Annotated in this window: 105 protein-coding genes, 2 tRNA genes and 1 riboswitch (1 of these 108 only partly in view); of the genes, 59 read left to right on the top strand and 48 right to left on the bottom strand. The window is 68.1% G+C overall.

Annotated elements, in window-relative coordinates:
• The 3 genes in view from QZ814_RS03380 to rsmA are tightly spaced (at most 1 nt apart) and all read left to right on the top strand, a layout consistent with a single transcriptional unit that may run on beyond the window.
• Positions 1–832, top strand: the 3' portion of a protein-coding gene (locus QZ814_RS03380; protein WP_294329682.1) for a peptidylprolyl isomerase. The gene continues 443 nt to the left of window position 1, outside the view; the window shows 832 of its 1,275 coding nt (coding positions 444–1,275); its start codon lies off the left edge, out of view; its stop codon occupies positions 830–832.
• 1 nt (position 833) lies between these two features.
• A complete protein-coding gene (gene pdxA / locus QZ814_RS03375) occupies positions 834–1,847 on the top strand; it encodes a 4-hydroxythreonine-4-phosphate dehydrogenase PdxA (RefSeq protein ID WP_294329681.1) in 1,014 nt (337 codons plus the stop codon).
• Positions 1,844–2,665, top strand: a complete 822-nt coding sequence (gene rsmA, locus QZ814_RS03370; RefSeq protein WP_294329680.1) for a 16S rRNA (adenine(1518)-N(6)/adenine(1519)-N(6))-dimethyltransferase RsmA — start codon at positions 1,844–1,846, stop codon at positions 2,663–2,665. Before pdxA ends, rsmA begins: the two co-directional genes overlap by 4 nt.
• A gap of 3 nt (positions 2,666–2,668) precedes the next feature.
• Here rsmA and QZ814_RS03365 read toward each other — a convergent pair whose 3' ends face one another.
• The 4 genes from QZ814_RS03365 to QZ814_RS03350 are packed head-to-tail and all read right to left on the bottom strand — an operon-like array spanning position 2,669 to position 7,312.
• Entirely contained in the window at positions 2,669–4,870 is a 2,202-nt protein-coding gene (locus QZ814_RS03365; protein ID WP_294329679.1) for a fused MFS/spermidine synthase, read from the bottom strand.
• Positions 4,867–5,391, bottom strand: coding sequence for a GNAT family N-acetyltransferase (locus tag QZ814_RS03360; RefSeq protein ID WP_294329678.1), 525 nt, complete (start codon positions 5,389–5,391; stop codon positions 4,867–4,869). Before QZ814_RS03360 ends, QZ814_RS03365 begins: the two co-directional genes overlap by 4 nt.
• Positions 5,388–6,374: a porphobilinogen synthase gene (hemB, locus tag QZ814_RS03355; RefSeq protein WP_294329677.1), complete on the bottom strand. Its 987-nt coding sequence runs from the start codon at positions 6,372–6,374 to the stop codon at positions 5,388–5,390. Before hemB ends, QZ814_RS03360 begins: the two co-directional genes overlap by 4 nt.
• Complete coding sequence (locus QZ814_RS03350; RefSeq protein WP_294329676.1) at positions 6,371–7,312, bottom strand: histone deacetylase; 942 nt, start codon at positions 7,310–7,312, stop codon at positions 6,371–6,373. Before QZ814_RS03350 ends, hemB begins: the two co-directional genes overlap by 4 nt.
• A 78-nt stretch (positions 7,313–7,390) precedes the next feature.
• Here QZ814_RS03350 and QZ814_RS03345 point away from each other — a divergent pair, with 78 nt between their 5' ends.
• A complete protein-coding gene (locus tag QZ814_RS03345; protein ID WP_294329675.1) occupies positions 7,391–7,870 on the top strand; it encodes an RNA pyrophosphohydrolase in 480 nt (159 codons plus the stop codon).
• Between the two features lie 17 nt (positions 7,871–7,887).
• Here the strand turns inward: QZ814_RS03345 and QZ814_RS03340 are convergent, their stop codons facing one another.
• The 7 genes from QZ814_RS03340 to QZ814_RS03310 all read right to left on the bottom strand — a co-directional run bounded on the left by QZ814_RS03340 (position 7,888) and on the right by QZ814_RS03310 (position 17,025).
• Complete coding sequence (locus QZ814_RS03340; RefSeq protein WP_294329674.1) at positions 7,888–8,547, bottom strand: hypothetical protein; 660 nt, start codon at positions 8,545–8,547, stop codon at positions 7,888–7,890.
• A 164-nt stretch (positions 8,548–8,711) separates the two neighbouring features.
• Complete coding sequence (locus QZ814_RS03335) at positions 8,712–10,724, bottom strand: acetyl/propionyl/methylcrotonyl-CoA carboxylase subunit alpha (protein WP_294329673.1); 2,013 nt, start codon at positions 10,722–10,724, stop codon at positions 8,712–8,714.
• Between the two features lie 232 nt (positions 10,725–10,956).
• Positions 10,957–11,964, bottom strand: coding sequence for a biotin synthase BioB (gene bioB, locus QZ814_RS03330; protein ID WP_294329672.1), 1,008 nt, complete (start codon positions 11,962–11,964; stop codon positions 10,957–10,959).
• Positions 11,961–12,890, bottom strand: coding sequence for a DUF3445 domain-containing protein (locus QZ814_RS03325; RefSeq protein WP_294329671.1), 930 nt, complete (start codon positions 12,888–12,890; stop codon positions 11,961–11,963). The genes bioB and QZ814_RS03325 overlap by 4 nt, the downstream gene beginning before the upstream one ends.
• Positions 12,887–15,025: a methylmalonyl-CoA mutase gene (gene scpA, locus QZ814_RS03320; RefSeq protein WP_294329670.1), complete on the bottom strand. Its 2,139-nt coding sequence runs from the start codon at positions 15,023–15,025 to the stop codon at positions 12,887–12,889. Before scpA ends, QZ814_RS03325 begins: the two co-directional genes overlap by 4 nt.
• 30 nt (positions 15,026–15,055) lie before the next feature.
• Positions 15,056–15,475 carry a methylmalonyl-CoA epimerase gene (gene mce, locus QZ814_RS03315; RefSeq protein WP_294329669.1) on the bottom strand — a complete coding sequence of 140 codons (420 nt, stop codon included), beginning with the start codon at positions 15,473–15,475 and terminating at the stop codon, positions 15,056–15,058.
• A gap of 23 nt (positions 15,476–15,498) precedes the next feature.
• On the bottom strand, positions 15,499–17,025 hold the full coding sequence (locus QZ814_RS03310; RefSeq protein WP_294329668.1) for an acyl-CoA carboxylase subunit beta: 1,527 nt from the start codon (positions 17,023–17,025) through the stop codon (positions 15,499–15,501).
• 103 nt (positions 17,026–17,128) lie between these two features.
• On the opposite strand from QZ814_RS03310, the gene QZ814_RS03305 reads away from it, so the two are divergent.
• Together QZ814_RS03305 and QZ814_RS03300 are read left to right on the top strand one after the other, a co-directional pair.
• Positions 17,129–18,556 (top strand): short-chain fatty acyl-CoA regulator family protein, encoded by a 1,428-nt coding sequence (locus tag QZ814_RS03305; protein WP_294329667.1) that lies wholly within the window; start codon positions 17,129–17,131, stop codon positions 18,554–18,556.
• A 66-nt stretch (positions 18,557–18,622) separates the two neighbouring features.
• Positions 18,623–19,384, top strand: a complete 762-nt coding sequence (locus QZ814_RS03300) for a class II aldolase/adducin family protein (RefSeq protein WP_294329666.1) — start codon at positions 18,623–18,625, stop codon at positions 19,382–19,384.
• Positions 19,385–19,470: 86 nt separating this feature from the next.
• On the opposite strand, the gene QZ814_RS03295 is transcribed toward QZ814_RS03300, so the two are convergent.
• Positions 19,471–20,271 (bottom strand): class III extradiol ring-cleavage dioxygenase, encoded by an 801-nt coding sequence (locus QZ814_RS03295; RefSeq protein WP_294329665.1) that lies wholly within the window; start codon positions 20,269–20,271, stop codon positions 19,471–19,473.
• Positions 20,272–20,349: 78 nt separating this feature from the next.
• On the opposite strand from QZ814_RS03295, the gene QZ814_RS03290 reads away from it, so the two are divergent.
• From QZ814_RS03290 to QZ814_RS03240, 11 genes are all read left to right on the top strand, one after another.
• Positions 20,350–20,823: a (2Fe-2S)-binding protein gene (locus QZ814_RS03290; RefSeq protein WP_294329664.1), complete on the top strand. Its 474-nt coding sequence runs from the start codon at positions 20,350–20,352 to the stop codon at positions 20,821–20,823.
• A gap of 107 nt (positions 20,824–20,930) precedes the next feature.
• Positions 20,931–21,830 (top strand): RcnB family protein, encoded by a 900-nt coding sequence (locus tag QZ814_RS03285; RefSeq protein WP_294329663.1) that lies wholly within the window; start codon positions 20,931–20,933, stop codon positions 21,828–21,830.
• Between the two features lie 72 nt (positions 21,831–21,902).
• Positions 21,903–22,631 (top strand): 2OG-Fe(II) oxygenase, encoded by a 729-nt coding sequence (locus QZ814_RS03280; protein ID WP_294329662.1) that lies wholly within the window; start codon positions 21,903–21,905, stop codon positions 22,629–22,631.
• A 49-nt stretch (positions 22,632–22,680) separates the two neighbouring features.
• On the top strand, positions 22,681–24,447 hold the full coding sequence (gene recJ / locus QZ814_RS03275) for a single-stranded-DNA-specific exonuclease RecJ (protein ID WP_294329661.1): 1,767 nt from the start codon (positions 22,681–22,683) through the stop codon (positions 24,445–24,447).
• Between the two features lie 54 nt (positions 24,448–24,501).
• Positions 24,502–24,576, top strand: a tRNA-Glu gene (locus QZ814_RS03270).
• A gap of 166 nt (positions 24,577–24,742) precedes the next feature.
• Positions 24,743–24,819, top strand: a riboswitch (Fluoride riboswitch).
• A 23-nt stretch (positions 24,820–24,842) separates the two neighbouring features.
• Positions 24,843–26,231 carry a voltage-gated chloride channel family protein gene (locus QZ814_RS03265; protein ID WP_294329660.1) on the top strand — a complete coding sequence of 463 codons (1,389 nt, stop codon included), beginning with the start codon at positions 24,843–24,845 and terminating at the stop codon, positions 26,229–26,231.
• A 194-nt stretch (positions 26,232–26,425) separates the two neighbouring features.
• Positions 26,426–27,304 (top strand): ABC transporter ATP-binding protein, encoded by an 879-nt coding sequence (locus QZ814_RS03260; protein ID WP_294329659.1) that lies wholly within the window; start codon positions 26,426–26,428, stop codon positions 27,302–27,304.
• Between the two features lie 11 nt (positions 27,305–27,315).
• Positions 27,316–30,903, top strand: a complete 3,588-nt coding sequence (locus QZ814_RS03255; protein ID WP_294329658.1) for an aminopeptidase — start codon at positions 27,316–27,318, stop codon at positions 30,901–30,903.
• A 112-nt stretch (positions 30,904–31,015) separates the two neighbouring features.
• Complete coding sequence (locus QZ814_RS03250; protein ID WP_294329657.1) at positions 31,016–32,236, top strand: NADP-dependent isocitrate dehydrogenase; 1,221 nt, start codon at positions 31,016–31,018, stop codon at positions 32,234–32,236.
• Between the two features lie 181 nt (positions 32,237–32,417).
• Entirely contained in the window at positions 32,418–34,205 is a 1,788-nt protein-coding gene (locus QZ814_RS03245; RefSeq protein WP_294329656.1) for a cation:proton antiporter, read from the top strand.
• 4 nt (positions 34,206–34,209) lie between these two features.
• Positions 34,210–34,725: a hypothetical protein gene (locus tag QZ814_RS03240; protein ID WP_294329655.1), complete on the top strand. Its 516-nt coding sequence runs from the start codon at positions 34,210–34,212 to the stop codon at positions 34,723–34,725.
• Between the two features lie 9 nt (positions 34,726–34,734).
• On the opposite strand, the gene alaS is transcribed toward QZ814_RS03240, so the two are convergent.
• A complete protein-coding gene (gene alaS, locus QZ814_RS03235) occupies positions 34,735–37,386 on the bottom strand; it encodes an alanine--tRNA ligase (RefSeq protein ID WP_294329654.1) in 2,652 nt (883 codons plus the stop codon).
• Between the two features lie 108 nt (positions 37,387–37,494).
• On the opposite strand from alaS, the gene QZ814_RS03230 reads away from it, so the two are divergent.
• A complete protein-coding gene (locus QZ814_RS03230; protein WP_294329653.1) occupies positions 37,495–38,241 on the top strand; it encodes a hypothetical protein in 747 nt (248 codons plus the stop codon).
• Between the two features lie 12 nt (positions 38,242–38,253).
• Here the strand turns inward: QZ814_RS03230 and QZ814_RS03225 are convergent, their stop codons facing one another.
• On the bottom strand, positions 38,254–39,468 hold the full coding sequence (locus QZ814_RS03225) for a Xaa-Pro peptidase family protein (RefSeq protein WP_294329695.1): 1,215 nt from the start codon (positions 39,466–39,468) through the stop codon (positions 38,254–38,256).
• Positions 39,469–39,610: 142 nt separating this feature from the next.
• Here QZ814_RS03225 and QZ814_RS03220 point away from each other — a divergent pair, with 142 nt between their 5' ends.
• Both QZ814_RS03220 and QZ814_RS03215 read left to right on the top strand, forming a co-directional pair.
• Entirely contained in the window at positions 39,611–41,236 is a 1,626-nt protein-coding gene (locus QZ814_RS03220; protein WP_294329652.1) for a hypothetical protein, read from the top strand.
• Between the two features lie 66 nt (positions 41,237–41,302).
• Entirely contained in the window at positions 41,303–42,625 is a 1,323-nt protein-coding gene (locus QZ814_RS03215) for a dicarboxylate/amino acid:cation symporter (RefSeq protein ID WP_294329651.1), read from the top strand.
• 18 nt (positions 42,626–42,643) lie between these two features.
• Here the strand turns inward: QZ814_RS03215 and QZ814_RS03210 are convergent, their stop codons facing one another.
• From QZ814_RS03210 to recA, 5 genes are all read right to left on the bottom strand, one after another.
• Complete coding sequence (locus QZ814_RS03210; protein WP_294329650.1) at positions 42,644–43,270, bottom strand: glutathione S-transferase; 627 nt, start codon at positions 43,268–43,270, stop codon at positions 42,644–42,646.
• 99 nt (positions 43,271–43,369) lie between these two features.
• Positions 43,370–45,457: a catalase gene (locus QZ814_RS03205; RefSeq protein WP_294329649.1), complete on the bottom strand. Its 2,088-nt coding sequence runs from the start codon at positions 45,455–45,457 to the stop codon at positions 43,370–43,372.
• A 42-nt stretch (positions 45,458–45,499) separates the two neighbouring features.
• Positions 45,500–45,895, bottom strand: coding sequence for a hypothetical protein (locus QZ814_RS03200; RefSeq protein ID WP_294329648.1), 396 nt, complete (start codon positions 45,893–45,895; stop codon positions 45,500–45,502).
• Positions 45,892–46,521, bottom strand: coding sequence for a hypothetical protein (locus tag QZ814_RS03195; protein ID WP_294329647.1), 630 nt, complete (start codon positions 46,519–46,521; stop codon positions 45,892–45,894). Before QZ814_RS03195 ends, QZ814_RS03200 begins: the two co-directional genes overlap by 4 nt.
• 3 nt (positions 46,522–46,524) lie before the next feature.
• Complete coding sequence (recA, locus tag QZ814_RS03190) at positions 46,525–47,595, bottom strand: recombinase RecA (protein WP_064312673.1); 1,071 nt, start codon at positions 47,593–47,595, stop codon at positions 46,525–46,527.
• Between the two features lie 137 nt (positions 47,596–47,732).
• Here recA and QZ814_RS03185 point away from each other — a divergent pair, with 137 nt between their 5' ends.
• Positions 47,733–48,452 carry an MOSC N-terminal beta barrel domain-containing protein gene (locus tag QZ814_RS03185; protein ID WP_294329646.1) on the top strand — a complete coding sequence of 240 codons (720 nt, stop codon included), beginning with the start codon at positions 47,733–47,735 and terminating at the stop codon, positions 48,450–48,452.
• Positions 48,453–48,598: 146 nt separating this feature from the next.
• On the opposite strand, the gene QZ814_RS03180 is transcribed toward QZ814_RS03185, so the two are convergent.
• From QZ814_RS03180 to QZ814_RS03165, 4 genes are read right to left on the bottom strand one after another with little or no spacing between them, the layout of a single operon-like run.
• Positions 48,599–50,644 (bottom strand): S9 family peptidase, encoded by a 2,046-nt coding sequence (locus tag QZ814_RS03180; RefSeq protein WP_294329645.1) that lies wholly within the window; start codon positions 50,642–50,644, stop codon positions 48,599–48,601.
• 51 nt (positions 50,645–50,695) lie between these two features.
• Complete coding sequence (locus tag QZ814_RS03175; protein ID WP_294329644.1) at positions 50,696–51,163, bottom strand: DUF2497 domain-containing protein; 468 nt, start codon at positions 51,161–51,163, stop codon at positions 50,696–50,698.
• Between the two features lie 37 nt (positions 51,164–51,200).
• Complete coding sequence (locus QZ814_RS03170) at positions 51,201–52,754, bottom strand: TolC family outer membrane protein (RefSeq protein ID WP_294329643.1); 1,554 nt, start codon at positions 52,752–52,754, stop codon at positions 51,201–51,203.
• A gap of 17 nt (positions 52,755–52,771) precedes the next feature.
• A complete protein-coding gene (locus tag QZ814_RS03165; RefSeq protein WP_294329642.1) occupies positions 52,772–53,455 on the bottom strand; it encodes a protein-L-isoaspartate O-methyltransferase in 684 nt (227 codons plus the stop codon).
• 164 nt (positions 53,456–53,619) lie between these two features.
• Between QZ814_RS03165 and QZ814_RS03160 the strand changes: the two genes are divergently transcribed.
• Positions 53,620–53,693: transfer RNA gene (locus QZ814_RS03160), tRNA-Cys, on the top strand.
• Positions 53,694–53,869: 176 nt separating this feature from the next.
• Here the strand turns inward: QZ814_RS03160 and QZ814_RS03155 are convergent.
• Together QZ814_RS03155 and QZ814_RS03150 are read right to left on the bottom strand one after the other, a co-directional pair.
• A complete protein-coding gene (locus tag QZ814_RS03155) occupies positions 53,870–54,508 on the bottom strand; it encodes a PEPxxWA-CTERM sorting domain-containing protein (RefSeq protein WP_294329641.1) in 639 nt (212 codons plus the stop codon).
• Positions 54,509–54,875: 367 nt separating this feature from the next.
• Positions 54,876–55,286: a glycine zipper 2TM domain-containing protein gene (locus tag QZ814_RS03150; protein ID WP_294329640.1), complete on the bottom strand. Its 411-nt coding sequence runs from the start codon at positions 55,284–55,286 to the stop codon at positions 54,876–54,878.
• Positions 55,287–55,461: 175 nt separating this feature from the next.
• On the opposite strand from QZ814_RS03150, the gene QZ814_RS03145 reads away from it, so the two are divergent.
• The 4 genes from QZ814_RS03145 (at position 55,462) to QZ814_RS03130 (ending at position 58,095) form a co-directional block, all read left to right on the top strand.
• Positions 55,462–55,680, top strand: coding sequence for a hypothetical protein (locus tag QZ814_RS03145; protein ID WP_294329639.1), 219 nt, complete (start codon positions 55,462–55,464; stop codon positions 55,678–55,680).
• Positions 55,681–55,683: 3 nt separating this feature from the next.
• Positions 55,684–55,974, top strand: coding sequence for a hypothetical protein (locus QZ814_RS03140; protein ID WP_294329638.1), 291 nt, complete (start codon positions 55,684–55,686; stop codon positions 55,972–55,974).
• A 42-nt stretch (positions 55,975–56,016) separates the two neighbouring features.
• Positions 56,017–57,447, top strand: coding sequence for a cysteine--tRNA ligase (gene cysS / locus QZ814_RS03135; RefSeq protein WP_294329637.1), 1,431 nt, complete (start codon positions 56,017–56,019; stop codon positions 57,445–57,447).
• A 216-nt stretch (positions 57,448–57,663) separates the two neighbouring features.
• Entirely contained in the window at positions 57,664–58,095 is a 432-nt protein-coding gene (locus QZ814_RS03130) for a TM2 domain-containing protein (protein WP_294329636.1), read from the top strand.
• Here the strand turns inward: QZ814_RS03130 and QZ814_RS03125 are convergent, their stop codons facing one another.
• Genes QZ814_RS03125 through QZ814_RS03115 form a run of 3 tightly spaced genes read right to left on the bottom strand, consistent with a single transcriptional unit; the run spans position 58,096 to position 61,102 of the window.
• A complete protein-coding gene (locus QZ814_RS03125) occupies positions 58,096–59,337 on the bottom strand; it encodes an adenosylmethionine--8-amino-7-oxononanoate transaminase (protein WP_294329635.1) in 1,242 nt (413 codons plus the stop codon).
• A complete protein-coding gene (gene bioD / locus QZ814_RS03120; protein ID WP_294329634.1) occupies positions 59,337–59,963 on the bottom strand; it encodes a dethiobiotin synthase in 627 nt (208 codons plus the stop codon). Before bioD ends, QZ814_RS03125 begins: the two co-directional genes overlap by 1 nt.
• Entirely contained in the window at positions 59,960–61,102 is a 1,143-nt protein-coding gene (locus tag QZ814_RS03115) for an 8-amino-7-oxononanoate synthase (protein ID WP_294329633.1), read from the bottom strand. The genes bioD and QZ814_RS03115 overlap by 4 nt, the downstream gene beginning before the upstream one ends.
• 333 nt (positions 61,103–61,435) lie before the next feature.
• On the opposite strand from QZ814_RS03115, the gene QZ814_RS03110 reads away from it, so the two are divergent.
• On the top strand, positions 61,436–62,806 hold the full coding sequence (locus QZ814_RS03110; RefSeq protein WP_294329694.1) for a class II 3-deoxy-7-phosphoheptulonate synthase: 1,371 nt from the start codon (positions 61,436–61,438) through the stop codon (positions 62,804–62,806).
• Positions 62,807–62,824: 18 nt separating this feature from the next.
• On the opposite strand, the gene QZ814_RS03105 is transcribed toward QZ814_RS03110, so the two are convergent.
• Positions 62,825–63,331 (bottom strand): PilZ domain-containing protein, encoded by a 507-nt coding sequence (locus tag QZ814_RS03105; RefSeq protein WP_294329632.1) that lies wholly within the window; start codon positions 63,329–63,331, stop codon positions 62,825–62,827.
• Positions 63,332–63,602: 271 nt separating this feature from the next.
• Positions 63,603–64,034: a DUF488 domain-containing protein gene (locus QZ814_RS03100; RefSeq protein ID WP_294329631.1), complete on the bottom strand. Its 432-nt coding sequence runs from the start codon at positions 64,032–64,034 to the stop codon at positions 63,603–63,605.
• Between the two features lie 143 nt (positions 64,035–64,177).
• Between QZ814_RS03100 and QZ814_RS03095 the strand changes: the two genes are divergently transcribed.
• Both QZ814_RS03095 and trmFO read left to right on the top strand, forming a co-directional pair.
• Positions 64,178–65,224 (top strand): SRPBCC family protein, encoded by a 1,047-nt coding sequence (locus QZ814_RS03095; RefSeq protein WP_294329630.1) that lies wholly within the window; start codon positions 64,178–64,180, stop codon positions 65,222–65,224.
• Between the two features lie 9 nt (positions 65,225–65,233).
• Positions 65,234–66,550, top strand: coding sequence for a methylenetetrahydrofolate--tRNA-(uracil(54)-C(5))-methyltransferase (FADH(2)-oxidizing) TrmFO (gene trmFO / locus QZ814_RS03090; protein WP_294329629.1), 1,317 nt, complete (start codon positions 65,234–65,236; stop codon positions 66,548–66,550).
• 129 nt (positions 66,551–66,679) lie between these two features.
• Here the strand turns inward: trmFO and QZ814_RS03085 are convergent, their stop codons facing one another.
• From QZ814_RS03085 to QZ814_RS03070, 4 genes are read right to left on the bottom strand one after another with little or no spacing between them, the layout of a single operon-like run.
• The gene (locus QZ814_RS03085; protein WP_294329693.1) at positions 66,680–68,176 is read right to left on the bottom strand and encodes a Ppx/GppA family phosphatase; all 1,497 of its coding nucleotides are present in this window, start codon (positions 68,174–68,176) and stop codon (positions 66,680–66,682) included.
• 4 nt (positions 68,177–68,180) lie between these two features.
• Complete coding sequence (locus QZ814_RS03080; RefSeq protein WP_294329628.1) at positions 68,181–70,349, bottom strand: RNA degradosome polyphosphate kinase; 2,169 nt, start codon at positions 70,347–70,349, stop codon at positions 68,181–68,183.
• Complete coding sequence (locus QZ814_RS03075) at positions 70,346–70,960, bottom strand: chromosomal replication initiator DnaA (RefSeq protein WP_294329627.1); 615 nt, start codon at positions 70,958–70,960, stop codon at positions 70,346–70,348. The genes QZ814_RS03080 and QZ814_RS03075 overlap by 4 nt, the downstream gene beginning before the upstream one ends.
• Complete coding sequence (locus tag QZ814_RS03070; RefSeq protein ID WP_294329626.1) at positions 70,957–72,198, bottom strand: heavy-metal-associated domain-containing protein; 1,242 nt, start codon at positions 72,196–72,198, stop codon at positions 70,957–70,959. Before QZ814_RS03070 ends, QZ814_RS03075 begins: the two co-directional genes overlap by 4 nt.
• Positions 72,199–72,262: 64 nt before the next feature.
• Here QZ814_RS03070 and purM point away from each other — a divergent pair, with 64 nt between their 5' ends.
• The 14 genes from purM to QZ814_RS03000 all read left to right on the top strand — a co-directional run bounded on the left by purM (position 72,263) and on the right by QZ814_RS03000 (position 84,466).
• Positions 72,263–73,369, top strand: coding sequence for a phosphoribosylformylglycinamidine cyclo-ligase (gene purM / locus QZ814_RS03065; protein WP_294329625.1), 1,107 nt, complete (start codon positions 72,263–72,265; stop codon positions 73,367–73,369).
• A 132-nt stretch (positions 73,370–73,501) separates the two neighbouring features.
• Positions 73,502–74,068, top strand: a complete 567-nt coding sequence (purN, locus tag QZ814_RS03060) for a phosphoribosylglycinamide formyltransferase (protein ID WP_294329624.1) — start codon at positions 73,502–73,504, stop codon at positions 74,066–74,068.
• Between the two features lie 71 nt (positions 74,069–74,139).
• A complete protein-coding gene (locus QZ814_RS03055; RefSeq protein WP_294329692.1) occupies positions 74,140–74,337 on the top strand; it encodes a hypothetical protein in 198 nt (65 codons plus the stop codon).
• Positions 74,338–74,378: 41 nt separating this feature from the next.
• Positions 74,379–75,071 (top strand): endonuclease/exonuclease/phosphatase family protein, encoded by a 693-nt coding sequence (locus QZ814_RS03050; protein WP_294329623.1) that lies wholly within the window; start codon positions 74,379–74,381, stop codon positions 75,069–75,071.
• Positions 75,071–77,347: a patatin-like protein gene (locus QZ814_RS03045; RefSeq protein WP_294329621.1), complete on the top strand. Its 2,277-nt coding sequence runs from the start codon at positions 75,071–75,073 to the stop codon at positions 77,345–77,347. Before QZ814_RS03050 ends, QZ814_RS03045 begins: the two co-directional genes overlap by 1 nt.
• A 63-nt stretch (positions 77,348–77,410) precedes the next feature.
• Positions 77,411–77,731: a LapA family protein gene (locus QZ814_RS03040; protein ID WP_294329620.1), complete on the top strand. Its 321-nt coding sequence runs from the start codon at positions 77,411–77,413 to the stop codon at positions 77,729–77,731.
• A complete protein-coding gene (pyrF, locus tag QZ814_RS03035) occupies positions 77,728–78,402 on the top strand; it encodes an orotidine-5'-phosphate decarboxylase (protein WP_294329618.1) in 675 nt (224 codons plus the stop codon). Before QZ814_RS03040 ends, pyrF begins: the two co-directional genes overlap by 4 nt.
• Before the next feature lie 51 nt (positions 78,403–78,453).
• Positions 78,454–78,960 carry a GNAT family N-acetyltransferase gene (locus QZ814_RS03030; RefSeq protein WP_294329617.1) on the top strand — a complete coding sequence of 169 codons (507 nt, stop codon included), beginning with the start codon at positions 78,454–78,456 and terminating at the stop codon, positions 78,958–78,960.
• A 16-nt stretch (positions 78,961–78,976) separates the two neighbouring features.
• The gene (locus QZ814_RS03025; RefSeq protein ID WP_294329616.1) at positions 78,977–79,615 is read left to right on the top strand and encodes a phosphoribosylanthranilate isomerase; all 639 of its coding nucleotides are present in this window, start codon (positions 78,977–78,979) and stop codon (positions 79,613–79,615) included.
• Positions 79,612–80,841: a tryptophan synthase subunit beta gene (gene trpB, locus QZ814_RS03020; protein WP_294329615.1), complete on the top strand. Its 1,230-nt coding sequence runs from the start codon at positions 79,612–79,614 to the stop codon at positions 80,839–80,841. The genes QZ814_RS03025 and trpB overlap by 4 nt, the downstream gene beginning before the upstream one ends.
• Positions 80,838–81,650 (top strand): tryptophan synthase subunit alpha, encoded by an 813-nt coding sequence (gene trpA, locus QZ814_RS03015; RefSeq protein WP_294329613.1) that lies wholly within the window; start codon positions 80,838–80,840, stop codon positions 81,648–81,650. Before trpB ends, trpA begins: the two co-directional genes overlap by 4 nt.
• The gene (accD, locus tag QZ814_RS03010; protein WP_294329612.1) at positions 81,647–82,507 is read left to right on the top strand and encodes an acetyl-CoA carboxylase, carboxyltransferase subunit beta; all 861 of its coding nucleotides are present in this window, start codon (positions 81,647–81,649) and stop codon (positions 82,505–82,507) included. Before trpA ends, accD begins: the two co-directional genes overlap by 4 nt.
• A gap of 134 nt (positions 82,508–82,641) precedes the next feature.
• The gene (locus QZ814_RS03005) at positions 82,642–83,958 is read left to right on the top strand and encodes a folylpolyglutamate synthase/dihydrofolate synthase family protein (protein ID WP_294329611.1); all 1,317 of its coding nucleotides are present in this window, start codon (positions 82,642–82,644) and stop codon (positions 83,956–83,958) included.
• Positions 83,959–84,034: 76 nt separating this feature from the next.
• Positions 84,035–84,466 carry a DUF6628 family protein gene (locus QZ814_RS03000; RefSeq protein ID WP_294329610.1) on the top strand — a complete coding sequence of 144 codons (432 nt, stop codon included), beginning with the start codon at positions 84,035–84,037 and terminating at the stop codon, positions 84,464–84,466.
• Positions 84,467–84,469: 3 nt separating this feature from the next.
• Here the strand turns inward: QZ814_RS03000 and QZ814_RS02995 are convergent, their stop codons facing one another.
• The gene (locus QZ814_RS02995; protein ID WP_294329691.1) at positions 84,470–85,750 is read right to left on the bottom strand and encodes an MFS transporter; all 1,281 of its coding nucleotides are present in this window, start codon (positions 85,748–85,750) and stop codon (positions 84,470–84,472) included.
• 502 nt (positions 85,751–86,252) lie between these two features.
• Between QZ814_RS02995 and QZ814_RS02990 the strand changes: the two genes are divergently transcribed.
• Complete coding sequence (locus tag QZ814_RS02990; RefSeq protein ID WP_294329609.1) at positions 86,253–87,446, top strand: aromatic ring-hydroxylating dioxygenase subunit alpha; 1,194 nt, start codon at positions 86,253–86,255, stop codon at positions 87,444–87,446.
• Positions 87,447–87,474: 28 nt separating this feature from the next.
• The gene (locus QZ814_RS02985) at positions 87,475–87,606 is read left to right on the top strand and encodes a hypothetical protein (protein ID WP_294329607.1); all 132 of its coding nucleotides are present in this window, start codon (positions 87,475–87,477) and stop codon (positions 87,604–87,606) included.
• A 7-nt stretch (positions 87,607–87,613) separates the two neighbouring features.
• Here the strand turns inward: QZ814_RS02985 and QZ814_RS02980 are convergent, their stop codons facing one another.
• Positions 87,614–88,045, bottom strand: coding sequence for a response regulator (locus tag QZ814_RS02980; protein ID WP_294329606.1), 432 nt, complete (start codon positions 88,043–88,045; stop codon positions 87,614–87,616).
• Positions 88,046–88,172: 127 nt separating this feature from the next.
• Here QZ814_RS02980 and QZ814_RS02975 point away from each other — a divergent pair, with 127 nt between their 5' ends.
• Genes QZ814_RS02975 through QZ814_RS02965 form a run of 3 tightly spaced genes read left to right on the top strand, consistent with a single transcriptional unit; the run spans position 88,173 to position 90,912 of the window.
• The gene (locus QZ814_RS02975; protein ID WP_294329604.1) at positions 88,173–89,729 is read left to right on the top strand and encodes a pseudouridine synthase; all 1,557 of its coding nucleotides are present in this window, start codon (positions 88,173–88,175) and stop codon (positions 89,727–89,729) included.
• Positions 89,729–90,268 (top strand): 16S rRNA (guanine(966)-N(2))-methyltransferase RsmD, encoded by a 540-nt coding sequence (rsmD, locus tag QZ814_RS02970; RefSeq protein WP_294329603.1) that lies wholly within the window; start codon positions 89,729–89,731, stop codon positions 90,266–90,268. Before QZ814_RS02975 ends, rsmD begins: the two co-directional genes overlap by 1 nt.
• Positions 90,265–90,912, top strand: a complete 648-nt coding sequence (locus tag QZ814_RS02965) for a GNAT family N-acetyltransferase (protein WP_294329602.1) — start codon at positions 90,265–90,267, stop codon at positions 90,910–90,912. Before rsmD ends, QZ814_RS02965 begins: the two co-directional genes overlap by 4 nt.
• Here the strand turns inward: QZ814_RS02965 and QZ814_RS02960 are convergent.
• The gene (locus tag QZ814_RS02960) at positions 90,909–92,171 is read right to left on the bottom strand and encodes an MFS transporter (RefSeq protein ID WP_294329601.1); all 1,263 of its coding nucleotides are present in this window, start codon (positions 92,169–92,171) and stop codon (positions 90,909–90,911) included. The two genes, QZ814_RS02965 and QZ814_RS02960, sit on opposite strands and share 4 nt — an antisense overlap.
• Positions 92,172–92,300: 129 nt before the next feature.
• On the opposite strand from QZ814_RS02960, the gene QZ814_RS02955 reads away from it, so the two are divergent.
• Complete coding sequence (locus tag QZ814_RS02955) at positions 92,301–92,474, top strand: hypothetical protein (protein ID WP_294329600.1); 174 nt, start codon at positions 92,301–92,303, stop codon at positions 92,472–92,474.
• 36 nt (positions 92,475–92,510) lie between these two features.
• Here the strand turns inward: QZ814_RS02955 and QZ814_RS02950 are convergent, their stop codons facing one another.
• Both QZ814_RS02950 and QZ814_RS02945 read right to left on the bottom strand, forming a co-directional pair.
• A complete protein-coding gene (locus tag QZ814_RS02950) occupies positions 92,511–94,154 on the bottom strand; it encodes an inorganic phosphate transporter (protein WP_294329599.1) in 1,644 nt (547 codons plus the stop codon).
• A gap of 63 nt (positions 94,155–94,217) precedes the next feature.
• Positions 94,218–94,412 (bottom strand): hypothetical protein, encoded by a 195-nt coding sequence (locus QZ814_RS02945; RefSeq protein ID WP_294329598.1) that lies wholly within the window; start codon positions 94,410–94,412, stop codon positions 94,218–94,220.
• A gap of 168 nt (positions 94,413–94,580) precedes the next feature.
• Between QZ814_RS02945 and QZ814_RS02940 the strand changes: the two genes are divergently transcribed.
• On the top strand, positions 94,581–96,890 hold the full coding sequence (locus QZ814_RS02940; protein WP_294329597.1) for a UvrD-helicase domain-containing protein: 2,310 nt from the start codon (positions 94,581–94,583) through the stop codon (positions 96,888–96,890).
• 9 nt (positions 96,891–96,899) lie between these two features.
• On the opposite strand, the gene QZ814_RS02935 is transcribed toward QZ814_RS02940, so the two are convergent.
• A complete protein-coding gene (locus QZ814_RS02935) occupies positions 96,900–97,241 on the bottom strand; it encodes a WYL domain-containing protein (RefSeq protein ID WP_294329596.1) in 342 nt (113 codons plus the stop codon).
• Positions 97,242–97,418: 177 nt separating this feature from the next.
• Between QZ814_RS02935 and QZ814_RS02930 the strand changes: the two genes are divergently transcribed.
• From QZ814_RS02930 to cysK, 5 genes are all read left to right on the top strand, one after another.
• Entirely contained in the window at positions 97,419–97,943 is a 525-nt protein-coding gene (locus QZ814_RS02930; protein WP_294329595.1) for a glycine zipper 2TM domain-containing protein, read from the top strand.
• Between the two features lie 220 nt (positions 97,944–98,163).
• Positions 98,164–98,358 (top strand): DUF465 domain-containing protein, encoded by a 195-nt coding sequence (locus QZ814_RS02925; RefSeq protein ID WP_365898006.1) that lies wholly within the window; start codon positions 98,164–98,166, stop codon positions 98,356–98,358.
• Between the two features lie 227 nt (positions 98,359–98,585).
• Positions 98,586–99,980: an MFS transporter gene (locus tag QZ814_RS02920; RefSeq protein WP_294329593.1), complete on the top strand. Its 1,395-nt coding sequence runs from the start codon at positions 98,586–98,588 to the stop codon at positions 99,978–99,980.
• Positions 99,981–100,046: 66 nt separating this feature from the next.
• A complete protein-coding gene (locus QZ814_RS02915; protein ID WP_294329592.1) occupies positions 100,047–101,369 on the top strand; it encodes an MFS transporter in 1,323 nt (440 codons plus the stop codon).
• The gene (gene cysK / locus QZ814_RS02910; protein ID WP_294329590.1) at positions 101,366–102,286 is read left to right on the top strand and encodes a cysteine synthase A; all 921 of its coding nucleotides are present in this window, start codon (positions 101,366–101,368) and stop codon (positions 102,284–102,286) included. The genes QZ814_RS02915 and cysK overlap by 4 nt, the downstream gene beginning before the upstream one ends.
• Before the next feature lie 169 nt (positions 102,287–102,455).
• Here the strand turns inward: cysK and QZ814_RS02905 are convergent, their stop codons facing one another.
• Both QZ814_RS02905 and QZ814_RS02900 read right to left on the bottom strand, forming a co-directional pair.
• Positions 102,456–103,088, bottom strand: a complete 633-nt coding sequence (locus QZ814_RS02905; protein ID WP_294329589.1) for an OmpA family protein — start codon at positions 103,086–103,088, stop codon at positions 102,456–102,458.
• Complete coding sequence (locus tag QZ814_RS02900; RefSeq protein WP_294329587.1) at positions 103,085–104,902, bottom strand: sodium:proton antiporter; 1,818 nt, start codon at positions 104,900–104,902, stop codon at positions 103,085–103,087. Before QZ814_RS02900 ends, QZ814_RS02905 begins: the two co-directional genes overlap by 4 nt.
• A 164-nt stretch (positions 104,903–105,066) precedes the next feature.
• On the opposite strand from QZ814_RS02900, the gene QZ814_RS02895 reads away from it, so the two are divergent.
• Complete coding sequence (locus QZ814_RS02895; RefSeq protein WP_294329586.1) at positions 105,067–106,413, top strand: cell wall hydrolase; 1,347 nt, start codon at positions 105,067–105,069, stop codon at positions 106,411–106,413.
• Here QZ814_RS02895 and QZ814_RS02890 read toward each other — a convergent pair.
• From QZ814_RS02890 to hisI, 5 genes are all read right to left on the bottom strand, one after another.
• On the bottom strand, positions 106,410–108,212 hold the full coding sequence (locus QZ814_RS02890) for an acyl-CoA dehydrogenase C-terminal domain-containing protein (protein WP_294329585.1): 1,803 nt from the start codon (positions 108,210–108,212) through the stop codon (positions 106,410–106,412). The two genes, QZ814_RS02895 and QZ814_RS02890, sit on opposite strands and share 4 nt — an antisense overlap.
• Before the next feature lie 10 nt (positions 108,213–108,222).
• Positions 108,223–108,651 carry a MerR family DNA-binding transcriptional regulator gene (locus QZ814_RS02885; RefSeq protein ID WP_294329584.1) on the bottom strand — a complete coding sequence of 143 codons (429 nt, stop codon included), beginning with the start codon at positions 108,649–108,651 and terminating at the stop codon, positions 108,223–108,225.
• Positions 108,652–108,696: 45 nt separating this feature from the next.
• Positions 108,697–109,062: a hypothetical protein gene (locus QZ814_RS02880; RefSeq protein ID WP_294329583.1), complete on the bottom strand. Its 366-nt coding sequence runs from the start codon at positions 109,060–109,062 to the stop codon at positions 108,697–108,699.
• A 67-nt stretch (positions 109,063–109,129) separates the two neighbouring features.
• Positions 109,130–109,627: a hypothetical protein gene (locus QZ814_RS02875; protein ID WP_294329582.1), complete on the bottom strand. Its 498-nt coding sequence runs from the start codon at positions 109,625–109,627 to the stop codon at positions 109,130–109,132.
• The gene (gene hisI / locus QZ814_RS02870; protein WP_294329581.1) at positions 109,624–109,986 is read right to left on the bottom strand and encodes a phosphoribosyl-AMP cyclohydrolase; all 363 of its coding nucleotides are present in this window, start codon (positions 109,984–109,986) and stop codon (positions 109,624–109,626) included. Before hisI ends, QZ814_RS02875 begins: the two co-directional genes overlap by 4 nt.
• A 99-nt stretch (positions 109,987–110,085) precedes the next feature.
• On the opposite strand from hisI, the gene QZ814_RS02865 reads away from it, so the two are divergent.
• Positions 110,086–111,198: a hypothetical protein gene (locus QZ814_RS02865; RefSeq protein ID WP_294329580.1), complete on the top strand. Its 1,113-nt coding sequence runs from the start codon at positions 110,086–110,088 to the stop codon at positions 111,196–111,198.
• Between the two features lie 3 nt (positions 111,199–111,201).
• Here QZ814_RS02865 and QZ814_RS02860 read toward each other — a convergent pair whose 3' ends face one another.
• Positions 111,202–111,450 (bottom strand): Rho termination factor, encoded by a 249-nt coding sequence (locus tag QZ814_RS02860; protein WP_294329579.1) that lies wholly within the window; start codon positions 111,448–111,450, stop codon positions 111,202–111,204.
• A 132-nt stretch (positions 111,451–111,582) separates the two neighbouring features.
• Here QZ814_RS02860 and purF point away from each other — a divergent pair, with 132 nt between their 5' ends.
• Together purF and QZ814_RS02850 are read left to right on the top strand one after the other, a co-directional pair.
• Positions 111,583–113,043: an amidophosphoribosyltransferase gene (gene purF / locus QZ814_RS02855; protein ID WP_294329578.1), complete on the top strand. Its 1,461-nt coding sequence runs from the start codon at positions 111,583–111,585 to the stop codon at positions 113,041–113,043.
• On the top strand, positions 113,040–113,196 hold a 157-nt coding region (locus QZ814_RS02850; RefSeq protein ID WP_294329690.1), incomplete at its 3' end, for an SDR family NAD(P)-dependent oxidoreductase. The genes purF and QZ814_RS02850, both read left to right, overlap by 4 nt.

Raw genomic sequence — 113,196 nt, 5'->3', positions numbered from 1 at the left:
GCTGCGCAAGCGCGTCAACGTCAACGTCGGCGAAGCCGAGGTGAAGGCGATGATCGATCGCCTGACCGCGCAGAAGGGCACCGAAGAGTATCATGTCTACGAAATCTACCAGAACGCGACGCCCGATCGTGCCCAGGAAGTTTCCGGCGGCATGAAGAAGATGATCGATCAGATGCGCGAAGGCACGCCGTTCGATTATCTGGCGCGCACCTATTCGCAGAGCTCAACGCGCGCGAAGGGGGGCGATCTCGGCTGGGTTCAGACCGCGATGCTGCCCGATGCGCTCGCGCAGGCCGTGCAGGAGATGCAGCCGGGCCAGGTGGCCGGGCCGATCCCGCTCTCAGCCGGCTTCTCGATCGTGTATCTGGCGGATAAGCACAAGGTCGGGATCTCTGATCCGCGCGACGCCAAGCTCAGCCTCCGTCAGCTGTCGCTCAGCTTCGCCAAGGGCACTACCGAGGCGCAGGCAAGCAGCCGCGCCGCCGCCTTCGCCAAGGCGACCCAGGCGATCCGCGGCTGCGGTGATGTGAGCAAGGTCGCCGCCGCCGAGGGTGCGGAAGTGGTCGACCGCGACAACATCGTCATCAAGGACCTGCCGCCCGCGCTGCAGAACCTGATCCTTCCGCTTCAGGTCGGCCAGTCGACCCAGCCCTTCGGCTCGATCGAGGACGGCGTGCGCGTGCTGGTGATCTGCGGGCGCGACGATCCGCCCGCCGCCAATGCCCCCTCGGTCGAGCAGGTCCAGGAGCAGCTGGAGGACCAGCGCGTCAACCTGCGCGCCGAGCGCATGCTGCGCGACCTGCGCCGCGACGCGCTGATCGAATATCGCTGAGATGACGGTGGGAGGCGCCACCCTGCCTCCCCTCGCCGTCGCATTGGGCGATTCGGCGGGGATCGGGCCGGAAATCACCGCCAAGGCCTGGGCCGCCCGCGAGGCCGAAGGGCTCGCGCCGTTCTTTGCCGTGGGGGATCCCGCCGCCGTTCGCGCGGTGTGGGACGGCCCAATCGTCCCGATCGGCGATCCGCGCGAGACGTTTGCCGTGTTCGGCGAGGCATTGCCGATCCTGCCAGTGGGCGATGCGGGCGAGGTCCTGCCGGGCACACCGACGCTCAACTCCGCGCATGTGGCATTGCAGGCACTCGAAGTCGCGACGGGCCTCGCCAGCGTCGGCGCGGCAGGTGCGCTGGTGACCGGGCCGGTCTCCAAGGCGCAGCTCTACGCGATCGGCTACACGCATCCCGGCCAGACCGAGTTCGTCGCGGAGCGCTGCGGCATCACCGCCGAGAATGCGGTGATGATGCTCGCCGGGCCGACGCTCCGGGTGGTGCCGATGACGGTGCATGTGCCGCTGGCGGAGGTGCCGTCGCTGATCAGCCCCGAACTGGTCGTGGCCAAGGGCCGCGTGACCGCGCGCGGTCTGCAGCGCAATTTCGGTATCGCCCATCCGCGCTTGGCCTTTGCCGGGCTCAACCCGCATGCCGGCGAAGGCGGCGCGATCGGGCGCGAGGAGATCGACGTGCTGATCCCCGCGATCGAGCGCCTGCGCGCCGAGGGCATCGACGCCAGCGGCCCCTTCGCCGCCGACACGCTGTTCCACGCCCGCGCGCGCGCGGCCTATGACGTGGCGCTCTGCCTCTATCACGACCAGGCGCTGATCCCGATCAAGACGCTCCATTTCGACGACGGCGTGAACATGACGCTGGGGCTGCCGATCGTGCGTACGTCGCCCGACCACGGCACCGCCTTCGGCATCGCAGGCAAGGGGGTCGCGCATCCGGGCGCGATGATCGCCGCGATCCGCATGGCGGCCGAAGCCGCGCAGCGCCGGGCGGAAGCGGCCGCGTGACCGCCCTTCCCCCGCTTCGGGACGTCATTGCGAAATACGGGCTGAGCGCCAGCAAGGCGCTGGGCCAGAATTTCCTGTTCGACGGCCAGCTGCTCGGCCGCATCGCGAAGGTGCCCGGCGACCTGGCCGGCGCCGAGGTGTTCGAGGTCGGCCCGGGGCCCGGCGGCCTCACCCGCGCGCTGCTCCAGGCGGGCGCCAAGGTCACCGCCGTCGAGCGCGACCGGCGCTGCATCCCGGCGCTCGAGGAACTGGGCGGCTATTTCCCCGAGCAGCTCCGCGTGATCGAAGGCGATGCGCTGGAGGTCGATGCGCCGACGCTGTTCGCCGGCAAGCCGCATGTCGTCGCAAACCTGCCGTACAATGTCGGCACCGCGCTGCTGATCGGCTGGCTGTCGGCCGAATGGCAGCCCTGGTGGGCCAGCCTGACGCTGATGTTCCAGAAGGAAGTCGCCGAGCGGATCGTGGCGCAGGCGGGCACCGAGCATTATGGCCGGCTTGCAGTTCTCGCCCAGTGGCGGAGCACACCGCGCATCGCGATGAACGTGCATCGCTCGGCCTTCACGCCGCCGCCCAAGGTGATGTCGGCCGTCGCTCATATCGCGCCGAGCGACCCGCCCGAGGGCGTGCAGTTGCGGCTGCTGGAGGCAGTCACCGCTGCGGCCTTCGGCCAGCGCCGCAAGATGCTCCGCCAGAGCCTCAAGCCGGTGCAAGGCGCGCTGGCGGCGCTGGAGACGCTCGGCATCGACGCCAGCCGCCGTGCCGAGACGGTGAGCGTCGCCGAATTCGTTGCCATCGCCCGAGAACTCGGCCGCGGCTGAGCCCTATTCGCCGTCCGACCGGAACAGTCGCAGCACCGGCACCAGCGAGGCATGGTCGTCGGTCCAGCCGTCGAAGCCGGGCTCTGCAACCAGCTGCCGCCATTCGCGGCTGCGTGCTTGTAGTGTCGACAGCACGCGCGACGAGCGGCTGAGCGCGATCCAGTCGGAGACGGTGCCTTCGTCGCGCCGCTCGGCAGCGGTGGGGGTGTGGATCAGGCGGAGCCCCTGCCAGCCGCCGGCCTTCGCCGCGCCGGCCACGACAGGCCCCAGCGCGAGGAAGCGATTGGAGATGTGCACCAGCAACAGCCCGTCCGGCGCAAGCACCCGGCCATAGGCGGCAAAGGCCTCGGCCGTCATCAGGTGCATCGGCACCGCATCGGACGAGAAGGCATCGAGTGCGAGCAGATCCAGGCTGGCGGGCGGCAGCTCGCCCAGGCGCAGCCGCGCATCGCCGACGACGATCGCCGCCTGGGGCGCGCACAGCCGCAGGAACCCGAACGCACCGGAATCGCGCGCGAGATGCACCACGGCGGGGTCGATCTCGAAGAAGCGCCAGTGCTGGCCGGGCCGGGCGTAGCAGGCGAGCGTGCCGGTGCCGAGCCCGACCACGCCGATCCGTGCCCCGGCACCGTACAGCAACGGCGCCGCCTGCATCGCCTGCCCCACGCCCGAGCCTGCCTGATAATAGGTTGTCGGATGGGTAGCCCGCGCGCCCTTCAGCTCGACGCCGTGCAAGGTGGTGCCATGGGCGAGGCGGCGCTCGTGCGGCTTGTCGCTCACGGTGTAGACGCCGAAATAGCTGCGGGTCCGCGCGCCGCTGAGCGAGGTCTGGATCGCATTGTAGCCGCCGAGCAGGAACAGCCCGCCGACGAGCGCCACCGCGAACGGCCAGCGGGCACCGATCGCCACCAGCCCGATCGCCGCCACCGCGACAAAGGCGAGCTGGACGTGCATGGCGCCGAGCAGATGCTCGTTCACGCCAGCGGCGACGATCACTACCACCGCGGTGCCGGACACGAGGCCGGCGGGCACCCGCCAGCGGCTCGCCCAGAGCTGCGCGAACGGCTCGGCCAGCGCCCGCTGCGGGATCAGCAGGCCGGCGGCGAGGATCAGCAACGGATATTCATAGGTCCAGTCGAACAGCACGGGCGCGACCAGCCCGGCGAAGACGCCGCCGAGCGCCCCGCCTACCGCCATGGCGAGGTAGAAGCCGGTCAGCCGCTCGGGCGCCGGCCGCAGCGCATAGAGCCGTGCATGGCAGGCGACCGACACCGCGAACAGCAGGACCAGGCCGATCAGCGCGTTGACATAGGCCAGCCGCTGGTCGCCCGCGACCAGGGTCGCACCGAACAGCAGCAGCACCAGCGGCACGCAGCGCTCGAGCAGGTCGTCGAGCAGCGCGGAGGTGCGGAAGGCGAGCGGAAAGCTCAGCAGGTAGAGGCCGAGCGGCAGCACCCAGAGCAGCGGCACCGCGACGATGTCGGTGGTGAGGAACGTCGTCGTCGCCAGCATCAACCCCGAGGGGACCAGTGCCAATACGATCCAGCGGGCCCAGTCGCGCAGGATCGGTACATCGGTGGCACTAGCCTGCGTAGGGGGGGCATCACCCCGCGGCAGGCGGCTCGCACAGGCGAGCACCAGCAACGCCACCACGGCATAGCCCGCTGTCCACAGCCAGCTCTGGCTGCGCAGCCGCAGCAGCGGCTCGACCAGCAGCGGATAGGCGAGCAGCCCCGCGAAACTGCCGATGTTGGAGGCGGCGTAGAGGGCATAGGGGTCGCGGCCGCCGCTCGCCACCGCATACCAGCGCTGGAGCAGCGGTGCCTGCGCCGAAATGGCGAGGAACAGCGGTCCGATTGCGGTGACCAGCAGCCAAGGTACCCACAGCGCCGGCTGGGCGCCCGGCGGCACCTGCATCGTGCCCAGGCCGAACGGCAGCCACAATGCGGCAAGGGCCAGCAGCCCCAGATGCAGCGCCGCCTGGGTGCGGACACGAAACCGGCTCAGCCAATGGGCATAGCCATAGCCGACCAGCAGCAGCGCCTGGTAGACGAGCATCGCCGAGTTCCACACCGCCGGCGCACCGCCCAGCCGGGGCAGCGCCATCCGCGCGACCATTGGCTGAACGAGGAACAGCAGGAACGACCCGCCGAGGATGGCCGCGACGAACCAGCCGCGGCGTGCCGCCGCTCTCGCGGTGGTCACGGACGCGGGATCGCGTAGGCCACGGATGCGCGCAGACGACTGTCTTCGGCGTGGATCGCATGATCGAAATCGGCGAACCACGCCATTCCCAGCCGTTCCATCAGGGTGCGACTGGCGGCGTTGCAGGCGGCGGTGATCGCGACCACGCGCGGGCAATCGCGGTTTGCCCACGCCCAGTCCAGGCTCGCCGCCGCCGCCTCACGGGCATAACCCCGCCCCCAATGCGCGCGCGCGAACATCCAGCCGATTTCGATCTCGTCGGCGATCGGCGTGTCGGGCGCGCCCGGTTTCAGTCCGCAGAAGCCGATAACCGCGCCATCCTCCCGGCGCTCGACCGCTTGGAAGCCGAGCCCGTGGCTCGGCCCATAGCCGAGATGGCGTGCAATCGTCGCGCGGCTATGCGCGGTCGACTTCACCGGCCCGAGATCGCGCATCACCTCGGGATCGCTCCACATCGCGTGGAGCGCATCGAAGTCGCGCGGCTCGGGCGGCCGCAGCACCAGCCGCGCGGTTGCGATCACGCGCCGAGCAGCCGCGCCGCCAGCGGGGCGTGATAGGTGAGCACGCCCGAGCAGCCCGCCCGCTTGAACGCCATCAGGGTTTCGAGCACCAGCGCCTCGCGATCCCCCGCGCCGACGGCGGCCGCTGCCTCGATCATAGCAAATTCGCCCGATACCTGGTACGCAAAAACAGGTACTTCGAACGCGCTCTTCACGCGAGTTACGATGTCGAGATAGGGCAGGCCCGGCTTCACCATCACGCTGTCCGCGCCCTCGGCGAGGTCCAGCGCCACTTCGCGCAGCGCCTCTTCGGCATTGGCGGGATCCATCTGATAGGTCTTCTTGTCGCCCTTCAGCAGCCCGCGGCTGCCGACCGCATCGCGGAAGGGGCCGTAAAAGGCGCTCGCATATTTGGCGGCATAGGCCATGATCTGCACGTTGACATGGCCGTTCGCCTCCAGCGCGGTGCGGATCTGGCCGACGCGGCCGTCCATCATGTCGCTGGGCGCCACGATATCCGCGCCCGCTGCGGCCTGGACCAGCGCCTGCTCGGTCAGCACCGCCGAAGTCTCGTCGTTCAGCACATAGCCGGCGGCGTCGACGATGCCGTCATGGCCGTGGCTGGTATAGGGGTCGAGCGCCACGTCGGTGAGCACGCCGACCTCCGGCACCGCGTCCTTGATCGCGCGAATGGCGCGGCACATCAGATTGTCCGGATTGACCGCCTCGCGGCCATCCTCGGAACGGAGCGCATGCGGCGTGTTCGGGAACAGCGCGAGACACGGAATGCCCAGGTCGCGTGCTTCGCGGGCGCGATCAACGATACCGCCGAGGCTCCAGCGGGACACGCCGGGAAGCGCCGCGATCGGCTCCTCTTCCTCGCCTTCGGTGACGAACACCGGCCAGATCAGATCGGCGGGAGTGAGCACGGTCTCAGCGTGGAGACGGCGGCTCCAGGCCGAAGACCGGGAGCGGCGGAGGCGAAGCGCGGGGTAGTGGCTCATGCCGCGCCAGATGCGCCTTGCGGTGCGGCGTTGCAAGCGTCCCCGAGCGCCGCGGCGCCCAGCGTCAGGATCGAGGTCGCGTGCCGCCGGGCAACCTCGAGCGCATCCTGGCCATAGCCGCCGCCCAGCGTGCTGGCGAAGGGAAGCCTCCGCCGGCGCAGCGTCTCGGCGATCCAGCGGTCGCGGGCGACGAGCCCCGCCCCGCTCAGTCCCAGCCGGCCGAGGCGATCGCCGGCAAACGGGTCGACACCCGCTTGGTAGAGTATCAGGTCCGGATCGAAGCTGATAAGCAGCGGCAGCAGCGTGCGCTCCAGGGCTTCGAGATACTCGGCATCGCCGGTGCCGTCGGGCAGTCCCACATCCAGAGTCGAGCGCGCCTTGCGGGCGGGGAAGTTCTTCTCGGCATGGATCGAATAGGTGGCGATATCGGGCCGCCCGGCGGTGAGTGCCGCGGTACCGTCGCCCTGATGGACATCACAGTCGACGATCAGCACACGCGCGGCATGGCCCTCCTCGGTCAGCCGCACCGCGGCGATGGCGAGGTCGTTGAACACGCAAAAGCCTGCCCCCGTGTCGGCCAGCGCGTGGTGGCTCCCGCCCGCACTGTTCGCCGCATAGCCTTGCGCCTGTGCGATCCGCGCCGCCAGGAACGTGCCTCCGGGTACCCGCTCCGATCGCCGCGCGACTGCCGGCGTCACCGGAAAGCCGATCCGGCGCGTCTTGTGGGGCGGCACCGCCGCGGTCAGCACTTCGGCGACATAGTCCGGGTCGTGGACCGCCTCCAGCCACCGCCGCGGCATCGCCTCGGGCTGATGCCAGCCGATCCGGGCGTCTTCCGCCTCCAGCAGGTCGCGCACCAGGCCGTTCTTGTTCCATAGGTACGCGCTGCCCGCGGGCGCAGGGGCAACATAGTCGGGATGATGGACGACGGGGATCACAAGGAGGATCTAGGGAGCGGCACGCACGGGGGAAAGACGGCCCTTCCGCCATGCTCGGCTTCGGCCTAGGGAAGCCACATGACCGATATCGCCTCGCTCCCCTATCGCCCCTGCGCGGGCGTGATGCTGCTCAACCGCGACGGCCGAGTGTTCGTCGGCCAGCGGCTCGATTCGACGCTGGAGGCCTGGCAGATGCCGCAGGGCGGGATCGACCCCGGCGAGGATGCGGTCGAAGCGGCCTTCCGCGAATTGTGGGAGGAAACCGGCGTAGCGCGCCACCATGCCGAGCTGGTCGCCGAGGCGCCCGAGGAGTTGCAATACGACCTGCCCGAGGAGCTGATCGGCAAGGTGTGGAAGGGCAAATGGCGCGGACAGCGCCAGCGCTGGTTCCTGCTACGCTTCCTGGGCGAGGACGGCGACATCGACATTGCCACCGAACACCCCGAATTCCGCGTCTGGCGCTGGGCGGAGCCGGCCGAGCTTCCCGAGCTGATCGTGCCGTTCAAGCGGGCGCTGTACGAACGGGTGCTCGAGCTGTTCGCCCCGTATCTCCGGTGATGCCAGCCTGACGCGGCTCAGGCCGTGGTGCGCCGTGCCGGCATCACCGCGAAGGACAGGCCCGTGATGGTGCCGAGCACCACGCCGGAGATGACGCCGCCGATCAGGCCGCGCAGCGCGATTTCCCAGCTGCTCGGATCGGTGCTGCCGATCGACGAGGCGACGTAGATGCAGGGCAGCGAGGCGCCCCATCCCACTGCGTTGACCGCAATCCACCAGTGCGCCTGCCCCGCCGCGCGCCGCAGCACCAGCGCCTGCGCGGCGCCGAACAGCAGCCCCAGGCCGAGCCCGAAGCCGCCGGCAGTGATCGCCGTCTGGAACAGCGTATCCACGGGCGGCAGAAGGCGATCGCCGTCGAGCGAGGGAAACACGGCATACCAGGCGCCGATCGACCAGACGATCACGCCGATCACCGATGTCGCCGCGACCCAGGCGCGCAGGTTGAGCGCCGGAAACTGCCGACGCAGCGCCCAGCCCTGCAGATAGCCGAGGATCAGGCCCTGGATCAGCCCGCTGGCCGCCTTGCCGAGAAACACCAGCCAGTTCGCCGTTTCGCCGATCGGCACCGGATCGAATCGGTCGACCGTGACCCACCACAGGGCGGCGGTGGCAATGCCAAGCAGTTCGCCCGCTGCGCACGCCTCGATCCAGCGGGTGAAGCCATCGTCTTCCTGCACGTTCACTCCCTCGATTCGGGCTCCAGATCGCGCTCGAACCGCGGGGCCTGATCGTTAACGCTATTTGAGACATGAGTTGCCGAATGCGACAACCCTAGAAACGAAGGAAGCACAACCAACTTTCGGTATCCGACCGTACCGATTTGACACCTTTCACGTGCAACTCATTCGAATTCAAGGATCGCGGCATCGACAGCCAGGCTGTCTCCGGCGGCGAAATGGGCGTGCTTCACGGTCCCGGCCCGCTCGGCGCGCAGGATGTTTTCCATCTTCATCGCCTCGACCACGGCAAGCGGCTGCCCCGCTTCCACCCGGTCGCCGGGCTGCACGTGGAGGCGCGTGAGCAGCCCCGGCATCGGCGCGAGCAGATACTTGCTCATGTCCGGCGGGATCTTCTCGATCATGTGGCGGCGATAGTGCGCGACGTGCGGCGGAAGGACCTCGACCCGATGCGCGGCGCCGTGCGCGGTCAGCTTCCACCCGGTGCGCAGGCGATCGACGGCGGTCGCGAACGTGGCGCCATCGATCTTCGCGACGAACAGCGGATCGCCCGCCCGCCATTCGCCAGAGACCTCCAGCGGCGGCGTGTCGCTGGACAGGTTGACCAGCAGGCCGGTGGCGCCGCCGTCCACCGTCACGTCGAACTGGTGTTCGCCGAGGCGGACCGACCGTGCCGTGGACAATGCCGGCTGGTCGCCCAGCTGGCCCGAGATGGCGGCGATCCGCTGGCTGCGGGCAAGATCCAGCACCACGGCCACCGCTGCCAATTTGCGCACCAGCGCCTCGTCTGCTGGCGCGCCATGGAAGCCCTCGGGATATTCCTCGGCGATGAAGCCGGTGGTCAGTTCGCCCGAGCGGAAGCGCGGGTGCTGCATGATCGCCGAGAGGAAATCGATGTTGTGGCCGATCCCGTCGATCCGGAAGCGGTCGAGCGCCTGCACCTGCAGGTCCGCCGCCTCGTCGCGGGTCGGCGCCCAGGTGATCAGCTTGGCGATCATCGGATCGTAGAACATGCTGATCTCGGAGCCTTCGGTCACCCCGTCGTCGACGCGAATATAGCCCTGCCCCGCGCTCTCTGCGGCTGGCGGCCGATAGCGTACCAGTCGTCCGGTGCTGGGCAGGAACCCGCGATAGGGATCCTCGGCATAGACGCGGTTCTCGATCGCCCAGCCGTCGAGCTTCACCTCGTCTTGGCCGAAGGCAAGCTTCTCGCCGGCCGCCACGCGGATCATCTGCTCGACCAGATCGAGCCCGGTGATCGCCTCGGTCACCGGATGCTCCACCTGGAGGCGCGTGTTCATCTCGAGGAAGTAGAAGCCCTGCCCCGTCTTGTCGGCGCCGGAGACGATCAATTCGACCGTGCCCGCGCTGTAATAGCCGACCGCCCGCGCAAGTGCTACCGCCTGCTCGCCCATCGCCTTGCGCATCGCCGGCGTGACGAAGGGCGACGGCGCCTCCTCGACCACCTTCTGGTGGCGGCGCTGGATCGAGCATTCGCGCTCGTTCAAGTAGACGATGTTGCCGTGCTGATCGCCCAGCACCTGGATCTCGATATGGCGCGGGCTCTCGATGAACTTCTCGATGAACACGCGGTCGTCGCCGAAGCTGGCCAGGCCTTCGCGCTTGGTCGCCTCGAAGCCCTCGCGAACGTCCTGCTCGCTCCAGGCCAGCCGCATGCCCTTGCCGCCGCCGCCGGCCGAGGCCTTCATCATCACCGGATAGCCGATCTCGGCGGCGATCCGCACCGCATGCTCGGTATCCTCGATCTCGCCGACGAAACCTGGGACGACGTTCACCCCCGCCTGCTTGGCGAGCTTCTTCGATTCGATCTTGTCGCCCATCGCCGCGATCGCGCCCGGCGGCGGGCCGACGAACGCGATCCCCGCCTCGGCACAGGCCTTGGCGAAGCTCTCGCGCTCGGAGAGGAAGCCATAGCCGGGGTGGATCGCGTCGGCGCCGGTTTCCTTGGCGGCGAGCAGGATCAGGTCGGCACGGAGATAGCTCTCCGCCGCCGGCGCGGGCCCGAGCCGCACTGCCTCGTCCGCCATCCGCACATGCGGCGCGCGGGCATCCGCATCCGAATAGACCGCGACCGTGGCGATGCCCATCTTCTTGGCCGTGCGCATCACCCGACACGCGATTTCGCCACGGTTGGCGACGAGGATTTTCTTGAACACTATTTGCTCCAGCGTCGAAGCAAGGACAGGGTGCACCAGCAGCCTGCCGTTGCCAGTAGGATTGCAGCCGCCAACGCGTACAAGACGGCGTCAGGGTTGCTGCCAAACAGGGCTCCGAGGGCAACCCAAAGAACGGGTACGCCCAACATTGCCCAAATCGTACTTGTGAGCGACGATCGGAGACTAACCCGGCTCGCGCGGCGCTCTGACCATCGCACGAAGCCGGACAGCATTACTCCGCAGCCTCCAGCTCCACTTTGCACTCCGCCGCCATCGGCGTGATGCCGAGGCGGGCGAACAGCGCGGCGTCCTTGTCGTCGCCGGCATTGCCCGCGGTCAGCAGCTTGTCGCCGGTGAAGATCGAATTGGCGCCCGCGAGGAAGCACAAAGCCTGGGTCGCATCGCTCATGCTCTCGCGGCCGGCCGACAGGCGGACCATCGAGCGCGGCATGGTGATGCGCGCCACCGCCACCGTGCGGACGAACTCGATATCGTCGATCTTGGCGAGCGGCGTGTCGGCCAGCATGTCGCCCAGCACCGTGCCCTTCACCGGCACCAGCGCGTTGACCGGCACGCTGCCCGGATGCACCGGCAGGGTCGCCAGGGCATGGATGAAGCCGACGCGATCACCACGCGTCTCGCCCATGCCGACGATGCCGCCGCAGCACACGTTGATGCCCGCCTCGCGGACATGCTCCAGCGTCTCCAGCCGCTCCTCGAAGCTGCGGGTGGTGATCACCTCGCCATAGCGCTCGGGCGAGGTATCGATATTGTGGTTATAGTAGTCGAGACCGGCGTCGGCGAGCGTCTTGGCCTGCGCGTCGGTGAGCATGCCCAGCGTCATGCAGGTCTCCATGCCCATCGCGCGGACGCCCTTCACCATCTCGACGATGGCGCCCATGTCGCGGTCCTTGGGGTTGCGCCAGGCGGCACCCATGCAGAAGCGGGTCGAGCCATGGTCCTTGGCCTGCGCTGCAGCCTGCAGCACCGCGCGCGGATCCATCAGCTTGGTCGCCTTGAGGCCGGTATCGGCATGCGCCGACTGGCTGCAATAGCCACAATCCTCGGGGCAGCCGCCGGTCTTGATCGACAGGAGCGTCGAGCGCTGGACCTGGTTCGCCGGATGGTTGGCGCGGTGGACTTCGGCAGCGCGGAACACGAGTTCGGTGAACGGCAGGTCGAACAGCGCGGCGATCTCTTCGCGGGTCCAGTCGGTGCGCACGGGGGATTCGAGGGTCAAGCAACTAACTCCGGTGAACGGTTACGCCGTTCGGCATAGCGGGTGAGGGCTTCGGCGTAAAAGGGCGCGGCGCGGCGTTCGTGCTCGCCGCTGCTGATACCGCCAACCGACTGGGCGACGCGCGCGACCGCACCGCTGCTCAGGCGGTCGAGCGGCTCGACATGGATGCCGATGGTGAACAGCACTGCCCCGCTTTGGGGCAGCCGGCGCAGCGTCTGGCGCTCGCAGCGGACGAACAGCGTTTGCCCGGCATTGTCCGCTGTCACATGCGCGAAGCGGGCTTCGGGGTCGTCCTGCGGCAGATAGCGCCAGGCATCGCTCGCCACGACGAACCAGTTGGTGCGGCCGAAGATCGGGCCCGGCTGCAGCGTGGCGAAGAAATGGTCGACGCCCGCCGCCAGCTGCTCGGCATAGCCATGGATCGGGGCGTGGATGGGGGTGAGCGCCTGGTCGAGCTTTTCGGCGAGGTGCCAGTCGGTGGGGAAGGCCAGCGCGGCGGCGGTGAGCCAGTATTGGCCGGACGCGTCGGGCGTGAGGATGCAGAGGTCTTCCCATACGCCGGCGGCAGCCGTGCGGAGAACCGCTACAGCCTTTGCTCCCCTCCCGTTTGCGGGAGGGGTCGGGGGAGGGACTGACGTGGACGAAGCGCTGGAAGGTTCCAGCCCCTCCCCTAGCCTCTCCCGCAAGCGGGAGGGGAACGCAGACGTCCAGCCCTCCAGCATTTCTCCGACCTCATGAACCGCGGCCTCCGCCTCCGGCAGCACCTGCACGCAGTTCGGCTCGGCCGCGAACACGGCCGCGCGCGCCGCAAGATCGGCGTCCGGGGTCAGCCACTCCGCCTCCGGCACCCGCACCAGCCCCATGCGCAGCGCCCCTCCGCCGCGAGCGCGCGCCAGCAGCGCCTCGACGGAGAAGCCCAGGCTCATTCGGCGGCAGCCTCGAGCGGCGGCATGTTGTGGCCGAGCAGCCGCAGCACGTCCGCCGCGCATTCGACGACGTTCGAGCCCGGGCCGTAGATGCCCTGCACCCCGGCCTCGCGCAGATAGTCATAGTCCTGCGGGGGGATCACGCCGCCGGCGATCACCTTGATGTCGCTGCGACCGGCCGCGCGCAGCCCCTGGATCAGCTCGGGGATCAGCGTCTTGTGCCCGGCCGCGAGGCTGGAGGCGCCGACCACGTCGACGCCGCTGTCGAGGGCCAGCACCACGGTCTCCTCCGGCGTCTGGAACAAGGGGCCACTGACCACCTCGAACCCCATGTCCGAAAAGGCCGAGGCGATCACGTTGGCGCCGCGATCATGCCCGTCCTGCCCCATCTTGGCGACGAGCAGGCGCGGCCGCCGACCGAGCCGGCGCTCCACTGCCTCGACGCCGCGCACCACCTCCGCCCAGCGGCTGTCTTCCGCATAGGGCGCGGCATAGATGCCCTTCACCGGGGTAGGCCTGGTGGCGTAGCGGCCGAACGCGTCTTCCATCGCCGCGCTGATCTCTCCCAGCGTCGCGCGCGCCCGCGCCGCGACTACGGCCAGTTCCAGGAGGTTCCCGCCCGCCGTGGCGCCTTCGCGCAACGCGTCGAGCGCCGCCTGACACGCCGCCTCGTCGCGCGCGGCCTTCACGCGCTGGATGCGCGCGATCTGTGCTTCGCGGACGGCGGCATTGTCGACCTCCAGCGTTTCGAGCAGTTCCTCGCTCGCAAGCCGGTATTTGTTGACGCCGACGATCACGTCCTCGCCGCGATCGACCCGCGCTTGCCGCGCGGCGGCGGCTTCCTCGATCATCGCCTTGGGCCAGCCGGCGGCGACCGCCTTGGCCATGCCGCCCTCGGCCTCGACCCGCTCGATGATTTCCCAGGCCTTGTCCACCAGCTGCTGCGTCAGGCTCTCGACGTAATAGCTGCCGCCCAAGGGATCGACGACCTTGGTCATCCCCGTCTCTTCCTGCAGCACGATCTGGGTGTTGCGGGCGATGCGGGCGGAGAAGTCGGTCGGCAGCGCGATCGCTTCGTCGAGCGCGTTGGTGTGGAGGCTCTGGGTGCCGCCGAGCATCGCCGCCATCGCCTCGATCGTGGTGCGGATGACGTTGTTGTACGGGTCCTGCTCGGTGAGCGACACGCCCGAGGTCTGGCAGTGCGTGCGCAGCATCTTGGAGCGCTCGTCCTGCGCGCCGAGCCGGGTCATCACCCGGTGCCACAGCACGCGCGCGGCCCGCAGCTTCGCCACTTCCATGAAGAAGTTCATACCGATTGCGAAGAAGAAGCTGAGACGACCAGCGAACTTGTCGATATCCAGGCCCGAGGCGACGCCGTACTTCACATATTCCATGCCGTCGGCGATGGTGAAGGCAAGCTCCTGCACCTGGGTCGCGCCGGCTTCCTGCATATGGTAGCCGGAGATGGAAATGCTGTTGAATTTTGGCATCTTCGCGCTGGTATAGGCGAAAATGTCTGAAATGATCCGCATGCTCGGTTCGGGCGGGTAGATATAGGTGTTCCGAACCATGAACTCCTTGAGGATGTCGTTCTGGATCGTCCCTTCCAGCTTCTCCTGCGGAACCCCCTGCTCCTCGCCCGCGACGATGAAGAAGGCCAGCACCGGGATCACCGCGCCGTTCATCGTCATCGAGACCGACATCTGGTCGAGCGGAATGCCGTCGAACAGGATCTTCATGTCCTCGATCGTGTCGATCGCGACGCCCGCCTTGCCGACATCTCCCACCACGCGCGGATGGTCGCTGTCATAGCCCCGATGCGTGGCGAGATCGAAGGCCACGGAGAGCCCCTTCTGCCCGGCCGCGAGGTTGCGGCGGTAAAAGGCGTTGGATTCCTCCGCCGTGGAGAAGCCGGCATATTGGCGAACGGTCCAGGGACGGCCGGCATACATCGAGGCGCGAACCCCGCGAGCGAACGGCGCAAAGCCCGGTAGGCCGGGATCGATTCCCGAGACATCCTCTTGCGTATACAGCGGTTTGACCGTGATACCTTCGGGCGTTTGCCAGGACAGGTCCTTGCCCTTCACCTCCTTGGCGGCGGCGGCGGACCATTGATCGAGCGTCGGTTTGCTCACACTTCTTCTCCCTGGAGGCAGGCGCTCATATCAATGTTCGCCCCGCGGCGTCTCCATGATTTCGGTGAGGACGCCGCCCATGTCCTTGGGATGCACGAAGAAGATCGGGGTGCCGTGCGCACCGATGCGGGGTTCGCCGAGCAGCCTGCACCCCTTCGCCTCGAACCAGGCCTTGGCCTCGTGGATGTCGGCCACTTCATAGCAGAGGTGATGCTGCCCACCCGCCGGATTCTTCGCCAGGAAGCCGTGGATCGGCGAGGTGTCGCCCAGTGGCTCGATCAGCTCGATCTGGCTGTTGGGCGTGTCGACGAAGCACACCTTGACGCCCTGCGCCGGCAGGTCGAAGGGCGCGCGGATCACCGTCGCGCCCATCACGTCGCGATAAAAGGCAATCGACGCTTCGATCGACGGCGTGGCAACGCCGACATGGTTGAGACGCCCGAGTTTCATCGCAGTCCTCGATCAGATCCGCGTCACAGCGGGATATTGTCGTGCTTCTTCCAGGGGTTCTCGAGCTGCTTTCCCCGCAGCTTGCGAAGCCCCAGCGCGATCCGGCGCCGCGTGGAGTGCGGCATGATCACCTCGTCGACGAAACCCTTGCTCGCCGCGACAAAGGGGTTGGCGAAGCGGCGCTCATATTCGGCGGTGCGCTCGGCTATTTCCTCCGGCGTCCTGCCCCGGAAGATGATCTCTACCGCGCCCTTGGCGCCCATCACCGCGATCTCGGCGGTCGGCCAGGCATAGTTGAGGTCGCCGCGCAGATGCTTGGAGGCCATCACGTCGTACGCGCCGCCATAGGCTTTCCGCGTGATCACCGTTATCTTCGGCACCGTCGCCTCGGCATAGGCGAAGAGCAGCTTGGCGCCGTGCTTGATGATGCCCGAATGCTCCTGCCCCACCCCTGGCAGGAAGCCCGGCACGTCAACGAAGGTGACGATCGGGATCTCGAACGCGTCGCAGAAGCGCACGAACCGCGCGGCCTTCTTGGAGGCGTTGATGTCTAGGCAGCCTGCCAGCACCATCGGTTGGTTCGCCACCACGCCCACCGTGCGCCCCTCGATCCGGCCGAAACCGATCAGGATATTGCCGGCATGGGCAGGCTGGAGCTCGAAGAACTCGCCCTCGTCGAGCGTCTTCCGGATCAGCTCGTGCATGTCGTACGGCTGGTTGGCGTTCGGCGGGATGATCGTATCGAGGCTCTCGTCGATCCGATCCCACGGATCGTCGCTGGCGCGCTCGGGCGGCGCCTCGCGGTTCGAGGCGGGAAGGAAGTCCACGAAGTCGCGGGCCGCGAGCAGCGCCTCGATATCGTTCTCGAAGGCCACGTCAGCGACCCCCGACTTCGTGGTATGCGTCACCGCTCCACCCAGTTCCTCCTGCGTGACGATCTCGTTGGTAACGGTCTTCACTACATCCGGGCCGGTGACAAACATGTAACTGCTGTCTTTCACCATGAAGATGAAATCGGTCATCGCGGGGCTGTAGACGGCACCGCCGGCACAGGGGCCCATGATGAGCGAAAGCTGCGGGATCACGCCCGAAGCCAGCACATTACGTTGAAATACTTCGGCATAGCCGCCGAGCGACGCGACGCCCTCCTGGATCCGGGCGCCGCCGCTGTCGTTCAGACCGATCACCGGCGCGCCGACCTTCATCGCCATGTCCATGATCTTGCAGATCTTCTGCGCGTGCCGCTCCGACAGCGAGCCACCGAACACGGTGAAATCCTGGCTGAACACAAAGACGAGGCGGCCGTTGATCGTGCCCGACCCTGTGACCACGCCGTCGCCGGGGATCACCTGGGCCTCCATGCCGAAATCGGTGCAGTTGTGCTCGACATACATGTCGAGCTCCTCGAAGCTGCCCTGATCCAGCAGCACCTCGAGCCGCTCGCGGGCGGTCAGCTTGCCCTTGGCGTGTTGCGCGTCGACACGCTTCTGGCCACCGCCCAGGCGGGCGGCAGCACGGCGGCGTTCCAGTTCCTCGATCGTCGACGACATTGGCATTACTCTCCGTGGGGCGGCTTGTGCACCGGGCCATGCCGAGCCTGCAAATGCAATGTTGCAAAGTTGCGGCAGCATGGTTTGCAGACTATGCGGACCCATGGCCAGCCACCTCCCGCCACCGCCCCGCCGCCGTCTGTTCGAAGGCTTCCGACTACGCGACTTGAGACGCCGTCTGAGCATCCCGCAGGCGGGAATGGCGCAGCGATTGGGCATTTCCGTCTCCTATCTCTCGCAGATCGAGAACAATGATCGGCCGATCACCGACGGCGTGTTGCTGGCGCTGGCCCGCGAGTTTCCCGTCGAGGCGGCCGAGATTAACGGCGAGGGCGGGACCGCTGCGCTGCTCCGCGCGATCGACGCTGCGACCGACAGCAGCGTACCCGCCGACCGGATCGACGAGGCCGATATTCGCCGCGGCATCGAGCAGCAGCCCCTGCTCGCCCGGCGAATGGTCGCGTTGCACGATGCCTATCGTCGCAGCCAGGAGCAGCTGCGCGTGCTCGACGACCGCTTCGACACCGGCGCGGGCGACGCCGCGCCGCTGCCCTGGGAGGAAGTGCGCGACTGGTTCCAGGCCGAGGGCAATTACATCGATGCGATCGATCGCTCGGCGGAGCTGCTGGCCGACGCGCTGGCGCTCGACGACGACAATGTCGTCCGCGCCTTCGAGGACCGGCTGCGGCTGTGGCACGGCGTGCGGGTGATCGGCGCGCAAGGGGACGGCAGCGAGCTCAGTCGGTTCGATGAGGGCGCGCGAACGCTGGCGCTCAACCATGCCCTGCCACCGGAGAGCCGCGCCTTTCTGCTCGCCCACCGGCTGGTGCGCTACGAATTCGCCAACGAGATGCGGCTGGTGATCGACCGCGCCGGGCTCGCCTCCCCGGCGGCGCGCGAATTGCTGAGCGTCGGGCTCGCCAATTACGCCGCGGGTGCCCTGCTGATGCCGTATGGCCGCTTCCGGGCTGCCGCCTATGAAGTTCGCCACGACATCGACCGCCTGCGCCAACGCTTCGCGGTGAGCTTCGAGCAGGCCTGCCACCGGCTTTCGACGCTGCAGCGGCCCGGCGCGCAGGGGTTGCCGATGTTTTTCTGCCGGGTCGACATGGCGGGCAACATCACCAAACGGCATTCGGCGACGCGGCTGCAATTCGCCGCGCTGGGCGGCGCCTGTCCGCTGTGGATCGTGCATGAGGCGGTCGCCATCCCGGACCGCATCCTGGTCCAGCTCGCCGAAATGCCGGACGGGACACGCTATGTCTCGATGGCCAAGGGGTTGGTGAAACCCTCGGGCAGCTTCAGCCGCCCGCCGCGCCGCTATGCGGTCGCACTGGGGTGCGAGGAGGCGCATGCCGCCGACTTCGTCTATGCCGATGCGCTGCGCACCGGCGGCGCCGCGACGCCGATCGGCGCCTCGTGTCGCATCTGCCCCCGCCTCGACTGCGACCAGCGCGCCTTCCCGCCTGCAGGATCGGTGATCGAGATCGACCCCGATCGCCGCCGGGCAGTGCCCTACGGGTTCCGCTGACGCTTGCGGCTGCCGGCTGCTTCATGGCATACCCGAAGCTCGAAAAGAGAAATTTGGAGAGGTGCCATGGCAACCGCGCTCGCCCCCACGTCCCAGGTCAGCGACGCCGAATGGGAGGCACGGCAGCAACTCGCCGCCTGCTACCGCGTATTCGACATGCTCGGCTGGTCCGAGATGATCTACAACCATATCACGGTGAAGCTGCCCGACCAGGAAGGCGCGTTCCTGATCAACCCCTTCGGGCTGCACTTCAGCGAGGTGAAGGCCTCCAACCTCGTCAAGATCGACATCGACGGCAACACGCTGGACGACTCATCCTATCCGGTGAACCGCGCGGGCTTCGTCCAGCATGCGCTGTTCCACCGGCACCTGCCCGATGCGCACTGCATCATGCACAGCCACACTACCGCCGGCATGGCGGTCGCCTCGCTGGAAGGCGGGCTGCGGCCAACCAACTTCTACGCCTGCAACTTCATCGGCCAGATCGCCTACCATGATTTCGAAGGCGTCACCGTGCGCGACGAGGAGGGCGAACGGCTGCTTGCGCATCTCGGCGACAAGCGGGTGATGCTGCTGCGCAACCACGGTATCCTCGCCATGGGGCGGACCTTGCCCGAAGCGTTCGTCAAGCACTGGGCGCTGCAGCGCGCGTGCGAGATCCAGGTCGCGACGATGAGCATGGGTCAGCCGATCGAGATCGCGCCCGAGGTCGTCGCTGTCCACCAGCGCGACGTGCACATGGCGCAGGTGCCGGGAGGGCCCGGCGCGGCCGACTTCGCGGCGATGGTGCGGCTGGTCGACCGGATCGACCGCAGCTGGCGGGAGTGACATGCCTTCAGGTGTCGTGAAGGCATGCCCGCTGCTCTCCGCGCATTTCCCTAGCCGTCACCCGCGCGGTGGCGACTAGAAAATGCTCATCCGAAGCGAAAGCCGCTCACCGCCCAGCCAAGCACATGGTCGCGATAGTCGCATTCGGCTGGCCCCTCGCCGCCTGCGCCGAGCGCGACCATCAGGGGCAGGAGATGCTCCTCGCGCGGATGGGCGAACGCGGCATAGGGAAGCGCACGCCAGGCGATGATCCGCGCTTCCCGGCGCGCGGGATCGGGGTCGGTGGCGGCGGTGACGAGCGCTGCGTCCCAAGCATCGGCATAGGGTGTCGCCTGGGGTCCGCGGACTCGCAGATTGTGGAAGCTCATGCCCGAGCCGACGATCAGCACGCCTTCGTCGCGCAGGGGCGCCAGCGCCCTGCCGATCGCGACATGCGCCGCGGGGTCGAGGTCCCCGCGCAGGGACAGTTGTGCAAGGGGAATATCCGCATCCGGCACGGCGACCTTCATCGGGATGAACACCCCATGATCCCAGCCGCGCTCCCGCTCGATGCCGGTGGCGAAGCCCGCGGCATCGAGCAGCGCCTTGGCGCGCATCGCGACGTCGGGGGCGCCCGGCGCGCCCCAGCGCAGATCATAGGTATGCGCCGGGAAACCGTAATAATCGAACAGCAGGGGCTGCCCGTCGCCGACATGCACGGTGACGTCGCGCTCCTCCCAATGCCCCGAGACCAGCAGGATCGCACGCGGGCGCTCCGGCAGGCTGGCGATCAGTCCCGCGAGATAGGCCTGCATCGGCCGCCACATCGGGTCGGGCGGGCCACCGGCGGGATCCATGAAGAAACAGGGGCCGCCGCCATGCGGGAGGAAGAGTGCGGGTAGGGTCATGCGTCAGATGTCGCGCGGCAACCCGGTTCGGACAATGGCCGTTTCGGAAACCCGTCGTTTCCCGCTAGGATCGCGGGCATGACTCGGTTCACCGTCAACAACCAGCCGGTCCAGTACGACATGGATCCGCAGACGCCCCTCCTTTGGGCATTGCGGGACGCCTCCAACCTCACTGGCACCAAATATGGCTGCGGCACCGGCGATTGCGGCGCCTGCACCGTCGATATCGATGGCGCCGCGCGCCTTGCCTGCCGCGAAACGATCGGCGCGATCGAAGGCACGTTCGTCACCACCATCGAAGGTCTCTCGGCCGATCGCAGCCATCCGGTGCAGCAGGCCTTCCTCGCCGCCAACCTCGTCCAGTGCGGCTATTGCATTCCCGGTATGGTGATGGCGGCGGCCGTGCTGATCCGCACCAATCGCAATCCGTCCGAGGAAGACGTGCGCCAGGGTATCCCCAATATCTGCCGATGCGGCATCTATCCGCGACTGGTCGCCGCCATTCAGGACGCAGCCCGCGTCGCCCGCGGTGACCCGGCCGAGGACGAATGAAAACTTTCAATTGGCTGACCGTTGAGTTCAGAACCGGCTCAGCCGGACGCGCGTACTAGGGCAGCATCGGCGCGGCGACTTTGCCGCTGCCACGGGAGAATGGTTCGATGAAGAGGATGCTGTTGGCGGCGATCGCAGCCGCAACCGCGCTGGTTCCCGCCGCCGCCCTCGCGCAGGATCGCGGCGACCATCGCGGCAATGGTGGCTGGAGCCGCCCCGAAGGCGGTCGCCCGCAGGGTGGCCAGGGCTGGCAGCGGCCGCAGGGCCAACCGCAGACAGGCGGCAATTGGCAGCGCCCGCAGGGTGGCCCGCAGCCGCAATCCCAGCCGCAGCCGCAGAATGGCGGCAACTGGCAGCGTCCGCAGGGCAATCCGGGCTGGATGCGTCCCAACAACTTGCCGCAGGCGCAGGATCGCGGCGACTGGCGCCGCCCGGACGGGCAGGCGCGCCCCGCCTTCCAGCAGCCGCAAGGCGTTCCCGGCCAGCCCCAGCGCGACTGGCGCGGTGGCGATCGCCCCGATTGGCAGAACCGCGGCGACGTCCGTCGCGACCAGAACTGGCGGGACCCGCGCTGGAACACCCAGCCGCGCCCCGACTGGAACCGCGATCGCGACTGGGGTCGCCGCGACGGCAATCGCGGCTGGAACGATCGCCGTGACTGGGACCGCGGCGAGCGCTGGCAGGGCAATCGTGGCATCTGGAACAATGGCTGGCGGAGCGACAGCCGCTATGACTGGCGGTCCTACCGTGACTATAATCGCGGCATCTACCGCCTGCCGCGTTATTATCCGCCGGCGCGCTGGAGCTATGGCTATCGCCGCTTCTCGATCGGCTACCGCATCGACACGTTCCTGTTCGCGCCGCAATACTGGATCAGCGATCCCTATTCCTATCGCCTGCCCGACGTCTGGGGGCCGTATCGCTGGGTCCGCTATTATGACGATGCCCTGCTCGTCGATGTCGACACCGGCCAGGTGGTCGACGTGATCTATGGGATCTTCTGGTAAGCCGCAGGGGCCGGCAGCGATGTCGGCCCCTTGCCCTTGCAATCGCGCCGCCGGCCGGCAAAGAGTTCGCCGGTGAGCAAGACGAACGGCAACAGCAAGGGATCGCCCTCCCCACTTCGGGCACAGATCGGGCGCGAGGTAGCGGCACGGCTGGACGCCAACCCCAATGTCCGCCGCGCCAAGGTGGATCTCGCCCAGATCTACACCTACCCCGATTTCTTCAGCGATGCCGAGTGCGACATGCTGATGGCGCTGATCGACAGCAACGCCCGCCCCTCCACGCTGCTCGCCGCGACCGACGATCCCGACTATCGCACCAGCCACAGCTCGGACCTGTATCGCTGGTCGCCCGAGATCCAGGCGATCGACGACCGCATCGCCGATCTGCTGGGTATCCCGCCGGAAAATGCCGAGACGATGCAGGGCCAGCGCTACGCGCCCAACCAGCAGTTCCGCGCGCACTGCGATTATTTCCACGAGGGCAGCGGCTATTGGGACAAGATGCTGGAGACCGGCGGCCAGCGCACCTGGACCGCGATGGCCTATCTCAACGATGTCGAGGAAGGCGGCGCCACCTGGTTCCCGCGCGCCGGCATCCGCTTCAGGCCAAAGCGGCGGCTGCTGGTGATCTGGAACAACATGCTCGCTGACGGCAGCCCGAACTACGACACGCTGCACGAGGGCATGCGTGTCGTGGAGGGAACCAAGTACATCATCACCAAGTGGTTCCGCGAAGAGGCCTGGATCAAGGCTCCGATCCAGACCTACCGCTCGGGCGTGGTCGACGCCGATACGGACTGAGCATCGGGCGCCCCTCGACATCGCGGGGCGCACCGGCCACATCGGGGGCATGTCCCCTGCCCTCAACGTTCACCGTTCGATCCTCGGCCAGCCCTGGCGCTGGCGCGGGCTCGCCGCCGATGCGCGCGACCCCGGTTTCGCCCCCGACGATCTCGTCACCCAGTTGCTCCTCACCCGCGGAGTCGACCGCGCCGACCTCGAGCGGCACCGCACCCCCAGCATCCGCGCCTTCATGCCGGACCCTTCGATCTTCCGCGACATGGACCGCGCCGCCGGGCGGCTTGCAGATGCGGTGGAGGCGCGCGAGCGGATCGCCATCTTCGGGGATTATGATGTCGACGGCGCCACGTCCGCCGCGCTGCTGATCCTCCTGCTGCGCGATCTCGGGCTGGAGGCCACCCCGTACATTCCCGATCGGCTGATGGAGGGCTATGGTCCCTCGGGCGAGGCGCTCGTCCGGCTGAAGCAGCAGGGACACGGGTTGATCGTCACCGTCGATTGTGGTGCGCAGGCGTTCGAGGCGCTGGCGATGGCGCGCGCGGTGGACGCGGACGTGATCGTCGTCGACCATCACAAATGCGCAACCGAGCTGCCCGTCGCCCATGCGCTGGTCAATCCCAACCGGCTCGACGAGACCGAGGGCGCCGAGCACGGGCATCTCGCCGCGGTGGGTGTCGCGTTCCTGCTGGGCGCCGCGCTCGTGCGGGTGCTGCGCGCGCGCGGCTATTTCACCGGCCGGGCAGAGCCCCGTCTGCTCGACCTGCTCGATATCGTGGCGCTCGGCACGGTAGCCGATGTGGCGCAGCTCCGCGGCCTCAACCGCGCATTCGTCGCGCAGGGGCTGAAGGTGATGGCGCAGCGTCGCAATATCGGGCTGGCGGCGCTGATCGAGGCGTCGCGCCTTACGCGCGCGCCGACCTGCACCGATCTCGGCTTCGCCCTCGGGCCCCGCATCAATGCCGGCGGCCGTGTCGGCAAGTCGGACCTGGGGGTACGGCTGCTCACCACCCGTGATCCGGCCGAAGCCCGTGCGATCGCCGCCGAGCTCGACTTGCTCAACGAAGAGCGCCGCGCGATCGAGGCGGAGGTCCAGACGGCGGCCGAATCGCTGTGCCTGGCCGGCGGCGACCGGATGGTGGCGCTGGTCGCAGGCAACGGCTGGCATCCCGGCGTGATCGGCATCGTCGCGGGGCGGCTGAAGGAGAAATTCGGCCGTCCGGCGCTGGTGATCGCGATCGGCGAGGACGGCATCGGCAAGGGCTCGGGGCGCTCGATCCCGGGGGTCGATCTCGGCGCGGCCGTGCTCGCCGCCAAGGATGCCGGTCTGCTGATCGCCGGCGGCGGCCACGCCATGGCCTGCGGCGTCACCATTGCCGGTGAGCGGGTCGAGGAACTCGCCGCCTTTCTCGACTCGCGGCTGGCGGAGCGAATCGCCGAAGCGCGGGGTGAACGCGCATTGCTGCTCGATGCGGTGCTGAGCCCGGCGGGCGTAAACCCGACGCTCGTCGAGGCGATGGACGCCGGCGGCCCCTATGGCATGGGCTGGCCGGCGCCGCGGATCGCAGCCGGTCCGGTGCGAGTGCTCAGGGCCGATGTGGTAGGCAGCGGCGGTCATGTCCGGGTGATCGTCGCGGGCGCCGACGGGCGCAGTCTCAAGGCCGTCGCCTTCCGTCAGGCCGATACCGAGCTGGGCCAGGCGCTGCTCTCCGCCCCCTCCCACCGTCGGCTCTGGCTGGCAGGCCGGGCCAAGGTCGACACATGGGGAAGCCGCCCCGCGGCAGAATTGCACATCGAAGATGCTGCATGGGCGGAATGAGTGCTTGACGACTCTCGAATCCCCCCCTATTCGGCCGCTCCACGCCACGCAGTTGGCCCCTTCGTCTAGCGGTTAGGACGCGGCCCTTTCACGGCTGAAACACGGGTTCGATTCCCGTAGGGGTCACCAGTGCCTCCAACGACTTGGTCGTTGTTGCACGTTCGGTGTCAGCTACACATCAAATATGTAGAAGCGGGCCGGCCGGTATTTCCGGGACCGGACGCCAGCCCGCGCCTCTGCGGCACGAGCCAGCCCCGTGGTCTGCCGTTGACGTTGCCGCCGCCGTTGCGCATAGGGCGGCCAAGGCGATGGATTTCCGCCGGGCCCTCGGGCCGAACCGCCCTCGCAAGGGCCGATGATTCCTACCGGGCGCCGCACGGCAGCAAGGAGGACTCATGCGCGCTACGTTTCGTATCTTGATCGGCCGGCTCCCTTTGGGGGCGTTCTTCCGCGACCGTCACGACCATGCAGTCTCGGTGCTGCGCTGGGTGCTGCTCCTCGTGCCGATGGCGGCGATGGTCGGAACGCTGTGCGCCGCCTTCCTGTGGAGCCTCGACGCAGCGACCCGGGCGCGATTCGAACATCCCTGGCTGCTCTACCTGCTCCCCGCGGGCGGGGCGGCGATTGCGCTGCTCTATCAGCGGTTCGGCCGGTCGGTGGAGGCCGGCAACAACCTGATCGTCGAGCAGATCCACGCGCCGGGCGGCGGCGTGCCGCTCCGCATGGCGCCGCTCGTCTTTCTCGGCACGATCGCGACGCATCTGTTCGGCGGCTCGGCGGGGCGCGAGGGCACTGCGGTGCAGCTGGGCGGCAGCCTGGCGAGCGCGGTCGCCGGCCGGTTTCGCCTCGATCCGTCGAGCGTGCGCGTCCTGCTGTTGGCGGGCGTGGCGGCAGGGTTCGGCGCGGTGTTCGGCACGCCGCTCGCGGGTGCGGTGTTCGCGCTCGAAGTGCTGGCGGTCGGACGGGTGGAATATGCGGGCATCGTGCCGTGCCTGCTTGCCGCGCTGGTCGGCGACTGGACCTGCCATGCCTGGGGCATCCACCATACGCCCTACCATATCGCCACGGCCGGCATCGGCGGCGACGCACTGCTGACCGAGCCGCTGCTACTCGCCAAGGCCGCGCTGGCGGGGGTGTTCTTCGGGGTTGCCGGTCTGGCCTTTGCCGAGGCAAACCATGCGCTGGGCGGGTTTCTCAAGGCGCGCATCCCCTATGGCCCGGCGCGGGCGGCACTGGGCGGCGTGCTGGTGATCGCGCTCGTCTGGATCGTCGGCACGCGCGGTTATCTCGGGCTGGGGGTCTGGTCCGCCCTCCCCGGCGACCCGACGATCGCCGGTTTCTTCACCGGCCCGGTCGACCCTTGGAGCTGGGCACTCAAGCTGCTGTTCACCGTCGTCACGCTCAGCGCCGGCTTCAAGGGCGGCGAGGTGACGCCCCTGTTCTTCATCGGCGCCGCCCTGGGCAACGCGCTCGGCGGACTGCTCGGCGCGCCGATCGACCTGTTCGCCGGGCTCGGCTTCGTCGCGGTGTTCGCCGGCGCGGCCAATACGCCGCTTGCCTGCACGATCATGGGCATCGAGCTGTTCGGCGCGACCCACGCGGTACCGTTCGCGGTCGCCTGCTTCGTTGCCTATGGCTGCTCGGGCCATAACGGCATCTATCTGTCGCAGCGGATCGCCGTGCCCAAGCGCCCCTCGCGCCTCTCGTCCGGTGCGGCAACGCTGCGCGAAGCGCGGGTTGCGCGCACGGCGGCGTCTTCCGCTGCCCCTGCCAGGAAGCGCTGAAGTCTCTCTCCCAACACAGGATCCGGCCTGGCGAGATCCGCATAATCCGCATGTACTGGCGCGTTTCTCGAGTGGACCGACGTGCGGCAGGCCGCGCAGCGGTAACGGCCAGGCTCCGCACCGCCAAAAGGTGCTTTACAGACACAATACAGCAGGTATCACCTTGGATCGTCATTACGATGGGGAACAGGCGAATGCTGCAGATCGACGGTCTCACCCAGATCTACGCGAACGGCACCAAGGCGCTGGACGGCGTGACGCTGGCGATCCCCCCGGGCATGTTCGGCCTGCTCGGCCCCAACGGCGCCGGCAAGTCGACGCTGATGCGCACCATCGCCACGCTCCAGACGCCGACCGAGGGCAGCATCCGCTTCGGCGACATCGACGTGATCGGCCAGCCGGAGACCCTGCGCCGCACGCTCGGTTATCTGCCGCAGGATTTCGGCGTCTACCCCCGCGTGTCGGCGTATGACATGCTCGATCATATGGCGGTGCTGAAGGGCGTCGCGGCGCGCGGCGAGCGCAAGGATACGGTCGAGGCGCTGCTCCACCAGGTCAATCTCTGGTCGGTGCGCAAGAAGGCGCTCGCCGGTTTCTCCGGTGGCATGCGCCAGCGCTTCGGCATCGCCCAGGCGCTGATCGGCAATCCCCAGCTGATCATCGTCGACGAACCCACCGCCGGACTGGACCCGGAAGAGCGCAACCGCTTCCTCAATCTGCTGGCCGAGATCGGCGACACGGTCGTCGTGATCCTGTCGACCCATATCGTCGAGGACGTCGCCGACCTGTGCCCGCGGATGGCAGTGCTCGCCGGTGGCCGGGTGCTGCTGGAAGGCGCGCCCCTGGCCCTGATCGAGGAGACGCGCGGACGGGTGTGGCAGAAGACGATCGCTCGCGACGCGCTGGAGGCACATCGCGAGCGCTACCGGGTGATCTCCACCCGACTGTTTGCCGGCCGCACCATCATCCATGTCGTCGCCGACGGACTGCCCGGCGAAGGCTTCTTGCCCGTCCAGGGCGGCCTCGAAGACGTGTATTTCTCGACGCTCGACGCCTCGCGTCGCGCGGCCTGAGGGAGGCGCCGATGTTCGCCGGCATCCTCGGCTTCGAGTGGCGCTACCAGCGCCGCAACCCGGTCTTCTGGGTCGCGATCGTGATTTTCTTCCTGCTCGCCTTCGGGGCGACGACGGTCGACCAGATCCAGATCGGCTCGGGCGGCAACGTCCACAAGAACGCGCCGTTCGCGATCGCGCAGAAGATGCAGATCCTCACGCTGTTCTACATGTTCGTAGCGACCGCCTTCGTCGCCAACGTGGTGGTGCGCGACGACGAGACCGGCTTCGGTCCGATCGTCCGCGCCACGCGCGTGACCAAGAGCGCCTATCTGTTCGGCCGCTTCGGCGGCGCCTTCCTTGCCGCCGCGCTCGGCTTCCTTGCGGTGCCGCTGGCGGTATGGGTCGGCAGCCATATGCCCTGGGTGGACGCCGAAACGCTCGGCCCCAATCGACTGAGCTATTACCTCTCGGCCTATCTGGTGCTGGCGCTGCCCAACATCCTGCTCACCTCGGCCCTGTTCTTCGCGCTGGCGACGGTCACCCGCTCGATGATGGCGACCTATGTCGGGGTCATCGGCTTCCTGATCCTGTTCTTCGTCGCCAACGTCGTGCTGGACCGCAATCCCGCCTATGAACTGGCGGGCGCCTATGGCGAGCCGTTCGGCATCGGCGCGACCAGCTATCTCACCAAATACTGGACCGCGGCCGACCGCAACACGCTGACCATCCCGTTCACCGGGCTGGTCCTATGGAACCGGCTGCTCGTGCTCGGCGTGGCGGCGCTGGCGCTCGTCTTCGCCTATGCGCGGTTCGGCTTCACGACGCGCCCCTCGAAGCAGGCACGCAAGGCCGCCAAGGCCGCCGCCGCGGTGATCGATACCGCCGACGCACCGCGTCCTGCCGGTCCGCTGCCCGCGCCGCGCTATGACCGCGCGACCGCCTGGACCCAGCTTGTCGTGCGCACCCGCCTGGAAATGGTGCAGGTGTTCAAGAGCCCGGCCTATGTCGTGCTGCTCGCGCTCGGCCTGTTCAACGCGATGGCGAGCCTGGTCGATCTGGGCGAGGTGGTCGGCACGCCGGTGCTCCCGGTCACGCGGGTGGTGATCGATCTGCTGAAGGGCACCTTCGGGATCATCCCGGTCATCATCGCCACCTATTATGCCGGCGAGCTTGTCTGGCGCGAGCGCGACCGCAAGACCCACGAGATCATCGACGCGAGCGCGATCCCCGACTGGGCGTTCGTCCTCCCCAAGGCGCTGGCCGTCACGCTGGTGCTGTTCTCCACCCTGATCGTCAGCGTGGCGGGCGGCATGATCATGCAGCTGGTGCATGGCTACAGCGATTTCGAGCTGGGCAAATATCTGCTCTGGTACGTGCTGCCGGAAACCGTCGACTTTACCCTGCTCGCCGTACTCGCGGTGTTCCTCCAGGCGCTGAGCCCGCACAAATTCGTCGGATGGGGGCTGATGCTGGTCTTCATCGTCGGCCGGGCGACGTTGAGCAATCTCGGCTTCGGCGACGTGCTGTACAATTACGGCCAGGGTCCGCGCGTGCCGCTGTCCGACATGAACGGACAGGGCAGCTTCTGGATCGGCGCCTGGTGGCTGCGGCTCTACTGGTCGGCCTTTGCGGTGCTGCTGCTGGTGCTGGCGCATGGGCTTTGGCGGCGTGGCACCGAGACCCGGCTGCTCCCACGTCTCAAGCGCCTGCCGCGCAAGCTGGCGGGCAGCGCCGGGGTGATCGGCGGCGCGGCGCTCGCGGTGTTCGTGGCGACCGGCGTCTGGATCTATACCAACACCCATGTCTGGAACGTCTATCGCACGCCGATCAGCGACGAGCGCGAACTTGCCGACTATGAGAAGACGCTGCTGCCGTTCGAGACGGTCCCCCAGCCTTCGGTCGCCGCAGTGCGTGTCGCGGTGGACATCCGCCCGCAGCAGCCGGGCCTGACCGCCGCCGGGCAGATGACGCTGGCCAACCGCACGGGCAAGCCGCTGGATGCGATCCACGTCCATCTCGGCGACCGGATCACCCGGCTCGTCTCGGTCACGATCCCCGGCGCGACGGTCGCCAAGGACTATCCGCGCTTCCAGTACCGCATCTATCGCCTCGCGACCCCGCTGGCGCCGGGGGCGACGACCACACTCGACTTCCGCACCGAGCGGCGTCAGCGCGGCTTCGCCAACAGCGGCAACGACACGCGCGTCGTCGCCAACGGCACCTTCGTCAACAATGGCGAGTTCGTGCCGACGCTGGGCATCGACCGCTCCGGCCTGCTCCAGGACCGCGCGAAGCGCCGCAGGTACGGCCTGCCCTCCGAACTCCGCCCGCCGAAGCTCGAGGATCTCGCGGGCACGCAGTTCAGCGCCTTCCACACCGACTGGATCAAGACCGACATCACCGTCTCGACCGATGCCGACCAGACGCCGATCGCGCCGGGGGACAAGGTCGCCGATCGCAGCGAGGCCGGGCGACGCACCGCGCGGTTCGTCACCACGGTGCCTATCCTCAATTTCTATTCGGTCCAGTCGGCGCGCTACCGGGAGAAGCATCTCCAGCATGGCGGCATCGACCTCGCGGTCTATTATGACGCCCAGCACGGCGCCAATGTCGATCGGATGCTGGCGGCATTCCGCCATGGGCTCGACCTCTACCAGCCTGCCTTCGGCCCCTATCAGTTCCGCCAGGCGCGGATCATCGAGTTCCCCGATTACGCCCAGTTCGCCCAGGCCTTTGCCGGCACCATGCCCTATTCGGAGGGCATCGGCTTCATCGCCGACCTCTCCGACCCCGAGAAGATCGACTATGTGACCTATGTCGCGGCGCACGAGCTGGGGCATCAATGGTGGGCGCACCAGGTGATCCCGTCCGACAATCAGGGCGCGACGATGGGCGTCGAGACGCTGGCGCAATATTCGGCGCTGATGGTGATGGAACACCTCTATGGCCGCGACCAGATCCGCCGCTTCCTGAAGTATGAGCTCGACCGCTATCTGCGCTCCCGCGGGGGCGAGGTGATCGAGGAACTGCCGCTCGCCCGGGTCGAGAACCAGCCCTATATCCATTATCGCAAGGGCAGCCTTGCCATGTATCGGCTCAAGGACGAGCTGGGCGAGGCGCGGGTCGATGCGGCGCTCAAGCGCTACGACGCCAAGTGGCGCTTCCAGGGGCCGCCGTACCCGCGCAGCCTCGACCTGATCGCGGAGTTCCGCGTCGGCGCGACGCCCGCCGAGAAAGCGCTGATCACCGACCTGTTCGAACGGATCACGCTGTACGACATCAAGACCAAGTCGGCAGCGGTGCGAAAGCTGCCCGACGGTCGCTGGCGAACGACGCTGACGATCGAGGCGCACAAGCTCTATGCCGACGGCAAGGGCAAGGAGACCGAGGCACCGATGGCGGAGCAGGCCGAATTCGGCGCCTTCGCCGCCATGCCGGGCCGCGGCAGCTTCGCGGCGAAGGACGTGCTGGCGCTGCAGCGGCTGCCGATCCGCACGGGCGTGCAGACCATCACCCTCGACACCAAGGCCAAGCCAGCCTTTGCGGGCGCCGACCCGTACAATGTGCGGATCGATCGCAACTCCGACGACAATGTGATCGCGATCAGCGGCGACTAGTCGGCGTGGCGAACGGCTGGGTGAGGATCGGGTGCTGTTCGAGGCGCTTGATCCCCCCCGCCCTTGCCCCTAGACGCTGCCGGGAAACCACCTGTCTCAGGAAAGCGAGCTTATGGCGAAGATCAAGGTTGCAACGCCCGTCGTGGAAATCGACGGCGACGAAATGACGCGGATCATCTGGGAATGGATCCGCGAGCGCCTGATCCTTCCGTACCTCGACATCGATCTGAAGTATTACGATCTCTCGGTGCAGAAGCGCGACGAGACCAACGACCAGATCACCATCGATTCGGCCAATGCGATCAAGCAGTACGGCGTCGGTGTGAAATGCGCGACGATCACTCCGGACGAGCAGCGCGTCGAGGAGTTCAGCCTCAAGAAGATGTGGAAGTCGCCGAACGGCACGATCCGCAACATTCTGGGCGGCGTGATCTTCCGCGAGCCGATCGTGATCTCGAACGTGCCGCGCCTGATCCCGGGCTGGACCAAGCCGATCGTCGTCGGCCGCCACGCCTTCGGCGACCAGTACAAGGCGACCGACTTCAAGGTGCCCGGCAAGGGCAAGCTGACCATGAAGTGGGAAGGCGAGAACGGCGAGACGATCGAGCACGAGGTGTTCGACTTCCCGCAGGCCGGCGTCGCCATGGGCATGTACAATCTCGACGAGTCGATCCGCGACTTCGCGCGGGCCTCGATGAACTATGCGCTCGGCCGCGGCTGGCCGCTGTACCTGTCGACCAAGAACACGATCCTCAAGGCCTATGACGGCCGCTTCAAGGACATCTTCGCCGAGGTGTTCGAGACCGAGTTCAAGGACCAGTATCAGAGCGCAGGCATCGTCTACGAGCACCGCCTGATCGACGACATGGTCGCCTCGGCGCTCAAGTGGCACGGCGAATTCGTCTGGGCCTGCAAGAACTATGACGGCGACGTCCAGTCGGACCAGGTCGCGCAGGGCTTCGGCTCGCTGGGTCTGATGACCTCGGTGCTGATGACCCCGGACGGCAAGACGATCGAGGCGGAAGCGGCGCACGGCACCGTCACCCGCCACTATCGCCAGCACCAGCAGGGCAAGGCGACCTCGACCAACCCGATCGCGTCGATCTTCGCCTGGACCGGCGGCCTCAAGTATCGCGGCAAATTCGACGGCACCCCCGAGGTGACCCGCTTCGCCGAGACGCTGGAGAAGGTCTGCATCGAGACCGTCGAGAGCGGCAAGATGACCAAGGATCTCGCGCTGCTGATCGGCCCGGACCAGGCCTGGATGACCACCGAGCAGTTCTTCGAAGCGATCCGCGTCAACCTCGAAACCGCGATGGGCAGCTGGCAGTAAGCCTCGCCCAACACGGCAAGACCTATGGAAAAGCCCGCCGCTGGCGGGCTTTTCTACTTGCAATGCCGGGCCTCGCAGCGTCTCTAGGGTCCATGACCGAGCGAGCAAAACCCGCCACCGGCCATCGGCCTTTCTGTTCCTTCCTGTTGCGTAGCGCACCCCTCGCCTTCCCGGGTGCCCCATGCTGAACCTTTCCAACCACGGCTTCAGCGACACGCTGGTGATCCTCGGCGCCGCCGGACTCGTCATCCCCGCCTTCGCGCGCTTCCGCATCAGCCCGGTGATCGGGTTCATCCTGGTCGGCGCGCTGGTCGGCCCCTTCGGGCTGGGCAGCCTCGTCGGCCAGGCACCCTGGCTCTATTACCTGACCATCTCGGACACGCACTCGATCGAGCCATTCGCCGAGTTCGGGATCATCCTGCTCCTCTTCTCGATCGGGCTGGAGCTTTCGTTCAAGCGGCTCTGGGGGATGCGCTCGCTGGTGTTCGGCACCGGTGCCGCCGAACTCTTCGGATCGGGACTGATCCTGGCGGCGCTGCTCTATCTCACCGGGCTCAGCGGCGGCGGCGCGATCGGGCTGGGGCTGGCGCTCGCCCTCTCCTCCACCGCGCTTGTGATCCCGATTGCGGGCACGACCAGCGCCGTCGGCCGCGCGGCCTTTGCGATGCTGCTGTTCGAGGATCTGGCGCTGGTGCCGATCATCTTCGGGCTGGGCGCGATGGCGCCGACACCGGATGGCGCCGGCTGGACGCGGCTGGCGATGACGCTCGGCATCGGCATCGCGACCGTCGTCGCGCTGTTCCTCGGCGGCCGGATCGTCTTGCCGAGGATGTTCGCCCAGGCCGCACGGACCAAGAGCCCGGAGCTCTTCCTCGCCGCCAGCCTGCTGGTCGTGATCGTCGCCAGCCTCGCCACCACCGCCGCCGGGCTCTCCCCGATCGTCGGGGCGCTGATCGCCGGCCTGCTGATCGCCGAGACCGAATATCATGGCGAGGTCGAGGCGATCACCACCCCGTTCAAGGGCCTCGCGCTCGGCGTGTTCCTGCTCACCGTCGGCATGCGGCTCGACCTCGGCTTCGTCCTGTTGAACTGGGCGGCGCTGCTGGGGGCGAGCCTGCTGGTGATGGTCGTCAAGGTCGCGGTCACCACCACGCTGCTCCGCTTCTCGGGCGCGCGGATGGGCACGGCAGCGGAAACCGGCGTGCTGATGGCCAGCCCGTCCGAGACGACGCTGATCGTGCTCGGCGTTGCCGGCGCCGCCGGCCTCATCGCGCCGGGCACGGTCGCGTTCTGGAGCGCCGTCACCGCGATCGGTCTCACCGCCACCCCGCTGCTCGCCAAGGCCGGCCGCACCGCCGCCCGGCGCATCGAGGGCAAGAACGGCGCCGACATCGCCGAGGAGGACCTCGACCAGATCGACGGCGGTACCGTGGTGATCGGCTTCGGCCGCGTCGGTCGTACCGTGGCGGACATGCTGCGACGGCACGCCAAGCCCTATGTCGCAGTCGACGCCGATATCGACAATGTCGTGCGCGGCCGCCGCGACGGTTTCCACGTCCTGTTCGGCGACGTGACCCGCAACGAACTCGTCGACCAGCTGCAGCTCGGCCGGGCGCAGGCGCTTGTGCTGACGATGGACGATCCGGTGCTGACGGTGCGGCTGACCAAGCGCGTTCGTGGCTGGGTGCCCCATCTGCCGATCATCGCCCGCGCCCGCGACGCGGCGCATGCGGCGGAACTCTACCGTGCGGGTGCCACCGATGCGGTGCCAGAAGCACTGGAAAGTTCGCTGCAGCTCTCCGAGGCGCTGCTCGTCGATCTGGGATTGGGCGTCGGTCCGGTGATTGCATCCATCCACGAAAAGCGCGACGAGATGCGCCGCTCGATCAAGGATGCCGCGGGCCTGCAGCGCGAGCCCCGGCTGAACCGATCGCGCCTGAACGCCACCGCCGAACCCAACAAGGCCTGACCCGATGCTGCTTACCTTTGCCCTCGCCCTCCTCGCCCCGGTTCAGGGCGACGCCGTTCCCGACCCGCTGGCACCCGCCAAGGCGGGCCGGATCCGGTGCGTCGATCCCGATCGGGCCAACCGCACCTGCGGCACGATCGTGCGCTACACGCTGCGCGGCGACGGCGCATTCGATGCGCTGGTCACCGGGGTGGTCAACCGCGATCCGCTGATCGTGCTCGAATATTCGACCTATGGCCTGGTCAAGGACGGCGCGGTGTGCAGCCGGATCCGGCCGGCAGACTTCAACGCCGGGCGCCTGACCACCAATGGCACCGCGCTCAGCCCCACGCTGGAGACGAACACCCGCGCCAAGCTGCTGGAGGCGCTCCAGCCGCTCGCCGGGCATGAGCGCTGCTACCGCGACGCCGGCGCGGGCGAGCTCACCGTCAATGTCACCATCGACGGCCTGCTACGCCCGGACATGGGCCAGACCGCGATCTGGGTGCTGCCCGAGGACGGCTACGCCCCCGGGCGCTGACCCCGAGGATCAGGCGGCGACCGGGCTTTCGGCCAGCGCCGCCTTCACGGCCGCGAGCGCATCCGCACCCTTGGCCCCGTCGGGACCGCCGCCCTGCGCCATGTCCGGACGGCCGCCGCCACCCTGACCGCCCAGCACCGCGACGGCGACCTTCACCAGATCCACCGCGCTCACGCCGATGCCGTCGGTCACGCCGACCGCAACCGACGCACGGCCTTCGTTGACCGCGACCAGCGCGACCACGCCGCTGCCGATCCGCGCCTTGGCCTCATCCACGGCGCCGCGCAGGGCCTTGGCTTCGAGCCCGTCGAGCACCTGGCCGACGAAGTTGATGCCGTTCACCTGCTCCGGGCCCGCCGGGCCAGCGCCGGCACCGCCGCCAAGCGCCAGCGCCTTCTTCGCCTCGGCCAGCTCACGCTCGAGCTTGCGGCGTTCCTCGACCAGCGCGGCGACGCGTGCCGGCACGTCGTCGGGCGCGGTCTTGAGCGCAGCCGCTGCCTCACGCAGCCGCTCGTCGCGGGCATTGAGCCACAACCGGGCGCCTTCGCCGGTCAGCGCCTCGATGCGGCGCACGCCGGAGGAAACCGCGCTTTCGGAGACGATCTTGAAGATCGCGATGTCGCCCGTCGCGTTGACGTGGGTACCGCCGCACAGCTCGACCGAGTAGGATGCATCCTCACCCAGCCCCATCGAGAGCACGCGGACCTCGTCGCCGTACTTTTCGCCGAACAGCGCCATCGCACCCGCGGCGATCGCGTCGTCCGGGGTCATCAGCCGCGTCTCGACCGTGCCGTTGTGGCGGATCTGCGCGTTCACATCGGCTTCGACCTGGGCGATCTGCTCGGGCGTCAGCGCCGAGGGGTGCGAGAAGTCGAAGCGCAGCCGCTCCGGCGCGACGAGGCTGCCCTTCTGGCTGACATGGGTGCCGAGCCGCTTGCGCAGCGCCGCGTGCAGCAGATGGGTCGCCGAGTGGTTGGCGCGGACCTGATCGCGATGCTCGACATCGACCGACAGGTGGACGGCGTCGCCCACCGCGACGTCGCCGCTCTCGATCTTGGCGTGATGCGCATGCAGGCGGCCGAGCGGCTTCGACGTATCGTCGACGAGCGCGCGCAGCTTGTCGTTGCCGATCACGCCCACGTCGCCCATCTGGCCGCCGCTTTCGCCATAGAAGGGCGTCTGGTTGGTGAGGATGGTCACCGTGTCGCCGGCGACCGCCTTCTCCACCCGCACGCCGTCCTTGACCAGCGCCACCACCTGGCCTTCGCCCTCGGTGCCGACATAGCCGGTGAACTCGGTGCCGCCGAGCTCGTCGGCAAGATCGTACCAAAGCTCTTCCGACGCCTTCTCGCCCGAGCCCTTCCAGGCCGCACGGGCGGCGCGCTTCTGCTCGGCCATCGCCGCATCGAAACCGGCGCGGTCGACGCCGATCTCGTTGGCGCGCAGCGCGTCCTCGGTCAGGTCATAGGGGAAGCCGAAGGTGTCGTAGAGCTTGAACGCGGTCGCACCCGGCAGCGTGTCGCCGGCCTTCAGGCCCTGGGTCGCCTCGTCGAGCAGGCGCAAGCCGTTGGCGAGCGTCTGGCGGAAACGGGTCTCCTCCTGGAGCAGCGTCGCCTCGATCAGCGGCTGCGCACGGACCAGTTCGGGATAGGCGGCGCCCATCTCGGCGACCAGCGACGGCACCAGCCGGTGCATCATCGGATCCTTGGCGCCGAGCAGATGCGCATGGCGCATGGCGCGGCGCATGATGCGGCGGAGCACATAGCCGCGGCCCTCGTTCGCCGGCAGCACGCCGTCGGCGACGAGGAAGCCCGACGAGCGCAGGTGATCGGCGATCACGCGGTGGCTGGCGACCTGCTCGCCCGCTGCCGAGGTACCGGTCAGCGCGGCCGACTGATCGATCAGCGCCTTGAACGTGTCGATTTCATAATTGTTGTGGACGCCCTGGAGCACGGCGGCGATGCGCTCCAGCCCCATGCCGGTGTCGATGCTCGGCCGCGGCAGGTCGCCGACGATCTCGTCATTTTCCTGCACGAACTGCATGAAGACGAGGTTCCAGATCTCGACGAAACGGTCGCCATCCTCCTCGGGCGAGCCCGGGGGGCCGCCGTAGATGTGCTCGCCGTGATCGTAGAAGATCTCCGAGCAGGGGCCGCACGGACCGTCCGAGCCCATCGCCCAGAAATTATCCTTGGTCGGGATGCGGATGATCTTGTGATCGGGCAGCCCGGCGATCTTCTTCCACAGGTCGAACGCCTGGTCGTCGGTATGGTAGACCGTGACGGTCAGCTTTTCGGCCGGGATACCCCATTCCTTGGTCAGGAGCGTCCAGGCGTGGGTGATCGCCTGCTCCTTGAAATAGTCGCCGAACGAGAAATTGCCGAGCATCTCGAAGAAGGTGTGGTGCCGGGCGGTATAGCCGACATTGTCGAGATCGTTGTGCTTGCCGCCCGCGCGCACGCTCTTCTGGCTGCTGGTCGCGGTGCTGTAGGGGCGCGATTCCAGGCCGGTGAACACGTTCTTGAACGGCACCATGCCCGCATTCACGAACATCAGCGTGGGATCGTTGTGCGGCACCAGCGGCGCGCTGGGGACGCGGGCATGGCCCTGGCCCTCGAAATAGTCGAGAAACGAGCGGCGGATATCATTGGTCGACGTCATGAGGTCGACTTAGGGGCGTGCGGGCGTTCGCTCAAGCGAAACACGTCGATCACCGCTATCGTTCCGTTCTCGCATCGATTATCGCTGGCCGCCATGCAGGGAAACGGCATGGCACCGACGATCGCGGAGCGGTTCGCACCGTATCACCGCTGGGATCGCAGCTTCTTTCTGACCGCCGCGCTGGTCATCTGGGCCGTGCTCGTCGCCGGCTTCGGCTATGACCTGGTGACGCGCGCGCGGCTCGGCACGCTCGACTTCCCGTGGATCGTGCATGTCCATGCGCTGGTCTATACCGGCTGGATCGTGCTGCTGGCGACGCAGGTCGTGCTGGTGCGCACGCGGCGGCTGGCGCTGCATCGCCGGCTCGGCCGGCTGGGTGCGCTGCTCCTCCCGGCGATGATCGTGCTGGGGCCCGCCACCGCGATCGTCGTGCGCGTAACGTCGCCGCATCCGGTCTGGCAGGAACTCGCCTTCATGGGGACGCAGTTCGCCAATGTGCTCGGTGCCGGCGTGGTCCTGACCGCCGGGCTGCTCACCGTGAAGCACCCGTCGTCGCACAAGCGGCTGATGATCATGGGCACGATCGGCCTGACCGAACCGGGCTTCGGCCGGCTCCTCTACCCGACGCTCTACGCCTGGTTTGGCGAGGGCTATATTCCCTATTATCTGGAAACCTATACGGGCACGTTGCTGCTCATGCTCGCCGCAGGTGGCTACGACCTCGTCACCCGCCGCCGCGTTCACCCCGCCTGGGCGCTCTCGGCCCTATGGATCGTCGCCAACCAGTGTCTCGGCACCTGGCTGTTCTACCAGCCCTGGTGGCTGCGCTGGATGACGGCGCTGACGGGGCACTAGGCCCCGCCCCGCTCACCCCATCGGCTGCTCGATCGACGCGGGCGGGGTGGAGAACCATTTCGGCCCGGCCTCGGTCATGTGGAAGCAATCCTCAAGTCGCACGCCGAAGCTGCCCGGAATGTAGATGCCGGGTTCGTTCGAGAAGCACATGCCGGGCGCCAGCGGCGTCTTCTCGCCGCGCACGAGGTTGACCGGCTCGTGCCCGTCGAGCCCGATACCATGGCCGGTGCGATGCGAGAGGCCCGGCAGCTTGTAGTCCGGCCCATAGCCGAGCGCGGCATAATAGCCGCGCACCGCATCGTCGACGCTCCCTGCCGGCGCACCGAGCCTGGCCGCGGCGAACGCGACTTGCTGCCCCTTGGCGACCTGCTCCCAAACCTTGCGCTGCTGCGCGCTGGCGGTACCGTGCACAAAGGTGCGCGACACGTCGGATTGATAGCCCATGACGTTGCAGCCGCAGTCCATCAGCACGATCGCACCGTCGCTGACCGGCGAGGGCGTCTTGGTGCCATGCGGATAGGCCGCGCCCTCGCCCACCAGCACCATGCTGAACTCGGGGTCGCCGCCCAGCTTGCGGGTCGCCGCATCCATCAGCGCGGACACGTCGCGCTGCCGCATGCCCGTCTCGACGCGCTCATAAACAAAGCGATAGGCGGCAATGGTGATATCGGTTGCGAGCTGCATCAACGCCAGCTCTGCCGCACTCTTGATCATCCGGCAGCCGCGCACCACCGGGTTAGCGGAAGTGACGCGCAGCCCGTTCTTCTGCAGCCCGTCTACCGCGAAATAGCGTACCGTCTCCTCGATACCGACCGGCAGCCGGGCCAGCTTGCGGTCCTTCAGGAACCCGGCGACGATCGTGAGCGGGTCCTCGTCCTCCTGCCACACGCGGACCTCGGCGGGGATTGCCAACGTCTCGCGAGTGCGCGGCTCCTCGAAGAAGGGCGTGACGATGCAGGGCTCGCCTTCCACCGGCAGGATCGCGGCGGTCAGCCGCTCGCTGCGGCCCCAGCGGATGCCGGTGAAATAGACGAGGCTCGCGCCCGGCTCGATCAACACCGCGCCGATGCCGTTCGCCCGCATCAGCGCCTGCGCCTTGGCGAGCCGCGCACGGCGCTCCTCTGGGCCGATCGGGCGGGCACTGCCGGTCATGTCCTGCAGCTCGGCGAGGTCGGGCTGGGCCGCGCGGACGATGCCCGGCATTCCCAGCAACGGCAGCGCCGCCATCGATCCCAACAAGCTACGGCGAGTCGTTGCCAGATCCGTCACCCTGCGCCCCTCGTCTTTTACCATCAGCCCGGATCGGGTAGGATGAAGCAGGGGCAGACGGCAAGGGGCACGCGTCCGCCGAGACAGGGGAACTTCCAGCATGCGCGTTCTAGCCATTGCGCCGGCATTGCTATTGCTCGGTGCAGCGCTGCCACCGGCGGCGAGTGTCGCGACCCTCGCGTTCAGCCCGCATTGGTGTGGGGACGCGGTGCAGACCGGCGAACGACCGACGATCCTGCCCGGCTATGGCCAGGGCGGCTTCCAGGTCCGCACCGGCAGCCCCGAGGCACAGGCCTTTTTCAGCAACGGCATGCAGCTGGCACATGCCTTCGCGCACAAGGCTGCGGTACGTGCGATGCAGGAATCGCGACGGCTGGATCCGAATTGCGCGATGTGCAGCTGGGGCGAGGCCTATGCCGCAGGGCCGACCATCAACTACCCGATCGACGATGCCGAGCGGAAGCGGCTGGCCGACGTGACCGCCAATGCCGAGCGGCTCGCCGCCGGCGGACCGGAAAAGGAACGCCGCCTGATCGCGGCGATGAAGCTGCGCTATGCCGGTGACGTCAAGCAGGGCAACAAGGGCTTTGCCGAGGCGATGGATGCGCTCGCCCGCGCGTACCCGGACGACGACTCGATCGCGGTGGTCGCCTCGGACGCGCTGCTGATCGCGTCCGACACCAAGCCCGATCAGATGGCGCGGCCGGTGGCGCTGCTGGAGACGGTGCTCCAGCGCAACCCGGACTATGCCCCCGCCATCCACTTCTACATCCACGCGACCGAGATTGCCGGCTACCCCAAGCGGGCCGAGCCCTATGCCGATCGGCTGGCCGGCATCGCACCCGCCGCCAGCCACCTCGTCCACATGCCCTCGCACACCTATTACTGGGTCGGCCGCTACGAGGACGCGGCGGCAGCGAATCTGCAGGCGGTGGAGCTCGGCTTCGCCAATGCCCGGCGGCTGAAGCTGCCGGAGCCGGACGGAGTATGGACGCTCGCCTATCACGGCCACAACGTCCAGTTCGGCATCGGCGGCGCGCTGATGGCAGGCGATGCGGAACGCGGCCTCGCCATTGCCCGGCCGCTGGTGGCGATGGGGGGCCGTGCGCCCAAGCTCGACGCGTTCCAGCAGGTAGTGCTCGGCCAGGGCTATATCGCCATCGCGCGCTTCGCGCCGCTCGCAGAGACGCTGGCGATCCCCGCGCCGCCCAAGGGTGCAGAGGGCGCACAAGCGCTCTGGCACTATGCCCGCGGCGAAGCCTATGCCCGCGCCGGCGACCGGGCCGGACTCGTGGCGGAAGCGCGCGCGATGCCGGGCAAGATCAAGGGCAACCCGCTGGAAGGCAGCACCAACGCCGAAATCAAGCTCGCCCGGCTGGTGCTCGAAGGGCGGACCGCAATGCTTGATAATCGGCCCGATCGCGCCGCCAAGGCCTTTGCCCGTGCCGCCGCGATCGAAGAGGCCAAGCCGCTCGCCGAATGGACCGATCCGCCGCTCTGGTGGTATCCGGTCCGGCGGGACCTTGCCGCCGCGCTGCTGGCGCTGGGCGAGACCAAGGAAGCGCTTGCCGAGATCGACGCGTCGCTGCGCCATCGGCCCCTGGATCCGGTGGCACTCGCCACGCGCAGCCAGATCCAGGCGAAGGTCGGCAATGCGAGCGCGGCCAGAAGCGACCGCGCGGTCGCTTTGGCGCGCTGGCATGGGACTGCCGTCACGCTCGGTTAATCCCGCGGGCTTGACCCGGGCCCAACAATCCCCTTCCCTCCCGCGACGATTCTTCGGGGAGCAAAAGTGGGTAAACGACTAACCTGGTTCATCCTGGCAGCGCTGCTGCTGGGCGGACTGATCGGCTGGGGCCTCAACCTCGGCTATGGCGGCACTGCGGCCGGCAAGGCGACGCTGGACCGTATCGCCTACGGCCTCGACATCCCCACCCAGATGTTCCTCCATCTGATCAAGATGATCATCGCGCCGCTGGTGGTCTCCACCCTTGTCGTAGGCATTGCCCATATGGGCGGCGGCGGCGCGATCGGGCGCGTCGGACTGAAGGCGTTCTTCTGGTTCGTCTGTGCGAGCCTGGTGTCGCTCACCCTCGGCCTGCTGCTGGTCAACCTGCTCCAGCCGGGCACCGGGCTGCACCTGCCGCTGCCGCCCGCGACGGCGTCGAGCGGGGTCGACCGCTCGGCCTTCGATGCCGCCAAATTCTTCACCCATATCGTGCCGACCAGCGCGATCGACGCGATGGCCAGCAACGACATCCTCCAACTGGTGATCTTCTCGCTGTTCTTCGGCGTCGGCATGGCCGCGGTGGGCGACAAGGCCAAGCCGCTGCTGCGCGGGCTCGAAGCGCTCGTATCGGTGATGCTGACGGTCACCGGCTATGTGATGCTGTTCGCCCCCGTCGCGGTGTTCTGCGCCGTCGCCCGCACGCTGGCGACCAAGGGCCTGGGCGTGGTCGGCGACCTCGCCTTCTTCATGGGCAGCTTCTATATCGGACTCGCCGCGCTGTGGGCGGTGCTGCTCGGCGCCTGCTTCCTGGTGATCGGGCCGCGCACCGGCCTCTTGTTCCGCTATCTGCGCGATCCGATCCTGCTCGGCTTCTCGACCGCCTCGTCCGAGGCCGCCTATCCGCGCACGCTCGACGCGCTCGACCGGTTCGGCGTGCCGCCGCGGATCGCCAGCTTCGTACTGCCGCTCGGCTACTCGTTCAACCTCGACGGCTCGATGATGTACATGACCTTCGCGTCGATCTTCATCGCCCAGGCCTATGGCATCCATCTCGACTGGGCGACGATGATCCAGATGCTGCTGATCCTGATGGTCACCAGCAAGGGCATCGCCGGCGTGCCGCGCGCCAGCCTGGTGGTGATCACCGGCACGCTGGCGCACTTCAACATCCCCGAGGCCGGCGTCCTGCTGATCCTCGCGGTGGACCATTTCCTCGACATGGGCCGCACCGCGACCAACGTGGTCGGCAATGCCGTCGCCGCTGCGGTAGTCGCGCGCTGGGAAGGCAAGCTCGACGCGCCGGACGAAGCGGAGCCGAACGTGCGGCCGCTCCCTGCCGGGGGGCCGCACGATGCGGAACGCTTCGACGACTATAGCGAGCGCTGACCCCCTCGCCCGCCGCCTTCACGCATAGGCATAGGGCCCGCCCGCCTTCAGCGCCCGCTGATAGGCCGGGCGGGCATGGATCTTTTCCAGAAAGGCGGCGACGTGCGGGCGGCCTTCGAGCAACCCCGCCCGCTTCACCGCCGCTTCGAGCGGAAAGCTCATCATTACATCGGCCGCGGTGAAGCCGTCCCCGGCGAACCAGGGGCGGGTTGCCAGTTCGCCCTCGACATAGTCGAAATGGACCTCGGCCATCGGCCGGAACTTCTTGAGGCCCATCTTGCCGAACAGCGGCACGCGGGCGAGCACCAGCATCACCAGCAGCGGCGGCATCAGCGAGCCCTCGGCGTAATGGAGAAAATGGCGGTAACGCAGCGCATCGTCGCGGTTCGCCGGGGCGCCGAGCTTGCCCTCCGCCTTGTCGACCAGATATTGCAGGATCGCACCGGTCTCGGCGACCACCGTGCCATTGTCCTCGATCACCGGCGACTTGCCCAGGGGGTGGACTTGGCGGAGTTCAGGCGGCGCGAGCATCGTCGTCTTGTTCCGCTCGTAGCGCTTCACGTCATAGGGAAGCCCCAGTTCCTCGAGCAGCCACAGCACCCGCTGCGAGCGCGAATTTTCGAGATGGTGGACGATGATGGTCAAGGGAGCCCCTCCAATACCGCACGGCGTTCGCCGTCGCTTGCATGAAGCTGCAGCTTGCGCGACGTCGCAGCGTCGCGCAAGCCGAGCCGTGCAGGTTGGTCAGGCGAGCGTGCGCACCTTGGGCTCGCGTTCCCAGTAGCGCCGCTTGGCGGCCTCAACGAAACCGGCGAGGTCGGTGACGCCCTCGTCGGCTTCGACGCCGGCCTTGTCGAGCAGGGGCTGTGCCGCGGCATTGGCGCCGATCGCCTTGAGATGGCCGAACGCGTCCATCACCCACTGCACCGCCGCACCTTCCTTGACGAGCTTTGTCGCGGCTTCGTCCGACAGGATCACCGCGCAAGCGTCCACCGTCACCGACGGCTGGCCGAACAGCTGGGCGTCGGCGGCAATCTTCGATCCATCCGACAGCGGCACCCCGCCGACCTTGGGGGCGATCGTCATCGGAGTGCCGCCGGCCCCCTTGATCGCCTCCTTGAGCGTCGCGAGTTCGCCTGCATCGGTGCCGCCGGCAATGAGGATGCCGACGGTCCGCCCCTCGAGGCTGTGCAGTTCGCGGGGGCCGCGGATGATGCGGAGCGCCGGAGATGGAGCCATGTCGAGCACCGGCGCGGCCGTCTTTGCCGCTTCGGGAAGATCCATCGCAAGCCCGTCGGCCACGCGCTGGGCAAGCGTCTCGTCGACGTTGCGCAGGTTGGCGAGCATCTGCGTGCGGATATGTTCGAGGCTCACCTTCGACAGCTCGAACACCAGCGCCGAGGCGATATGGGCCTGCTCGGCCGGGTCCATCGAGCGGAAGAACAGCCGCGCCTGGCTATAATGATCGGCGAAGCTCTCCGCGCGGATGCGGAGCTTCTGGCCCTGCTCCTCTGCCGGATAGGTCTTGTAGCCCTTTTCCGGATCCTCGCGCGCACCGCCCTCTTCGCCCGCCTTGGCGAGGCTGTTGGGCTCGTAATTGGCGCGGCCCTTCGGCACCGCCATCTGCATGTGACCGTCGCGCTGCTGGTTCAGGAACGGGCAGCCCGCCGCCGCGGCGCGACCCTTGGCGGCGTTGATCGGCAGTTGGTGGAAGTTGACCGAGCCCAGCCGCGACAGCTGCGTGTCGGTATAGCTGAACAGCCGACCCTGAAGCAGCGGATCGTTGCTGAAGCCGATGCCGGGGACGACATGGCTCGGCACGAACGCCGCCTGCTCGGTCTCGGCGAAGAAATTGTCGGGATAGCGATCGAGCACCATTCGGCCGACGATGCGCACCGGCAGCACTTCCTCCGGGATCAGCTTGGTGGCGTCGAGCACGTCATAGGGCTGCGCGTTGGCGAAGTCCTCGTCGAACAGCTGCACGCCCAGTTCCCATTCCGGATAGTCGCCGCGCTGGATCCGCTCGAACAGGTCGCGGCGCTGGAAATCGGGATCGGCGCCGGCGATCTTCACCGTCTCGTCCCAGATCGTCGAGGCGAGCCCCGCCTTGGGTTTCCAGTGGAACTTGACGAAGGTGCTCTGGCCTTCGGCGTTGATGAAGCGGAACGTATGGATGCCGAAGCCTTCCATCGTCGCGAAGCTGCGCGGCAGCGTGCGGTCGGACATCGCCCACATCACCATGTGCGTCGATTCGGGCATCAGGCTGATGAAGTCCCAGAAGGTATCATGCGCCGTCGCCGCCTGGGGATAACCGCGATCGGCCTCCATCTTGGCGGCGTGGATCAGGTCCGGGAACTTGATCGCGTCCTGGATGAAGAACACGGGGATGTTGTTGCCGACGAGGTCCCAATTGCCCTCGCGGGTGTAGAATTTCACCGCAAAGCCGCGCACGTCGCGCGGCGTGTCGACCGATCCCGCACCACCCGCAACGGTGGAGAAGCGGACGAACACCTCGGTGCGCTGGCCCTTCTTCTGGAACAGGTCGGCGACGGTGATGTCGGCGAGGCTGTCGGTGCATTCGAAATAGCCATGCGCGGCCGAGCCGCGGGCATGGACGATGCGCTCGGGAATGCGCTCGTGATCGAAATGGTTCATCTTCTCGCGGAAAATCTCGTCCTCGATCAGCACCGGGCCGCGCGCGCCCGCCTTCAGCTGGTTCTGGTTGTCGCTGATCGGCGTGCCGTGGTTGGTAGTGAGCACCGGGTGCTCGGCATCGGTCACCTGATGGGTTTCGCCCCCGGCGGGGGCGTTGCGGCTGTTCTGATCGGTCATGGGAAATCCTCGCAAGCGTGCGAAGGTCCAACGACCCGTAGATCAGGCAGTTGCGCCCGGTTGGTGATCTATATCGATTTCTGTCGCTCGGGCGGCGGCCATCGCAGCCGCAATCAGGGCGGAGACCGCCGGCTGATCCTCGGCGCGCACCGCGCCAAGACACACATAGCGACCGCGCCGCCCCGCACCCCGCAACAGTCCCCTGGGGTCCGCCAGCCTTGCGCCCTCCGAGAAATGCAAAAAGAGATTGGGCGGATCCGCGACCAGCCGCATCACGACCGGGCCATTCTCCAAGCGATAGGCGAAGCGTGGCTCATGCGCGGGTTCCTGTCGCTCCTTCAGGTCCGCTGCGCAGGACAGCAACTGTTGCCGTGCCATCTTCAGGCGCGCTGCCAAGTCCACCGCGGGGATGGAGCAAGCGGGGGGTATGGCCGTCATCGAACACCGCCTTGGCCGGACACCCGCCGTACCGCAATCGGGCTGAGATAGGGTTCCAGCGATGTGTGGCAGAAGCCGCCGATCATGATGAAGGAATTCGGATCGGCCTGGCGAGGTGTCGCGGGTGCTTCGTTCTCGCGCACGCAGCTGTCGATCGTGCCGATCACCACCCGCCAGGCTGCCCTGTGCACGAACACACGGCGCCCACGATAGAGGAGAATCGAGCGTGGACGCTCCCTGTCGCCTGCGTCTTTGAGCGCGTTGGCCAGCGCCGCACGATCAGCATAGAGACGTGCGCCCGAAACGATCCCCACCATCCAAACGCAGCGCCCGCGCCAAGCCTCGGGATCAGCCAGGACTGTCTCCAACCGGGTGCGGGTGGCACCCGCCGGCGTACAGGCTGGACGAACGCTGCCAGCTGTCGTCCCAGGGGTGCCAACCGCGATCAGCGCCAGGCTTGCCAAGATCATCATGCCCTTCTGAACGCATTCGACGGACGGGTCAAAGCCACGCCCGCCGCCGGGGCTGCGCCTCGCCTCTCCCGTTCCGCGGCATCGCTGCTCTTTCCAGCAAAAAGGCTCGGCGTTTCCACGCCGAGCCTCCTCGTTGCCGGTGGCCGATCGCACCGATCAGATATCGTCGTCGGGCTCCGGGCCGGCCATCAGACCCTCGGCGACCTGCTCGGTGCGGCCGCGGATCGCGGCTTCCAGCCGGTTGCAGACCTCCGGGTTCTCGCGCAGGAAGTTCTTCGAATTCTCGCGGCCTTGGCCGATGCGGATGCTGTCATAGCTGAACCAGGCACCCGACTTCTCGACGAGCCCGGCCTTGACGCCGAGATCGAGGATCTCGCCGATCTTCGAGATGCCCTCGCCGTACATGATGTCGAATTCAACCTGCTTGAACGGCGGCGCGACCTTGTTCTTCACCACCTTGACGCGGGTCGCGTTGCCGATGATTTCGTCGCGATCCTTGATCTGGCCGGTGCGGCGGATGTCGAGGCGCACCGAGGCGTAGAACTTCAGCGCGTTGCCGCCCGTCGTCGTCTCCGGATTGCCGTACATCACGCCGATCTTCATGCGCAGCTGGTTGATGAAGATCACCATGCAGCGCGAGCGGCTGATCGAGCCGGTCAGCTTGCGCAGGCTCTGTGACATCAGGCGCGCCTGGAGGCCGACATGGCTGTCGCCCATCTCGCCCTCGATTTCGGCGCGCGGCACCAGGGCGGCGACCGAGTCGACCACCAGCACGTCGATCGCGTTGGAGCGGACCAGCGTGTCGGTGATCTCGAGTGCCTGCTCGCCGGTATCGGGCTGCGAGACGATCAGCTCGTCGATGTTGACGCCGAGCTTCTTGGCGTAGACCGGATCGAGCGCGTGCTCGGCGTCGACGAACGCGGCCACGCCGCCATTCTTCTGCGCCTCGGCGATCACGTGCAGCGCCAGCGTCGTCTTGCCCGAGCTTTCCGGACCATAGACTTCGATCACGCGGCCGCGCGGCAGGCCGCCGACGCCGAGCGCGATGTCGAGCCCGAGCGAACCGGTGGAAATCGCCTCGACCTGCATCGTCTCCTTCGAGCCCAGCCGCATGGCCGAGCCCTTGCCGAAGGCGCGGTCGATCTGCGCGAGGGCGGCGTCGAGCGCCTTCTGCTTGTCCGTGGGATTGGCCATATTGCCGTCGATCACCTTGAGAGATGCTGCCATTGGGAAGCCCCGTCGCTAGAGGGTTTACGCACCGCGTTCAACTGTTGGCACCCATGTATCGCATTTGTTCCCGCAGAACAAGAGTGGAACATGTCGGAACATTTGCGCCCGCGCGCGTGGCTGGGTAGCGGTACGCAATGCCCATGATCGTCGGCCATGTCGCCGCCCTTGCCCGCTTTCCGGTGAAGTCCATGGCCGGCGAGGCGTTGTCGGTCGCCGAGATGGACTGGCAAGGCATCGAGGGCGACCGCCAATACGCCTTCGTGCGCGCCGCAAACGGAACGCGCTTTCCGTGGCTTACTGCGCGCGAGGTGCCGGGCATGGTGCTCCACCGCGCGCGCTTCGCCGATCCGAGCGCGCCCAAGACCAGTACCATCGCGGTCGAGGCACCCGATGGCGGCGTCCGAGCGCTGCACGACTCCGGCCTGCACGCGCATCTGGCGGAGGCGGCACGCGAACCAGTGTCGCTGATCCAGGTGGCCCGCGGCGTCTACGACTCGATGCCCGTCTCACTCCAGACCAGCGCCGGGCATCGCGCGCTGGAGACCGCGCATGGCGGCCGGATCGACCCGCGCCGCTTCCGCATCAACGTGACGATCGAAAGCGAGCTGCTGCCCGAGCAGTGGCAGGGCCTGCGCCTCGCCTTCGGTGATCCCAGCGAGGACGGCGCGATCGTGCAGTGCGCCGACCCGATCCAGCGCTGCGTGCTGGTCACGATCGATCCGGATACCGGCGCCAAGGACCTGACGATCCTGCGCACCGTCGCCCAGCGCTTCGGCGCCTGCTACGGACTCTATTCGGCACCGGCGCGGCCGGGGCTGATCCGCATCGGCGATCCGGTTCGGGTAGTGGTGTAACCTCTGAAATCGTCATCCCGGCGGAAGCCGGGATCCAGACGCCACGTCGCCACGGCAAGCACCGCGTCGGCAACCCCAATGGATTCCGGCTTTCGCCGGAATGACGCAAGAAGGGGAAGGCGACCGGCGCCCTCCCCCTCCCCAACCTACTTCCCCGCCTTGCCGGTCCACTGGTCCATCCAGCCGAGCACCTCGCCATACCATTGCAGCGAGTTCTTCGGCTTGAGCACCCAGTGGTTCTCGTCCGGGAAGACGAGCAGCTTCGACGGAATTTCGCGCCGCTGGAGCGCGGTGAAAGCCGCCAGCCCCTGGGTATAGGGAATGCGGAAATCCTTCTCGCTGGTGATCACTAGCTGCGGCGTCTTCCAGGCGGCGACGTGGTTGACCGGGTTCCAGCGCTCGAACGCGGCAGGATCCTCGAAATAGGCCTTGCCGCCATGCTCCCATTCGTCGAACCACAGCTCCTCGGTCTCATAGGCCATGGCGCGGGCGTCGAACACGCCGTCATGCTGGACGATGCACTTGAAGCGATCCGGCCACTGGCCCTCGATCCAGTTCATCATATAGCCGCCATAGGAGGCGCCCAGCGCACAGGCCTCGGTTCCGTCCAGGAAATCAAAGCGATCCGTGGCAGCCTTGAGACCCTTTTTGAGGTCTTCCAGCGGCCAGCCGCCCCAATTGTTGCGGATCGCATCGGTGAAGGCCTGGCCGTAGCCGGTCGAGCCGTGGAAATCGACCGCGACCACTGCATAGCCGGCGCCGGCGAAAACCGCCGGGTTCCACCGATACGACCAGCTATTGCCCATGCTGCCCTGCGGCCCGCCATGGACGATGAAGGCGATCGGCGCCTTGGCACCCGCCGCCAGCCCGGCCGGCTTGGCGACATAGCCCCAGACGAGGTCACCATTGGCGCCGTTGAAGCTGTAGCGCGTCACCTCGGGCATCGAAATGCCCGCCAGCTTCTCCGCGTTCACCGCCGTGAGCCGCGTGCTCTTCTTGCCCTTGAGCCAGTAGAAATCGTCCGGCGCGGTGAGGCTGTTCATCGCATAGACGAGGCCGCCCTTGGTCGGCACCACTGCGGAGACGCTGCCCTGCTGGGTCAGCCGTTCGACCTTGCCGTCGAGCGAGACGGAGAAGACCGGCTCCTCCTGCACGTCGCCCGCAGTGACGTAGATCGTCTTCGAGTCCGGCCCCCAGGCGATCGAGGCGACCGAGCGGTCCCACTTCTCCGTCAGCGCGCGAACCTCGCCGGTGGCGAGGTTGCGGAGCATCAGCACCTGGCGATCGGCCTCATAGCCCGGCCGTGCCATCGCGAACCAGGCGAGCCACTTCCCGTCCGGCGAGGGGGTCGGCAGATTGTCCATGCCGCGATTGGCCTTGGTGAGGTTCACCGGGGCGGACGAGCCGTCCGCGGGCGCGGCGAAGATGTCGAGATTGGTCGAGAGCGACTCGATCCGCCCCGCCTCGCGCAAGGCGAAATAGATGGTCTTGCCGTCCGCCGACCAGGCGACTTCCTCGCCGCCGCCCGAGGGCTTGGAGGGGGTATCGCCGATCAGCCCGCCTTCAATCGCGACGCCGTCGCCGGTCGCACCCTGCGGCCCGAAGGGCAGGACGAAGAGCTGCGAGCGGGTACCGTCCGCCCAGGTGTCCCAGTGGCGCACGAACAATTGGCTGTAGACGCGACCCGAGCCGGCGTTCGGATCCTTCTTCTCCATCGCCGGGGTGATGGTGGGGGCGCCGGGCTTGCGATCGGCCCAGACGAGCAGCTTCGAGCCGTCGGGCGAGACCTTGAAGCCGCTGAACCCGCCTTGGATATGGGTCAGCTGGGTCGGCGTGCCGCCGGTGATCGAGATCGACCACACCGCGTCCTCGCCGCCCTTGTCGGACTGGAACCATACGGTCTTGCCGTCGGCAGAGAATTGCGGCGCGGTTTCGTTGACCAGCGGCTCGGCAACCAGCTTTTCCGGCTTGGCGCCCTTGGCGGTGAGGTCGAGCCGCCACAGGTCGTAGCGGCCCTTGTTGGCGGCGAGATCGGTCTCGCGCTGCTGCCAGACGAGCCAGTGGCCGTCGGGCGACACCGCGGGCGCTCCGATGCGGGAGAGGCCGACAACGTCCTGGATGGTAAGGTCACGCGCCGAGGCCGGCGCAGCGATGGCGGCGAGCGCGACGCCCGCGACGAGGAACTGCTTCATGGCCCCACGATAGCCACAAGGGTTCGCCCGATACAATCGGGCGTTTGCGGTTCAGCGGCTGCCGGTAATCCGCGCGATCTCGCGCGCGACGATCTGCTCGACAAGTTGCGGCAGGTTCGCATCGAGCCAGTCGCGGAGCATCGGCTTGAGCATTTCGCGCACCAGCCCCTCCAGCGTATCTGCCCCCGGCACCGGCGGCTTCACCACCAGCCGCGACAAGGCTTCGAGCTTTTCGCGGCTCGCCTCGGCGACACGGTGCGAAAGAATCGGATCGACGGGCGCAGCGATCGGGGCCGGTGACGCATCGAGCGGCGGCGTCTCGACCGGCGGCACGATCGGCTCGCTCAACTCCAGCACGTCGTCACGCGCCACGTCGTCCGCCGCGAGCTCCGACTCGGGTTCGGGGACCGCACGCAGCGACCGGCTGCGCGCGAACGCGCCGGGTTCGTCATCGGCGATGATCCGTTTGATCGATGCGAGGATTTCCTCCATCGACGGCTCGCTGCTGGCAGTCCCCATCGCGTCCATCCTGGCGTTCGAGTACGAAAGCCCTCAATCAGGGATTCGGCCGGTCACTGTCAACCGGACGCTGGAGGACGGGATCGAGCGGCTGGCCGATCACTTCCGGTCCCTGCGGCGGCGTAGCACGGGTGCTGGTCGCAACCGGCTTCGGCGTCTTGTCGTCGCCCCAGTCGCTGATGCGGTTGCGCACGCGGACATAGTTGACGTTCGGATCGTACAGCAGCCGGCTGTCGAAGTTCAGGTCCTTGGCCTGCGCCCGTCCCATGGCGGAAAGCAGCGTGAAGCCGGCAACATAGGCGTCCCGCTCGGCAGTGACATACTGGACCTGCGAGTTGAGCAGTTCCTGCTCGGCATTCAGGATATCGAGGATGGTGCGGGTGCCGACGCTGTTCTCGGCCCGAACGCCCTCGAGGCTGAGCTGGTTGGCCTGTACCGCAGTGCGGGTCGATTCGATCACGCGCAGCGCCGCCTGGTAGCTGGCATAGGCCGAGCGCGCCTGCGCGATCACGCCGCGTTCGGTCAGCGTCACCTGCTCGATCGCCGCCCCTTCGCGCGCCTGCGCCTGGCGCACCTGCGCGGCCGGGCGTCCCGCCTGGAACAGCGGCATCGTCACCTGCACGCCGACCGTCGCGCTCTTGCCATTGGGGTTGAGCCCGGCGCGCTCGCCGATCGCCCCCACCGAGCCGAGATAATTATAGTAGGTACCGCTGACGCCGAGGCTCACCTGCGGCAGTCGCCCGGCCTGGGCGACCCGCGTGTCGTACCGGGTGGCATCGCGGGCCAGCTGGGCCGCTTCGAGGAAGGGATTGTTGGCCAGCGCGACCTGCTCGGCGGTCTGTACGTCCTCCGGCAGGTTCGGCAGCGGCGGCGGCGGCGCGAGCACGCCCGGGGCCGTACCAACCACGCGGATATACGTCTCGCGGCTGCCGATCAGCTGCGCCTCGGCGCTGCGCAGCTGCGACTGCGCGAGGGCGAGGCGCGCCTCGGACTGGGCGACGTCGGTACGGGTCAGGTCGCCGACCTGGAAGCGGTCCCGCGTCGCCTGGAGGTTCACCTCGAGGACGTGGACGTTTTCCTGGTTGAGCCGCACGATCGATTCGTCGCGGATGACATTGAGGTACGCGGTCACCGTCTGGGTGAAGATGTCCGCTTCGGTACCGCGCAGATTGGCGCGGCCGGCGGTCACCCGCACTTCGGCGGCGCGCACCGAATTGCGGATGCGGCCGCCGCTGTAGATCGGCTGCGACAGGTTGAGCCCGATCTGCGCCTGGCGCGACGGCGTCAGCGCGGTCGAGTCCGTGTTGTACAGACTGTCATTGGCACTGCCGGTGGCATTGAGGCCCGGCAAGCCCTGCGAGCGGGCGATCGGAACATTCTCGTCGTTCGCGCGCTGATTGGCGCGCTCCCCCTGCAGGTCGGGATTGGTCGCATAGGCCTGCGCCAGTGCATCCTGCAGCGTCGTGGTGGGCGCGGCGGTCTTGGCGCCGGGCGCAGGCACGTCTTGCCGGCCGCTCGGGGCGGTCTGGGCAAGCGCCGGCGCCTCGAGGGAAACGAGGCTCACACCAATGAGCAAAATGTTCAGTCGCATGAGCCCCGCTTTTAAGGTTAAAAGGTAAATTTTCTCGGTTTGTCGAAGCCCGGGAGCGTCGCGACCTCGACGTCGAGGAAGTCGACGAGACCAAAGCCCCCCTCGGTACGACGGCCCAGCGCAAGCCGGGTGACGCCGCGGTCGATCACGCCGGTCACCAGACGCCCGCCGACCTTGACCTGGTCGACGATGCCCTGCGGCAGTTCTTCGACGGCGCCGTCGATCACGACCAGATCATACGGGCCGCGCGCCGCCCAGCCCGCCTGCAGCGGCCCCTGGACGAGCTCGACGTTGCTGGTGCCGGCAAGCCCGCCACGCGCGATCGCGAGCAACGCGGCCTCTTCCTCCAGCGCGACGACGGAGGCGACCAGGCCCGAAAGCAGCGCTGCGGCATAGCCGCCGGCCGCGCCGATCAGCAGCACAAGGTCGCTCGGCTGCAGTTCCGCCTCCGTCAGCAGCCGGCCGGTGGCCAACGGCGAATTATGGTGGCGGCCATTGCCCAGCGGCAGCAGCGTGTCGCGATAGGCGAGCGCGCGCTGATCCGTGGGGAGGAACACTTCGCGCGGCACGTTCGACATCGCCGTGACCACACGGGGATCGTTCACCGCGTTGGTACGCAGCTGGCTCGCCACCATGGCGTGGCGCATCGCTTCGAAACGGGGCGCTTCGAGGGGCGCAGGGTCGACCATTAGGGCCATCATCACTCCGCTTGTCGCACAACCGTGTTAGTTGCGCAATACACTTGTTGCTGTCTCGAGGCTTCTATCGTGGAGATGGGGACTCGCCAAGCGAGCGCGGCGTTATTTTGAAACGCTGTTGACATTGCCCCCACCCCGAGGGCATTTGCCGCGCCTCACCTCCGGATGGCCCGATGGCGGAATGGTGACGCAGCGGACTGCAAATCCGTATATGCCGGTTCGATTCCGGCTCGGGCCTCCAACACCGCGCGACGTCGTACAGGCAGTCGCTCTCAGACATCCGACAGAAAATGTCCGCGCCTTGCGCCGACCAGACCGACGGGAGCGGCCGAATCGCCATCCTGCGCGGTTCGCCATGCACAAAAGCCGCCGACCTCCCGGCCAGCGGCTTCCATGGAGCGCCCTGCGCAGATCCTGTCAGGCGTAGGCCGTCTTTCCGCGCACGCGGTGCCGCCGCAGCGCGCCACCGGCCAGCGCAACGCCGCCGATCATCATCGCCCAGCTCGCCGGCTCGGGAACGCCACCAGCGCCAGGCGCGCTGATCGTGAAATTGTCGAAGCTGGCCCGATTGGAGGCGCCATAGGCCGTGAAGGTGAATTGCGTGGCCGTCAGGCCGCCCAGGTCGAGCGTCGAAAACGCCGCATTCGCAAAATCCACGCCGCTCTTGAATTCGCGCGTGAATGACGAGGTGCCGTTCAAACCCGTCACGACGACCTTGGATACTGCGTAGGACCCGTTAGCGTATCCCCCACCGAGATCGAAGGTGCCCAGCGAAAACGCAGCGCCATTCAGCGCCTGCATCGTGAACCCCGACGTGGACCCGCCATTGGTCCACGACATCAAGTGCATGGTGCCGTTGGTCGGCCAGAGGTGATTGTTGTTCACGCCGAAACCGTCCGCGGTCGAGGTGAAGACATATCCCGCATCCGTCACCGACGGGACGAAGTACGACGTCGACTGGTTGTTGAACGTGACGGTCGCCGCATCGGCAGGCGCGCTCATCGCAAGGAAACCAGCCGCAGCAAGTGCGCCGAACGCGAGAATGTTGCTCTTCACTTTGGAACCCTCTGTTTCTCAAGCCCTCCGCTTGATGCGATGCGTATCGCGACAAAATCCGGCGACGTCAAAAGCGTTTCTCTTAACAAACGTATCATTGTGGAACTACAGATACACGGCTTCACAATATAGAAAGTGAGCGCCACAGCATTTATTGTATTGGTTAACGCACATATCGAACGCAACATTAACGATGTTGAGCCAAATTTGGCTATCGGTTGGTAGGTCGACCTGATTAATCTTCAGGCGCGCGGAAACTTGCCATGGGCACTGGCCGATACGCGGCGGAGCGGCGTCGCTGAACTGCACGCAAAAAGGCGCCCGCTGCCCCGTGCAGCGGACGCCTTTTGTCAGCTATCGGCAATGCTTAGCGGCCGTTCCGGCAATCCCCGCCATCGACGGCGCGCCCGGCCAGCGCACCCGCGCCCGCACCGATGATCATGCCGGTGCCGCTGCGGCGATAGGAGCTGCCGCGGCCGATCTCGCCACCCAGCAGGCCACCGGCGATCGCACCCAGGATGGTGCCGGCGGTACCGTCGCTGCAGCGGCGCCGATAGTTGCGCTCGCGATAGTCATAGCGCGGACGATCGTCGCGATAGTCCCGATAGTCGCGGACCTCACGGTATTCCCGATAGTCGCGGTAGTTGCCGCGATCGTCCTGATAATAGCGGCTGTATCCGTCGCGATAGCCATAGTCCTGCGCGGCCGCCGGGGTCGCAGCAATCGAACCGGTCATCAGCGTGGCCGCCATGGTGGCGCCGATCAGAAACTTCTTCATGTCCTCGTCTCCTCGCGGGGCGCTTGTGCCGCCGTCTGGAAACTGATTCGCATAAAACGACTGTTCACATCCTGAATGCACTGGTTAGCTGACGTTCAGGGTCGTGCGAACACTGCATCGACCGGAACCATGACGCCCAGGAAACGTTATCGGGCGGAATGGAGGAAATTGCCCGATGGTTGATTTCGGCATCCGCCGCGCACTGACCGGCTACCGCCTCGCCTATCGCCAGCACGAGACCAATGTCTGCCCCGGCTGCGGACAGTCGCACTGGATGGTCGGCCGCCTTACTGCCGAATGCGCGTTCTGCGGCACGGCGCTGCCGCTGCATCACGGCGCTGTCGGCGGTAGCGCACTGCACGCCCGCGCCGCCCGCCCGCCGCTCGCGGCCTGAGCCGTGACCAGCATCGCCTCTACCTCGCCTGTCGAGCGAATCGCCCGCGTGATCGCGGCGGAGATGCTCAGCCCCAATGCCGAAGGTGCGGGGGAGCTGGGGCGCCCGGTCAGCGAGATCGTCGACACGATCTGGCCGCGCGAGACCGATCGGGCACTGGCCGTGCTGCGGACACTCCGCGAGCCCACCGCGCGCATGATCGAGGCCGGCCGCGCCGCCGGAGACGACCCCGCGAACATCTGGAGCGCGATGGTCCATGCCGCGATCGCCGAGGCACCCGCGCTGGCCGACTAAGGCGACTTTGTCGCGGCCATTTTGTTCGCTATGCGCGGCGCCATGCACAATGCTCCGCTCACGCTCTACAATTCGCTGTCCCGTTCGCTCGAGCCGTTCCAGCCGCTCGACCCCGACAAGGGCGTGCGCGTCTATTCGTGCGGGCCGACGGTCTACAACTATGCCCATCTCGGCAATCTCCGCGCCTATGTGTTCACCGACACGCTGAGCCGGGTGCTGCGCTGGAAGGGCTATCCGCTCACCCACATCATCAACATCACCGATGTCGGCCACCTGACCTCGGACGCCGATGCCGGCGACGACAAGATGGAAGCGGCCGCGCGTGCCCAGGCGATGAGCATCTGGGACATCGCCGCGCATTATACCGCGGCGTTCAAGCAGAACATCCGCGACCTCAACATCACCGAGCCGAGCAAATGGTCGGTGGCGACCGATCACATCCAGCAGATGATCGCCTTCGCCGAAAAGATCGCGCCCGAGCATTGCTACGAGCTCGAGTCGGGCCTGTATTTCGACGTGTCGACCGTGCCCGACTATGGCCGCCTCGCCGGCGCTGCCGACGACGCGGCGGAAGGTCGGATCGATCCGGTCGACGGCAAGCGGCATCCACAGGATTTCGCGATCTGGCGCAAGTCGCCGCCGGGCGAACAGCGCCAGATGGAATGGGATTCGCCCTGGGGCAAGGGGGCGCCGGGCTGGCACCTCGAATGCTCGGTGATGAGCATCCAGTATCTCGGTGCGCCGTTCGACATCCACACCGGCGGCATCGACCATCGCGAGATCCACCACCCCAACGAGATCGCGCAGAACCAGGCCTATTGCGGCTGCGGCGACACCGGCGCGCATTTCTGGATGCACAATAATTTCCTGGTCGATCGCCAGGGGAAAATGTCCAAGTCCAAGGGCGGGTTCACCACGCTCCAGTCGCTGATCGACGCCGGCGTACACCCCCTCGCCTACCGCCTGCTGTGCATCCAGGCGCAATATCGCAGCGAACTGGAATTCTCGGCCGAGAACCTTGCGGCCGCGCTCACCCGGTTGAAGCGGCTGGTGATGACCGTCACCGCCCTCAAGGCGCGCGCCGAGGGCGAGGGCACGGCACCGCCCGCCTGGCTGGAGAAGCTCGACGCAGCGGTGTCGGACGATCTCAACACCCCCAAGGCACTCCCGGTGCTCGACGAGCTGCTGGCGGACAAACGCACCTCGCCGGCCGACCGGCTTGCGGCGCTCGCCGAGTTCGACAAAGTGCTCGGGCTGCGCCTATCCGACCTGACGCGCGAGGAATTGCGCGTCCAGCCCAAGGGCGCGGCGATCACGCCGGAGGCGATTTCCGACCTGCTCGTCGAGCGCAAGGAAGCGCGGGTGGTGAAGGACTTCCAGCGGTCCGACCGGATCCGCGACGACCTGCTGGCGGCGGGCGTCGAAGTGATGGACGGCGATCCGCTGGGCTGGGACTGGAAGCCGGCACTGTAGGCATACCCGTTTCCTCCCCCGCCAGGGGGAGGTGGCGCCGCAGGCGACGGAGGGGAGGAAGCACGACGGCCGAGAGGTTATGGCGTCCTCCCCCTCCGACCCGCTGGCGCGGGCCACCTCCCCCTGGCGGGGGAGGATATGGCTGGTTCGCAAATCGCCTCTTGCCATCCCGCGCCAACCTCCCCCACAAAAAGCGACGTTTTTTCGGGGGAAAGCATGCGCGGGCAGGTGTTGGGCGTTGATCGGACGAGCGGCGAAGGCCAGATTTCGGGCGAGGACGGCAGCCGCTATGTCTTCACCCAGGAAGACTGGAGCGACAGCCGCCACCCGGCGGTCGGCGTCAAGGTTGATTTCGACGTCGATGGCCGTCGCGCCCGCCGCATCTTCCGCCTGCTCGACGGCCAGCAGGTCGCGGCACCGGTGGGCGAGCCGCGCAACAAGATCCTCGCGGTGGTGCTGGCGCTGTTCTTCGGTTCACTCGGCATCCACCGATTCTATCTCGGCCGTACCGGATCGGGCGTCGTGATGCTGCTGCTCAGCCTCACCATCGTCGGGCTGCTGGTCACCGGCATCTGGGCGTTCGTCGATGCGGTGCGCTACCTGCTGATGAGCGATGCCGAATTCGCCTATCGCTATCCGCGGCGCTGATCACCCGCCGAGAAACGCCGGTACCAGCCCCCATACCCGGTCGAGCTGGTCGCGGGTGATGCTGTAGGGCGGCATCACATAGACCGTGTTGCCCAGCGGGCGGAGCAACACGCCGTGGTCGCGTGCGAACGCCATCAGGCGCGGGGCGATGGCGGAGAGATAGCCGTTCTCCGGCTGCTCGATCTCCAGCGCGGCGATGGTGCCCATGCGGCGGAAATTGGCGAGACCGGGCACGGCGGCCAGCCCGTCCAGCGCAGCCTGCTGCCAGGCGCCCAGCTGCGCGATCCGTTCGAGCACCGGCTCCTCGCGCCAGATGGCGAGGTTCTCGACCGCTGCCGCGCAGGCGATCGGGTTCGCCGTGTAACTGGAGGAGTGGAAGAACATCCGCGCGCGGTCCTCGGACCGGTGCGCGTCGAAGATCGGCGCCGTCGCCAGCGTCACCGCCAGCGGGATCGCACCGCCGGTGATGCCCTTCGACAGGCACAATAGGTCCGGCACCACGCCGGCCTGCTCGCAGGCGGTGAGCGTGCCCGTGCGGCCCCAGCCGGTCATCACCTCGTCGGCGATGAACAGCACGTGATGGCGGGCGCAGATCGCGGCCATTTCGGCCAGGATCCTGGGGGTATAGAAGAGCATGCCCCCTGCCCCCAGCACCAACGGCTCGACGATGAAGGCGGCCGCACCGGCACGGCATTCCGCCTCCAGCGAATCGAGCGCCGCCTGTTCGGCGCCCGCCGCGGGAAAGGGTATCGTGCCGACGTCGAACAGCAGCGGCTGATAGGGCCGATTGAACACCCCGCGCGCGCCGACCGACATGCCGCCGATCGTGTCGCCATGATAACTGTGCTCGAGCACGAGGATACGGCTCCTGTCCTCGCCGCGATTGTGCCAATAGCCCAGCGCCATCTTCAGCGCGACTTCGACCGCCGTCGAGCCACTGTCGCTGAAGAACACATGTTCGAGCGCGTCCGGCAGAATTGCGCGGAGGCCTGCGGCCAGCGTCTCGGCCGGCTCGTGGGTCCAGCCGGCGAAGATGATCTGGTCGAGCTTGCCCGCCTGGCGTGCGATGGCCGCCATGATACGCGGGTTGCAATGGCCATGGGTCGTCACCCACCAGGAGGAGATGGCGTCGATGAAGCTGCGGCCGTCGGCGGTGTGGATCAGCGCGTCCTTCGCATGGCGTACCAGCGGGATCGGCTCGCCCAGCCCGTGCTGGGTGAAGGGATGCCAGACCGACGACATCAGGCGAAGTCCGAGAGATCGAACGCTTGGGCGAATGCCTGGGCCAGCGCGTCCGGCGTCAACTCGGGCAGCAGCGGCAGACGCCCGAGCCGCTTGACCTTCCCGATCGCGGCAATGGTCGCCTCGCTGTCCTCGACCGCGTCCCCGACAAAGGCGATGCCGCGGATCGGCACGCCGCGCGAGCGCAGCGCCTCGATCGAGAGCAGGCTGTGGTTGATCGTGCCGAGCGACGTGCGCGCGACCAGCACCACCGGCTTGCCCCAGCGCGCGAACATGTCGGCATAGAGGATTTCGCGAGTCACCGGCACCAGCGCGCCGCCCGCGCCTTCGACGACGAGCGGGCCGTCGACCGCCGGCAGGGCGAGCCGATCGGGGTCGATGGTGACACCGTCGATCTCGGCCGCCAGGTGCGGCGAGCAGGGCGTGACCAGGCGATAGGCCTCGGGGAGGATATGGTCGGCCGGCAGGCCGGACAACGCTGCGGTGCGCTCGCTGTCGCTGCCGTCGTCGAGCCCGCTCTGGATCGGCTTCCAGTAGCGGGCGCCCAAAGCACCCGCGAGCGCGGCGGCGAACACGGTCTTGCCGATGCCGGTATCGGTACCGGTGACGATGAAGGTCTGGGTCATGCTGCGATGGTTTCGGTTGCGGGAAGAAGGGAAGCCAGCCGGTCCGCCAGGGCGGCGATCTCGGCGAGCGCGACGTTGTTGGTGATCGAGATGCGCAGGCGCGAGGTGCCGGCGGGCACGGTCGGCGGCCGGATGCCGCGAACATCGAAGCCGCTGTCCTGCAACGCGGTCGCCACGGCCATGGTGCGAACGTCGTCGCCGAGGATCAGCGGCAGGATCTGGCTCTCGCCCGCGGGCACGCCCAACGGTGCGAGCGCGATCCGCGCCGCCGCGACCCGATCGGCTAGCGCCGACCGCAGTGCATTGCCCTCCGCGATGATCCGCAGCGCGGCACGCACCACGGCGGCCATCAGCGGCGACGGCGCGGTGGAGAAGATGAAGGCACGCCCGCGATTGACGAGGAAATCCCGCACGATCGCCGGTCCGGTAACCAATGCCCCTTCGCAGCCGAGTGCCTTGCCGCAGGTGTGGAGCGTGATCAGGTTGGCGGGCGGCAGGCCATAGGCCAGCCCCTGCCCCTGCGGGCCGCAGACGCCGGTCGCATGCGCCTCGTCGACGAGCAGGATGGCGCCATCCGCCTCAGCCAGCGCCGAAAGCGCGGCGAGCGGGGCGACGTCGCCGTCCATGCTGTACAGGCTCTCGACCGCGATCCAGACGCGCCCGGCTCCGCCCCCGCGCCGCCAAGCGGCGATCGCTTCGGCAAAAGCGGCGACGTCGTTATGGGCCACCGGCTGCGCCTCGGCGCGCCCTAGCCGCATACCCTCATGCGCGCTGGCATGAACGAGTTCGTCGAACAGGACGAGATCGCCCCGCTGCGGCAGCGTACCGAGCAACGCCGCATTCGCCGCATAGCCGCTGGAGAAGTAGAGCGCCGACTCGCGTCCGAAAAAGGCCGCCGCCTCGGCTTCCAGTGCCTCGTGCTCCGGGTGATTGCCGCGCAGCAGCCGCGATCCGCCCGAGCCGATCGGCACGCCCCGTGCCAGCGCCGTCGCGACCGCCTCGCTCAACTGCGGCGAGGCGGCGAGGCCCAGATAATCGTTGGAGGCGAAGTCGGCGCCCTCGCGCGCAATCAGGCTACGCCCCCGCCCGCGCGCCGCGAGGTCGGCAAGGTCGCGGGCCTGTGCTTCGAATGCTTGCATCGCGCGGCGGCTACACCCGCACGCGCCGCTTCGCAATTCTGCACCGAATCGATTACCCTGATCGGGTAAAATTACACTTGCATGCCATTACCCCGTCCGGGTAAGGCACCATGCATGACGACATTAGCCGGTTCCAAAATCCGCCAGTATCGCGAGGAACGCACCCTCACCCGCGCTGCCTTCGGCGCCTGGTTCGATACGCCAGGCTCCACCGTGCAGGGCTGGGAGACCGACGGCAAGCGCGCCAATACCAAGGTGATGAACCAGATTGCGGCGATGGGAATCGCCGATCATGCGGACTGGCACGTCGCCGTCCGCGACGTGGAGAGTGCAATGGCAAGCTGGACCCCCGATAGCTGGACGCGCGCCGAAGCGCGCCAGATGCCGCAATATCCGGACAAGGGCGCGCTCGACGCGGCCACCCGGCAGCTGAGCAGCTATCCCCCGCTGGTGTTCGCGGGCGAGGCGCGCGGGCTCACCGCCGAACTGGGCAAGGTCGCGCGCGGCGAGGCCTTCCTGCTCCAGGGCGGCGACTGCGCCGAGAGCTTCGCCGAATTCCACCCCAACAACATCCGCGATACCTTCCGCGTGATCCTGCAGATGGCGGTCGTCCTCACCTTCGCCTCCAAGCTGCCGACGGTGAAGCTCGGCCGCATGGCCGGTCAGTTCGCCAAGCCGCGCTCGGCCGATACCGAGGTGATCGATGGCGTCGAGCTGCCCAGCTACCGCGGCGACAACGTCAACGACATCGCCTTCACCCCCGAGGCACGGATCCCCGATCCGCAGCGGATGGTGCAGGGCTACAGCCAGTCGGCGGCGACGCTCAATCTGCTGCGCGCCTTTGCAAATGGCGGCTATGCCAATTTGCACCAGGTCCATAAGTGGACGCTCGACTTCATGGGCAAGAGCCCCTGGTCGGCCAAGTTCGCCGATGTCGCGGACCGGATCGGCGAGGCGCTCGACTTTATGGAGGCGTGTGGGATCAACCCCGATACTGTGCCGCAGCTGAAGGGCACCGATTTCTACACCAGCCACGAAGCGCTGCTGCTCCCCTATGAGCAGGCGCTGACCCGGCAGGACAGCCTGACCGGCGACTGGTACGACACCTCGGCGCATTTCCTGTGGATCGGCGACCGCACGCGCTTCGAGGGCTCGGCGCATGTCGAGTTCCTGCGCGGCATCGGCAATCCGATCGGGATGAAGTGCGGGCCGAGCCTCGAGCCCGACGCGCTGCTGCGGCTGCTCGACACGCTCAATCCGGGCCGCGTGCCGGGGCGGATGACGCTGATCACCCGCTATGGCCATGACAGGATCGAGGCGGGTCTGCCCAAGCTGGTCCGCGCGGTGAAGCGCGAGGGCCATCCGGTGGTGTGGAGCTGCGATCCGATGCACGGCAACGTCGTCAAGGCGGCGAACGGCTACAAGACCCGGCCGTTCGACCGGATCCTCGCCGAGGTGCGCGGCTTCTTCGCCGTACACCGTGCCGAGGGTACCTTCGCCGGCGGCATCCATGCCGAGATGACCGGGCAGAATGTGACGGAGTGCACCGGCGGCGCGATCGCGATCACCGAGCAGGGCCTCGCCGATCGCTACCACACGCATTGCGACCCGCGCCTCAACGCGGGCCAGAGCCTCGAACTGGCGTTCCTGCTCGCCGAGATGCTCAACGACGAAATGGCGGAGCGCCGCAAGGCCGCCGCCTGACGCACCGGGGCGCGCTGCTCAGCGAAGCAGCGCCCCCGCCAGCGCCCACAACCCGTAGCCGAGCGCGAACACCAACATCCAGGCGATCACCGCGCTGCCGACGATGATCGCGAGGCGCGTGCGGACGGAGAATTTCTCCTCCGGCGCGCCCGCCCAGCCCTCAACCACCGGCGGCTGCGGCGTCGGCAACGGGGTCTTGGGAAAGACGATCGGCGTGGCGGCCGGACCGGAAACCGCCGTCTTGAGATCGGTGTCGCTCAGCGGCGCGGCGAATTCACAGCCATAGATGCCGGCCGCGCCCCACACCACCTTTGCCTCGCGCGTGCCGATCCCGGCGATGCCGAGGGCGATCGTGTCGCCCACCGCCAGCTTGGCGCCGGCGACGACGCGAAAGCCGCCATGCGAGAGATCCTCGATGGTGACGTCGACGGGCGCCCATGCCGAGTCGCGCAGCGTCGCTTCCAGTTCCACCGGATGCCGCTCCGCCCAGCGGGCGTCCTGATACAGCCGTGCTGCAATGCCCATGATGCGCTCCAGTGAAGTGCGTTGAAGCCCGTCTTGCACCAAAGGGAGTTGCGACCGGGTAAATGCCGGGCGTGCGCGTACGAATTTCACTTTTGTTCGCAAGGCCGAGACCGGCAGCGACAATTTCGCGGGCAAACGCAACGAAGCGACATGTCACTGCAACACGGAACGTGCACATCCCCCCTTGTCGACGCGTTTCGTTCCCCCTCGCGTCGACTCTCCCCGAACTAAACGGGGCAGCTCCACGGAGCTGCCCCGGCCTTTTTCCGGATCAGGCGAACAGGTCGACCACCTCGGCGCCCTCGCCCTCCGCCTCCAGCAACAAGGTTCGATGGCAATGGCAGGGATCGCGCTCATAGCAGAGCAGCGCACTCGGCTTTTCAGCGGCGAGGCTTCGCATCTGCGCGGCCTGAGCCTGCGCCTCCGGTAGTTCGAGCTGCACGTCATAGACGTCGCGCAGCGTCGCGACATCGCCCTTCTTCGCCGCATCGCGCCCGCGCTTCGGCGTGCCCAGCTGCTTCAGATGCACATAGTCGATCCCCGCTTCGGCGAGGCTGGCGGCAAGGCTTTTCTTCGAGAATCCCGGCCGACGGGAGTTTGGCAGCGCGCGCACGTCGATCACGCGCTGCACGCCGGCCTGGGTGAGCGCCGCGAGGAATTCGGCCATCGTCGTCGCTTCGTAGCCGATGGTGAAGATCCGCATCCGTTTGCCTCCGTCTGCCCTTGTCGGTCGCCCGTCGTAGCGAACGATCGGCGCGAAAGCGCCCCGCTTGACCGCCTCCCCATTGTATCGTTATTTCTGTTCCAACAGAACTTATCGAATATACGAACGAGAGGAGACTCTGCATGCGACGTGCCACCGCGCCTCGAACCAGGCCCATCGTCCGGATCGCGTCGGCATTCGCCGCAGGTCTCGCCTTCTGCCTCGGCGCCTATCTGCTGATCGACTATGCCCGGCCCGACACGCTGATCAGCATCAGCTTCCTCATCCTGCTGCCGGGCATGGTGACGGCGTTCATCGCCACCATCGCCGATCCGATGGGCGAGCGGCCGCGCCGCTTCTATACCTGGCAGGTGCCCGCCGGGCTGCTCGGAGCGGTGATCGTCGCCTCGATCGTCTTCCTGCGCGAGGGGACGATCTGCATCGTCATGCTCGCGCCGATCTGGCTGCTCTCCGGCGCCGCAGGCGGGGCGCTGGCCTATCGGTTCTTCGGTACCCCGCCCGAGGAGGGCGCGGGCGTGGTGCGGTCGAGCGCGTTGCTGCTCGTGCCGGTGCTGGCGATGCAGCTGGAGCCCGTGCTGCCGGTACCGGTTGCGCAGGTCGCGGTCACGCGCTCGATCGTCGTGCGCGCCGATCCCGCGACGATCTGGCCGCTGGCTCAGGGCGTCGGCCGGATCGGCGCGACCGAGGGCCGGTGGAACATCACGCAGAGCCTGATCGGCCTGCCGCGGCCGGAGAGCGCCCGGCTGATCGGCCGGGGCGTGGGCGCGATCCGGGACGTCCGCTGGCAACAACATCTGAATTTCCAGGAGGTGATCACCGACTGGCAGCCCGGCACCCGCATCTGGTGGCATTTCCGCTTCGCCGGCAAGGACCTCGCCCGCTGGGGCCTGCAGGACCGCCACCTGCTGCCCGACGGCCCCGCCTACCGGATCAGCGAGGGCGGCTACACGCTGCAGCCGCTGGGGAACGGACGCACGCGACTGACGCTCACCACGCGCTATCTGGTCCGCACCCCGGTCAACTGGTATGCGCGGGCCTGGGGCGAGCTGTTCCTGGGCGATGTGTCGAACAACGTCCTGGCGGTGATCGCCGATCGCGCGGAAAAGGCCCAAGGGGTTGCACCGGGCGTCGCGGCGTCTATGTCCCCTCCCCCTGTTTCCTTGAAGTGAAGAGCGTCCATGCCCGGCTACGACATCCATATCATCGGCGGCGGCCTTGCCGGTTCGGAAGCGGCGTGGCAGCTCGCCCAGGCCGGGTACAAGGTCCGCCTTTCCGAAATGCGCGGGTCGGGCGACATGACGCCCGCGCACCAGAGCGACCGCCTCGCCGAGCTCGTCTGCTCGAACAGCTTCCGCTCGGACGATGCCGACAGCAACGCGGTCGGGCTGCTCCACCAGGAGATGCGCGCGCTCGGCTCGCTGATCCTGACCCAGGGCGACATCCACAAGGTGCCCGCCGGCTCGGCGCTGGCGGTCGATCGCGACGGCTTTGCCGACGGCGTCACCGCCGCGCTGGAACAGCATCCCAACATCACCATCGTCCGCGAGCGCGTCGACACGCTGCCCGCCGAGGGCCGCACCATCATCGCCACCGGCCCGCTCACCGCACCGATGCTGGCCGAAAGCATCGGCCGCGCGACCGGCAAGGACAGCCTCGCCTTTTTCGACGCGATCGCGCCGATCGTCCACCGCGAGTCGATCGACATGGAAACCGCCTGGTTCCAGAGCCGCTGGAACAAGGGATCGGGCAAGGATTACATCAACTGCCCGATGTCGAAGGAGCAGTATCTCGACTTCCACGCCGCCCTGATGGCGGGCGAGAAGACCGAGTTCCGCGAGTGGGAGAACGTGCCCTATTTCGAGGGCTGCATGCCGATCGAGGTGATGGCGGAGCGCGGCGTCGATACGCTGCGCTACGGGCCGATGAAGGGCGTCGGTCTCGACGATCCGCGCACCGGGCGCTGGCCCTATGCGGTGGTGCAGCTGCGGCAGGACAATGCCAGCGGCACGCTGTGGAACATGGTCGGCTTCCAGACCAAGCTCAAATATGCCGAGCAGGTCCGGCTGTTCCGCACCATTCCGGGGCTGGAGAATGCCGAGTTCGCCCGGCTGGGCGGGCTCCACCGCAACACCTTCCTACGCTCGCCCGAGCTGCTCGACGGCACGCTGCGGCTGAAGAGCGCGCCCAACATCCGCTTCGCCGGCCAGATCACCGGCTGCGAAGGCTATGTGGAGAGCGCCGCCATCGGGATGCTCGCCGGGCGCTTCGCCGCGGCCGAGATTGCCGGCACTGAGCTGCCGCCGCCGCCGCGCGAGACCGCGCTTGGGGCGCTTCTCTCGCACATCACCGGCGAGGCGGAGATCGAGACCTATCAGCCGATGAACGTCAATTTCGGCCTGTTCCCGCCGATCGAGGGCCGGACCAAGAAGGCCGATCGCAAGCGCATGTACACCGATCGCGCCCGGGCGGCGCTGAAGGAGTGGCTGGCGGCATAACGCGCCGCTCCCCTCAACCGTCGTCCCGACGAACGTCGGGATCCAGACGCCTCGCCGCTTCAGATGGAACCGGTACGTCCAGGCCAATGGATCCGTGCCTTCGCCGGGATGACATATCCGTAGCCGGTTTCACGTCTCCAGCACCGGCTCCTTCGCCATCGCCGCCGCCAGTGCGCGGTGGCGCTTTTCCACCGCCTCGCCGTAGAGCGGCTCGTCGCCGTCCGCGAGGCTGAGCACCAGCGCATTGCCGTCGAGCCGCAGCCGCGAGCGCCGCAGCGGGCGCGCAACCCCGCCGCTCAACCGCTGGCCGAGCCGCATCGCCAGACCCCAGCGTTTGGCTTCCGCTAGCGCCTCGGGAGACGCCAGCCGTTCGAGCGGCGCCGGGCTGTCGGTCGCGCCGCCCAGCGAGGTGTAGAGCGCCTGCGCCACGATCGCACGACCGGCGGCGTCGATGCCCACCCAATTGCCGTGGAGCCCGATCTCCATGCCGCGCTCGGCGCGGAACTCGGGATTTGCGCGCCAGCCCACATCGGCAAGCAGGCAGGCGGCGTGGCGGAGCCGCGCCCATTCCGGACCGTCGCGAAACAACGGCGCCAGCCACGCATCGAGCAGGTCGCCATGTTCGGGGAAGCGGCCCGAGCGCTGTCCTTCCTCGCGCGCGGCGACGATCAGCGGATCCTGCAGACGCTCCTGCGCGGACAGCCGCTGGAACAACAGCCCCTCGCGCAGGCCATAGGCCGAGACGATCGTGCCGCTGCTGCCAAGCTGCTTGGTCACCGCCACCAGCAGGGCGGCGGCATCCGCCAGCGAGGGGATGCGCGCGCTCGACAGGTCGGGCACGGTCTTGAGATCGGCCTTGGTCGCGCCCTCGACACGGCGGCCGAGTTCCTCCACCCGCGTGATCGCCAGCGGATAATGATGGACGATCGGTAGCGGATAGTTGCTGAGGTGCATGTCCAGCTTGGCGAGCGAACGCCACGATCCGCCGACCATGTAGAAGGGCAGGCCCTTCCCCCGCCCCTTCCAGCCCGCCGCCTCGATCATGCGGGTGACCTCGCGCTCCAGCACGCCCTTGCCGCGCGCTCGGATCGCGCCGAGGCGGAGGACGCCGAGCGGGAACGAGACCCGGTCCGTCACGGTACCCGCGACGACACGGACCAGCTCCAGGCTGCCGCCGCCGAGATCGCCGACCACGCCGTCCGCTTCGGGAATGCCGGAGAGCACGCCGAAGCCAGCAGCGGTCGCCTCCTCCACCCCGGAGAGGAGTTCGACCTCCAACCCGAAGCCCTCGGCCATCGCCATCAGTTCGCCGCCATTGCTCGCATCGCGCACGGCAGCGGTGGCGACGGTGCGCAGTTCGCTCACCTGCATTTCGCGGGCGAGCAGCGCGAAGCGGCCGAGCGCCGCCCGGGCGCTGGCAAGGCCACCCGCGTGGATCGCACCCGTCTCGGCCAGCCCCTTGCCGAGTCCCGCCATCACCTTCTCGTTGAACAGGATCGCGGGAAGCCGTGCCGGGCCTTCATAGACAACCAGACGGATCGAATTGGAGCCGATATCGATGATCGCCGTGCGCGGCCGGGCGCCTTCGGATTGGGCGCGCGGCGTGCGGAACAGGGCAGTGGCCACCCGGTCAGGCACCCTTGGCGGCAAGGCGCCGCTTGCGCGGCGACAGTTTCGGCACCGGCTTGCGCGCCTCTACCGCCGCGCCGCGGCCGGAGAGCGAGGGATTGGTCATGAAATAGCGGTGCAGGTTGAATTCCCCGTCGTCACCCGGAACGATCCGGTCATAATGGCCGTCGGATGCGAGCAGCCAGCTTTGTTCGTTGTCGAGTAGGTTGGCGACCATTACCTGGTCGAGCACCTGATCGTGCACGGTCTTGTTGAGTAGCGGCAGCATGAACTCGACGCGGCGGTCGAAGTTGCGCTGCATCCAGTCGGCCGAGGAGATATAGACCTTCGCGCCGTCGTTGGGCAGCGCCTTGCCGTTGCCGAACGCCCAGATCCGGCTGTGTTCGAGGAAGCGGCCGACGATCGACTTCACCCGGATGTTCTCGCTCATGCCTGCTACGCCCGGGCGCAGGCAGCAGATGCCGCGCACGATCAGCTCGATCTGCACGCCGGCAGTGCTTGCCTGATAGAGCTTCTCGATGGTCGCGGGATCGACCAGCGAGTTCATCTTCGCCCAGATCGTTCCCGGACGGCCGGCGCGGACATGCTCGATCTCCTCGTCGATCAGCGCCGTCAGACGCTTCCGCAGGTCGCGCGGGGAAATGCCGAGCAACTCCAGATGCTGCGGCTCGACATAGCCGGTGACGTAGTTGAAGATCTGCGCGGCATCGCGGCCCATCCGCGGGTCGGCAGTGAAGAAGCTGAGATCGGTGTAAATCCGCGCGGTGATCGGGTGGTAGTTGCCGGTGCCGAAATGGCAGTAGGTGCGGTAGCGATCGCCCTCACGACGCACGACCATCGACACCTTGGCGTGGGTCTTCCAGTCGATGAAGCCATAGACGACCTGCACGCCCGCGCGCTCGAGCGCGGTCGCCCAGTAGAGGTTCTGCTCCTCGTCGAACCGGGCCTTGAGCTCGACCACTGCGGTCACCGACTTGCCCGCCTCGGCGGCCGCGATCAGCGCGTTGATCACCGCAGGCTGCTTGCCGGCGCGGTAGAGCGTCTGCTTGATCGCCACCACGTCGGGGTCGGCGGCCGCCTGCTGGAGGAAGCTGAGCACGACGTCGAACGTCTCGTACGGGTGGTGGACGATGATGTCCTTGGCGCGGATCGCCGCGAAGCAATCGCCGCCATATTCGCGGATCCGCTCCGGGAACCGCGCCGAGAAGGGCGTGAACTTGAGGTCCGGCCGGTCCTCGTCGACCAGCATCGACAGGTCGCCGACACCCAGAAACCCGCCGGTCTCGGTGAGCAGCGCGTCGCTGCCGCCCAGCTCTTCCTTGAGCACCGCTTCGAGATCCGGCGCGATGCCCTCCTCCATCTCGAGGCGGATCACCCGGCCGCGGCGGCGCCGCTTGATCGCCGAGCGGAAGGTGAGAACGAGATCCTCGGCTTCTTCCTCGATCTCGATATCGCTGTCGCGCAGCACCCGGAAGGTCGCCGCGCCCAGCATCTCGTAGCCGTGGAAGAGCAACTCCCAGAAATGCTTGATCAGCGTCTCGATCGCGACATAGCGCGCCGGGCTGCCAGGCAGGCGGACGAAGCGCTTGAGCGTCGTCGGCAGCATCACCAGTTCCTGGATCGGCTCGCGGTCCGATTTGCGGAGCAGGTTGAAGATCACGCTCGATCCCTGGTTGGGGATGAACGGGAACGGGTGCGCGGGATCGAGTGCCTGCGGCGTCAGGATCGGGAAGATCTGCTCGCGGAAATGATTGGCGAGCCATTGCTCGGTCTCGCCCTCGATCGCATCGGCTTCGAGCACGAAGATATTGGCGAGCGCCAGTTCGGCGCGGATGTCTACCCACACCGCCTGCTGCTCGTCGGCGAGCGTGGCGGCTTCGGCCGAGATCGCTTCCAGCTGCTGGGCCGGGGTGAGCCCGTCGGCGGAGCGCGTGTCGATGTTCTGGAGCTGCTGACCCATCAGGCCCGCCACGCGCACCATGAAGAATTCGTCGAAATTGCTGCCCGAAATGGAGAGGAAGCGCAGCCGCTCCAGCAGCGGGTGCGCGGGGTTGCACGCCTCCTCCATCACGCGGCGGTTGAACGCCAGCCAGGAGAGCTCGCGGTTGAAATAGCGGGCTTCGGTGGGATCGGCGGGGGCGATGGTCGCAGGGGCGGCGGATTCGGTCATTCGCTCTCGCTATCGTCGGAATGCGTCAAAAGGCTTGCAGCCTGAAGTGTAGACTTCACCACCGGGATCGACAAACGGCCGTCGGTCTCCATCTCCAGCACATCGGCAACGCGCAGGATGGCGACGTGGCTGCGTTCGATCCGCTTGGCGACCCAGGCGATGACGGCCGGCGTCGCGTGGAGCAGGTGCCGGGTGAAGGCGCGCTCCAGCAGCAGCGGGATCAGCGCATCGTCGGGCGGACCGATTTCCAGGAGCGGCGAGGCGGCGAGGCGCGATCGCAAGTCCGGCAGCGTCACCTCCCAGACCGGGGGCGCGGCGTCGGCAACGATCAGCAGCGGGCGGCGCTCGCCCTGGGCGCGGTTCCAGGCGTGGAAGATGTCCGCCTCGTCGGCGCGCTCGGCATCGTCGAGGATCGCGGCACCCGTCTTCGCCGCGAACACGCGGGCGAGCAGGCTGCGGCCGGACTTGCGCGGGCCGATCAGCAGCGCGGCCATCACCGGCCAGGTGGCCCAATGTTCGAGCTGGTGGACGGCGCGGGCGTTGGAGTCGCTGACCAGAAAGTCCGTCTCGCTCGCCTCGGGCAGGCCCAGCGGCAGGCGCAGCTGGCTCATTGGGCTTTGGGCGACGGCGATGCCTGCGGTGCGGCGCCACGTCGGATACGGAGCACGCCCGGCCCTTCCTGCACGCTCCACCCGCGCGACTCGAGCGCAGCACGCAAGGCCGCCTGCGATCCTTCGAACGACACGCGCATGACGGAGATGCCGCCCAGTGCCAGGCTGGTGGTGGTGGCGCTGCGCACGCCGGGCACGCCGCGAACGGCGCTTTCGCCTGCGGTGACGGCGGCGGCGTTGGGCGTGTCGACCTGGACGGAAATCGCCGCGGTCGCGGCCGTGCCGCTGGCCTCGACGCTCGGGAGCGGCGTCGGCAATGGCGTCGCTTCGCTGGCCGGCGCGGCCGGCTGGGCGACCGGCGGCCGCGCGGCCAGGACGGAATCGGTATGCAGCCGGCCTTCGGTCAGCGCCGCCTGGTACGCCTTGTCGATCCGCGCGACGGCGGTGTCGAACAGCGCGTCGATCGCGTCGCCATTGTCGATTCGCAGCGCAAAGCTGGTGATCGGCGCCTTGTCCGGCCCGTGCGTCGCCGAGAAAATGCCGACGATCGGGCCGCCCGGATAGTCGCGGCGCAGCTGCACTTCCGCCACCAGCGTATCGACCGCGCCATATTGGTCGAGGATGGTCCGCCACCAGTTGCGGCCGTGCCGCAGCGTCTGCCCGGTATTGAGGAGAAGCTTGTCGGCGCCGGTGCCGCGCAGGCGGACATAATCGATCGTGCTGCCGGCGGCGCGCAGCCGGTTCCAGGCGCGCGCCCAGGCGGTGTCGCGCTCGAACACCTGGCCGACGCCGCCCGAATATTGCAGCGGCACCAGGAGCATCGGCGGCGAATGGGTAACGGCGATCGACACGCCCAGGATAGATCCTGCCTTGGCGCGATCGAACTGGACGCCGAGGCTGGCGATATAGCGATTGGGCCCGATCTGCTCGCGCTCGACGACGATACCGGTGACGATGGAGTCGAGCGCCGAGTCGGAAAGCGAGCCGGGCTTGCCGGTGAGCTGCTGCGACAGCATCGCCCACCCCTTGCGCTGTGCGATCCGCCAGCCGCCCTGGCGCGCGATGTCGGCGGTCTTGCCCGACACGTCGACCTTGACGCCGCTCACTTCGAAGCTGCCGATCGTGCCGGACGGCGCGGCAGGCGCCCCGCCTTGCCCGCGCGCCGCCATGATGCCAGCACCGGCGAGCGCGAGCGCGGCAACGGCGCCAATTACGGTTTTGGGACGGCGGAACTGCATGCGGCCGCCCTTTTGGCGAACCGGGCGTGGAAATCCAAGCGCGTTATGGCTAGGGCGCTCTGCCATGAGCGAGACCAAGGCGGGCCATGGCCCTTACACCTATGCCCAGGCGGGCGTTTCGATTGCGGCGGGCAATGCGCTGGTGCGCGCGATCGGCCCGCTTGCCCGTTCCACCCGGCGCCCGGGCGCAGACGCCGATCTGGGCGGCTTCGGCGGCATCTTCGACCTGAAGGCCGCGGGCTTCACCGATCCGCTGCTGGTCGCGGCGAACGACGGCGTCGGCACCAAGCTGAAGCTGGCCATCGAACACAACCATCATGACGGCGTCGGCATCGACCTCGTCGCGATGTGCGCCAACGACCTCATCGTGCAGGGCGCCGAGCCGCTGTTTTTCCTCGACTATTATGCGAGCGGCAAGCTCGACAACGCGGTCGCCGAGCGGGTCATCGCCTCGATCGCGGAGGGCTGCCGCCAGGCGGGCTGCGCCCTGATCGGCGGCGAGACCGCCGAGATGCCGGGCATGTACGCCGATGGCGATTACGACCTCGCCGGCTTCTGCGTCGGCGCGGTCGAGCGCGACCGGCTGCTCGACGGCAAGAAGATCGCACCCGGCGATGTGCTGCTCGGCCTCGCCTCCAACGGCGTGCACTCGAACGGCTTCTCGCTGGTGCGGCGACTCGCGGCGGACAAGGGCTGGAAGCTCGACCGCCCGGCGCTGTTCGACCAGGAGCGGCTGCTGATCGACGCGCTGATGGCGCCGACTCGGATCTATGTCGCCAGCCTTCTGCCGGAACTCCGCAAGGGCACCATCCACGGCCTCGCCCACATCACCGGCGGCGGCCTGCTCGAGAACGTGCCGCGCGTCCTGCCCGAGGGCACCCATGCCCGGATCGATGCCGATGCCTGGCCGCTGCCGCGGCTGATGGCGTTCCTCCAGGCGCAGGGCAATATCGAGCCCGAAGAGATGGCCCGCACCTTCAACTGCGGCATCGGCATGGTCGCGGTCGTCCCCGCCGATCAGGCCGAGGCCGTGACGGCCGCGCTGGCCGCCGCGGGCGAGACGGTGTTCCCCATTGGCACCATCGAGGCCGGCGAGCGCGGCTGCACCGTGGTGGGCAGCGACGAGACCTGGAGTGCCCGCGCCCCCTGGAGCGCCACGCATCATGGGTGATTGCCGAGCGCTCTCAGGATGCGCTCCCCTCCCGCTTGCGGGAGGGGTCGGAGGAGGGGCTGAGCGGTACCGCCAGCTTCCCCTCTCCACGTCAGCCCCTCCCCTAAACCCTCCCGCAGGCGGGAGGGGAATTTGAAGAAGCGACTCGGCATCCTGATCTCAGGTCGCGGCTCCAACATGGCCTCGCTGGTCGAGGCGGCCGCGGCGCCGGACTGCCCTTACACCGTCGCGCTCGTCGCCAGCGACAAGCCGGAGGCCGCCGGGCTCGCCTGGGCTGCCGAGCGTGGCGTGGCGACCTTCGCGCAGAGCCCCAAGGGCATGCCCAAGGCCAACTATGAGGCGAAGATCGACGCGGCGCTGCGCGAGTCGGGCGTGGAAGCGATCGCGCTCGCCGGCTATATGCGGCTGCTGTCCGACGATTTCGTCGCACGTTGGCGCGGGCGGATCGTCAACATTCACCCGTCGCTGCTGCCGAAGTACAAGGGCCTCGACACGCACGCCCGCGCGATCGAGGCGGGGGATGCGGAAGCCGGTGCCTCCGTGCACATCGTCACCGAGGAGCTGGACGGTGGCGAGGTGCTGGGCCAGGCCCGCGTGCCGATCCTCCCGGGGGACACTGCGGACACACTCGCGGCACGCGTGCTCGCGGAAGAACACAAACTGTACCGGGAAACGCTCGCGCGCTGGCTCCGCGGCTGAAAACCGGCGGATATTTGCCGGCGCCGCCGCGTTATCCCCGGTTCATAGTGGCGACAGGAAAAGCGATGGACATGCCCAAGGACTCGGCACTCACGCCGGAGGAAGAGGGCGGCATCGCGACCGCCGAGCTCGGCCTGGTACTGCTCGACGGCCCCAATGGCGTGGCGGTCGCCATGACGGCGGAGGCCGCCGAGGCCACCGGCCGCAGCCTGCTCGCGGCAGCGGAAGCGGCCATCGGCCAGCGCGAACGAGGCGAAACGGGTTATTGAGACTTGTGCAGCCATACTCCCCGCGCCGATAAGGGGCGCGGATGATCAAGGTCGCCAGCTATAACATGCGGAAGTCGATCGGCACCGACCGACGACGCCGACCGGAGAGGACGCTCGAGGTACTGCTCGAGGTCGGTGCGGACGTGATCGCCTTGCAGGAGGCCGATCGCCGTTTCGGCGCGCGTGAAGCAGTCCTCACCCAGAGCCTGCTCGCCGAACACAGCCCGTGGAAGCCGGTGCATTTCGGCATGCGCGCGCGGTCGATGGGCTGGCACGGCAACGCCCTGCTGGTCCGCAAGGAGGCCGAGATCCTCGGCTGCGCGGCGCTCCATCTGCCGACGCTCGAACCGCGCGGGGCGGTGATGGCGGACCTTCGCGTGGACGGCAGCCATCTGCGAGTCGTCGGCATGCACCTGGATCTATCGGGGCTGTGGCGCCGTCGCCAGGCGCACGCGATCCTCGCCCATCTCGCCACGCTGCCGCCGATGCCGACGGTGATGATGGGCGACCTCAACGAATGGAGTGCCGAGCGCGGCTGCCTGCGCGATTTCGCCCAGCATTTCGCCTTCGCGCCCACCGGCAAGAGCTTCCACGCCAAACGCCCGATGGCGCGACTCGACCGCATCATGGTCTCTTCGGACCTCGCCATCGGCGAGTCGGGCACGCATCACAGCCTCGCCGCGCGCACGGCGTCCGATCACCTGCCCGTTTGGGCGGAGGTGCGGCACCGCTGATGCACGAGAGCCAGGAAAAGGAACTGCGGCTCGCGCTGGTCTGCTATGGCGGGATCAGTCTTGCGGTGTACATGCACGGCATCACCAAAGAGGTGTGGCACCTCGCCCGCGCCAGCTGCGCCGAACGCGAGGGGACGCCGCTCACCAGCGTCTATCGCGAGCTGATCGAGGAGATCCGCGAACGCAGCGGCCTCAATTTGCGGGTGATGGTCGACATTCTGTCCGGTGCCAGCGCGGGCGGGATCAACGCGGTGTTCCTGGCGCAGGCGATCACCACCGGCCAGTCGCTCGATCCGCTGACCGCGATGTGGCTCGACCATGCCGATGTCGATGCACTGCTCGCCCCCAGCCAGGGTCCGTCGCACCGCTTCGCCAAGGTCTGGGCCAAGCCAATCGCCTGGATGCTTTCCAATCGCTCGCACACGATCGAGGAGACGGTGGAGACCGGCGCCCGCGCCGAGGTGCGCGAGAAGCTGGAGCGGTTCGTGCGCTCGCGCTGGTTCGAACCGCCCTTTGGCGGCGCGCAGCTGCTGAACACGCTGCTCGACGCCTTCGCCGCGATGGCCAGGGGGCCGGCCGAGCGCCGCTTGCTGCCCGACGGCCAGCCACTCGACCTGTTCGTCACCGCCACCGATTTCCGCGGCCATGCCGAAACGCTGCGGCTCAACACACCGGCCGAAGTTGTCGAGACCGAGCATCGCCTGGTGTTCGGCTTCACCGATCATGGGCGCAGGCGCGGGATCGCCGATGCCGCCGCGCTCGCCTTCGCCGCGCGCGCGACCTCCAGCTTCCCCGGTGCCTTCCCGCCGCTGATGGTCGAAGAGGTCGACAAGGTACTCGCCGACCGCGGCCAGGCCTGGCCGGGTCGCGACGCCTTTCTTCAGCGCGCGCTGCCCGAACAATGGGCGGAGAGCCGCGCGGAGAAAGCGGTGCTGATCGACGGCTCGGTGCTCGCCAACGCGCCCTTTGCGCCGGCCATGGCAGCGCTGCGCGAACGCCCTGCCCGCCGCCAGGTCGACCGCCGCTTCGTGTTCCTCGACCCCACGCCGGACATGCGGTTCGATTTCTACGGCCCCCGCCAGGAGCGGCCGGGCTTCTTCTCGACGATCATCGGCGCGCTGTCCGAACTGCCGCGCAAGCAGCCGATCCGCGACAATCTGGAAACCATCGCCGCGCGCTCGGACCGGATCGAGCGGATGCTGGCGATCGTCGCCGAGATCCGCGCGGAGGTGGAGGCGCAGGTCGAATCGCTGTTCGGCTATACGCTGTGGCTCGACTACCCGACGCCCAAGCGGCTCGCCGCGTGGCGCAAGCGTGCCCAGGTCGCTGCGGCGGCCAAGGCGGGGTACGGCCATACGGCCTACGCGCTGCTCAAGGTCGACGGCGCGATCGATCGCACCGCGAACCTGCTCCAGGCGCTGGGCGGCCAGCAGGACGGGCAACGGCTGCGCAGCCTGGCGCGCCAGCTCCGCGAGACGGTGCGGGTGCGTGGAGCCGACCGGTTCGGCGCGAACCTGCCCGGCGGCGCCTCGCCCGAGGCGCTGGATTTCCTGCGCGGGCACGATCTCGGCTTCCGCATCCGGCGCCTCCGCCTGCTCGCCCGGCGGCTGGCCGAGCTCGAGCAGACCGCCCCGCGCGGCGCGATGCGGCCGATGCGCGACGCGATCTACGGGGCGCTTGCCGCCTATCTCGAGCTCAAGCGCTCCGACACCTTTGCCGATCTTCGCGAGGGCACGGGCCAGGACGCCGGCGTCTTGCTCGATGCCCTGGCCGAGCGGATGCAGCTGCGCGCGCTCGACCGCCAGACCGACGAGGTGCTCTCGGCCGGGTTCAGCGCGCTCTCGAAGGAACTGCGGCGGCCGATGCTGCTCGCGTACCTTGGCTTCCCCTTCTTCGACATCGCGACGCTGCCGCTGCTCCAGGGCGAGGGCATGGACGAGTTTGATCCGATCCGGGTCGATCGCATCTCGCCCGAGGATGCCAAGGCCATCCGCACCGGCGGGGTGGCGGCGATGCTGAAGGGCAACCAGTTCAACAATTTCGGCGCGTTCTTCAGCCGCGCCTATCGCGAGAACGACTATCTGTGGGGCCGCCTCAATGGCGCCGATCGGCTGATCGATATCGTCTTGTCGACCCTCGATGCCGATACGCGGCCGGATGCGGACCACATTGCCGCGCTCAAGCGCCGGGCGTTTCACGCGATCCTCGACGAGGAGGCGGCAAATCTCACCGCCATCCCCGGCCTGATCGCCGAGCTGCGGACCGAAATCGGCTGAGCCTTGGCAAGCGGGGCCGCTCGGGCCTAGAAGGCGGGCGAGGTTTTCCAGGAAGGGAGCGGAATGCGGTTTCTGAAGGTGCTGTTGTGGCTCCTGCTCGGCGGCGTGATCGCCGGGTTCGTGATCTACAATGGCGATCAGCGGGTGAGCATCCAGCTCTGGGCGGGTCTGGTTGCCGATATCAGCCTGCCGCTGCTCTTGATCGTCGTGTTCCTTGCCGGGTTCCTGCCGATGCTGGTCGCCTATCAGACGCTGCGCTGGCGGATGCGGCAGCGCTTCGCCGGCCTCGAGCGTGCGCTCGCCGACCTGCGCTCGATCCCCGCCGTGCCGACCCGGTTCGAACCGGCAACCGAGACTGTGGCCGTCGAGGAGCCGCGCGCATGAGCAGCCGCATCTATGTCGCGCTCGACACGCCCGAGCTGGAAAAGGCCAAGGCGCTCGCCCAGAAGGTCCGCCACCATGTCGGCGGCATCAAGCTGGGCCTCGAATTCTTCATGGCGAACGGCCGCCACGGCGTGCACGAGATGGCCGAAATCGGCGTGCCGATCTTTCTCGACCTCAAGTTCCACGACATCCCCAACACCGTCGCCAAGGCGATCCAGGCGCTGCGCCCGTTCAATCCGGCGATCCTCACCGTCCATGCCGCCGGCGGCCGGGCGATGCTCGAAGACGCCAAGGCGGCCGCGCCCGAAGGCACCAAGGTCGTCGCGGTGACGATGCTCACCAGCCTCGACGGCGCCGACATGACCGCGATCGGCCTCAAGCCCGATCCGCACGAGCAGGTGATGCGGCTGGCCGAACTGGCCCGCTCGGCCGGGGTCGACGGCATCGTCTGTTCGGGCGAGGAAGTGAAGGCGGCGCATGCTGCCTGGAAGGACGGTTTCTTCGTCGTCCCCGGCGTACGGCCTGCCGACGCGCATGTCGGCGACCAGAAGCGCGTGGTCACGCCGCGCAGCGCGGTGGATGCCGGCGCGTCGATCCTGGTGATCGGCCGCCCGATCACCCAGGCCGAGGATCCGGATGCGGCCGCCCGCGCAATTGCCGCGACTCTTTGATAGTTAACGGATTTTTCCCGCCTACACAGGAGGGAAACCGCCGGAAGACCAATGCCGCTCACCATCCGCCCTGCCGCAACCGCCGACCTTGCGGCGATCCACCCCGTGATCGAGCGCGCCTATCGCGGCGAAACCGCGCGCCAGGGCTGGACGCATGAGGCGGACCTGATCGAGGGGCCGCGCACCAATATCGAGACGCTCACCGCCATCGTCGACGATCCGGCGCAGGTATTGCTGAGCGCCTGGGAGAACGGCACCGCGATCGGCTGCGTCAATGTCGTCGACCGGGGCGGCGGCACGGCCTATCTCGGTCTGCTCTGCATCGAACCGCTGCGCCAGGCGGGCGGTCTCGGCCGCCAGCTGATCGGCGCCGCCGAAGCCCATGCCCGCGACCGGTTCGGCTGCACGCGCATCGAGATGACGGTGATCGAGGAACGCCGCAAGCTGATCGAGTATTATGTCCGTCGCGGCTATGCCGAAACCGGCGAACGCCGCGGCTTCCCCATTCCGCTCGTGCTCCCGCTGTTCATGACGGTGCTGGCCAAGAAGCTGGTCTAGCGCCTAGAGGGCGTGCATGCCCGCAACCGCGAAAATCTGTGGCCTGTCCACGCCCGAGACGCTTGACGCCGCCGTTGCCGGCGGCGCCAGCCATATCGGCTTCGTCTTCTTCCCGCCCAGCCCGCGCCACCTGAGCTTCGAGAAGGCCCAGGGACTCGCCGCGCGGGTGCCCGGCCATGTCGGGCGCGTCGGCGTGTTCGTCGATCCCGACGACGCGCTGCTGGATGCCGCCATTGCCGCCGGGCGGCTCGACGTGATCCAGCTCCACAAGGTCACGCCCGAGCGCGCCGCCGCCGTGAAGGCCCGTACGGCCCGCGGGAGCTGGGTCGCGATCGCGGTGAAGACTCGCGCCGATCTCCTCCCCGCCGCAGCCTTTCGCGGCGCCGCCGACCGGCTGCTCTACGATGCCAAGGCCCCCGAAAGCGCCAAGGTCCCCGGCGGCACCGGGCTGCGCTTCGACTGGACGCTGCTCGACGGCTTCGCGCATCCCCTGCCCTGGATCCTGTCCGGCGGGCTCGATGCGGGCAATGTCGGCGAAGCGATCCGCGTGACCGGCGCGGGGCTGGTGGATGTCTCTTCGGGCATCGAGGCCGCGCCGGGCATCAAGGATGTGGACAAGATCGCCGCTTTCCTTAAAGCCGTGGCCCGATCATGAACGCACCAAACTCCTTCCGCGCCCAGCCCGACGACCGCGGGCATTTCGGCCAGTTCGGCGGACGCTTCGTCGCCGAGACGCTGATGCCGCTCGTTCTCGACCTCGAGCGCGAATACACCGCCGCCAAGGCCGATCCCGCCTTCCAGGCCGAGTTCGACGACCTGCTCGAACATTATGTCGGCCGCCCCAGCCCGCTTTATTATGCCGAGCGGCTGACCGAAGCGCTGCGCGCCGATGCGCCCGAGGGCATGGGCGCGGAGGTCTGGTTCAAGCGCGACGAGCTCAACCACACCGGCGCGCACAAGATCAACAATTGCATCGGCCAGATCCTGCTCGCCCGTCGCATGGGCAAGACGCGGATCATCGCCGAGACCGGCGCCGGCCAGCACGGCGTGGCGACCGCCACCGTCTGCGCGCGCTTCGGCCTGCCCTGCGTGATCTACATGGGTGCTACCGACGTTGCCCGGCAGCAGCCCAATGTGTTCCGCATGAAGCTGCTCGGCGCCGAGGTGGTGCCGGTGACCAGCGGTGCGGCGACGCTCAAGGACGCGATGAACGAGGGCCTGCGCGACTGGGTCGCCAACGTCCATGACACCTTCTACATCATCGGCACCGCAGCCGGCCCGCACCCCTATCCGGAGCTGGTCCGCGACTTCCAGTCGGTGATCGGCCGCGAGGCGCGCGAACAGATGCTCAAGCGCACCGGCAAGCTGCCCGACCTGCTGGTCGCCGCGATCGGCGGCGGATCGAACGCGATCGGCCTGTTCCACCCGTTCCTCGACGATGCCGAGGTGCAGATGCTCGGCGTCGAGGCGGCGGGCGAAGGGCTGGAGAAGCGCCACGCCGCCAGCCTCGCCGGCGGATCGCCGGGCATTCTCCACGGCAACCGCACCTATCTGCTTCAGGACGAGGACGGCCAGATCACCGAGGCGCACTCGATCTCGGCGGGCCTCGACTATCCGGGGATCGGGCCGGAACACGCCTGGCTGCGCGACATCGGCCGCGTCGACTATACCTCGGTGACCGACACGGAGGCGCTCGACGCCTTCCAGCTGCTCTGCCGCACCGAGGGCATCATCCCCGCGCTCGAGCCGAGCCATGCCATCGCTGCCGTGGCCAAGGTCGCCCGCACCATGCCGCGCGACAAGGTGATCCTCGCCAATCTCTGCGGTCGCGGCGACAAGGACATCTTTACCGTCGCCGAGGCGCTGGGAGTGAAGATGTGACCCGGCTCGCCAATGCCTTTGCCCGCGCCGCCGAGCAGCGCCGCGCCGCGCTGGTGACCTTCGTCACCGCCGGCGATCCCGCGCCCGGTGCTACCGCCGCGATCCTCGACGCGCTCGTCGCGGGCGGCGCCGACGTGATCGAGCTCGGCATGCCGTTCACCGATCCGATGGCCGACGGCCCCGCGATCCAGGCGGCGAACCTGCGCAGCCTCGCCGCCGGGACCACCACCGCGGACGTGCTCGCGATCGCCACCGCGTTCCGCGCGCGCCATCCCGAGGTGCCGCTGGTGCTGATGGGCTATGCCAACCCGATGACGCGCCGCGGACCAGAATGGTTTGCCAACGCCGCGCGCGATGCGGGCGCCGACGGCGCGATCTGCGTCGACATCCCCGCCGAGGAAGACGACAGCCTCGGCGAAGCGCTCCGCGCCGCCGGGCTCGGCAATGTCCGCCTCGCCACCCCCACCACCGACGCGGCCCGCCTGCCGGCGGTGCTGGAGGGCGCCTCGGGCTTCCTCTATTATGTCTCGGTCGCTGGGATCACCGGGCTGCAACAGGCCGCCACCGCCTCGATCGAGGCGGCGGTCGCCCGCCTCAAGGCCGCGACCGACCTGCCGATCGCAGTCGGCTTCGGCGTCCGCACCCCTGAACAGGCCGCCGCTATCGGCCGCGTCGCCGACGGCGTCGTCGTGGGCAGCGCGATCGTCGAGCTGGTCGGTCGCCACGGTGCGGATGCGGCGGCGCCCGTCCGTGCCTATATCGCTACGCTGAAGACGGCGCTGGTCGCCGCACGCAAGGAAGTCGCATGAGCTGGATTACGCGCGTCCGCAACGCGCTCGCCTATGTCACCACCCGTGGCGAGGAGAGCCCCGACAATCTCTGGCACAAGTGCAAGGGATGCGGACAGATGGTGTTCATGAAGGAATTCGAGGACAACCAGAATGTCTGCCCGCACTGCGATTTCCACGATCGCATCGGCGCGACCAAGCGCTTCGAGCAGCTCTTCGACGACGGCGCCTACAAGCTGCTGCCGAGCCCGAAGGTCGCCGAGGACCCGCTGAAGTTCCGCGACTCCAAGCCCTACACCGCGCGGATCAAGGCGGCGCGCGCGACCACCGGCGAGCAGGACGCCTTCCAGAATGCCAGCGGCACGATCCATGGCCACAAGGCGGTGATCGGCGTGCAGGATTTCGCCTTCATGGGCGGATCGATGGGCCAGGCGGTCGGCGAGGCGTTCATCGCCGGCGTCGAGACGGCGATCGCGGCGCGCGCGCCCTATATCGTCTTCACCGCCTCGGGCGGCGCGCGCATGCAGGAAGGCATTCTCAGCCTGATGCAGATGCCGCGCACCACCGTGGCGATCGAGATGCTCCACGATGCAGGCCTGCCCTATATCGTCGTGCTGACCGACCCGACCTCGGGCGGCGTGATGGCGGCCTATGCGATGCTGGGCGACGTCCAGATCGCCGAGCCGGGTGCCACCCTGGCCTTCACCGGCCGCCGCGTGATCGAGAACACGATCCGCGAAAAGCTGCCCGACGACTTCCAGACCAGCGAATATTATCGCGACCATGGTCTCGTCGACATGGTGACGCACCGCCGCGACCTGCGCGACACGCTGGGCCAGCTGATCGGCCTGCTATGCGAGGCCCGCGCGGCGGCGTAATACCTCACTTAAGCCCCTCCCCCTCGGGGGAAGGGTTTGGGGTGGGGCCGTGTCCCACCGAGACCAACCTAGGTTCTGGAATCCCTCCACCCCAACCCCTCCTCCAAGGAGGAGGGGCTTGATTCAAAAGCGACATGCCTGACTTCGCGCGCTCCACCGATCCCGCCGTGCAAGCCCAGCTCGACCGGCTGACTCTGCTCTCCCCCGGCGCCGACATCCTCGGCCTGGAACGCATCACCCGCCTGCTGGAGCGCGTCGGCAACCCGCATCTCCGCCTGCCGCCGGTGCTCCATGTCGCCGGCACCAACGGCAAGGGCTCGACCTGCGCGTTCCTCCGCGCGGCGCTCGAAGTCGCGGGCCTGCGCGTCCATGTCTATTCCAGCCCGCATCTCGTCCGCTTCAACGAGCGGATCCGCCTCGCCGGCACGCTGATCGACGATGCGACCCTCGCCCCGCTGCTCGCCGAGGTGCTGGACGCCGGCGGCGATATCGGCGCGAGCTTCTTCGAGGTGACGACCGCCGCCGCCTTCCTCGCCTTCGCCCGCACCCCCGCCGATGCCTGCGTGATCGAGGTCGGCCTCGGCGGTCGACTGGATGCCACCAATGTGATGGCGGCGCCGATCGCGACCGCCGTCGCCCAGCTCGGCATCGACCATCAGGCCTTTCTCGGCGACACGCTGCCGCAGATCGCGCGGGAAAAGGCGGGCATCGCCAAGCCCGGCGTACCGATGGTGACGATGCGCTACGATGCCGAGATCGCTGCCGTGGTCTCCTCCGCGGGTGCGCCGGTGTTCGCGCAAGGCACGGCGTGGGACTATGCCGTGACGGGCGACCGTCTCACCTACCGCGACGCCCGCGGCACGGTGGAAACACCGCTCCCGGCGCTGTCCGGCCCACACCAGCCCGGCAACCTCGCGCTCGCCATTGCGATGCTGCGGCACCAGACGGTCCTCAGCATCCCCGACACGGCGCTTGCCGCCGCTGCGACCGGCGCCCGCTGGCCGGCGCGCATGCAGCGGCTGGGTACCGGACCGCTTACCGCCTTGCTGCCGGACGATACGGCGGTCTGGCTGGATGGCGGCCACAATGCCGCGGCCGGGACGGCGATCGCAGATACCGTCGCCAGCCTCGCTGCCGACCGCCCGTGCCACCTCGTGCTCGGCATGCTCGCGAACAAGGATCCGGAAGGCCTGCTCGCGGGTCTCGCGCCCCGGCTCGCCAGCACAATCGCCGTGCCTATCCCCGGCCACGCGCATCATGCGCCCGAGGAATTGGCGGACCGCGTCCGCGCCCTGGGCGTTGCGAGCGTCTCCACGGCCGACGACGTGCCCACCGCGCTCCAGGCGCTTGCGGAGAGGATCGGCACCACCCCGCCAGCCACCATCCTCATCCTCGGCTCGCTCTATCTCGCCGGCGTCGTGCTCGCGGCAAACGACGAACTGCCCGACTGATCGCAATCCGGCCTTATTGCGATTGACTATTAATAACAGAACGGCATGATTGCTCCGACGCCCATCGGAGAATCACATGCAGCCGTCCGTCCAGACCCTCGTCACCGCCCTGCCCCAGCTCCAGCCCGAGGATCCGGGCGTGCGGCTGCTGCTGTTCGGCGTCCGCCAGACCGGCGCGAACGGGCTGCACGATGCGAGCACCGCGCACGCCTTCCTCGTCGCGTTCGGCAAGGCGTTCCGCCGGCCGCTGATGCTGTTGCGCGCGCTGATGCACGAAATGTCGGGCATGGCGACCGGCCCGGTGCAGATCGCCCCCTGGTGCTGCCCGCGGATGACCGCATCCGAGGCCGCGCTGGTCGACGCGCTGGGCAAGGTCCGCACCAACCCGCAGGGTGCGGCATTGCTGCTCGCCGACCTGATCGGCGTGCGCGACGCGACCGGCCTGCTGCCGACCGCGCACGCACTCGCCCAGAGCTTCGCCGACCTCGCGCTGCCGCTGGAGCCCTGAGCCTTAGCGGTCCTGCCCCGCGCTGCCGATCGAGCGATCGACCAGCCCGGTGCGCAGCATCCACCAGTAGAGCACCACCCCGGGCAGCGCGATCACCGTCGTGAGGACGTAGAAGTCGACATAGCCCATCGCCTTGATCAGGCTGCCCGCCGTCGTGCCGGTGATGAACCGGCCGACGATGCTCGCACCCGCCGAGATCAGCGCATATTGCGCGGCGGTGAAGCGCAGGTCGGTCAGCGCCGAGAAATAGGCGATCACCACCACGCCGCCGATGCCGCTGGAGATGTTCTCGAAGCCGATCGCGCCGGCCATGCCGAGGTTCGAATGCCCCGCCGCCGCCAGCGCCGCGAAGCTGAGGTTGGAGACCGCCATCAGGGTCAGGCTGACCATCACCGACCGCTTCATCCCCATCCGCGCATACATCATGCCGCCCAGGAAGATGCCGAGCATATAGGCCAGAAAGCCCAGCGAGACGTCATAGAAGGCGATCTCGTCGTTCGAGAATCCCAGGTCGTTGAACAGCAGACGGAAGGTGAGATTGGCCAGCGTGTCGCCGATCTTGTGGACCAGGATGAAGAGCAGCACGATCAGCGCGCCTTCGCGGGCGAAGAACTGGACGAAGGGCCTCCAGATGCCGGCCGCGACCGTCGCGATGCTGCGGCGCTCGGCGGGCGCGCGGTGGCGCTCGGGTTCGCCGACGATCAGGCCGGTGAGGATTGCCGGCAGCGCGAACACCGCGCAGGCGACATAGCCCGCCGTCCAGCCCGCCTGCCCCGCCACCACCAGCGCGATCGCGCCGGCCGCGACCGAGCCGATCCGCCAGCCATATTGCGACATGCCCGAGCCATAGCCGAGTTCGTGCGGCTGGAGCACCTCGATCCGGTAGCCGTCGATGACGATGTCATAAGTGGCCCCCGCCGCGCCCATGAGGACGGCGGCGGTCACCGTCGGCCAGATATTCGCCGGATCGGGGACCACCAGCGCGAGGTTGACCGTCGCCGCGACGACGAGCACGCCCGCCACGATCAGCCAGGAAACACGCTGGCCGAGCCGCCCGAGGATCGGGATCGGCACGCTGTCGACGATCCAGGCCCAGAGGAACTTGAAGTTGTAGACCAGGATGGCGAGCGTGAACGCCGTGACGGTCGACTTGTCGATGCCCGTCTGGGCCAGCCGGGTGGTCAGCGTCGCGCCGATCATCGCGAAGGGGAAGCCGGAGGAGACGCCGAGCGCGAACGAGGCCAGGGGCCCCCGCGCAAAATAGGGGCGCACGCCTTCGGGCAGTTCCGCCCGCCAATCGGCCGGTGCCGCAGCGCGGCCGAGGAAGAAGGCCGCGACAAAGGCGATCAGCGCAGCCCCACCGCCCCAATCGAGCGACAGGCCCGCGCCAGCGAGCGACTTGGGCGGCGAGAACAAGGTGAAAAGCACCGCCAGCGCCAGCAGCGCCGCACCGACCAGGCTTCCGCCGACGATCAGGCTCGCCCCGCCACGCCGCCGCCAAACGATGCTCAGCACCAGCGTTGCGCCGAGCGCGAGCAGCCCGAGCAGGAACGTCATCGAGGGCGCAAGCGTCGCCGTACCGTTGGCCCAGCCGACGGCGAAGACGGTGCCGGGTGCCGCCGCCCCCCCGATACGCGCCCAGGGTGCTGCCAGCAGAGCAAGACCGGCTGCCAGGGCGAACTGGGCGAGGACATAGGGGACGGTGGCGCGGCCGCGCGCCGCGATGGGGGCTTGTTCGTTCGGCATGGAAGGGGGAAACTAGCCGAAAATTCGGGAGAGGATAGCCATGAACGCACCGACGGAGGGCCAGCGCGCGCTTGCGGCACGTCTCGCCCGTGGCGGCGATGCGGGCGCAGGGCCGATCACCCATGTCGATGCCAGCGTCTATACCAGCCCCGAACGCTTCGCCGCCGAGCGTGCGCGCATCTTCGCGCGGGCGCCGCTCGTGCTCGCCCCGTCCGCGCTGCTCCCCGAACCGGGCATCGCGGTGCCGCATGACGGCTTCGGCAAGCCATTGCTGATCGCCCGCGACAACCGAGGCGAGGTGCATGTGTTCCTCAACGTCTGCCGGCATCGCGGTACGCGGCTGGTGGAGGGCTGCGAGGCGGTCCGCGCCCCGCGGCTCATCTGCCCCTACCACGCCTGGAGCTATGCGCTGGACGGCCGCCTCACCGGCATCCCCCGCGCGGAGGCCTTCCCCGATCTCGACAAGGCAGACTTCGCGCTCCGCCGCCTGCCCTCGCATGAGGCCGGCGGGCTGATCTGGTTCGCGTTCGATGACGCCGCCGACTTCGCCCACGCGGACACGCTGGCGCAGGATTTCGCCGCCTTCGACCTCGCCGGCCAGTATTGTTTCCGCAGGCGCACCCACCGCGTCCCCGCCAACTGGAAGCTGGTGATGGATGCGTTTCTCGAGAGCTACCACATCCAGCGGCTCCACGCCGGCAGCATCGCCCCCTACTTCCAGGACGGCATCTCGGCGGCCGACCGGATCGGGCCGCACCAGCGCTCGGCCGTGGGCCGTGCCGCGAGCATCGCCGAGCTGGAGTCGGACGACTGGCCGACGCTGCGCGGCGCGATCACCTATACCTACCAGATGTTCCCCGGCGCGGTGCTTGCGGTGAGCCCCGATTATATCAACCTGATGGTGCTGATGCCGCAGGCGGTGGACGCGGTGCTCGTCGAGGATTTCATGCTGATCCCGGAAGCACCGACATCCGACAAGGCGCGCGACCATTGGGAACGCAGCTGGCAGCTGCTCGACGGCGGCGTGTTCGCTGCCGAGGATTTCCGCGCCTGCGCACTCGCCCAGCAGGGCCTCGGCGCCGGGGCGATCGACCGCGTCACGCTCGGCACCCTCGAAACCGGGGTCCGCGTTTTCCACGATGCCGTCGATGCGTGGGTTTTGTGCGACAGTCCTCCCCGGACCCGCGCGACTCACCCCAATGGGCAGGCTTCTGTTCAGGAACGGGTGCTATAAGGCGGGGACAGAGCACAGGAGTACCCACATGTCCCGTACCCGCACCCGCGCCGTCGCAGCCGCCAACCAGGCCTCGCCTTCGGAAATGGTCGCGAAGCTCGCGGTACTCGCCTCGGTATTCGCCTGGGCCGGTGTCGTCGTGGCGCTGTTCGTCCACTAAGCCGGCGCTACCCGCCCAGGAACAGGCTGAAGCTGCCCGGCAGGCGCCGTGGTACCTTGCCGCCTTCGAGTACGGCTTCGATGGCCTCGATCGCCAGCAGCAGGTCCTTCTGGGCATAGGGCTTCGCAAGGCAGCCTGCTGCCAGGGCGCGCGCTTCCGCCGGGCAACTGCCCGTTACGAACAGCACCGGGACGCCCCGCCCGAACGCGTTGCGTGCAACTTCGACGCCGCTGCCGTCGGCCAGATTGATGTCGGCCAGCACCAGGTCGAGCGTGTCGCCGCCCTCCACCACCCGATTCGCATCCGCCACCGAGTCGACGGTGGCGACGATGGTGAAGCCCGACTCGCGGAGGAAGTGCTCGGTATCGAACGCCACCAGCGGCTCGTCCTCCACGACGAGCAGATGTTCGATCCGCCGTTTCTTCCTTCCGAACAACATGCCGTTTGGGCCCCCAAATCAAGCGCTTGCACAAGCCCGTAACGCGCGAGTCACAAAGTGGCACCGCATAAATTTTTGCTCGTTCGGCCAACATCGCTATATCGCGACGGTGTCTGACTACAAACCGATGAAATCCACCAGTGCGCCGCAGCGCATCGCCAAGCTTCTCGCCCGCGCCGGTATCGCCTCCCGGCGCGAGATCGAACGGATGATTGCCGAGGGGCGCATCGCCCTGAACGGCACCACGCTCGATACCCCGGCGACCATTCTCACCTCGCTCCACGGCGTCACCGTCGACGGCAATCCGGTGGCGGCGGCCGCGCCCGCGCGGCTGTTCCGCTATCACAAGGCCGCCGGCCTGCTCACCGCCGAACGCGATTTCACCGGTCGCCCGACCATCTATGATCACATGCCCGAAGGGCTGCCCCGCGTCATGCCGGTCGGCCGGCTCGACCTCAACACCGAGGGCCTGTTGCTGCTGACCACCGATGGCGAACTCAAGCGCGAGATGGAGCTGCCCGCGGTCGGCGTCGAGCGCACCTATCGCGCCCGCGCCTATGGCCAGGTCAGCCAGGAACAGCTCGAGGACCTGATGCTCGGCATCGAGATCGAGGGCGTCCGCTACGGCCCGATCAACGCCAATATCGAGCGCCGAACGGGGGCCAATCTCTGGATCGAGATGACGCTGACCGAGGGCAAGAACCGCGAAGTCCGCCGCGTGCTGGAGTTCCTGGGGCTCCAGGTCAGCCGGCTGATCCGCACCCGCTATGGCCCCTTCTATCTGAACGATCTGCCCGCCGGCGATGTCGACGAGATCCGCCAGGCCGATCTGATCACCTTCCGCACCGTGTTGGGCAAGCCGGGCGGCGGCAAGGCGGCGTCCAACCTGCAGTTCGCGACTCGCCAGCGCGCGATCGAGCCGGTCGAGAAGACCGCCAAGGTCGAGCCCGAAGGCCGCCGCCGGATCGCGAAGCCGGTCCCCGTCGCCAAGGGCCCGGTGTTCACCGCCCGCGCCACGCCCAAGGCCAAGCCGAAGGACGGCGAAGAGCGGCCCCGCACCGGTGGCCGTCTCGGCGTGCGCGAAGGCAGCGAAGGCGGTGTCGGCAAGCCGGCGCGTGCCGCTCGCGCCAAATCCTTCCGCGATACCCGCGAACCCCGCGCCGGCGATCTGGTCGATCGGCCGCGGGGTCGCCGCGATGCCCGCGGCGAGCAGGACGTCAAGCGGCCCTGGACCCGGGGGGAGGATGGCGGCGAGCGCGGCCGCGCCGCACGTCCGGGTCGTCCAGCCACGGGCCAGGGCGATCGCACCCGCGCCGGCCCCGCACGCTTCGGCGGATCCGACGGCGAGCGCGCGCGCGGCCCCCGGGCCAGCGGTTTCGGCGGCGAGCCGGGTGAGCGGAGCCGCGGTCCCTCCCGCTTCGGTGGCGGCGACGGCGAGCGTCCTCGCGGTCCACGCACGGCGCGTTCGGGCGGCGACGCGAGCGAACGCAGCCGGGGTCCGTCGCGCTTCGGCGGCGACGGCGACCGCGCGCGGCCAGCGCGTAGCGAGGGCCCGGCCCGGTCGGGAGGCGGCGATGGCGATCGCTCACGCGGCCCGCGCACCCCACGCCCCGGAGGCGGTAGCGGCGGCGCTCGCCCGCAACGACCCGGCGGCCCCGGCCGTCCGCCGCGGGGGCGCGGCTGATGCGGATCATCGCCGGAGAATGGCGCGGCCGCCCGCTCGCCGCCCCCAAGGGCGACACCACCCGCCCCACCGCCGATCGCACCCGTGAGGCGCTGTTCTCGATGCTTGCCTCGCGGGTCGGCAGCTTCGAGGATCTTGCCGTCGGGGATTTCTTCGCCGGTTCGGGCGCACTCGGCCTCGAGGCGCTGTCGCGCGGCGCCGCGTCCTGCCTGTTCGTCGAGCAGGATCGGGGTGCGCTCGACGTGCTCAAGGCCAATATCGCCAAGCTCGGCGCCAAGGGTACCGATGTGCGCCCCGGCTCGGTGCTGGCGCTGGGCCCCGCGCGCGCGCCGCTCGACCTGATCCTGATGGACCCGCCCTACGGCACCGGCGCCGGCATCGTCGCGCTCGACAAGCTGGCCCGGCTCGGCTGGACCGGTCCGGGCACCTGGATCAGCATCGAGACGGGCAAGACCGAGGATGTCGAGCTCGCCGGTTTCGTGGTCGATGCCGAGCGCGTCTATGGCAAGGCCAAGCTGACGCTGCTGCGAGCCGAATGAGCGAGGAACAGGGTCTGGGCGACGTACCCCCGGCCCTGCTCCGTGCCTGGCTGACCGGCAGGTCGCTCGCGCGGCGCGTGCCGCCACCGGTTGCGGACCGGGGCGGCTTCCGCGTCGATACCCGATCCGATGCCGAAGTTTGTCGCTGGGTCTACGCTGCACCGCATTCCGAGCTTTCCGCGCTGGCCCGCGAGATCGACGCGCCGGGGCGGCTGATCAAGCTATGCGGTACGAACGCGACGTTGCGCGCGCTGCTGCCCCAAGGCTGGCGCCTGCACGATCCCGCCTTCTTCATGGCCGGGGAACGCTGGCCCGCCCCGCGTCCGCTCGCCGCCGGGTACCGGTGCGAGACATCGGTGGAGGGTCCGGTCGCCCACGTCACGATCCGGAGCGAGGACGGCGCCGTCGCCGCGACAGGCTTTGCGGCGGAGACATCGGACGCCTTTGTCTTCGATCGGATCGTCACCGCACCCGAGCATCGGCGCCGAGGCCTGGGCAGGACGGTGATGGCGGCGCTCCGCGCGACCCGCACCCGCCCGGCCGCGCCCGAGCTGCTCGTCGCGACCGAGCAGGGGCGGCAGCTCTACCAGCATCTCGGCTGGCGGGTGCTGTCGCCCTATGCCACCGCCGAATTCGCCGGTTAGCGGCGCCGCGTCAGCAACAGCCCGATCAGGCTCAGCCCGGCGGCGGCGGCGAGATACCAGCCGACCATCCCGATGCCGCCGCGCTTCACCAGCGTCTCGGCAATCAGCGGGGTGAGCCCGCCGCCGAGGATGCCGCCCAGGTTGAACGTCACCGACACGCCGGTGTAGCGCACCTGCGCCGGGAACAGGCTCGGCAGCCAGCCGCCGAGCGGTCCGTAGACAAAGCCCATCACGAACAGCCCCGCCGCCAGCCAGGCGAACACCGCGCCCAGCGATCCCGGCACCAGCAGCGCCGGCATGGCGAGGCCGAGCGGCACCATCGCGACGCAGCCGAGCGCCAGTACCAGCGTCGCCCCGCGCTTGTCGGCCAGCCAGCCCGCGACGCCGATGCCCAGTGCCATGAACAGGATGGCGGCGAGCTCGGCGGTGAGAAATGCCGAGCGCGGATAGCCGAGCGTCTTGGTCCCGAAACCGATCGCGAACAGCGTTGCGACATAGAAGAGCGCGAAGCAGGCGACCGTGCCCAGCGTCCCCGCCAGCGTCGCGCCGAGATGGTCGCGCAGCAGCACGCCCAGCGGCACCTGCGGCGGCGGGGCATGTTCGGCCGCCTCGACGAACGCCGGCGTCTCCGCGATGCGCAGCCGTACCCACAGGCCGAGCCCGACCAGCGCGGCGCTCGCCAGGAACGGCAGGCGCCACCCCCAGTCGCGAAAGGCATCGTCGGTCAGGAAGGCGCCGAGCAGCAGGAACAGCCCGTTGGCGGCGATGAAGCCGACCGGCGCGCCGAGCGGCGGGAAGCTGCCATAGCGATAGGCCCAGCCCTTGGGCGCATATTCCACCGCGAGCAGGCTCGCCCCGCCCCATTCGCCGCCCAGCCCCAGCCCTTGGCCGAAGCGCAGCAGGCAGAGCAGCAGCGGCGCGCCCCAGCCGATCATCGCATGGCCGGGCAGGCAGCCGATCAGCACGGTCGACAGCCCCATCAGCATCAGCGAGGCGACCAGCGTCGACTTGCGGCCCAGCCGATCGCCGAAATGGCCGAAAACGAGTCCGCCGAGCGGCCGCGCGAAGAAGGCGACGCTGAAGCTGGCATAGGCGGCGACCTGCTGCAGCCAGGGCGCCTGCGCGGGGAAGAACAGCGGGCCGAACACCAGCGCCGTCGCGGTCGCGTAGATGTAGAAATCGTAGAACTCGACCGACGTGCCCACCAGGCTCGCAAACAGGATGCGGCGGTGGGACGCAGGCGCGGCAGCATCGGACATGGCGGCGGCTCCTCCCGCCGCCTCCCTCGGGCCAGCCGCCGCGCGGGTCAAGCCGCGTTCAGCGGAGCGTCAGTTTCGCCAGGGTATCGAACCCGCAACCTCGCAGCACCGGAAGTAGGGAGTCGGGATATGCGCGAATCGCCCATCAAGCGTTTGGTCTATGCGGCCTTGTTCAGCCTGCTCGCGGGCGTGCTGGTTGCCGCCTACAACCCCGTCGATCATGTGAAGGCCGATCTGCACGCCGACGCCAGCGGCGTGAAGACCAGCCTGCATCTGGCGGTGCACGACCTGCTGAAGGGCTGAACAAAAAAGGGCGGGGTCTCCCCCGCCCTCCCGCGATCAGTGCAGGCCGAACAGCCGGACCGCGTTCAGCATCAGCCAGTAGAGCCCGCCCGAGAGCAGCATCGCCGCCGGCAGCGTCATCAGCCAGGCCAGCGCCATGTTGCGGATCGTCCGCACCTGCAGCCCTGCGCCACTCCCCACCGACGCGCCGGCCACGCCGGACGAGAGGATGTGCGTCGTCGAGACGGGACGGCCGATAAAGTCGGCTCCCATGATCGTGGCGGCTGCGACGATCTCGGCGGCGGCGCCCATCCCATAGGTCATGTGCTGCTTGCCGATCTTTTCGCCGACGGTGACGACGATCCGCTTCCAGCCGATCATCGTGCCGAGGCCCAGCGCGATCGCGACCACGATCTTCACCCAGACGGGGATGAAGCGCGTGCCGCTCTCCAGATCGTTCTGATAGGCCTTGAGCGCTTTCAGCTCCGGTTCGCTGAAGCCGACCGGCTTCTTGGTCGCGAGCTTGCTGGTGTCAAGCACCAGATACATGTCGTTGCGAACGTTCGAGCTGGCGCGTGCCGGCACCTTGCTCAGCGACCCATAGCTGGCCACTTCGTCGGTCAGGCTCTTCGAAATCGCCTGCATTGCGGCATAGGCCTTGGGGCCTTCTACCTTCCGGTGCTGCAGCGCGTCGGTCAGGATCGCGCGCGCTTGCACCGGGGTGACGGTGATGCCGTTGCTACGCTTCTCGAAGACCGCATTCGCCGCCTGTGAGGTCTGGACGAAGGCAGCCGTCGCGCTGGCGGGCAGCGTGCGGTTGAGCGCATAGGCGGTGGGTGCGCAGCCGATCAGGATCAGCATGATCAGCCCCATGCCCTTCTGGCCATCGTTCGATCCGTGGAAGAACGACACGGCGGTGCACGTGCCGATCAGCAGCGCACGAATGCCGCGCGGCGGCGGCGTGTTGCCCGAGGGCGCCTGGAACAGCTGCGGGCTGTTGCGGAACAGCACGCGCAGCACCAGCAGCAGCACCAGCGCGCCGGCAAAGCCCATCAGCGGGCTCCAGAACAACGCCGAGAACACCTTGGTCGCCTGCTCCCAGTCGACCCCGGCGGTGCCGCCGCGCGAGCCGCTGAGGATCAGCTGGTTGGCGAAGCCGACGCCCAGCACCGAGCCGATCAGCGCATGGCTGGAGGAATTGGGCAGGCCCACATACCAAGTCGCCAGGTTCCACAGCACCGCGGCGAGGAGCAGCGCGAAGATCATCGAGAACCCGGCCGCCGAGCCGACGTTCAGCAGCAGATCCACCGGCAGCAGCGTGATGATCGAATAGGCGACCGCGCCGCTCGACACCATCACGCCCAGGAAATTGAAGAAACCGGACCAGATCACCGCCAGCTGGGCGGGCATCGAGTTGGTGTAGATGACCGTCGCCACCGCATTGGCGGTGTCGTGAAAGCCGTTCACGAATTCGAAGCCAAGCGCGATCAGCAGCGCCAGCCCGAGAAAGGCAAAGACGCCGAGCGCCAGCGTCTCGCCGGCCTCGCGAGTGTCCACAAGGATGCTCCAGCCGGCAAAGGCGAGCCCTCCGATCAGGATCGCGGCGAAGAGCAGCTTCGCAACGGGGTGGGTTGTTTCGTTGAATCGGGGACTTCGCGGCAATTCTGCCGTGCTAGCCTGGTCCACTGCGAGCGTCGCCATGATGGTTGAGCCTTTGGGGTTGGCTGATGACAGGATAATGACAGGACTGGGAAAATACGGACTTCAGCGCAGGCATTCGGTGTGCGTGATCCGCACGATCTTGCCGTTCGAATCGCGTTCCTCGTGCCGCCCTGCCGTGCATGCCGGCTTCGTCGGCACGGACGCCGAACGCCAGGCGACCACCGCCGCGATGATCGCGAGCGTGAGGACCACCGCGAGCCGCACCTTCAGGCGCCGGGAGGAGTTCGGGACTGTCATGGGTTAATCTCGCGGCGGGGCATAGGCGTACGGACGGATGGAGGCAATCCATGGCGGGCGCGTTCGCGACGGATTATCGTTCTTAACCCTCCGTAATCCTTGGCTGCGGCACGCCCCGGTGATGCCTGGCGCTTGCGGCCCGCGGCAACGTTCCCTAGTTGTTCACGCATGTCGCTTGCCCCTTCCCCCCAGGACGCGCCCTATCTGCAGGGCCTGAACGATCCCCAGCGCGAGGCCGTGCTCACCATCGAAGGCCCGGTGCTGGTGCTCGCCGGCGCGGGCACCGGCAAGACGGCGGCGCTGACCGCCCGGCTCGCGCACCTGCTGTGGACCAGGCGCGCCTATCCCTCCGAGATCCTGGCGGTGACCTTCACCAACAAGGCCGCGCGCGAGATGCGCGAGCGGGTCGGCCGTCTCGTCGGCGAGGCGGTGGAGGGGATGCCGTGGCTCGGCACCTTCCACGCGATCGGCGCCAAGATGCTCCGCCGCCATGCCGAGCTGGTCGGGCTCGAGAGCAACTTCACCATCTTGGACACCGACGACCAGCTGCGTCTGCTGAAGCAGCTGATCCTCGCCAACGATCTCGACGAAAAGCGCTGGCCGGCGCGCCAGCTGGCCGGGCTGATCGACGGATGGAAGAATCGCGGGCTGATTCCCGCCGATCTCGATGCCGGTGAGTCCGAGAGCTACGCCAACGGTCGCGGGCAATCGCTCTATGCCCAATATCAGGAGCGGCTGCGACTGCTCAATGCCTGCGATTTCGGCGATCTTCTCCTCCACATGCTCACGATCCTTAAGACCCATCGTGAAGTGCTGGAGCTCTACCAGAAGCGCTTCCGCTACATCATGGTCGACGAGTATCAGGATACCAACGCGGTCCAGTATCTGTGGCTCCGCCTCCTGGCGCAGGAGCGCAAAAACATCTGCTGCGTCGGCGACGACGACCAGTCGATCTACAGCTGGCGTGGCGCGCAGGTGGAAAATATCCTGAAGTTCGAGAAGGACTTCCCCGGCGCCGTTACGATCAAGTTGGAACAGAATTATCGTTCCACCCCGCACATTCTCGGTGCCGCCTCGGGGGTGATCGCCAACAATGGCGGCCGCCTCGGCAAGACGCTGTGGACCGAAGTGGACGTCGGCGAGAAGGTGAAGGTGCTCGGCGTGTGGGACGGACCCGAGGAGGCCCGCCGTGTCGGCGAGGAGATCGAGGGGCTGCAGCGCGGCGGGCTCAGCCTGGACGCCACCGCGATCCTTGTCCGCGCCCAGCACCAGACCCGCGAGTTCGAAGACCGGTTCATCGCGATCGGCCTGCCCTATCGCATCATCGGCGGCTTCCGCTTCTACGAGCGGCAGGAAATCCGCGACGCCCTTGCCTATCTGCGCGTCGTCGCCCAGCCGGCCGACGACCTCGCCTTCGAGCGGATCGTCAACGTGCCGAAGCGCGGCCTTGGCGACAAGGCGCTGTCGAAGGTGCACCAATATGCCCGCGCGCAAGGCATCCCGCTGACCACCGCGGCCGCGCGCATCCTCGATACCGATGAACTGACGCCCCAGGCGCGGCGCGCGCTCGGCAACCTGGTCGGCGACATGGCGCGCTGGCGCAGCATGGGCGACGACCTCCAGCACCCGGACCTCGCCCGCATCATCCTCGACGAGAGCGGCTATACCGCGATGTGGCAGGCCGATCGCACCGCCGAGGCGGCGGGGCGGCTGGAAAACCTCAACGAACTCGTCCGCGCGATGGAAGAGTATGAAAGCCTCTCGGCGTTCCTCGAGCATGTCAGCCTAGTGATGGACAACGAGGCCTCCGCCGAGGAACCCAAGGTCACGATCATGACCATCCACGCCGCCAAGGGGCTGGAGTTCGATACGGTGTTCCTCGCCGGCTGGGAGGAAGGCCTGTTCCCGTCGCAGCGCGCGCTCGACGAGGGCGGGCTGGCCAGCCTCGAGGAGGAACGCCGCCTCGCCTATGTCGCGATCACGCGGGCACGGCGGCGGGCGATCATCCTCCATGCCGCCAATCGCCGCATCTACGGGCAATGGACGTCGAGCCTGCCGAGTCGCTTCGTCGGCGAACTGCCGCCCGAGCATGTCGAATCGGAAAGCACGATGACCGGCGGCGAGAGCCTTTGGCGCGCGAACTGGAGCGAGCGGAGCGATCCCTTCGCCGACGTCGCACGCGGCGCCGGCCGAGGCCCGGGCTGGCAGCGCGCGGCGGGGGTCGATCCCAAGAACCCGGGCGGCAGCTTCACCAACCGGACCTTCACCCGCGACCAGCCGCGCGTGCTGGAAAGCCGTGCCTCCGCCGTCAGCTTCGGCGCCAAGCCGCGCGGCGACCTGTCGCTCGGCCTGCGCGTGTTCCACCAGAAGTTCGGCTATGGCACGATCGCGGAGATCGAAGGCAACAAGCTGGAGATCGACTTCGAACAGGCGGGCCGCAAGCGGGTGATGGACAGCTTCGTCAGCGTGCCGGACTGACCTGCCGGGTCAGGCCTCGGGCTCGACCTTCATCAGCGTCTGCCCGACATATTTGTCGAGCTCGGGGTCGAACAGGTCGCTGATCTCGAAGGCGCGGTCGAGCACCGAGACTTCCTTGAGACCGTCGACCTTGAACGTCGCCATCTTCGGCTCGCGGGGCAGCATGCCCTCGCGCGAGACGATGAACGCATCGGTGTAGAGCGATTCGTTGCGCGTGTAGAGGATGTGCGGCGCCACGATCATGCGCGTGCGATTATACGTCACCTGCAGGCAGCGCAGGCGCACAATGCCTTCGAGGACGAACGGGGTGTTGTTGACAGGGGCTTCGGTCACGGCAGCGCTAACGTTCATGGGACAAATATGATACCAATGCTGCAGAGCAGCAAGGGCAAAGCGCATAGCCCATGGAGCGTTCCTCTCCCAGCATTGTTTCGCCCGCAGCTTCGTTCAGCCGCGCTTCACGCGCAAGTATGGAAGGAAGCGACCGTTCCCGGCCATCGCGCCGGCAGATGCATGAAGGAGATGAGCATGAAGCACGTCCTCGCCCTCGCAGCCCTTGCGGTTGCCGGGCTGTCGGTCGCCGCGCCGGCTTCGGCGCAGCAATATTCCTCGCCGGACCAGGAGCGCGCCCGCTTCGAGGCCGCGCGCGATCGCTTCGATCGGGAATATCGCCTGTTCCAGCAGGCATCGGAGCGCTACGCTAATTACAGCGACTGGCTCGCCCACGCCCCGCCGCCGCCCCCGCGCGTCGAGATCCGCGATGAGGGAAGCTGGGAACCCTCGCGCTATTATCGCCCCGGCGACAGCGAGCGCGTGCTCAGCAGCAACGACCGCATCTATCGCGGCGATGACGGCCGCTATTACTGCAAGCGTCCGGACGGCACGACGGGCCTGATCGTCGGTGCGGCAGCCGGTGGCCTGTTCGGCAACGTCATCTCGAGCCGTCACTCGAGCACGGTCGGCACGCTGCTTGGCGCGATCGCCGGCGGCGCGATCGGCAACTCGATCGACAAGAACAACCAGATGAACAACCAGGACGTGCGCTGCCGCTGAGGCAGTCGGGGCCTCGCCTTGCGCGAGGCCCCTTGTCCTCCTCCGGGATCTTCCTATGTTGGTAGTGCGGGACCGGGCCCCTCTGGCGGCGGCTTCCATCGAAGCCCCGTGATGTCGGACCGCATCGAGCATGCTCGGTGCAGGATCGGCGGTACCCAACCCCACCCTTCCCCGTCGAGCCGCTCGATCGATGCACTTTCATCGATTTGGAGCCATGACGATGACGATTGTTGAACGCCTGATCGCCACCCACCGGATGCTGGAGCGCGAGATCCGCCGCGAAGTGCGCCGAGTGATGCCCGATGCCTTCCGCCTGACCCAGCTGAAGAAGCACAAGCTGGCGGTGAAGGACCGGCTGCATCTCCACCTGCCAGCGGCTGCCGCGCGGATCGCGCTGGTGCCGAGTCGGCGCTGACGGCGATCGATCGGGCCCGCGACCTGCGCTGCGGGCCCGTTTCGCGTCAGTGCCAGAAGATCAGCAGCAGGATGATGACGGGAATCGGAATTCCCAGCAGCCACAACAAGATACCCTTACCCACGCACGCCTCCTGAACAGGTTGTTTCACGTCATCACTAAACCTTGGGCGGGTGTTGGTGGTTCCGGACTGGGAACCCGGGGCGCGTTGATGCACTAGAGCGGCGATGCAAACCGACGGTCTCCCCCTGCCCCGCCGCATAACCGCCATCGCCGCCGTTTCCTTCGGGACCGCATTGGTGGTGATCGACGGTGCGATCGCCACCGTGGCGCTGCCCACCATCGCGCGCGATCTCCATGTCGACTCTTCCGCCGCGGTTGCCGTGGTCACGGTGTACCAGCTGGTCCTGGTGATGCTGCTGCTGCCCTTTTCGGGGCTGGGAAACCGCATTGGGCTCAAGCGGCTCTACCAGGTCGGGCAGATCGTCTTCACGGTCGCGACCATTCTCTGTTTCTTCGCCAAGAGCCTGCCGTTCCTGCTGATCGTGCGCGCGGCGCAGGCGGCGGGCGCGGCGGCGGCGCTCAGCGTATCCTCGGCGCTGGTACGGCAGATCTATCCGGCAAAGCAGCTCGGCCGCGGCCTCGGCGTCAATTCGGTCGTGGTGTCGGTCTCGTCGGCGATCGCCCCGACGCTGGGCGGGCTGGTGCTGGCGGTCGGCCCCTGGCCCTGGGTGTTCGCCTCTGCCGTGCCCTTTGCCATTGCGAGCCTGCTGCTCGGCCGCTCGCTGCCGGACCTGCCCCGCTCGAAGGCGCCGTTCGACGTCCTCGGCGCGGTGCTTTGCGCGGCGATGTTCGGGCTGGTGATCGGCGGACTCGAAAGCGCGGTGCACGGCGACAGCCCGGTGGTGTCCGCGGCGGTGGTGCTGGCCGGCGTGGCCATCGGCGTGATCTTCGTCCGCCGCGAACAGGGCGAGGCCGAACCCATCTTGCCGGTCGACCTGCTCGCCCGCCCGGTGCTGGCGCTGTCCACGATCGGCGCGTTCACGGCGTTCGTCGCGACGATGACGCTGCTGCTCGCGCTGCCGTTCCGCCTCCAGCACGGCTATGGCTTTGCGCCGTCCGAAGTGGGCGCGGTGATCGCCCCCTGGCCGTTGACGACGATGTTCGTCGCGCCGCTGGCCGGTTCGCTGTCGGACCGCTACCCCGCGGGCGCGCTGGGCGGGATCGGGATGGTCGTCGCCATTGCGGGCCTGATCGCCCTTGCCTTCCTGCCACACGACCCAAGCTATCTCGACATTGCCTGGCGGATGGCGCTGACCGGCGCAGGCTTCGGCATGTTCCTCTCGCCCAATGCCCGGCTGATCATCGGCTCGGCGCCGGTCGAGCGCGCCGCCGCCGCGGGCGGGCTGATCTCGACCACCCGCATGGTCGGGCAGACAACCGGCGCGACGCTGGTCGCGGCCCTGCTGGCGATGGGCGTCGGCGGCGGCAGCACGCCGGCGCTGGTCGCGGCAGGGCTTGCGCTGATCGCCGGCATCTGTAGCCTCGCCCGCCTGCGCCCCTCGGTCCGCAATCCCGGTACGCGGGAGGCAGACGCGGCCCAGCCCGCCCAGATGGGATAAAGCTTTAGCGCCCCAAACCTTCGCAGGCATTGCGCAGGCGGCGGTGGCGCGCCAAGAGCCGGAGCCATGGCCCAACATCCCTTCGCCATCGGCAATTTCCGCGCCTATTTCGTCGCCCGCCTCGCTGCCACGCTGGGGCAGATGGCGATGGTGATCGTGATCGGCTGGCAGGTCTATGACATCGCCCGGCGGACGATGAGCATCAAGGAAGCGGCCTTCCAGCTCGGCATGATCGGGGTGGCGCAGTTCCTGCCGCTCTTGTTCCTGTCGCTGTTCGCCGGCTGGGTGGCGGACCGGATCGACCGGCGCTGGATCGCCCGTGCGGCGGTGGCGCTGGAAGCGGGCTGCGCCCTGGCGCTCGCCTGGCTGACCTGGCGGCACACCATCACCCTGCCGGCGCTGTTCAGCATCGCCGCGCTGCTCGGCGTCGCGCGCGCGTTCGTGAGCCCGGCGCTGGGGGCACTGGCGCCGAACCTGGTGCCGAAGGGCATCCTGCCCACCGCGATTGCGCTGAGTTCGCTCGCCTGGCAGACCGGCACGGTGATCGGCCCCGCCATGGGCGGCTATCTCTACGCCGCCGCCTCCTGGGCCGCCTATGCGGTGTCGGGCGGGCTGTTCCTGGTCTCGCTGCTGATGCTGTTCCTGATCGGCCCGGTGCCGGTCGCCAATCGCAAGTTCACCGGCAGCCCATGGTCGCAGATGGTCGACGGGCTTCACTATGTCCGCCGCAACCGGTTGGTGCTGGGTGCGATCTCGCTCGACCTGTTCGCGGTGCTGCTCGGCGGCGCGACGGCGATGCTGCCGGTCTATGCACGCGATATCCTGCAGGTGGGATCGGAGGGCCTCGGGCACCTTCGCGCCGCGCCTGCGTTGGGTGCGGTGGTGACGGCCCTGTTCTTCTCGTGGCGCCCGCTCAAGACCAATGTGGGCGTGAAGATGCTGGTCGCGGTCGCGCTGTTCGGCCTGGCGACCGTGGTGTTCGGCGCCGCCGCGCCGCTGCTGGTGCCGGTGCTCGGCCCCAAGGCGGTCGGCACCGATCTCTCCCCCGCCGTGCTGATCTCGCTGGCTGCGCTGTTCGTGCTGGGCGCGGCGGACATGGTCTCGGTCTATGTCCGCCAGTCGCTGATCCAGCTCTACACGCCGGACGAGATGCGCGGCCGGGTCGGTGCGGTCTCCACCCTGTTCATTTCCGGATCGAACGAGCTGGGCGAAGCCGAAAGCGGCTTCCTCGCCGCGCTGATCGGGCCCGTCGCCGCGGTGATCGGCGGCGGCATCGGCGCGATCCTTGTCACGGCCCTGTGGGCGAAGCTATTCCCGGAACTCAAGCGGGCTCGAACCTTCGATCCTCCGGCCACTCTCGAAGTTCCTGCCAAGGAGATGACGACATGAAGGCGAACACGATCCTCGAGACGATCGGCAACACGCCGCACGTTCGCGTGCAGAAGCTGTTTCCCGGCGCAGAGGTATGGATCAAGTCCGAGCGCTCGAACCCGGGCGGCTCGATCAAGGACCGCATCGCGCTGGCGATGATCGAGGCGGCCGAGAAGGATGGCAGCCTGAAGCCCGGCGGCACGATCGTCGAGCCGACCAGCGGCAACACCGGCGTAGGCCTGGCGATGGTCGCGGCGGTGAAGGGCTACAAGCTGATCCTGGTGATGCCGGAGAGCATGTCGCTGGAGCGCCGGCGGCTGATGCTGGCGTACGGCGCGACCTTCGACCTCACCCCGCGCGAAAAGGGCATGAAGGGCGCGATCGAGCGCGCGTTGGAGATCGTCGAGAGCACGCCCGGCGCCTGGATGCCGCAGCAGTTCGAAAATAGTGCGAACATCGACGTGCATGTGCGTACGACCGCGCAGGAAATCCTAAACGACTTCCGCGAAACGCCGATCGACGTGATCATCACCGGCGTCGGCACCGGCGGCCACATCACCGGCGTGGCGGAAGCGCTCAAGAAGGCATGGCCGGCCCTCAAGGTCTATGCGGTGGAGCCGGAGCTGTCGCCGGTCATCTCGGGCGGCCAGCCCGGTCCGCACCCGATCCAGGGCATCGGCGCGGGCTTCGTGCCGAAGAACCTCCACACCGATGCGATCGACGGGGTGATCAAGGTCGATGCCGCCGTCGCCAAGGATATGGCGCGCCGCTCGGCCGCCGAAGAGGGCATGCTGGTCGGCATCTCCTCGGGCGCGACGCTGGCGGGCATCCTCCAGAAGCTGCCCGACCTGCCCGAGGGCGTGCGCGTGCTCGGCTTCAACTACGACACCGGCGAGCGCTATCTGAGCGTGCCGGACTTCCTGCCGGAGAGCTGAGGGGACAAGGGGGCGCCCTTCCAAGGATGCCCCCGCCCCCGAACGCGCTGGCCCCGCCCCACACCGTCACCCCAGCGGACGCTGGGGTCTCGTCGGGGCTGGGCGGCAACGGCGCCGCGCTTCTGATGGAGATCCCAGCGTTCGCTGGGATGACGGTTGGCGAGAGGACTTATTTCGCGTCGGCGTCGGACCCCGGAGCCGCGCCATTATCGGACGTAGCCACCGGCGCTTCTGCGGGCACCGGCTGCGGCAGCGCCACCTGCACCTCCACCCGCCGGTTCTTCGCCCGCGCTTCCGGATCGTCGCTGCCGTCCGGCTTGGCATTCGGCACCAAGGCGCGGGTCTCCCCGAACGCGATCACCGTCATCCGTTCGGCCGGCACGCCCTTTGACACCAGATAATCCCGCACTGCCTCCGCTCGCTTGCGCGAGGAGAGCAGATTGACGCGGTCGTCGCCACGCGTGTCGCTATGGCCACCGATCGTGATCGGCCCGCCGGCGGCCATGGTAGCGTTGCCCAGCATCTCGTCGAGCAGCTTGCGGCCCGCATCGTCCAGCTTGAGACCCGATGCGCCGAACGGCACCACGAGATCCAGTGGCTTCAGCGCGGGCCTTTCGGGCTGGTCCGGCACGACATCCGGCCGCAGGATCGACTTGGGCGCCTCGGCCGCGCTGTTGTTCGCGAGGCCGTCGTCCTCGGCAAGGATGCTCTTGTTCTCGGCCGCGGCATTGTCGCGGACCGGCTCCTGCGCATTGCAGCCCGCCAGCGCCGCAACGAGGGCGACCGTCACCCATCTGCTCATGCAACCTCCTCCTGAAGCCGTCGCGCCGCCGGCACGGGGGGCACGTACGAGATGATGGTGTCGCCGGGCTGCGGCGTCGGGCGGCTGGCGTGCGAGAAGAAGCGGAGCAGCCCGCCCTTGCGCACCAGCAGCAGCATGTCGGCCGCGTCGGGCAGGTCGGCCTTGGCGGCGTCGAAATCGAACTGCTCGGTCAGCCGGGTCTTGCGGAACCCCCAGCCGGCATGGTCGCGCTCGACGATTTCGTCGACGCCGTGGCCGCTGGTGAACAGCGCGCGGCCACGGAGCGACTCCGGCAGCGCCCGCGCATCCTCGTCATCGCCGCCGCTGCCCAGCTGGTAGACATTGTCGCGCCCCATCTCATGCGCGAATTCGTTGCAGACCAGCGCGTTGTACGCCTCGTTGTCGCTGGTGGCGGCGAGCACCTGGAATTGCGACATGTCCAGCCGGTCCTCGGTCGCCTCGGCGAGGATCTCGCCATGATAGGTGGCGATGCCCGCCGACCGCGCCGGCCGCAGCCGCTGCCAGCTGGTGTCGCAGATCGTGACGGGCACCTCGAGCTGGCGGAGCTGGTCGGCGAGCGCGAGACTCCACGGCGTGCCGCCGACGATCAGCAGGCCGCGCTCGGTGGCGCCGGTCACCTTGAGCAGGCGCGCCACCGGACCGATCGAGAAGCCGTGCGCAACGATCGTCGCGACGACCACGGCGAAGGACAGGGTCACCAGGATCGAGCCGTCGCTATAGCCGAGCTTGTCGAGCCGCAGTGCGAATAGCCCCGAGATCGCCACCGCGACGATGCCGCGCGGGGCGATCCAGGCGACCAGCAGCCGCTCGTTCCACGGCACCTTGGTAAAGGCAAGGCTCAGCAGCACGGTGATCGGCCGCACCAGGAAGAGGAGCGCGGCGAGGAAGGCGAGGAAACGCCACTCGAAATGGCGCAGCACCTCGAAGTCGAGCGAGGCCGAGAGCAGCACGAACACGCCCGAGATCAGCAGGACGGTGACATTCTCCTTGAACGGATGGATGTCGCGCAGCGAGTCCAGCCGCATGTTGGCGAGCGCCACGCCCATCACGGTCACGGTGATCAGCCCGGTCTCCTGCTGGATCAGGTTCGATCCGACGAACACGCCGATGACGGCGACCAGCAGCACCGGCGCCTTCAGATATTCGGGCACATGCCCGCGCTGGAACGCCCAGCCGATCGCCTTGGCGACCACGAAGCCGATCAGCCCGGCGACGATGCTCGCCGCCAGCAACGAGCCCAGCACACTGAGCAACGTGCCGCCATCCCCGGCACGGCGGAGATATTCATAGGTCACCAGCCCGCACAGCGCGCCGATCGGATCGTTGACGATGGCTTCCCATTTGAGGATCGCCCGCGGCCGCTGCGCGACGTTGCTCTGGCGGAGCAACGGGAGCACCACGGTCGGGCCGGTAACGACGAGGATTCCGGCGAACAGCGTCGCCACCGGCCAGACCAGCCCCGCGGCGTAATAGAGCGCCAGCGTCCCCAGCCCCCAGCCGATCGGCACACCGAGCAGCACCAGTCGGGTGACCGCGCCGTCGGTCCGGCGCAGCTCGCGGAAGTTGAGGCTGAGGCCGCCTTCGAACAGGATCAGCGCGACCGCGATCGAGACGATCGGCTCCAGCAGGCTGCCGAACACGGCATGCGGCGCGATAACGCCCGCTACGGGACCTGCCAGCACGCCGGCAACGAGCATCAGCGCGATCGCCGGCCAGCCGGTGCGCCACGCGACCCACTGCGCGCCGATGCCGAGCGCCCCGATCAGCGCGATGACGAGCGCGGGTTGATGCATGCCGGAAAATGCCTTCGTTGCTGCGCAGAGAGGAGGTGCCCGCCTGCACTACGGTTCCGCACCCATATCGGTTCCGTTCCAAGGCGGCGGGGCGCGCGCAGTTCCCATGCCCGGCGCTTTCGGATACAGGCGGCCGCCCACCATCGAGATCGCCATAACCGCCTGTGACGCCACGCCTTACCTCCGCTCCCGTCCCCGTCTGGCTTCGGCTGGTCCTCGGCCTCCTCGCGCTTGCCGCGCTGGTGGTGCCGGCGTTGCTCGTGCTCAACGCGCCCAAGATCGTGCACCGACCGCACCGCGTGCCGCCGGTCGCGCTGCCCAAGCGGGTGGTGCCGAAGGAGGAATTGCCGCCGGTCGAGCCGGTCGCGATCGCCGACCTCTCGCCCGACGACGCGCGGGCATTCAACGCCTCCATCCCCTTTTCGACCGATCCGAATCCGGCCGCCCGCCCCTTCCACCTCGTCGGCGCCGCGGACAGCCAGGCGCGGGCGCTCGACTGTCTCGCCGCCGCCGAGATTTATGAGGCGGGCGACGACGCGCTGGGCGAACGGGCGGTGGCGCAGGTGATCCTCAACCGCGTCCGCCACCCGGCCTTCCCCAAGACGGTGTGCGGCGTGGTGTTCCAGGGGTCGGAGCGCAGCACCGGCTGCCAGTTCACCTTCAGCTGCGACGGCGCGCTCGCCCGCTGGTCCCCCACGCCGGTGGCTTGGGCACGCGCCCGCGAGATCGCGAAGATGGCGCTGCACGGCGCGGTGTTCCGCCCGGTCGGCCACGCCACGCATTACCACACCGACTGGGTGGTGCCGTACTGGAGCGCGAGCCTGGACAAGATCACGGCGCTGCACACCCATTTGTTCTTCCGCTGGGCCGGCTGGTGGGGCACGCCCCCCGCCTTCAACCGCGGCTATGTCGCCGACGAGCCGAACATTCCCCAGCTTGCCAAGCTCTCCCCCGCGCATCTGGGTGGGGCGACGGAGGCGGCGGGCCCGGCCGGCGATCCCGGCGCCACCGGGCTGCTGTTCGACGTCAACAAGGCCGCCGGCGCGATCCCGGCGAGCGCGGTGCCGGCTGCCGTGGCGGGCGACCAGAACGTGTTCCTGGTGACGCTGCCGGACGACATGGTGCCGGATCTCTACCCGGCGCTGGCGCTGCGCACCTGCGGCAATCGGCCCTATTGCAAGTTCATGGCCTGGCTGGACTCGTCGAAGAAGCCCGCCCGCCTGCCGCCCACCGGCGATCAGGCGGCGGCCATGTCGTTCAGCTATCTGCGCGACGAGAAGGTCCAGTATGTGAAGGCGCTGTGGAACTGCGAGCAGTTCCGCCGCCCGAGTCCTGCTCAGTGCATGCGCCGCCAGCCGCAGCCGGTACCGGCGGCAACGCCCACACCGGCACCGGCAACGGCAACGGACCCCGCCCCCCTCGACGGCGTTCGCCGCAAGGCGCCCGCACAGAACAAGGCCGGCGCCGCGGCTCCCGCGACACCGGCCTCGTCAACGCCCGGCAGCGATTAGGCTGCCTTGAACATCTCCGGATCGAGCGCCATCACGGCCTCGCTGCCCGCCTCGATCTTGCGGCGCAGGCCGCTCGCATCGGGAAGGAACCGCTCGGCGTAGAAGCGCGCGGTGACCAGCTTGGCCTCTAGGAAGGCGACGTCCTCGGCACCCTGGGCCAGCGCCTCGGCAGCGGCCTTGGCCATGCGCAGCCACATCAGGCCGAGCGCGACCAGCCCGGTCAGCTGCATGTACGGATAGGCGCCCGCGCCGACTTCGTTCGGGTTCTTGAACCCGTTCTGTGCCAGCCACATGGTCGCACCTTGCAGATGGCCGAGCGCCTTCTCCAGCGCCTCGGCGAACCCGGCGAGCTTCGCGTCACCCTTGGCCGCCGCGACTTCCTCGCCGACGACGCGGAAGAAGGCCTGCACCGCGCGGCCGCCGTTCAGCGCCAGCTTGCGGCCGACCAGGTCCATCGCCTGCACGCCGTTGGTGCCTTCGTAGATCATCGCGATGCGGGCATCGCGGACATACTGCTCCATGCCCCATTCGGCGATGTAGCCATGGCCGCCATAAACCTGCTGGCAATCGGTCGCGACCTTGTAGCCGATATCGGTGCCGACGCCCTTGATCACCGGGGTCAGCAGCCCGATCAGGTCGCCGGCGAGCTGGCGCTCCTCCTCGGTGGCGGCGGCATGCTCCATGTCGACCTGGAGCGCGCCCCACAGGCACAGCGCGCGCAGGCCCTCGATCTGCGCCTTGGCTTCCATCAGCATGCGGCGGACGTCGGGATGGACGAACAGCGTGTCGGCCTTTTCCGCCGGCTCCTTCGGACCGGTCAGCGCACGCCCCTGGCGGCGGTCGCCGGCATATTGCACCGCGTTCTGCATCGCGACTTCGGCGATGCCGAGGCCCTGCAGGCCGACGCCCAGACGCGCGGCGTTCATCATGATGAACATCGCCGCGAGGCCCTTCATCTCCTCGCCGACCAGCCAGCCCTTGGCGCCGTCATAGTTCATCACGCAGGTCGAGTTGGCGTGGATGCCCATCTTGTGCTCGATCGAGCCGCACGACACCGCATTGCGTTCGCCCAGCGAGCCATCGTCGTTGACGATGAACTTCGGCACCACGAAGAGCGAGATGCCCTTGGTGCTGTCCGGCGCGCCGGGCGTCTTGGCGAGCACCAGGTGGATGATGTTGCTGGTCAGGTCATGCTCGCCCGACGAGATGAAGATCTTGGTGCCGGTGATGCTGTAGGAGCCGTCGGCATTGGGCTCGGCCTTGGTCTTGATCAGGCCCAGGTCCGTGCCGCACTGCGGCTCGGTCAGGTTCATCGTGCCGCCCCATTCGCCCGAGACCATCTTGGGCACGTACTTGGCCTTCTGCTCCTCCGAACCCTTGACCAGCAGCGCCGCGATCGCGCCGTGGGTCAGGCCCGGATACATGGCGAAGGCCATGTTCGCGGCGATCATATATTCCTCATACGCAGTCGCCACGACGTGCGGCATCGCCTGGCCGCCATATTCCACCGGTGCACTCAGCGTGCCCCAGCCGCTCTCGACGAACTGCTTGTACGCTTCCTTGAACCCTTCCGGCGTCGTCACGCTGCCGTCGGGGTGGCGGGTGCAGCCCTGCTGGTCGCCGCTATGGTTGATCGGGAACAGGACCTCGGCGACGAACTTGCCGCCTTCCTCCAGCACCGCATCGACCACGTCGGGAGTGGCCGCCTGGAAGTGCGGCAGGTTGGTGTAGCGATCGAGCCCGATGATCCGATCGAGAACGAAGCGCGTGTCGCGCACAGGCGGGGTAAACTGCGGCATTTCAGGTTCCTCAGTGCTCGTTGTCTTTGCTTTTGATCAGGTCGACGAACTGCGCGAGCTCGGCGATGTGCGCGTCGATGTCGCGCTTCTGCGCTTCGAGATGGGCGATGCGGTCCATGCACCGCTCCAGCGTCACCTGGCGCTGCAGCCGGCGATTGTCGCCGAGATCGTAGAGATCGATCATCTCCTTGATGTCGGCGAGGCTGAAGCCGACGCGCTTGCCGCGCAGGATCCAGGCGAGCCGGGCGCGATCGCGGTGCGTGTAGATCCGCTGGGTGCCGCGCCGCTCGGGTGCGATCAGCCCCTCGTCCTCGTAGAAACGAAGCGCGCGGGGGGTCACGCCGAACTCGGCGCACAAATCGGAAATGGAGAAGGCGTCGCGATCGGGACGCGGTTCGATCGGCGCCAGGGCCTCGATCGGAGCGGCAGCAGCGGTCATGCTGCTTTTATAGTTTCCCTTTACGTGAACGTCAAGCGGGGTGCGCTATTTCCGGGGCCGCGATCCACCGTTTGATCGTGCCCGCACGATGTCCTCGTGCAGCAGGATGGCACGGGTGTTGAGCTCGGCCGCAGCGGCGTCGCTGAGCCCGTTCCTCGCGAGGCGATCGGCCAGCGCAAGGTTTCCGTCGTCAGCGCGTCGGAGTTGCCGTGCTTCCTGGCGGGTGATCTCGCCGCCGACCTCGCCGGCGCGGATTTCGCTCCGCGCGCTTCGAGGCTGCGGAGCGATACGGATGCCCCGTTCGGCAACGCTGCCGCCGGCGCTCGCGGGCACCGGGCCGCCCCAGATCTGGGCAGCGGCCGGCGCGATGGAAAACAGGCTGAAGGCGATGGCGAGGAGCAGCACCCGCATCTTCACTCTCCCAAACCGGCGATCGCGGCCGCCCTTGGGAAAAGCTATCACAGGTTCGTCTACGCGCCTACTCGCCGCAGGGCAGATGGCCCTCGGGATCGCGCATCGCACGAGCCTCCGCGACCGACTCGCCCAGCCGGACGAACTGCGCGCCCGCCAGCGCCGCCCGACCCGTGCAGAGCCGCTGGCAGGCGGCCGACAAGGCACCCGGCAGCGCGAGATGGTCGCCGTCATAGCGGGCGGTGAAGCGACACGCCTCGTCCTGGCCGAGCGCCAGGGCCAGCCCCTCTCCCGCGCGCCGGACCGTGCCCTTGGCGCGGCATCCATTGCCCTCGCCATAGTCGATCACGATGCCGATCCGGTGCGTCTGCCCCGACGGCACGATGCACAACCGGTCCGGTCCGCGCGCATAGGCGCCGGCAATGGCGGTGTCGCGGGGATCGCGTACCAGGCCCCGCTGGATCGCGGCGGTTTCCAGGTCGACCGAGGCGTTCGGCGACGGCGCCGGCGATGGCGCGCCACAGCTCGCCAGGATCGGTAGCAGCGCCAGCCCCGCGCGCCTCATGCGTCGCGCACCAGCGCTCCGTTCTCGATCCGGCGGTAGAAGCAACTCGGCGCGCCGGTGTGGCAGGCGGGGCCGTGCGGCTCGACACGCAGCCACAGCGCGTCCTGGTCGCAATCGATCCGCGCCTCGACGACGTGGAGGAAGTGGCCGGAGGTCTCGCCCTTGGTCCACAGCCGACCGCGGCTGCGCGACCAGAAGGTGGCCCTGCCCGTCTCCAGCGTCACCGCCAGCGCCTCGGCGTTCATATGGGCGAGCATCAGCACCTCGCCGGTGGCGGCGTGGGTGGCGACGGCGGTGATCAGGCCGTTGGCGTCATATTTCGGGTCGAGCGCGGCGCCCGTTTCGCGAATGTCGGTCACGGGCACGCTGTAGCGGCGTTCCGGCCTAGCGTCACCCCTCGCACGTCGCCATGGAGCGGTTTACAGCGTCGTGCGTCGCGCGTTCGAAGGGAGATGATGGTGATCCTGTTTGCTCTGGCTCCGCTCGCCCTGGCGGCGGCTGTCGTCCCCACCGCGCCGCAGGGCACCACCGGCCCCAGTTTTGCCTGTTCGGCAGCGACGTCCGCGATGGAAAAGACGATCTGTGGCGATCCGAAGCTCGGCGCCCTCGATCGTGAGATGGCGCAGCTGTACAGCCTCGCCAAGACAAGCGCCTCCGGCACCGGCCCCTCGAACCAGCTCGCGGCCCAGCGTATGGCGCTGCAAGCCATGCGCGCCTGCACGCCGCCGCTGCGCGCGTGCCTCGAGGACCGCTATGTCGCCCGGACCCAGGCGCTGGCGATCGCGGTCCTGACCACGGCACCTGCGACCGCGCTGCCCGTCCTGCGCCGCAACGACCCGGCCTTCGCGCCGATCCTCGAGGCCGTGCAGCTCTGGTCGGAAGCACCGGCCGATGCCGCTTGGTCTGCACCCGAGCGCGCGCAGAGTCGCCGCCGGATCACGACGCTGCTGCGGCCCTATCTCACCCGGCTGCTGACGGATGCCGACCAGTCGTACGGCAGATCGATCCTGCAGGACGCCGGGGCGGATGGCGTGTCGGTGAAGACCATCGACGACATCTTCCGCTCGGATCGCCATTTCGCCGCGTTGCTGCAGATCCTCGGCCCATATCTGGACCAGGCCACGCCCACCGACCTGCCCCGCGATCTGCCCTGTGCGGCGATCGTCCGCCACCCGGCGCTGCTCTCGGCGACAGGCCCGGTATTCGGGTCGACGATGGACAATTTCGTCTTCGGCAATGATTGCCAGGCAACGCTACCGCCGCTGCCGCTGCTGGAAGCGCTGCAGACCAAGCTCTATCGCGGCTGGCCCCAATGCGAGGGAACGATCCGCTTCGCGATCTATCGCGGCTTTGCGACAGATATCGACCAGGCGAGACTCGGGCGCACGCCCTCGGCAAAGGCCAAGGCGCTTCCCGCGCGCAAAGGCGTTACCCGAGCCTCCGTCACCGGCGTCGAGCGCGAGCTCACGGACTATTACAGCCGCTTCCTGGGCCGCACGCCCGCCGCTGCCGCGACGATGGCCCGAAGCGCGCTGTCCGAACTGATGACGGACGCGCACCAATGTGAGTGAGGCTCAGTGCTTCCGGATCGCCTTCACCAGCGCATCCTTGTCCATCTTGGACCGCCCCTCGATGCCGATCTCCCGGGCCTCGTCGTACAGTGCGGCCTTGCTGCGATCCTCCAGCTTGCCGCCGCCCGAATCGAGACTGCCGTTCGCTTGCGCATTGGCGATCCGCGCCGCCTTCTCCTTCGAGGCGCCCTCGTCGCGAAGCTTCTCGTAAAGGTCGTCGTTCTTGATCTGGGTGCCGTGATCCTTGGCCATGATCGCTCTCCTTTCTCAGGGGGTTAACCTGCAAAAAGGGTAAACGGTCCTTTTCCCTGTTACAGACCGGAGACAAAGCGGGACGAAGCGCTTATATGCCCGCCCATCGTCCCCGTTCCCCCCCGAGGGCCAATGCTTACCACACACCCGTTCGATGACGACAAGCTGCGCGAAGAGTGCGGCGTATTCGGCGTTTCCAACAGCGAAGGCGCGGCCGCGATGGTCGCGCTGGGACTGCACGCGCTCCAGCACCGCGGCCAGGAGGCGGCGGGCATAACCAGCTGGGACGGCAATCAGTTCCACACGCATCGCGCGATGGGGCATGTCGCCGGCAATTTCGATCGCGACGACGTGATCCGCTCGCTCCCCGGCCTCGCTGCCTGCGGCCATGTCCGCTACGCGACGACCGGCGGTTCGGCGATCCGCAACGTCCAGCCGCTCTATGCCGAGCTGGCCAGCGGCGGCTTTGCCATCGCGCATAACGGGAACATCTCGAACGCGATGCGGCTGCGGCGCGATCTCGTCCGCCGCGGCGCGATCTTCCAGTCGACCTCGGATACCGAGGTGATCATCCACCTCGTTGCCACGTCGCAGTACCGCACGCTGATCGACCGGTTCATCGATGCGCTGAAGCAGGTCGAGGGCGCCTATTCGCTGATCGTGATGACACCCGAGGGGATGATCGCCTGCCGCGATCCGCTCGGCATCCGTCCGCTGGTGATGGGTCGCCAGGGCGAGTCGATCGTCTTCGCTTCGGAGACCGTCGCGCTCGACGTGTGCGACGCGCAATATATCCGCGACGTCGAGCCGGGCGAGCTCGTGATCGTCAAGGCCAATGGCGAGATGAGCAGCCACAAGCCGTTCGCGCCCCAGGCGCCGCGGCCGTGCATCTTCGAATATGTCTATTTCTCGCGGCCCGATTCGATCAGCGACAGCCGCTCGGTCTATTCGGTCCGCAAGGCGATCGGCGCGCAGCTGGCGATCGAATCGCCGGTCGACGCCGACCTCGTCGTGCCCGTCCCCGATTCGGGTGTGCCGGCGGCGATCGGCTATGCCCAGCAGTCGGGCATTCCGTTCGAGCTCGGCATCATCCGCTCGCACTATGTCGGCCGCACCTTCATCCAGCCGGGCGACAAGGTCCGCCATCTGGGCGTGAAGCTGAAGCACAACGCCAACCGCAAGCTGATCGAGGGCAAGCGCATCGTGCTGGTCGATGATTCGATCGTGCGCGGCACGACGTCGCTGAAAATCGTGCAGATGATGCGCGATGCCGGCGCGGCGGAGGTCCATATGCGCATCGCATCGCCGCCGACGCGCCATTCGTGCTTCTACGGCGTCGACACGCCCGAACGCGCGAAGCTGCTGGCGGCGAAGTACGACCTGGGCGGCATGACCGACTATATCCAGGCCGACAGCCTCGCCTTCATCTCGATCGACGGTTTGTACCGGGCATTGGGCGAAGCCAACCGGACCGCCGTTCGTCCGAAATATTGCGACGCCTGCTTCACCGGGGAATATCCGACGCCGCTGACCGATCAGGACGAGACGACGTCGGTCGATCAGTTCGCGGTTCTGGCCGAACGGGTCGGATGAGCGACCGGTTGAAGGGGCAGCTGGCGCTCGTCACGGGCGCCAGCCGGGGGATCGGTGCCGCCACCGCCGTCGCGCTGGCGGCGGAGGGCGCGCACATCATCCTGACCGCACGCACGCCCGGCGGTCTGGAGGAGGTCGAGGATGCGATCTACG

The organism is uncultured Sphingomonas sp. (genome assembly GCF_913777625.1).
Lineage (GTDB): Bacteria > Pseudomonadota > Alphaproteobacteria > Sphingomonadales > Sphingomonadaceae > Sphingomonas.
This window is presented reverse-complemented; position numbering and strand designations above follow the sequence as displayed.

Coding starts and splice junctions, on each gene's coding strand:
- pdxA (WP_294329681.1), top strand. CDS start 834: ATGACGGTGGGAGGCGCCACCCTGCCTCCCCTCGCCGTCGCATTGGGC.
- hemB (WP_294329677.1), bottom strand. CDS start 6,374: ATGAGCCACTACCCCGCGCTTCGCCTCCGCCGCTCCCGGTCTTCGGCC.
- QZ814_RS03345 (WP_294329675.1), top strand. CDS start 7,391: ATGACCGATATCGCCTCGCTCCCCTATCGCCCCTGCGCGGGCGTGATG.
- QZ814_RS03325 (WP_294329671.1), bottom strand. CDS start 12,890: ATGAGCCTGGGCTTCTCCGTCGAGGCGCTGCTGGCGCGCGCTCGCGGC.
- mce (WP_294329669.1), bottom strand. CDS start 15,475: ATGAAACTCGGGCGTCTCAACCATGTCGGCGTTGCCACGCCGTCGATC.
- QZ814_RS03310 (WP_294329668.1), bottom strand. CDS start 17,025: ATGTCGTCGACGATCGAGGAACTGGAACGCCGCCGTGCTGCCGCCCGC.
- QZ814_RS03305 (WP_294329667.1), top strand. CDS start 17,129: ATGGCCAGCCACCTCCCGCCACCGCCCCGCCGCCGTCTGTTCGAAGGC.
- QZ814_RS03300 (WP_294329666.1), top strand. CDS start 18,623: ATGGCAACCGCGCTCGCCCCCACGTCCCAGGTCAGCGACGCCGAATGG.
- QZ814_RS03295 (WP_294329665.1), bottom strand. CDS start 20,271: ATGACCCTACCCGCACTCTTCCTCCCGCATGGCGGCGGCCCCTGTTTC.
- QZ814_RS03290 (WP_294329664.1), top strand. CDS start 20,350: ATGACTCGGTTCACCGTCAACAACCAGCCGGTCCAGTACGACATGGAT.
- QZ814_RS03285 (WP_294329663.1), top strand. CDS start 20,931: ATGAAGAGGATGCTGTTGGCGGCGATCGCAGCCGCAACCGCGCTGGTT.
- recJ (WP_294329661.1), top strand. CDS start 22,681: ATGTCCCCTGCCCTCAACGTTCACCGTTCGATCCTCGGCCAGCCCTGG.
- QZ814_RS03265 (WP_294329660.1), top strand. CDS start 24,843: ATGCGCGCTACGTTTCGTATCTTGATCGGCCGGCTCCCTTTGGGGGCG.
- QZ814_RS03260 (WP_294329659.1), top strand. CDS start 26,426: ATGCTGCAGATCGACGGTCTCACCCAGATCTACGCGAACGGCACCAAG.
- QZ814_RS03255 (WP_294329658.1), top strand. CDS start 27,316: ATGTTCGCCGGCATCCTCGGCTTCGAGTGGCGCTACCAGCGCCGCAAC.
- QZ814_RS03250 (WP_294329657.1), top strand. CDS start 31,016: ATGGCGAAGATCAAGGTTGCAACGCCCGTCGTGGAAATCGACGGCGAC.
- QZ814_RS03245 (WP_294329656.1), top strand. CDS start 32,418: ATGCTGAACCTTTCCAACCACGGCTTCAGCGACACGCTGGTGATCCTC.
- QZ814_RS03240 (WP_294329655.1), top strand. CDS start 34,210: ATGCTGCTTACCTTTGCCCTCGCCCTCCTCGCCCCGGTTCAGGGCGAC.
- alaS (WP_294329654.1), bottom strand. CDS start 37,386: ATGACGTCGACCAATGATATCCGCCGCTCGTTTCTCGACTATTTCGAG.
- QZ814_RS03230 (WP_294329653.1), top strand. CDS start 37,495: ATGGCACCGACGATCGCGGAGCGGTTCGCACCGTATCACCGCTGGGAT.
- QZ814_RS03225 (WP_294329695.1), bottom strand. CDS start 39,468: ATGGCGGCGCTGCCGTTGCTGGGAATGCCGGGCATCGTCCGCGCGGCC.
- QZ814_RS03220 (WP_294329652.1), top strand. CDS start 39,611: ATGCGCGTTCTAGCCATTGCGCCGGCATTGCTATTGCTCGGTGCAGCG.
- QZ814_RS03205 (WP_294329649.1), bottom strand. CDS start 45,457: ATGACCGATCAGAACAGCCGCAACGCCCCCGCCGGGGGCGAAACCCAT.
- QZ814_RS03200 (WP_294329648.1), bottom strand. CDS start 45,895: ATGACGGCCATACCCCCCGCTTGCTCCATCCCCGCGGTGGACTTGGCA.
- recA (WP_064312673.1), bottom strand. CDS start 47,595: ATGGCAGCATCTCTCAAGGTGATCGACGGCAATATGGCCAATCCCACG.
- QZ814_RS03185 (WP_294329646.1), top strand. CDS start 47,733: ATGCCCATGATCGTCGGCCATGTCGCCGCCCTTGCCCGCTTTCCGGTG.
- QZ814_RS03180 (WP_294329645.1), bottom strand. CDS start 50,644: ATGAAGCAGTTCCTCGTCGCGGGCGTCGCGCTCGCCGCCATCGCTGCG.
- QZ814_RS03175 (WP_294329644.1), bottom strand. CDS start 51,163: ATGGGGACTGCCAGCAGCGAGCCGTCGATGGAGGAAATCCTCGCATCG.
- QZ814_RS03170 (WP_294329643.1), bottom strand. CDS start 52,754: ATGCGACTGAACATTTTGCTCATTGGTGTGAGCCTCGTTTCCCTCGAG.
- QZ814_RS03165 (WP_294329642.1), bottom strand. CDS start 53,455: ATGATGGCCCTAATGGTCGACCCTGCGCCCCTCGAAGCGCCCCGTTTC.
- QZ814_RS03150 (WP_294329640.1), bottom strand. CDS start 55,286: ATGAAGAAGTTTCTGATCGGCGCCACCATGGCGGCCACGCTGATGACC.
- QZ814_RS03145 (WP_294329639.1), top strand. CDS start 55,462: ATGGTTGATTTCGGCATCCGCCGCGCACTGACCGGCTACCGCCTCGCC.
- cysS (WP_294329637.1), top strand. CDS start 56,017: ATGCACAATGCTCCGCTCACGCTCTACAATTCGCTGTCCCGTTCGCTC.
- QZ814_RS03130 (WP_294329636.1), top strand. CDS start 57,664: ATGCGCGGGCAGGTGTTGGGCGTTGATCGGACGAGCGGCGAAGGCCAG.
- QZ814_RS03125 (WP_294329635.1), bottom strand. CDS start 59,337: ATGTCGTCGGTCTGGCATCCCTTCACCCAGCACGGGCTGGGCGAGCCG.
- bioD (WP_294329634.1), bottom strand. CDS start 59,963: ATGACCCAGACCTTCATCGTCACCGGTACCGATACCGGCATCGGCAAG.
- QZ814_RS03115 (WP_294329633.1), bottom strand. CDS start 61,102: ATGCAAGCATTCGAAGCACAGGCCCGCGACCTTGCCGACCTCGCGGCG.
- QZ814_RS03110 (WP_294329694.1), top strand. CDS start 61,436: ATGGCAAGCTGGACCCCCGATAGCTGGACGCGCGCCGAAGCGCGCCAG.
- QZ814_RS03105 (WP_294329632.1), bottom strand. CDS start 63,331: ATGGGCATTGCAGCACGGCTGTATCAGGACGCCCGCTGGGCGGAGCGG.
- QZ814_RS03100 (WP_294329631.1), bottom strand. CDS start 64,034: ATGCGGATCTTCACCATCGGCTACGAAGCGACGACGATGGCCGAATTC.
- QZ814_RS03095 (WP_294329630.1), top strand. CDS start 64,178: ATGCGACGTGCCACCGCGCCTCGAACCAGGCCCATCGTCCGGATCGCG.
- trmFO (WP_294329629.1), top strand. CDS start 65,234: ATGCCCGGCTACGACATCCATATCATCGGCGGCGGCCTTGCCGGTTCG.
- QZ814_RS03080 (WP_294329628.1), bottom strand. CDS start 70,349: ATGACCGAATCCGCCGCCCCTGCGACCATCGCCCCCGCCGATCCCACC.
- QZ814_RS03075 (WP_294329627.1), bottom strand. CDS start 70,960: ATGAGCCAGCTGCGCCTGCCGCTGGGCCTGCCCGAGGCGAGCGAGACG.
- QZ814_RS03070 (WP_294329626.1), bottom strand. CDS start 72,198: ATGCAGTTCCGCCGTCCCAAAACCGTAATTGGCGCCGTTGCCGCGCTC.
- purM (WP_294329625.1), top strand. CDS start 72,263: ATGAGCGAGACCAAGGCGGGCCATGGCCCTTACACCTATGCCCAGGCG.
- QZ814_RS03055 (WP_294329692.1), top strand. CDS start 74,140: ATGCCCAAGGACTCGGCACTCACGCCGGAGGAAGAGGGCGGCATCGCG.
- QZ814_RS03050 (WP_294329623.1), top strand. CDS start 74,379: ATGATCAAGGTCGCCAGCTATAACATGCGGAAGTCGATCGGCACCGAC.
- QZ814_RS03045 (WP_294329621.1), top strand. CDS start 75,071: ATGCACGAGAGCCAGGAAAAGGAACTGCGGCTCGCGCTGGTCTGCTAT.
- QZ814_RS03040 (WP_294329620.1), top strand. CDS start 77,411: ATGCGGTTTCTGAAGGTGCTGTTGTGGCTCCTGCTCGGCGGCGTGATC.
- pyrF (WP_294329618.1), top strand. CDS start 77,728: ATGAGCAGCCGCATCTATGTCGCGCTCGACACGCCCGAGCTGGAAAAG.
- QZ814_RS03030 (WP_294329617.1), top strand. CDS start 78,454: ATGCCGCTCACCATCCGCCCTGCCGCAACCGCCGACCTTGCGGCGATC.
- QZ814_RS03025 (WP_294329616.1), top strand. CDS start 78,977: ATGCCCGCAACCGCGAAAATCTGTGGCCTGTCCACGCCCGAGACGCTT.
- trpB (WP_294329615.1), top strand. CDS start 79,612: ATGAACGCACCAAACTCCTTCCGCGCCCAGCCCGACGACCGCGGGCAT.
- accD (WP_294329612.1), top strand. CDS start 81,647: ATGAGCTGGATTACGCGCGTCCGCAACGCGCTCGCCTATGTCACCACC.
- QZ814_RS03005 (WP_294329611.1), top strand. CDS start 82,642: ATGCCTGACTTCGCGCGCTCCACCGATCCCGCCGTGCAAGCCCAGCTC.
- QZ814_RS03000 (WP_294329610.1), top strand. CDS start 84,035: ATGCAGCCGTCCGTCCAGACCCTCGTCACCGCCCTGCCCCAGCTCCAG.
- QZ814_RS02990 (WP_294329609.1), top strand. CDS start 86,253: ATGAACGCACCGACGGAGGGCCAGCGCGCGCTTGCGGCACGTCTCGCC.
- QZ814_RS02985 (WP_294329607.1), top strand. CDS start 87,475: ATGTCCCGTACCCGCACCCGCGCCGTCGCAGCCGCCAACCAGGCCTCG.
- QZ814_RS02980 (WP_294329606.1), bottom strand. CDS start 88,045: ATGTTGTTCGGAAGGAAGAAACGGCGGATCGAACATCTGCTCGTCGTG.
- QZ814_RS02975 (WP_294329604.1), top strand. CDS start 88,173: ATGAAATCCACCAGTGCGCCGCAGCGCATCGCCAAGCTTCTCGCCCGC.
- rsmD (WP_294329603.1), top strand. CDS start 89,729: ATGCGGATCATCGCCGGAGAATGGCGCGGCCGCCCGCTCGCCGCCCCC.
- QZ814_RS02965 (WP_294329602.1), top strand. CDS start 90,265: ATGAGCGAGGAACAGGGTCTGGGCGACGTACCCCCGGCCCTGCTCCGT.
- QZ814_RS02960 (WP_294329601.1), bottom strand. CDS start 92,171: ATGTCCGATGCTGCCGCGCCTGCGTCCCACCGCCGCATCCTGTTTGCG.
- QZ814_RS02955 (WP_294329600.1), top strand. CDS start 92,301: ATGCGCGAATCGCCCATCAAGCGTTTGGTCTATGCGGCCTTGTTCAGC.
- QZ814_RS02950 (WP_294329599.1), bottom strand. CDS start 94,154: ATGGCGACGCTCGCAGTGGACCAGGCTAGCACGGCAGAATTGCCGCGA.
- QZ814_RS02945 (WP_294329598.1), bottom strand. CDS start 94,412: ATGACAGTCCCGAACTCCTCCCGGCGCCTGAAGGTGCGGCTCGCGGTG.
- QZ814_RS02940 (WP_294329597.1), top strand. CDS start 94,581: ATGTCGCTTGCCCCTTCCCCCCAGGACGCGCCCTATCTGCAGGGCCTG.
- QZ814_RS02935 (WP_294329596.1), bottom strand. CDS start 97,241: ATGAACGTTAGCGCTGCCGTGACCGAAGCCCCTGTCAACAACACCCCG.
- QZ814_RS02930 (WP_294329595.1), top strand. CDS start 97,419: ATGAAGCACGTCCTCGCCCTCGCAGCCCTTGCGGTTGCCGGGCTGTCG.
- QZ814_RS02925 (WP_365898006.1), top strand. CDS start 98,164: ATGACGATTGTTGAACGCCTGATCGCCACCCACCGGATGCTGGAGCGC.
- QZ814_RS02920 (WP_294329593.1), top strand. CDS start 98,586: ATGCAAACCGACGGTCTCCCCCTGCCCCGCCGCATAACCGCCATCGCC.
- QZ814_RS02915 (WP_294329592.1), top strand. CDS start 100,047: ATGGCCCAACATCCCTTCGCCATCGGCAATTTCCGCGCCTATTTCGTC.
- cysK (WP_294329590.1), top strand. CDS start 101,366: ATGAAGGCGAACACGATCCTCGAGACGATCGGCAACACGCCGCACGTT.
- QZ814_RS02905 (WP_294329589.1), bottom strand. CDS start 103,088: ATGAGCAGATGGGTGACGGTCGCCCTCGTTGCGGCGCTGGCGGGCTGC.
- QZ814_RS02900 (WP_294329587.1), bottom strand. CDS start 104,902: ATGCATCAACCCGCGCTCGTCATCGCGCTGATCGGGGCGCTCGGCATC.
- QZ814_RS02890 (WP_294329585.1), bottom strand. CDS start 108,212: ATGCCGCAGTTTACCCCGCCTGTGCGCGACACGCGCTTCGTTCTCGAT.
- QZ814_RS02885 (WP_294329584.1), bottom strand. CDS start 108,651: ATGACCGCTGCTGCCGCTCCGATCGAGGCCCTGGCGCCGATCGAACCG.
- QZ814_RS02880 (WP_294329583.1), bottom strand. CDS start 109,062: ATGCGGGTGCTGCTCCTCGCCATCGCCTTCAGCCTGTTTTCCATCGCG.
- QZ814_RS02875 (WP_294329582.1), bottom strand. CDS start 109,627: ATGAGGCGCGCGGGGCTGGCGCTGCTACCGATCCTGGCGAGCTGTGGC.
- QZ814_RS02860 (WP_294329579.1), bottom strand. CDS start 111,450: ATGGCCAAGGATCACGGCACCCAGATCAAGAACGACGACCTTTACGAG.
- purF (WP_294329578.1), top strand. CDS start 111,583: ATGCTTACCACACACCCGTTCGATGACGACAAGCTGCGCGAAGAGTGC.